Below are 113,497 nucleotides of genomic sequence, written 5' to 3' on the forward strand. Positions count from 1 at the left end.
ACGTCACCCGGCTCAACGCGATCCGGCGCGCCCACCCGGCGCTGCAGCTGCTGCGCAACCTGCGGCTGCACCGGGCCGAGGACGACCACGTCGTGTGCTGGTCCAAGACGGCCGCCCTCCCCGACGGGTCCAGTGACCGGGTGGTCGTGGTGCTCAGCCTGGACCCCCACCAGGTCCGCGAGTCCACCGTCCACCTCGACCTGGCCGCGCTCGGCCTGGAGCCCGGCACCTCGTTCACCGTCCGCGACGAGCTCAGCGGCAGCGAGTGGACCTGGGGCGAGCACAACTACGTCCGGCTCGATCCCGCGCAGCCGGCGCACATCCTGAGCGTGAAGGAGCACCTGTGAGCACCCCTGCGACCACTGTGCTCAACGAGGAGCCGGAGTGGTTCCGGACCGCGGTCTTCTACGAGGTCCTGGTCCGCTCCTTCCGCGACTCGAACGCCGACGGCACCGGCGACTTCCAGGGCCTGACCGAGAAGCTCGACTACCTGCAGTGGCTGGGCGTCGACTGCCTCTGGGTGCCGCCGTTCTTCACCTCGCCGCTGCGCGACGGCGGCTACGACGTCGCCGACTACACCGACATCCTCCCGGAGTGCGGCACCGTCGAGGACTTCCACGCCTTCCTCGACGCCGCCCACGAGCGCGGGATCCGGGTGATCATCGACTTCGTCATGAACCACACGAGTGACGCGCATCCGTGGTTCCAGGCCTCCCGCGCCGACCCGGACGGCCCGTACGGCGACTTCTACGTCTGGTCCGACACCGACGAGCTCTACCAGGACGCGCGGATCATCTTCGTCGACACCGAGCCGTCCAACTGGACCTACGACCAGGTGCGCGGCCAGTACTTCTGGCACCGGTTCTTCCACCACCAGCCGGACCTCAACTTCGACAACCCCCGGGTCCGCGACGCGATGCTCGAGGCGATGGCGTTCTGGCTCGACATGGGGCTCGACGGCTTCCGGCTCGACGCGGTGCCGTACCTCTACGAGCGGCCCGGCACCAACGGGGAGAACCTCCCCGAGACGCACGCGTTCCTCAAGGAGGTGCGGCGCTTCGTCGACGACAACTACCCGGGCCGGGTCCTGCTGTGCGAGGCGAACCAGTGGCCGAGCAACGTCGTGGAGTACTTCGGCCCCGAGGAGGACGAGGCCGGGGAGCTCGTCGGCACGGAGTGCCACATGGCCTTCCACTTCCCGGTGATGCCGCGCATCTTCATGGCGGTGCGCCGCGAGTCGCGGTTCCCGATCTCCGAGATCATGGACCAGACGCCGGACATCCCGGCGGGCTGCCAGTGGGGCATCTTCCTGCGCAACCACGACGAGCTGACGCTCGAGATGGTGACCGACGAGGACCGCGACTACATGTGGGGCGAGTACGCCAAGGACCCCCGCATGAAGGCCAACATCGGCATCCGGCGGCGGCTCGCGCCGCTGCTCGACAACGACACCAACCAGATCGAGCTGTTCACCGCGCTGCTGCTGTCGCTGCCCGGCTCCCCCGTGCTCTACTACGGCGACGAGATCGGGATGGGCGACAACATCTGGCTCGGCGACCGCGACGGCGTCCGCACTCCGATGCAGTGGACACCCGACCGCAATGCGGGATTCTCCTCGGCCACGCCCGGCAAGCTGCACCTGCCGACGATCCAGGACCCGGTCTACGGCTACCAGAGCGTCAACGTCGAGGCCCAGCTGGAGAATCCCTCGTCGCTGCTGCACTGGACCCGCCGGATGATCCACATCCGGCGCCAGCACGACGCGTTCGGGCTCGGCACCTTCGTCGACCTCGGCGGCTCGAACCCGACCGTGCTGTCGTACGTCCGCGAGCACGCCGACGACGACGTCATCCTCTGCGTCAACAACCTCTCCCGCTTCCCCCAGCCCGTGGAGCTGGACCTGCGGCGCTTCGAGGGACGCATCCCGGTGGAGCTGCTGGGCGGTGTCCCGTTCCCCCGGATCGGCGAGCTCCCGTATCTCCTGACGCTCAGCGGGCACGGCTTCTACTGGTTCCGGTTGACGGATCCGGAGACGACAGGGAGGCCGGTGCTGTGAGCCCAGCCAAGGTCACCGAGTTCCTCGCCCCGTTCCTCGAGCGCAGCCGCTGGTTCGGCGGCAAGGGACGCGCGTTCGCCGTCACGGGCACCCGGGAGCTGCTGCGGCTGGGGACGGCGCCGGAGCTCGTGCTGCTGCTGGTCGAGGTGACCTACCACGACACGGGCGACCGGGATCTCTACCAGGTCCCCCTCGCCCTGTACGACGAGCCGCAGGACCGGCTCGAGCACGCCCTGGTCGGCCGCTGGCCCGCCGCGGACCCGGGCGGTGGACCCGGCGGTGGACCCGGCGGTGGACCGGGTGGGGACTCCGGGGAGGACGGGCGACCGGCGTACGACGCCCCCAACGACCGTGTTGCGATGGCCCACCTGCTGCGGGCCTTCGGCGAGCGGCCGGGCTTCGTGCGGCTGCCCGGGCACGAGCTCGACCTCGACGCGCCGGGCAGCCTGTTCAGCGGCGAGCAGTCGAACTCGTCGGTGCTGTTCGGCGAGGACTCCGTGCTCAAGCTGTTCCGCAAGGTGACGCCCGGCGAGAACCCCGACATCACCACGCACCGGGTGCTCACGGAGGTCGGGTCGCCGCACATCGCCCAGCTCTACGGCTGGATCGAGATCGAGGACCTCCAGCTCGGGATGCTCCAGCAGTTCCTGCGCACCGCCAGCGACGGCTGGGACCTCGCGTTGGCCAGCGTCCGCGACCTGTTCGCCGAGGCCGACCTGCACGCTGAGGAGGTCGGCGGCGACTTCGCCAGTGAGGCGGCCCGGCTCGGCACCGCCCTCGCCGACGTGCACGGCCAGCTGCGTGTGTCCTTCCCGACGGGCGAGCTGCCCGGCGCCTCCCTGGCCACGGCGATGACCGCGCGGCTCGACGCCGCGGTCGCGGTCGTCCCCGAGCTCGCGGAGTACGCCGACGCCGCACGCTCGCTCTTCCGCGCGGTGGCCGACCTCGGCGACGTACCCGTCCAGCGGATCCACGGCGACCTCCACCTCGGCCAGACCCTGCGCACGGTGCTCGGCTGGAAGCTCGTCGACTTCGAGGGCGAGCCCGCCAAGCCCCTCGCCGAGCGGCTCCTGCCCGACTCCCCCTGGCGCGACGTCGCCGGCATGCTGCGCTCCTTCGACTACGCGCCGCACGCCGTGGCCGAGTCGATGCCCGAGGAGGACCCCGACGTGCTGCACCAGCGCGGCGTCCGGGCCGACGAGTGGGCCCGCCGCAACCGCAGGGCGTTCCTGGCCGCCTATCTGGGCGGCGAGCCCCTCTGGCCCGCCGCGCGCGCGCTGCTGACCGCGTATGTCATCGACAAGGCGGTCTACGAGTGCGTCTACGAGGCCCGCAACCGCCCGACCTGGCTGCCGATCCCGCTCGCGGGCGTGGCCCGGCTGACCACCGGCTGAGTCGGGTGGCTGAGGGTGAGCCATGGACCACCCTCACTCACCCAACTCAGCACAGGCAGCCGCTACAGCAGCTCGACCGGCTCCCGGTCGCCGACACCGGACACCGCGCAGTCGCGGTCCTCGACGGCGCAGTGCCAGGCCCAGCACAGCTGCCCGGCGCCGACACCGACCAGCGCCGCGACGGCGAAGCCGAGCGCCGAGTGCCCGATGACGGGCACGATGGCGACGGCCGTGACGGCGTTGAGGACGAGGGTGATGAAGGTGGCCATCGACACCACCGCGCCGCGGCGGGCGGGGAAGCGGTCGAGCAGCATCAGCTGGAAGGTCGGGTAGGCGATGCCGTTGCCGAGCGCGATGAGCGAGACGCCGACGACGGCCCACGGCATCCGGTCGCCGAGCGAGGTCGCGGCGACGACCACACCCACGACCCCACCCACGAACGAGGTGGTGCATCCCCAGGAGATCAGACGACGGGCGGAGATCCGCCCGGCGGCGCGGCCGCACAGCCAGGAGCCGATCATCATGGCGCCGATCATCGGGACGAACAGCTTCCAGAAGTCGAGCTCACCCTGCCCGAGCACGTCGACGACGAAGACCGCGGCGCCGCCGATGTAGAGGAACTGGGCGCCGAAGACGAGGGCGGTCGCCCAGCCGAGGCGGTGGAAGGCGCCCTCGCGCGCCACCTGGACGAGGCCGCCGAGGACGGCGCCGACGCGCAGCGGCACCCGGCGCTCACGCGGATGGGTCTCGGGCAGCAGGAAGACGACGGCCAGGACCAGCAGCACGCCGACACCGGCCTGGAAGGCGAAGATCAGCGGCCACGGGCCCACCTGGAGCAGTACGCCGCCGAGGAGCGGGCCGACCGCGGGCGCGAGACCGAAGATGACCGCGACCCGGCTCATCAGCCGCTGCGCCTGCGGGCCGTCGAAGAGGTCGCGGATCACGGTCCGGCTCACGATGGTGGCGCCGCCGGCGCTCAGGCCCTGCAGGGCCCGGAAGACGAGGAGCAGCGGGAGGCTGTCCGCCAGGGCGCATCCCAGCGACGCCAGCACGTACAACACGATCCCGGCCACCATCACCGGCCGGCGCCCGAGCGCGTCGGAGAGCGGGCCGTGGAACACGCTCATCAGCGCGAACGATCCGAGGTAGACGGTGACGATCAGCTGGAGCGCCTCGGTCCCCGCCCCCAGCTCCCGGCCCATCTCCGGGAACGCGGGGAACGGGGTGTCGATGCTGAACGGACCGATCATCGAGAGCGCCGCCAGGACCCCCGGGACGAGGACGGCGTATCTCCAGCTGATGCGTTCACTCACTCGCGCATCATTCCCTACCGACTAGACTCACCGAGATGCCGCCTGTAGAGCGCAGCACGTCCGGATCGACGCTCGGAGACGTCGACCTCCACCTGATCGCGGAGGGTCGGCACGAACTCCTGTGGCACGCCCTCGGTGCCCACGTCCACGACGGCGATGCGGCCGGCCACGAGGCCGGGACCAGCTTCGTCGTCTGGGCGCCCGGCGCCCGCAACGTCAGCGTCGTCGGCGACTTCAACGGCTGGGACGGCAACGCCCACCGGATGACGGCCGTCGGCTCCGGTCTGTGGGAGGCCTTCGTCATCGGCGCGGCGTCCGGCGACTCCTACAAGTACGTCGTCGAGGGCGCCGACGGGATCTGGCGCCACAAGGCCGACCCGATGGCCTTCCATGCAGAGGTGCCGCCGGCGACCGCCTCCCGGGTCTTCACCAGCAGCCACGTGTGGCAGGACGACGCCTGGCTCGCCGCCCGCGCGGGCCGGCAACCGGTGCAGGAGCCGATGGCGACGTACGAGCTCCACCTCGGCTCCTGGAAGCGGCACCCCGACGGCTCGTTCTGGTCGTACGACGAGCTCGCCGCCGACCTGCCGGCGTACCTCGCCGACCTCGGGTTCACCCACGTCGAGCTGATGCCGGTCATGCAGCATCCGTTCGGCGGCTCGTGGGGCTATCACGTCACCAGCTACTTCGCGCCGGACGCGCGCTTCGGCGACCCCGACGGCTTCCGGCGCCTCGTCGACGCGCTGCACGCCGCCGGCATCGCGGTGATCCTCGACTGGGTGCCGGGCCACTTCGCCACCGACGAGTGGGCGCTGGTCCGCTTCGACGGCACGCCGCTCTACGAGCACCCGGACCCGCGGCGCGGCTGGCACCCCGAGTGGGGCTCCCACATCTTCGACTTCGGCCGGCCCGAGGTCCGCAACTTCCTGGTGGCCAACGCGCTGTACTGGCTCGAGGAGTTCCACGCCGACGGCCTGCGCGTCGACGGCGTCGCGTCGATGCTCTACCTCGACTACGGCCGCAAGGACGGCGAATGGACCCCCAACCGGCACGGCGGTCACGAGCATCTCGAGGCCGTGCAGTTCCTGCAGGAGCTCAACGCCACGGCCTACAAGCGGGTGCCCGGCATCGTGACCATCGCCGAGGAGTCGACCGCCTGGCCGGGGGTCACCGGGGCGACCTCGGGCGGCGGGCTCGGGTTCGGGTTCAAGTGGAACATGGGCTGGATGCACGACAGCCTGCGCTATCTCGCGCACGATCCCGTGCACCGCGCCTACCACCACGGGGAGATGGCGTTCTCGCTCGTCTACGCCTTCTCCGAGAACTACGTGCTCCCCCTCAGCCACGACGAGGTCGTCCACGGCAAGGGCTCGCTGGTGCGCAAGATGCCGGGCGACCGCTGGCAGCAGCTGGCCAACCTGCGGGCCTATCTCGCCTACATGTGGGCCCACCCCGGCAAGCAGCTGGTGATGATGGGCACCGAGCTGGCCCAGGAGACGGAGTGGGCCGAGGCCCGCGAGCTCGACTGGTGGCTGCTGGCCAGGCCCGACCACGTCGGCGTGCGCGACTTCGTCCGCGACCTCAACGCCCGCTACCGCGAGGAGCCGGCCCTGTGGCGGCTCGACAACGACCCGGCCGGGTTCGCCTGGATCGACGCCCAGGACGCCGGCCACAACGTCTTCTCCTTCGTCCGCCGCGCCGGCGACGCCGGCACGGCGGACCTGGTCTGCGTCACCAACTTCGCCGCGGTCCCCCACGACTACCGACTCGGCCTCCCGGTCGCCGGCGACTGGGTCGAGCTGCTCAACACCGACGCGTCGGCGTACGGCGGCAGCGGGGTCGGCAACCTCGGGACGATCCACGCCCGCGCCGCCGGCCCGATGGAGTCCGGCGCGCCTGGCGGCAGCCCCGCGTACGCCGATCTCGTGGTGCCCCCTCTCGCCACCTTGTGGTTGCGAGCACCCGTAGGGTGACCCCGTGCCCGCGTCCGAGCCCGAGATCAGTCACTGGACGGTCGACGACGGCATCGCCCGGCTGACCTGGACCTCGGACCTGACCGAGCGCGGCTGGCAGGCCGCCGTGGACGTCGTACGACGCCAGGTGGCCGCCGCCCTCACCGACCACGAGCGCGTCGAGATCAAGGTCGCGATCGACGACACCGAGGCACAGCGGATCGCGACCTGGTCGGGGATGCGGCGCGAGGGCGTGCAGCGGGGACGGGCTGGCGACGTGGTCGTCTACGCCCGGCTGGTCGACGACACCCCGGTGCACGAGCCGGGCGGCTTCCGGGCGCTGCTCAACTCGTTCCTGCCGCGCAAGCGCGGGATCGGGCAGATGCTGATCCGCGACGGTGACGCGGCCGGGGCCGGTGGCTCCGAGCCGCGGGTGCTCATGTGCAACCTGACATACAAGACCGACTGGGACCTGCCCGGTGGCGTGGTCGAGGTCGGCGAGTCCCCACGCGTCGCCGTCGTCCGCGAGGTCGAGGAGGAGCTCGATCTCACCATCGAGGCCGGGCCCCTCCTGCTCACCGACTGGCTGCCGCCGTGGGGCGGCTGGGACGACGCGCTGTGCCTGGTCTTCGACGGTGGCGTGCACCCCGCCTCGATCGTGCAGCAGGTCGTCCCCCAGGCCCGTGAGATCAAGACCGCCGACTTCCTCACCCTCGCCGAGGTCGACGAGCGCGCGGCCGACTTCACCGCCCGGCGGGTGCGCGCTGCTCTGGCGAGCCTGGCCGGGACGGGTCCGGCGTACACCGAGTCGGGTCGCTGACGCTCACCCGCGCGCGCCGTTGGGCGACGAGCACCCCGAGCACCAGGACCGCGCCGCCGACCAGCTCACCGCCCGACGGCACCTCGTCGAGGAGCAGCCACGCCGAGCCGATGGCGACGGGCGGGACGAGCAGGATCCACGGGACGACGGCGGCCGAGGTGTTGCGCGAGAGCAGGGTGTTGAAGATCCCGTAGCCGACCAGCGAGGCCAGCCCGGCGGTGTAGAGCGTCGAGATCCCGGCCCGCCAGCCGAAGGCATCCATCCCGTCCACGACGGCGGCCGGACCGTCCACGACGAGGGAGAGCAGCACCAGCGGGACGGGGACGACGAGCGCGGACCACACGGTCAGCGACAGCCCGCCGGTGGCGCCCGAGGCGCGCGAGACGACGTTGCCGATCGCCCACATCAGGGCGGCTGTGAGGCACAGCCCCAGGGCCACGGCGGGGACGTGCCCACCCCGACCGACCCCGACCACGACCAGACCGAGCGCACCGAGCACGACGCCGAGGACCTGGGGACGGGTCGGCCGCTCGCGCAGCACCCCGGCGGCCAGCACGATCGTCAGCACCACCTGCGCCTGGAGCACCAGCCCGGCCAGCCCGGGCGGCATCCCGGCGTCCATCGCGACGTACAGGAAGGCGAACTGGCCGAGCGACATGAACAGGCCGACCGCCGCCACCGTGTGCCAGGGCACGGGCGGCGGGTCGAGCAGGAAGACCGCCGGGAGCACGACGGCGAGGAAGCGCGCGGCGAGGAACAGCAGCGGCGGCACCTCGCCCATGCCCCAGTCGATGACGACGAAGTTGAAGCCCCAGATCACGGCCACGAGGGCGGCGAGGGACTGGTCACGACGGCTCACGCCGTCCAGGATCCCCGGCCCGACGTTGAAGCACCAGCGAATAGAACTGCGTCGAAAGATGTACCGTCGCTGCATGATCGATCTGGCTGCGCTCGCCGGGCTCCGCGCCGTCGCCACCCACGGCTCCGTGGTCGGCGCGGCGGCCGCGACGGGCTACACCCCGAGCGCCATCTCCCAGCAGGTCAAGCGGCTGGAGCGGCAGACCGGCGTCCCGCTGCTCGACCGGGTCGGGCGCGGCGTGATGCTGACCAGCCACGGACAGCATCTCGTCGACGCGGGCGAGCAGGTCCTCGCCGACCTCGAGCAGCTCGAGGCGAGCCTGCAGCAGCGGGCCGGCGTCGTCGCCGGCCGGATCCGGCTGGCCGCCTTCTCCACCGCCGTGCGCGGGCTGGTCGCCCCCATCGCCCGCAGCCTGCGCGACGCCCACCCCGGCCTCGCCCTGACGCTGCGCGAGGCGGAGCCCTGGGACGTCGTCGAGCTGGTCGCCAGCGGCCAGGTCGAGCTCGGCATCGTGCACCGCTGGGGCGGGGTCCCGCTCGCCGTGCCCGACCACGTCGCCGCCACTCCCCTGCCCGGCGACGTCGCCGACCTGATCGTGCACCGTGACGATCCGCTGGCCCGGCGCAGCCGGGTCACGCCGCACGACCTCCTCGACGTCGGCTGGATCGCCACGCCTGAGAGCACGATCTGCCGCCAGTGGCTCTCGCGGATGTACGACGGCACCGGCCGCCCGCCACGGATCGCCCACGTCTCGGCGGAGTTCGAGTCGCACCTCGCCCTGGTCCGCGCGGGGCTCGGCGTCGCCCTGATCCCCCGCATGGGACGCGCCGCGCTCGGCGACGACCTGGTCGCCGTACCGGTGGCGGATCCGGAGCCGGTCCGGCTCATCGACGCCCTGCACCGGCGCACCATGGCCGACTCGCCCGCGGTCCGCGCGGTGCTGGCGGCGTTCGCCCGGATCTGATCCACGCACCTACCGAAATGGTCGTCAGAGCGGCCGATTCTCTACAAATCGGTAGGTGAACCGCCGTGCAGCGCCTCCCGGGCGAGGTACGTCGCCCCCGCGACGGCCGCGGGCATCACCAGGATGCCGCCGAGCGGGATGAGGAAGCAGGCCTGGACGCACACGCCGAAGCCGAGCATCGCGCCGCGGTGCCGGCGCATCAGCGCGGCGCGGGCGGCCCGGTCCATGCCGCGCGCCTCGAGCGGGCGGGAGACGAGCTCGCCGGCGAGCAGGCGCCCGGCGACGACCAGGCCGAGCGCGGCACCGACGACCGTGCCGATCACGGGCAGCAGTCCGATCACGAAGACCCCGATCGCGGTGAGCACGCCGCACCCGACGAGCACCAGCCCGTCGATCGCGCCGCGGACCCAGCCGACGCCACGGTCCGGGACGTCGCCGCCGAGCGAGAGCTCGACCTCCTTCCAGATCTTCTCGTAGAAGGGATCGCCGACCGCGAGGGTGAGGCCGGTGAAGGTGACGATGGCGAGCATGACGGCGCCGGCCAGCACCAGGAGGTAGAGCGCGCCTCGGAACAGCCCGCGGACCGCCTCGTCCCAGTCGTCGGCGAACGGGGTCGCCCAGCCGACCAGGTCGTCGGTGACGAAGATCAGGGTGATCAGCAGCGCCGTCACCACGACGCCCACGACCACGGCAGGAACGATCCCCAGCAACATCAGCCGTGGGCGCTCCCGCCACAGCCGCAGTCCGCGGAGCAGGAAGCCGGCCCCCCGGCCGAATCCCATGTCAGCGCCCCGCCGGGTCAGGCCGGCCGGCAGCGTGGCGCACGGCCGCGCAGCGGCACGGCGCGCTGCCCGCGGGCCGAGCGGAGCGAGGTCCGTGCGGCGAGCGGCGTCTGCGACACGCTCGGCCCATCATGATCAGAACAGGGCAGACGCGAGGGCCTGACGGCCCTTGAGCACCCGTGGGTCGTCGTTGCCGACGGCGCCGAACAGGCCGACCAGGTGCTCGCGGACCCGGTCACGGTCCTTGCCGGCCGTGCGACGGACCAGCTCGACGAGCCGGGCGAAGGCGTCCTCGACGTGGCCGCCGAGCATGTCCAGGTCGGCGACCATGGTCTGCGCGTCGATGTCGTCGGGGTTCGCGGCCGCCGCGGCCCGCGCCGCGTTGAGATCGACGCCCTGGGTCCGCTGCAGCACCTTGGCCATGGCCAGGCCCGCGGCGGCCTCGTGGTCGACGGGGTTGGCGTCGACGAGCTTCTGGTACTCCGCCACGGCGCCGTCGATGTCGCCGGCCGCGAGCGCGTCCTGGGCGGGAAGGTAGCGCGGGTCGACGTCGGGCTCCTCGCCCTCGGCCACCTCGCCACCGGGAGCGGCACCGAAGGCGTTGGGCTGGTGTCGGCCGGCGATGCCCTGGGCGGTCAGCTGCTGGGCGAGCTGGTTGAACAGGGCCCGGATGTCGTCGATGGGCGCCGCACCGGGGATCGGCTGCGTCGCCGGGCGGCCGTCGAGCAGGACCAGCATCAGCGGCACCTGCGGGATCTGCATCGCCTGCGCGATCTGCGGCACCGCGTCCACGTCGATCGTCGCCGCGAGGAACCGGCCGTCGTACTCGTCGGCGACGGTCGCCACGTCGAGCGCGAGCTGCGCGCTCTCCGGCGACTGCGACGGCGAGGTGAAGACCAGGACGACCGGCGCGGTCATCGACGCCTCGAGCACGGACTGGAAGTTGGCCTCGTCCACCGCGACCGAGTACGCCGACGTGGAACCACCGCCACCACCGGCCGGTGCCCCCGGTGCGCCGCCCGCGGGAGGCGGGGTCCGCTTGAGGGCGGACAGGTCGATCGCGCCGGGACGGGAGAACGGCTGCTGCGTCATGGACGCAATCCTACGAAAGCGACCTGGCCGGTCTCACCCGGAGGGGATGAGGGCGGACCGGCTCGCGCGAGCCGCGGTCGCGACCTCACCGATAGCCGAGGTCCGAGGCGCAGGCATGCGAGGCGTCCTGCAGGACCTGGACGATCCGCGGGAGGGCGTCCCGGGCGTAGCGCACACTCGGCATCGAGACGCACACGCCGGCGATGGCCTCGCCGTCCGCCGAGCGCAGCGGTACGCCGACCGCGACGATGCCGCGCTCCGAGCGCCCTCGGTTGACGGCGAACCCGGCCCGGCGGATCCGGGCCAGCTCGGCGCCGAGCCTCGCCAGATCGGGCCGGTCCTCCGGGTCCTCGTCGGCGAAGACCGACGGGAGCTCCTCGGACGCGAGCTCGGCCAGCAGCAACAGCCCCGCCGAGGTGCGATGGACGGGGAAGACCATGCCCTCCCGCGAGCTGACACGGAGGGCCCGATCGCACTCCACGCTCGCGATGCAGCGGGACGTGGCCCCGGCGCGGATGAAGAGGTTGGCCGACTCCTCCAGATCCCGGACCACCTGGCGAAGGTGCGGGAAGGCCGCCTCGCGCATCCGCGCGGTGAGCGAGCGCGAGTGCTCCGGCAGCCGCAGGACGGGTCCCACGCGGTAGGTGCGGGTCTCGTCCTGGACCGCGAAGTCCCGGTAGACCAGCATCGCCAGCAGGCGGTGCGCCGTCGACCGGGCCACTCCCAACCTCGCCGCGACCTGGGTGACGCTCACCTCGCCCTCCATCTGCAGCATCACCGCGACCCGGAGCGCATGGTCGACGCTGGAGACCGCGTAGGGCGGCGGGGTCCGCATCTCCGGGTCCGACGACAAGGCACACCTCCTGGATCGAGGGACGCCACCAAGTTTCTGCCCAGCAGAACATGGCGACCCAGCTTTCGATCATAGAGAACGATGGCACACATGAGTGCCACTCCCGCCACCACTCCGGTCCGGCTCGCGGCCGTCGCCGGACCCGACCAACCGGAGCCCACGCCCGCCCTGGAACAGCTCTACCGGGGCTTCGAGCAGGAGCTGCTCGTCCCGCTGTGGACCGAGATCGGCGACCTGATGCCCGCCCACCCCCGCAGTCGCGCCGTGCCGCACCTGTGGCGGTGGGACCGGTTGGTCGAGCTGGCCGCCCGGGCCGGTGACCTGGTCCCGGTCGGCCGCGGCGGCGAGCGACGAGCCATCGCGCTCGCCAACCCGGCCCTGGGCGGCCGACCGTTCGCGACCCCGACGCTGTGGGCGGCGATCCAGTACCTGATGCCCGGCGAGGACGCCCCCGAGCACCGGCACACCCAGCACGCCTTCCGGTTCGTCGTCGAGGGTGAAGGCGTGTGGACGGTCGTGGGCGGCGACCCGGTGCCGATGCGCCGCGGTGACTTCCTCCCCCAGGCCGGGTGGAACTGGCACGCCCACCACAACGCCACCGCCGCGCCGATGGCGTGGATCGACGGCCTGGACATCCCCTTCCAGTACGCCACCGAGGCGCAGTTCTTCGAGTTCGGGCGCGAGGAGATCAGTGCCGCCGAGCGCATCGAGCCGGACCGCTCCCGCTCCGAGCGCCTGTGGGGCCACCCGGGTCTGCGCCCGCTCGCGGCGACCGCCCTCAAACCGGGATCGCCGCTGTTGGCCTACAAGTGGGAGTTCACCGACCGCGCCCTGGCCGATCAGCTCGCGATCGAGGACGAGGGGCACGACGCCACCGTCGAGCCCGGCCACGCCGCGGTCAGGTTCACCAACCCGGCCACCGGCGCCGACGTGCTGCCCACCATCCGTGCCGAGATGCACCGCATCGTCCGCGGCGCCGAGACCGCGCCGGTCCGCGAGACCGGGTCGTCGGTCTACCAGGTCTTCGACGGCTCCGGCACGGTCACCGTGGGCGAGCACACCTGGTCGGTCGCCCGCGGCGACCTCTTCGTGGTCCCCTCCTGGCAGCCGTTCTCCGCCCGCTCCGAGGCGGGCCGCACCGACTCCGACACCACCGCCGGCGGTGGCGCCCTCGACCTCTTCCGCTTCTCCGACGCGCCCGTCTTCGCGGCGCTCGGCCTCGACCGCACCCAGAAGGACTCCTGATGAAGCTCGCCACCATCCGCACCGGCTCCGGCACCCGCGCGGTCCGCCTCGACAGGCACGACGGCCGTGACGTGCACGTCGACCTCGGGTACGCCGACCTCGGCGCCTACCTGGCCGCGGGCCCCCCCGAGGCCCCGGTCAACGCCCCCGACGCGGCGACGTACCCCGTCGCGGACGCCGACTTCGCACCCGTCGTACCGAACCCGTCCAAGGTGATCTGCGTCGGGCACAACTACACCAACCACATCAAGGAGATGGGCCGCGACCTGCCCACCCACCCGACCCTGTTCCCCAAGTTCGCCGACACCCTGATCGGCGCGAACGACGACATCGTCAAGCCCGCCGAGACCGACGCCCTCGACTGGGAGGTCGAGCTGGTGGTCGTGATCGGCACGGAGGTCCGGCGCGCGAGCGAGGCCGAGGCGACCGCGGCGATCGCCGGCTTCACCGTCATGAACGACATCTCGGTGCGCGACTGGCAGTTCCGCACCATCGAGTGGACCCAGGGCAAGATCTGGGACTCCTCGACCCCGGTCGGTCCCTACCTGGTCACCCCCGACGAGGTCGGCGGCGTCCGCCCCGCCCTGACCGTGACCACGACGGTCGACGGCCAGGTCATGCAGTCCGACGACACCGGCACCCTGCTCTTCGACCCGGTCCACCTCGTGCGGTACGTGTCCACGATCACCCGCCTCAATCCCGGCGACCTGATCGCCACCGGCACCCCCGCCGGCGTGGGGCACGCCCGCGACCCCCAGGTCTACCTGGTCGGGGGCGAGACCGTGGTCACCGAGATCGACGGCGTGGGCGCCTGCACCAACCGGGTCGTGAAGGAGTGACCAGGACACCGGACGATGCGCTGCGCTGGGCGCGGGCCGGCACAGCGCTCCTCGCCGACGCGATCGCCGGCCTGTCCGAGGCCGACCTCCGTGAGCCGACAGCGCTGCCGGGCTGGACCCGGGCCCACGTCGTGGCCCACCTCGCCGGCAACGCCCGGGCGCTCCACAACCTCGTGTGCTGGGCGGCCACGGGCGAGGAGACCCCGATGTACGGCTCCCCGGGACAGCGGGCCGCCGAGATCGAGGCCGGCAGCCGGCGACCGGTCGGCGACCTGCTGCCGGAGTTCGGTCGCACCGCGAGCGCACTCGACGACGCCATGGCCGGGCTCACCGCCGCCCAGTGGGAGCACGAGGTCGTCACGGCCCAGGGCCGGACGGTGCCGGCGACCGAGATCCCCTGGCTGCGGGCCCGTGAGGTGATGGTGCACGCCGTCGATCTCGACCTCGGGGTCGCCTTCACCGACCTGCCGCTGGACTTCCTGACCGCGCTGGAGGCCGAGGTGAGCCTCCGGCGCGGTCCGGACCTGCCCGCCGTGACCGGCACACTCGCCGAGCGGGTGGCCTGGCTGACCGGCCGGCGCCACCGGATGAGCCAGGTGGGCGGCACACCGGCTCCCGACCTGGGACCGTGGCTGTGACGCGACCGGCCGTGCGTGCCGCACGGGGTTGAGGCGGAGAGGAGACTTGGGTGATGCAGCAGATCGTGGAGTCGCCTGCCTCACCGGGCAACGAGCCGCTCCATCAGTACGGGCGGCTCCGGACCAGTGATCCGGACGAGGCCCAGCACGTCGTCGCCGACGTGTTCGAGCCGCACGTGCTCACCCCTGACCGCTCCACGAGGCTCCAGGCCCGGATGAACGCCGTCCAGAGCGGCGATCTGACGATCGGCTACCTGACCTACGGGCTCGCGGCCGGCATCGACCTGCCCCCCAACGACAGCTGGTACCACATCAACGTCACCCTGCGCGGCGACAGCACGGTGACCCGGTCCGACGGCACCACCACCGCCACGGCGGGCAGACGGAGCGCGGCCGTGCTCCTCCCCCACCACCGGCAGTCCATCGCGTGGAACGCCGACACCGAGCAGATCGCCGTACGCATCCCCCGGGAGGCGCTGGAGTCGCAGGTGGCCACGCTCCTGCAGCGACCGGTGCATGGACCGTTGGACCTGGACCTGTTCGTCGACCTCACCACGCCGGCCGGACGCGGACTGCTCCGGGCGCTGGACTTCGCCATCTCCGAGTGGGACGACGACGGCCTGATCGCGCACCACGTCCTGGCCCGACGGCAGCTGGAGTCCCTGGTGCTCAGCAGCCTCGTGCTGGCCGCGTCCGGCCCCCACCAGGCACTGCTCGACGACGACACCGTGAGCCGACCCGATGTGGTCCGCGCGGTCTGCGACCACATCGACACCTACGCCGCGGATCTCCCCACGCTGGCGGAGCTGGTCACGGTCGCCGGCGTCGGCGCGCGCACCCTGCAGAACCAGTTCCGCGCCGCGACCGGCCGCACCCCGATCCAGTACCTGCGCGAGGAGCGCCTACGACGGGTTCGAGCGGAGCTGGAGGCACCGCCGTCGGCGACCGTGACGGTGACCGATATCGCCACCCGCTGGGGCTTCTACCACCTCGGCCGGTTCTCCTCGACCTACCGGACGACGTTCGGCGAGCTGCCGTCGCAGACGCTCGAACGAGGGCTGCGGGGTCACTCGTCCGTGCGGGAAGCCTGAGCGGCCGATCGTTCCCGACCGGCCGCCCCGCGAGGATCCGCTCCCCAGCCTGAATCCGGCCTCAGCCGAGCACCTGCACCAGGTGCTTGACCTCCTGGAACTCCTCGACCGCGCGATGCCCGTTGAGCCGGCCCAGCCCACTCTGCTTGACGCCACCCTCCTCGAACTGGTCGAGCACGAGTGCCCAGGCGTTCAGCCAGACGGTGCCGGCCTCGAGGGCGTCGGCCATCCGCAGGCCACGCTGGCCGTCGGCGGTCCAGACCGAGGCGGCCAGGCCGTACTCGGTCGCATTGGCCCGCGCCACGGCGTCGGCCTCGTCGGCGAAGACCTCGAAGGTCGCGATCGGTCCGAAGAGCTCGCGCTGGATGAGCGGCGAGCAGAGGTCGGCGACCTCCAGCAGCGCCGGCCGGTAGTAGGCGCCGTCGGCCAGGGCCGGCTCGTCCGGCACCCCGCCGGGGACCAGCACCGTGGCGTCCCCGAGATGCCCGTCGACGAGGGCGACGAGCCGGTCCCGGCCGGCCCGGTCGATCATCGGGCCCATCTGGGACTCCGGGGCGTCCCCGGGACCGACCCGCACCGCCGAGAGCGCCGCCACCAGACGTGAGCGCACCTCGTCGGCGACCCCACGCTGCACCAGCACCCGGCTGCCGGTCATGCAGAACTGGCCGCTGAAGGTGGTGATGCCCGCGACGATGGTGCCGACCGCGCGGTCGAGGTCGGCGTCGTCGAAGACGATCATCGGCGTCTTGCCGCCGAGCTCGAGGGAGACCCGCTTGAGCCGCGGCGCGGCGGCCGCCATGATCTGGCGCCCGACCGCGGTGCTCCCCGTGTAGCTGATCGCGTCCACCTCCGGGGAGTCGACGAGGTGCTTCGCGATGTCGCTGCCCGACTCGGTCAGCACGTTGAGGACACCGGGCGGCAGCGAGGGACACGCCGCCAGGATCTCGGCCAGCCGGGCGTTGACGAGCGCCGTCTGCGCCGCCATCTTCACCACGACCGTGCAGCCCGCGGCCAGGGCCGGGGCGAAGGAGCGCACCGCCAGCACCACCGGGGAGTTCCAGGGCACGATCACCCCGGCCACCCCGACGGGGACGGGGACCAGGGTCGAGAGCACGCCGGGCTTCGCCTGGTCCCCCCGTCCGGTCCCGGTGAGCGCCATCGCGGCGTAGTAGCGCAGCTTCGACGGCGTCAGGCTCAGCTCGAAGTGCGCCTCCGGCAGGATCTTGCCGTTCTCCCGCGCCAGCATCAGCGCCAGCTCGTCGGTGGCGGCCTCGATCGCGTCGGCCATCTCGTTGAGGACCTTCGCCCGGAGCTGGCGGTCGCGCGCCCAGTCGGTGGTGGCGAAGGCGCGCCGCGCCGCCGCGACCGCCTGCTCGCCGAGGGGCAGCTGCGCGTCGTCGTACTCCCCCAGGGCCGATCCGTCGGCGGGTGAGTGGGAGGTGGCCGTGACGCCGGAGGTCAGCCACCGCCCGTCGACCAGATGGGCGGCGGGTGTGTGCTCGAGGGTGAGGCTCATGTCGTGGGGTCCTTTCGGGGTTCGGTGTGCGATTGCGGAGACAGGTCGGCCCGCGGCGCTCGTCGCGCGGCCAGCGGAGCCGGCCCGAGCCGGTCCCCCCGCGGCAGGCCGGCGAGCGCGACGACCTGATCGACCAGGGCGGCGAGATCCGCGCGGACCTCGGCGTCCAGGTCCGGGCCGGCCAGCAGCCGGTCGGGAAGGAACAACGGGCTCGGTGCGGTCAGCGCGCCGAACCAGGCCAGTACGTCGCGCAGGTGGCGCTCGGCCCCCAGCGCGTGCTCAGGTGCGGCCGCCACCGTCAGGATCGCCACGGGACGCGTGCCGAACGCCTCCACCCCGAGCGCGTCGAAGAGCAGCTTGAGCGTGGCCGGGAAGGAGGCCCGGAAGACGGGACTGGCGACCACCACGCCCGACGCCGCGGCGACCTGCTCGGCGGCGTCCTCGGGCCAGGCGGTCGGGGTCAGCGGACTCAGCCGGCTGGCCCGCCAACCGGCCAGGCCGGCCGCGTGGTCCTCGGCCGCCGCCAGGGCGCGCGCCAGCTTCCCCGGCGGCGTCGGGCTGCCGTACACGGTGAGCAGCGTCTTCACCGCGCACCTCCGGCGGCGAGGAAGTCTCCCCGGAAGTAGAGCAGCGGCGCGTCGTCCGCCCCCACCTCCAGGGCACCGACCGCGGCGATCGCCAGCAGGTGGTCGCCGGCGTCGACCTCGCGCACCAGCGCGCACTCGATCCACGCGAGCAGCCCCTCGGGGCGCGGCAGCCCGGTCGCCGAGGGGGCCCAGTCGACGCCACGGAACTTGTCGGGACCACTGCGGGCCAGGGCCCGGGCGAGCTCGTCCTGCCCGGTCGCGAGCACGCCCACCCCGAAGCGACCGTGCCGTCGGATCCGCGGCCAGGTCGTCGAGGTCCGCTGCACGCTCAGCAGCACCTCGGGCGGGTCGAGGGAGAGTGCGGAGAACGCCTGGCAGGTGAAGCCGACCGGTTCGTCGTCGTGGAGCGAGGTGACGACCGTCAGGCCGGTGCAGAAGCGCCCGAGCACGTCCTTGTACGCCGCCGGATCCGAGGCGCCGCCCGAGGCCCACGCTCCGTCGTCGGACCGGATGCCCGCCTCCGGGCCCGGCCGCAGTGCCTCGGCCACCCTCACTCCCGCAGCCCCGCCTCACGCATCAGGGGCATCACGGCCTCGCCGAAGTAGGGCAGCTCCTCGACGTAGTCGAGGAAGCCGACCATCATGCCGCCGATCCCCGCCTGCTCGAGCTCGAGCAGCTGCTCGACGACCTGCTCGGGTGTGCCGATGAGCGGGTAGCCGCCGTAGCCCAGGATGAACCGCTCCTGGAGCGCCTTGACCTTGTCGAAGGAGCCGCTCTCCGAGCCGAGGCCGGCGGAGACCATCTCCGCGACGGCCCAGTCGCCCTTCTCCAGGATGTGGTCGAGGAGCTGCTTGGTCTCCTTCTCGGTGTCGCGGCAGATGATGTTCCCGTAGCCCAGGATGCCGAGGTCGCGCCCCTGGGCCTGGGCGATCCCGCGCACCTGCGCGGCCGTCGTCCGCGCCTCGTCCACGTCGGCGAACGCGATGAAGTTGAAGTCGCACTCCCGCGCGCAGAACTCCAGGCCGGCGGGCGAGTTGCCGGCGTTGACCAGCACCGGCCACGGCTCCTGGATCGGCTTCGGGTCGGACATCGCGTCCTTGATCTCGAAGAACTCGCCGGAGAAGTCGACGCGGTCCTGGGTCCACATCCGCTTGGCGATCTCGATCCACTCCGAGCCGAACCGATACCGGGCGTCGTGCTCGCGCTGGGTGCCGCCGAACATCTCCATCTCCGCCTGGTACCAGCCCATGGTCATGTTGAGTCCGAAGCGGCCACCCGAGATGTGGTCGACGGTGACCGACTCCTTGGCCGCCACGATCGGGTGCTTGGTGGGCAGGTGGGTGGTGGAGAAGACCATGATCTGCTCGGTCGCCTGCGCGATGCCGGCCGCCCACGTGTGGGTCTCGTAGTTCTCGCCGTTGAAGTTCGTGTCGCCGCCCATGCCGCGGTAGCGCGCCACCGGGAGCATCGCCTCGAAGCCGAGCCCGTCAGCGATCTGGGCGATCCGCTGGGTGTGGTCCCAGGTCAGCTCATAGCTGCTCTCGGCGTGGGTCGCCATCAGTCCGTGGCTGCAGTTGGCGCCGAAGATGCCGAGCTTCATCCGGTTCCGGTTGTACATCGCCACGCCACTGGCTCGGCGGGCCTCCACCAACTCCTCGTAGGAGAGATCGGGGCGAACGGTGCTGACGGTCATTGCTTCTCCTCATCTGACGGCGCCCGGCCGGTGGCCTATGACAGCCATCACATTCACTGGGTCGCGCCACAGTAGGAGCGGGTCGTCGCACCGGACTATCCGTCGACGAGCCGTCCGGATAGCCACTTTGCGCAGCCGGGATGAGGTCGTTCGTCAGTTGGGGACACGGGGGCCGCGCAGGCCCGACCGCTGCACCACGCGCTGGATGGCGAGGTCACGCTCGTCGGGGCGCCCGACGTACCGGATGTCGCGCAGGCCCTGCTCCTGGGCGGCGGACTCGAAGCAGAAATGGCCGAAGCCGAGGAGCCGGCCGTGCAGTGGCTTCTTCACCGAGATGTCGAGGATCCGGCTCAACGGCATGGTCGCGAGGCTCTGCGACAGGACCCCGTGCACGCGGAAGACCCGCATGTTCGTGATGACGAAGCGGTCCCGGAGCACGCCCAGGGCGACCCAGCCGGCGCGGGTCAGCAGGATCACCGCGACGATGATGAGGAACCACGCGATCTGGACCGATACGAGCCAGCTCGCGACGAGCAGCACCATCGCAAGCGCGGTCAGCAGGGCGGGTCGGACGTAGGCGAACCAGTGGTGGGTCACCTCGTCGACGACGACCTCGCCCTCGTCGCGCAGCAGGTGCTTGCCGATCTTCGGGTCACCGAGCCGGGCCACGAGGCCGGGGACGGCCCCGGCGACCGCAGGCAGGGAGGGCATGGCGGCCGCTGGTCAGTCCATCGCGCCGACGAAGTCGATGACCCCGTCGAACGCCTGCGTCGTCAGGTCCCAGCCGTTGGTCGCCGCCGACTTCGACGCGTCCGCGAGGCCGGACGGGTCGGTGAACATCCAGAACCCGAGGAACACGATCACCACGAGCGCGATCAGCTTCTTGGCGTCCATGTGCGGGCGTCTCCATCCATGTGCGGGCGTGCCCGCGAGGGCACGGATCCCCACATTCGTACCAAAGGCACCACCTGCCACATGGGAGGCGCGCCCGAGCCATCTCAGCACTGACCCGTCGCGTTTGAACGCGACGGGTCGGCGCAGCTCAGGGGCAGACGGCGGTGCCGAGGCCGTTGGCGAGCGTCGCCTCCGGCGCGCGGCCGCTGCGCAGCCACGCATCGAAGAAGCCGTCCAGGTCGCTCTGGCCCGACACCGTCTCGGCCAGCGCCTGGAACTGCTCCACGGTCGCGTTGCCGTCGTGGTGGTCGGCGACCCAGCGGCGCAGCAGCGCGTCGAAGGCGGCGGCGCCGATCCGGTTGCGCAGGGCGGCGACCACCATCGCGCCCCGGTCGTAGACCGGCTCGGCGAAGATCTGTGCCGGGCCGGGGTTCGAGAGGTCGAGGCGCCAGAACTCGGAGGTCGGGGTGCGGCAGGAGCGGGCCCACATCCGGTCGAGGTACGTCTCGACGCTCACTCCGCCGTGCGCGGCGGCGTACTCCGCCTCCATGTAGGTCGCGAAGCCCTCGTTGAGCCAGATGTCGCGCCAGCGCTGCACGGCCACGCTGTCGCCGAACCACTGGTGGGCCAGCTCGTGGACGACGACGCCGGGATAGATCCAACGCCCGTACGTCGGCCGCGACTGGTTCTCGAGGGCGAAGCCGACGTCGAGGCCGGTGACCAGGCCACCGGTGCTGGCGAACGGGTAGGGCCCCAGCCGGGCCTGCAGCCAGTCGGTGATGCCCGCGGTGCGGGCGAGCGTGCGACGGACCTGGCGGCGCTCCGCGCCCGGGATCGCCTTGGAGACCGCGTTGTAGAACGGGATGCCCGCGGCGGTGGTGCCACGGTCGATGAGATAGGGACCCGCGGCGAAGAACGCGAGGTAGGTCGCCATCGGGTCGGTCATCCGCCAGCGCGTGGTGGCCAGGGCGCCGTTGACCTTGCGGCCGGCGCGCACGCCGTTGCTGACGACCTGCTTGCCCTTCGGCGCGGTGACCCGGATGTCGAAGGTCGCCTTGTCGCTGGGGTGGTCGTTGGACGGGAACCACCACGGCGCCATGTGCGGCTGGTTCATGGCGACGACCTCGGTGCCGTTCGCCAGCCAGTTGCGCTCACCGGCATAGCCGTAGCGCGCCGGCCGCCCGGCGTACTTCACGACGACCTTGAACCGGGCGCCGGCCGCGATCGGCTGCCTCGGCGCGACCCGCAGCTCGTGCTTGCCTGCCCTGCGGAACTTCGCGGCCCGGCCGTCGATGCGCACCGAGGTCGTCGGGAGCAGCAGGTCGAGGGAGAGGCTGCTCAGGTCGGCTGTCGCGGTCATGGTGATCGCGGTGCGGCCGGTGAGCATCCCGCTCGCGAAGTCGTAGCGCACCTTGACGCCGTAGTGCTGGGCATCGGTGCCGCCGTTGCCGTCCTGCGGCCAGTACGGGTCGGTGCCTTCGGCCGCACCGGGGCCCGGCGCGGTGCGCTCGGACCGGTCGGGCTGCTCGGCCCGGGCGACCGGGAGGCCGGACATCGTGGCCAGGCCGGGCAGGCCGACCAGCAGGACGAGGAGCAGGGTCAGCGGGGCGGGGAGACGGCGCACCGGGTCAATGTACGCCGAGGCCGGCGCCGATAAACCAGTTGCCGCGCCGCCCGCGGATCCCGCAGGGTGTCCCTGTCCGTCCGCGTGATCGCGCGGACCCGTCGAGAGGAGCGTGACATGTCGATCGCTGTCGCCGGCCTGCCCTCAGACCGCATCCTCTCGACCCCAAGGAACCACCGTGTCCCAGGAGAACCTCTCCCCCGGCTCTGACCTCGACCCCCGCTTCGTCTTCGACTACGTCGCCTACGACGACCTCGACGACGGCCAGCGCTGGTCCACCTGGCTCGACGTCGAGCCGCTGTCCCGCGGTCCCGAGCCGCGCCCCGACTGGGTCGTGACGTCCCAGGGCGCGATCGACACCGACCTCGGCATCTTGAAGACCGGCAAGGAGGCCGACGTCTTCCTGCTCGACCGCAGCGACCCGCACGACCCGGCGCAGAGCGTGGTGATGGCAGCGAAGCGGTACCGCTCCGCCGAGCACCGCAGCTTCCACCGGTCCGCCACCTACACCGAGGGCCGCAGCATGAAGCGCTCCCGCGACGAGCGGGCGATCAAGCGCAAGAGCACCTTCGGCCGGGAGGTGGCCGCCGGCGAGTGGGCGATCTCGGAGTGGACGGCGCTCAACCGCTGCTGGTCGCTCGGTCTGCCGGTCCCCTACCCCGTGCAGGTCGACGGCACCGAGATCCTGATGGAGTGGATCACCGTCGACGGCGAGACCGCGCCCCGGCTGGCGCAGACCCGGCCGGACCCGACGCTGCTGGCGTCGTACTTCGACCAGCTGCGTGACGTGCTGCTCACCCTCGCCGAGGCCGGGCTGGTGCACGGCGACCTGTCCGCCTACAACATCCTGGCGGCCGGCGAGCGCCTCGTCGTCATCGACCTTCCGCAGCTGGTCGACCTGGCCGGGAACGCGCAGGGCTTCGACTTCCTGCTGCGCGACTGCACCAATGTGTGTAGCTGGTTCCAGCGCCGGGGCCTGGAGATCGATCCGCAGGAGCTGTTCGGCGAGCTGATGGCTCACACGTTCTGATCCATCGGGGCGAGCGCGTCTCCGGCGGCGCGAAAGCCAAGCAAGTTCCCGGAGGCCGCCTCCCGCCGCGCTGCCGCCCAGATCCACTGGGCCTACCCCTAGGGCCCGTCTCTCCAGGCGGCCTCGAGGATCGCCTCGAGGTCGCCCCGGGTCGGCGGGCGCGGGTTGCGGTACGGCGCCGCGAGCACCTCGTCCGCGACGCGGGCCAGGTCGGCGTGGTCGACGCCGAGTGCCCGGAGGCCCGCCGGGACCCCGACCCGGGCAGCGAGTGCGCGCAGGGCGGAGGGGACGTCGTCGGTGGCGAGCGCTCGCCGCAGCACCGTGTCGGCCTCGGGGGCGAAGGGCAGGTTGTAGGCCGCGACGTGGGGCAGCACGATCGCGTGGGTCTCGGCGTGCGGCAGGTCGAGCATGCCACCGAGGGCGTGGCACAGCTTGTGGTGCAGACCCATCGTGGTCGCCCCGAGGCACGCGCCGCAGAGCCAGGCGCCCTGCAGGGCGAGGGCCCGGGCCGCGGCGTCCGCACCGTCCGCGACGACGGTGGGCAGCGCCGCGGCCAGGTCGTGGACACCCCGCTCGGCCATCGCGCTGACGACCGGCGTGCCGTCGGGGGCGTAGAGCGCCTCGACCGCGTGCGCGATGGCGTTGAGCCCGCTCGGCCCCGACACCGCGGCCGGCAGGGCATGGGTCAGGTCCGGGTCGTAGACCACCGAGCGCGGCAGCACCACGGGGTCCCGGCCGGTCCGCTTGCGGCCGTCCTCCGTGAGCCCCCACACCGGCGTCATCTCGGAGCCGGCGTAGGTCGTCGGCACGACCACCGACGGCAGACCCAGGCGCAGCGAGAGCGCCTTGGCCAGCCCGATCGTGGAGCCCCCGCCGATCGCGAGACAGCCGTCCGCACCTGCCGCGCCGACGGCCTCCTCCGCGGCCACGACGCTCGCCACGGGGACGTGCATCCGGGCACCGTCGAAGGTGCCGCCCGCGCGGTCGCCGAGCAGCGTGGTGACCCGCGCGGCGAGCGCCCCCTGCCGGGGCGTCGAGAGCACGAGGATCCGGCTCAGGCCGAGCCGCTCGACCTCCTCGGCCACCTTGTCGAGAGCCCCGGCCCCGAAGACCACGCGCATGGGCAGGGCGTCATGGACGAACACCCCACCAGTCTGGCGCACCGCGTCAGACCAGGAAGGAGCGCACCAGGTCGTGGTAGCCGGGCGGCTCCAGCAGGAAGGAGTCGTGCCCCCAGGGCGAGGCGACCTCGGTGTGGTCGACCCGGACGCCGCGCGCCGCCAGCTGGTCGCGGATCCGCAGCGAGTGGGCGGTCGGGAAGCGCCAGTCCGAGTCGAAGGAGACCAGCCGGAACCGCGTCGACGGTACGGCGTCCGGGTGCGTGTCGAACGGGTCGAAGTAGTCCATCGGCCGGGTCAGGTGGAGGTAGGACAGCGCGTCGAACCGGTCCAGGAAGCCCTGGCCCTGGTGCTGGAGATAGTGCTCGACCTCGAAGTCGGCGCCCAGACGCCGGTCCGGGCCGGTGGTGTCGCGCCGGTGGCCGAACTTCGCCTCCAGCGAGACGTCGGAGACGTAGGTGATGTGCGCCATCATCCGGGCGATCTTGAGCCCGTGCCGGGGAGTGACGCCGCGCTCGGCGTACCGGCCGCCGTGGAAGTCGGGGTCCTCCATGATCGCGGCCCGCGCGACGGAGGAGAACGCGATGTTCTCGGTGGTCAGCCGCGAGCTCGCGGCGACCAGCACCGCGCGGTCGATCCGGTCGGGCTCGCGCAGGGCCCACTCGAGGATCTGCATGCCGCCCATCGAGCCACCGACCGCCGCGTGCAGCCGCCGGATCCCGAGTCGGTCCAGCAGCCTGCGGTGCACGGCGACGAAGTCGGCCATGTCGAGCACCGGGAAGTCCGGTCCGTAGGCCCGCCCCGTCGCCGGGTCGATCGAGGACGGTCCGGTCGTGCCGGAGCAGCCGCCCAGCAGGTTGGCGCTCACGACGAAGAACCGGTCGGTGTCGACGGCCTTGCCGGGGCCGATCAGGTTGTCCCACCACCCGCGCCGCTTGGCACCGAGGTGCAGGCCGGCCGCGTGGGCGTCGCCGGTCAGGGCGTGGCACACCATCACCGCGTTGTCGCGCGCGGCGTTGAGCTCGCCATAGGTCTCGTAGGCGACCTCGACGTGCGCCAGCGTCGCCCCGCCCGTCAGGACGAGCGGGTCGTGCTCGGTGGCGAGCACGACCCGCTGCGTCTCGACATATCCCATCGTCCCCACGGGCGATGAACCTACCGGCGCCTCACTTCGACGCGGAGAGGGCCTGCTCGAGGTCGGCGACGATGTCCTCGATGTGCTCGATGCCGATCGAGAGCCGGACCATGTCCTCGGGCACGCCGGCGGCCTCGAGCTCGTCGGGCGTGAGCTGGGAGTGGGTCGTCGTCGCGTTGTGGATCGCCAGCGACTTGGTGTCGCCGATGTTGGCGAGGTGGCTGAACAGGTCCAGCGCCTCCACGAACCGCTTGCCGCCGTCCCGGCCGGACTTCACGCCGAAGCTGACCAGGCCGCCGTACCCCTTGCCGGTGAAGATGCGGTCGGCGACGGCCTTGTAGGGGCTGTCCGCGAGGCCCGGGTAGCTCACCCAGGAGACCGCGTCGTGGCCCTGGAGGTACTCGGCGACCGCGAGCGCGTTGGCGCTGTGCCGCTCCATGCGCAGGTGGAGGGTCTCCAGGCCCTGCAGGAAGAGCCAGGAGTTGAGCGGCGCGACCGCCGCGCCGGTGTTGCGCAGCAGCACGGTCCGGGCACGGATGATGTAGGCGAGGTTGCCGACGGCCTCGGTCCAGACCACGCCGTGGTAGGCGCCGTCGGGCTGGGTGAGACCGGGGAACCGCTCGGAGTGGGCGGCCCAGTCGAAGTTGCCCGAGTCGACGATGATGCCGCCGATGGAGGTGCCGTGGCCACCGATGTACTTCGTCGCGGCGTGCACCGCAACGTCGGCGCCCTGGTCGAAGACCCGGGCGAGGTACGGCGTGGGCGCGGTGTTGTCGACGATCAGCGGCAGGCCCTGCGCGTGGGCGGCGTCCGACCACGCGCGGATGTCCACCACGTTGATCTTCGGGTTGCCCACGGTCTCGGCGAAGACCAGCTTGGTCTTCTCGTCGACGTACTTGGCGAGGTCCTCCGGCTTCTCCGGGTCGACGAAGCGGACCTCGATGCCGAACTGCGGGAGCGTGTGCGCGAAGAGCGCGTAGGTGCCGCCGTACAGCGTGGACAGGGCGACGATGTTGTCGCCGGCGTAGGTCAGGTTGAGCACGGCGTAGGTCGTCGCGGCGGAGCCGGACGCGGTGGCCAGCGCGCCGACGCCGCCCTCGAGCTGGGTCATCCGGTCCTCGAAGACCGACTGGGTCGGGTTCATGATCCGGGTGTAGATGTTGCCGGGCTCGGCGAGCGCGAACAGGTTCGCGGCGTGCTCGGTGTCGTTGAAGACGTACGACGTCGTCTGGTAGATCGGCACCGCCCGCGCGTTGGTGGCGGGGTCGGCCTCCTCCTGGCCGGCGTGGACGGCGAGGGTCTCGGGACGATAGGTCATCGGTGGCTCCTGTCGGTGGCCCCTGCGATAACACGGGGCGATGTCTCACCAAGATTAAAGTCAAGTTAATCACTAGACAAATGGCGTCCCACAGAGCAGACACCGGCCGGGGTAGCGTCCGGGCCGTGAGGAGCACCCGCGCCAGGAATGTCGTCGTCGAGTGCCGCACCGACGACGACCATGCCCTCGAGGCCGATGCCGGAGCCGTCGCGGGCAGCCACGTCGCCGGCCTCGACATCACCCGCACCCGGCTCTACACACCCGGCGAGCTCTACGACACGTCCGCGTACGCCGACTCCTTCGACAGCCGCGCCTACCACTGGGCGCTGACCACCGCCGGGCCCGCCGAGGCGCTGGCCGAGGTGCTGCACGACCAGGCGATCGACACCGCGCTCGGCACATGGGCCACCGGACGCAGCCTGGTCGGCGTCATGGGCGGCCACGCCGCCGACCGCGGCACGCCCGCGTACGCCGAGGCGGCCCGCCTCGGCGCCCTGCTCGGTCGCGACCACGTCGTCGCCACCGGCGGCGGGCCCGGCGCCATGGAGGCCGCCAACCTCGGCGGCCGGATGGCCGCCGCTCCCCCCGCCGCTCTCGCCGAGGCACTGCGCCGGGTCGCCGACGTGCCGTCCTTCCGGCCCTCGGTCGACGACTGGGTCGCCGCCGCCCGTGCCGCCCTCGACCTCGTCCCCGACCCGAGTCCGTCGCTCGGCGTACCGACCTGGCACTACGGCCACGAGCCGCCGAACCTGTTCGCGACCGCGATCGCGAAGTACTTCCGCAACGCGCTGCGCGAGGCCATCCTGCTCATGGTCTGCGACGCCGGGATCGTGTTCCTTCCCGGTGCCGGCGGCACGGTGCAGGAGATCTTCCAGGACGCCTGCGAGAACTACTACGCCGCCGATGACGACGTGGCGCCGATGGTGCTCGTCGGGCGGCGGTACTGGACCGACGAGCTGCCGGCCTGGCCGCTGCTGCGGGCCCTCGCCCGTGGCCGTGCCATGGAGCAGCACGTCCATCTCGTCGACACGGTCGAGGAGGCCGCGGCCCTGGTCACGCGGCCCGGGCGCTGACCGCGCCGCCCACCACGGCGCGATAGTGCGCGACCAGCTGCTCGTTGATCTCGAACCAGGACCGCTCCTGCACGGCCCGCTGTGCGGTCGCCGCCATCCGGTCCCGCAGCGCCGGGTCACCGGCCAGCCGGGCTACCGAGGCGGCCAGGGCGGCGCCGTCGCCGGGGCGGTACAGCAGGCCGGAGGCGCCGTGCGCGACCACGTCCACCGGACCGCCGGCAGCCGGGGCGACCACCGGGACACCCGAGGCCAGGGCCTCCTGGGCCGACTGGCAGTAGGTCTCGTAGCGCCCGGTGTGCACGAAGACGTCGAGCGACGCGTACGCGCGGCTCAGCTCGTCGCCGTGCAACAGGCCGAGGAAGGTCGCGTGCCGGCCGAGCAGCCCCCGGAGACGCTGCTCCTCGGGTCCCGCGCCGACGACCACCAGGGCATAGCGCGGGTCGTCGGCGAGATGCCGCAGCAGGTCGAGCTCCTTCTCCGCGGCCAGCCGTCCGACGTACCCGACGAGGAGCCGGCCGTCCGGCGCGATGCGCCGGCGCAGCTCCTCGTCGCGGTGACGCGGGTGGAAGGCCACCAGGTCGACGCCACGGGCCCAGCGGTGGACCTCCGGCACGCCGAGCGCGCGGAGCTGCTCGATGCTGGCCGTCGACGGCGCCAGGGTGCGGTCGACGTGCTGGTGGATGCGCCGGGTGAGACCGGCCGCCGCGCGAACGCCGCCCGGGACGTCGTACCGCTCGGCGAAGCCGACGAGGTCGGTCTGGTAGATCGCGACGGTCGGGATGCCCAGCTCCTCGGCGGCACGTGCGGCCTGGTAGCCGAGCGTCGCGGGCGACGCGATGTGGACGACGTCGGGGCGGAACCGGACCATCCGCTGCCGGAGCCGGCGCCGGGTCTCCAGCCCGAGCCGGAAGTCCGGGTAGAACGGCAGGTTCGCGCCCCGCGCGCGACGGACCCGGAATCCGGCGTACGTGTCCGGGCCGGTCGGCGCCATGAGCTCGGCGTGATGACCTTCGGCCGCGAGGTGCTCGAGCACCCGGCGCACCGAGTTGGTCACTCCGTTGATCTGTGGGAGGAAGGACTCGGCGACCACCAGGACGCGGAGCTTGCCCCCCTCGGGCACGGCCTCACTCATGACACGGACGCTAAGGAGGGCGCGCCAACGGGCCGTCACCGTTGTGCGAGTGTCCGGAGTCACGTTCGTGAACGACAGGGGTACGCCGGACACCGGCCTCCGTGGCTCCCTAGACTCCCGCCATGCATCGAGGTCACCCACGGATCGCGGTGCTGACCGCTCTGGTCGTGCTGCTCGGCGCGTCGGGTGGCTGCGCCACAGACAAGTCAGCGGACAAGTCGACAGGCAAGTCGGCGGGCAGCGCCGCCGCGCCGACGAGCTTCACCATCGTTCCCGATGACTATCACGTGCCCTACGCCGGCACCGCGGAGGACGGTCGGAGGTTCTTCCTCAGCGAGGAGCTGTTCGACGCCGACCGGTCCTATGTCGGCCTGTTCCTGTGGCGTGCCGACGGAGCGTTCGACGAGGTGCGGGTCGACGAGGTCGACCGCCCGGACGGCCTCCCGCCCGGGCAGGCGGCACCGGCACGCGCCGACGACCTCGTCACCACCCGGCTCGCCGAGCTCGGCGACTACACGCTGGAGCCGATCGAGGTGACGCCGTTCACCACCGAGGTCGACGGCGTCACCTTCGGCTGGGAGGTCACGGAGTACGACGGGGAGTTCTCGATCAACGTCGCCCCCGGCGACTTCATCGCCTACTACGCCCCCTGGGACGGGATCGACTACGACACCTGAGCCTGCCCAGCTCTTCGGCAGCGCTCGGACGATCGAACGAGACAGACCCGACGCCGACACCGACGCCTTCTGGGGGGCAGTTCGGTGGCAGTCGAACCACGTCGAGCGCGGGAGCCGGGATCGACCAGCGGCTCCCTCGTGATCAGGGGCCAGGCGAGACCGGCGGCGCCGCCGGCTCACCGGTGCTCTGCCCCGTGACCCGAGCCAGCCTCAACCGGCTGCGCTGGATATGACCGGCGAGGATGTGACCGGCGTGCAGGGCGTCGCCGCTGCGGACCGCCGCCAACAGGAGGCGATGCTCCGCATCGACGATCCACCAGCCGTCCTCCCCCTCTGCCGTCTCGTCGCCGTCCAGCAGGCGGGTGAAGGTGCGCCGATAGTGCTGGGTGGTGTCCCAGAAGCGCTCCACCATCTCGAGCATCGACTCCATGGGGCATCCGGAGTAGGTGAGCAGGTGGAACGACCGGTCGAGCGCGAGGAACTGCTCGACATCGCGGGTCTGCGCAATCCGGCCCTGCAACGCCGCGAGCTCGGCCATGGTCTCCGCGGTGAGCCGCGGGACCGACTCCATGAGCACGATGGGCTCGACCTGTTCACGCACCCGGTAGATCAGATCGCACTCCGCCGGGTCGAAGGGCATCACGGTCGCACCCGCGTTGGGGCGGAGTCGAACGAGACCTTGATGGCGGAGGATCTGCAGCGCCTCGCGGACCGGCAGCCGACTCGACCCGAGCTCGGCGGCGACCTCCTCCTGCCGGATACGGGCCCCGGGCGCCAGGTCGCCGGCGAGGATCAGGGCGCGCAGGTGCTCGACCACCCGCCCGCTGGCGAAGTGGCCGCTCCCTAGGCCGTCGTCGATCATGCGCACAGTATGTCCTCTTGGCATTTCGGATCCAATATGACACTCTCAAACCCCACATAGCGCGGATTCGATGATCATTCGTCGCAGATTGGATTCGATCTACCGATGCCCTTGCATTCTCCGATGAACACCGAGGTCCCGTGGACGGCCCTGGCCGCCACCGACGCCGACTGGGCGGAGGCCGATCCGGCCCTGCTGCGGGCGATGTACGCGCAACTGGTCCTGATCCGGACCTTCGAGGAGCAGGTTCTCGACCTCGCGGGCTCCGGTCTGGTCCATGGGCCGGCTCACTCGAGCATCGGCCAGGAGGGTGGAGCCGTCGGCTCGATCCTGACCCTGCGATCGAGCGACACGGTGAACGGATCCCATCGCGGTCACCACCAGTTCCTGGCCAAGGCCCTGGCGCACGTCCACCCCCTGACCGGCGCCACCCCCCTCGACCCGCGCGACAAGATCGAGTCCGAGGTCCGCGAGGTGCTGCACCGCACCCTGGCCGAGATCTGCGGGCTGGCCGACGGCTACTGCCGTGGCCGCGGCGGCTCGATGCACCTGAAGTGGCAGGATGCCGGCGCCATGGGCACCAACGCCATCGTCGGCGGCGGAGTCCCCCAAGCCCTCGGCTTCGCGTGGTCGCACCGCCAGGCCGCCACCGACGACGTCTCGATCGCCTACTTCGGCGACGGCGCGATGAACATCGGCTCGGTCCTGGAGAGCCTCAACCTGGCCGCCGCGTGGAAGCTCCCGGTCTGCTTCTTCGTCGAGAACAACCAGTACGCCGTCGCCACCACCGTCGCGGAGTCCACCGCCGAGAGCCGGCTCTCCGCCCGCGGCCCGGGCTTCGGCATCCCCAGCTGGCGGGTCGACGGCATGGATCCGCTCGCGGTCCACCTCGCCATGCAGGAGATCCTCGAACACGTCCGCTCAGGCGCCGGACCGGCGATCCTCGAGGCCGACGTCTACCGCTACTTCCACCAGAACGGGCCCTTCCCCGGCAGCGCGTTCGGCTACCGCGACAAGGCCGAGGAGCGCGCCTGGCGCGACCGCGACCCCATCGCGCTCACCCGCCGCCGCCTCATCGAGCTCGGCCTGCACACCGATGCCGAACTGACGTCGTACGACGAGCACGTCGGCGCCGTGCTGACCGAGGTCGCCGGCGTACTCGTGGAGCCGGTGCCGGACGGCAGGCCCGGCCAGCGGCGCATCCGCCCGTCGGCATGGCCGAACCCGGGCTTCGTCGACGTCGGCGTGGTCGGCGACCTGTCCGAGCTGGCCGGTATGACCACCGTCGACAAGGGGACGTGGTCGGGCGAGCTCGTCGAGACCGGCTTCATCGACGTGGTCTCCGAGGTGATGGCCCGCCGACTGGCCACCGACCGGCGGATCGTGGTCATGGGCGAGGACATCCACCGGCTCAACGGCGGCACCAACGGCGCCACCCGGGGCCTGGCCGCCGCCTATCCCGACCGGGTGCTCGGCACCCCGATCTCCGAGAACGCCTTCACCGGTCTGGCCGGGGGCATCGCCCTCGACGGCCGCTACCGCCCGGTGGTGGAGTTCATGTTCGCCGACTTCATGTGGGTCGCCGCCGACCAGGTCTTCAACCAGATCGGCAAGGCACGGCACATGTTCGGCGGCGACGACGCCGTGCCGATGGTGATCCGCAGCAAGGTCGCGGCCGGGACCGGCTACGGATCCCAGCACTCGATGGACCCCACGGGGGTGCTCGCCATGTCTCCGGGACTGCGCATCTGCGCGCCCACCACGCCCTTCGACTACATCGGCATGATGAACGCCGCGCTCGCCTGCGACGACCCGGTCGTCGTCCTCGAGCACGTCGATCTCTACGGGACCACAGGGCTGGTCCCGGTCGAGGACCGCGACTACCAGGTCGAGATCGGCAGGGCCAGCATCCGTCGCCCGGGCACGCACCTGACCGTCCTCACCTACCTCTCCATGGTCGACACCGCACTGCGCGCGGCGCAGACGCTGCATGACGAGAGCGGTCTCGATGTCGAAGTGGTCGACCTGCGCTGGCTCGACCGCCACTCGTTGGACTGGGAGACCATCGCCGACAGCATCCGGCGGACCGCCAACGTGGTGATCGTCGAGCAGGGCTCGAGCGCGACGTCGTACGGCGCCTGGTTGGCCGCTGAGGTGCAGCGACGGCTCTTCGACTGGCTGGACCAGCCGGTGCAGGGCGTCACGGGCGGGCTCGCCTCGCCCAGCATCAGCAAGGTGCTCGAGGCCGCCGCCCTGGCCCAGGAGGATGACGTGACCGCCGCGCTGCGTGCCGCGGATCCCCGGGTTGCGCACAGCGTGGAGAAGGCCTGAGATGCCCACGCTGATCCGGATGCCCGCGGTCGCAGCGGGAGCCACCGAGGTGGTCCTCGCCGAGTGGCCCGTCGGCGAGACGGACTCCTTCGTCGCCCACCAGACCTATGCCGTGATCGAGACCGACAAGGCCGTCGTCGACCTCGAGGCCGAGGCCGACGGCGTGCTGGTCCGCGCCCTGGTCCCCGCCGGCGCCAAGGTCGAGGTGGGCGACCCGATCGCTCTGGTCGCCGCACCCGGTGAGCAGATCGACGACGTGGCCGCGGCCCTCGCCGCGCTGGGCGTCACCGTGGCGGTCGAGCACGAGCTCCCGGTCCGGCGGGAGGTGACCGAGGTTGCCGCGCCCCCGTCCGCCCCGCGGATCGCGGCCGACGGCCGCCGGGTCTTCGCCAGCCCGCTCGCCCGCCGCCTGGCCCGCGACGCCGGTCTCCGCGCGAGCGATCTGGTCGGCACCGGCCCCGGCGGACGCGTGGTCCGCCGCGACATCGAGCTGGCCATCGCCGCCCGCCACTCCGCCCCCGAGTCGAGCGCTCCCGCTCCTGGTCCGGCCACTGCCCAGGAGCACGGCGGGATCACCGAGGTCCCGCACACTCGCGTGCGCCGCGCCGTCGCGAGCAGGTTGACGCGGAGCAAGCAGGAGAGACCGCACTTCTACGTCTCCGGCAGCGCGCGGGTGGACCGGCTCCTCGCCCTCCGGGCGGAGGTCGAGGCGGCCACCGGCATCAAGGTGTCCCTCAACGACCTCGTGGTGCGCGCCGTCGGTCGTGCCCACGAGCTGGTTCCCGAGCTGAACGTGACCTGGACCGACGACGCCGTGATCCAGCACCGGCGCGTCGACGTCGGCATCGCGGTCGCCACCGAGCGCGGGCTGATGACCCCCGTCGTGACCGACGTGACCGGCCGCTCCCTGCTCGACCTGTCGGCTGCGACCCGGGACCTCGCGACCCGCGCCGGGGACGGCGGCCTCCGCCAGCACGAGCTCGAGGGTGGGACCGTCGCCGTCTCCAATCTGGGCATGTTCGGCGTCGAGGAGTTCAGCGCGATCATCAACCCACCGCACGCCTCGATCCTCGCCGTCGGCGCGGCCCGTCAGGAACCGGTCGTCGCCGACGGAGCGCTCGAGGTCGGCACCGTGATGCGGTTCGTCCTCTCCGTCGACCACCGCCCCGTCGACGGCGTGGCCGCGGGCCGGTGGATGCAAGCCTTCCTCCGACTGGTGGAGCACCCCGCAGGGATGCTCGCATGATCGGCGCCGACGGCGGCCGCGAGGACACGGCCCGGCGGGGTCTGCCCGGCCTGCGACGCCTCGATCACGTCGGCTTCACGGTCCCCGACTTCGCCGAGGCCCGGCGCTTCCTCGAGGAGGTGCTCGGCTGCGAGTACCTCTACGCCAACGGCCCCTTCCAGGATGACGATGGCACCTGGATGGCCGACCACCTCGACGTGCACCCGCGCGCCACGTGCGTCCTGCACTTCTTCCGACTCGGCGGCCAGGCGGTGCTGGAGGTCTTCGAGTACGACGCCCCCGACCAGCGCCGGTCGAGCCCCGCCAACAGCGACGTCGGCGGACACCACCTGGCGCTCTACGTCGACGACATCGACCTCGCGATCGCCCATCTCCGCTCGCACGACATCCGTGTGCTCGGCGAGCCCACGACCAGCGGCGGGCCGAGCACGGGCCAGCGGTTCGTCTACTTCCTCAGTCCCTGGGGCATGCAGTTCGAGTTGGTGTCCTACCCCGAGGGCAAGCAGTTCTTCCTCGACGAGGCGCGGGCGAAGGCCGAGTGGGCCGAGGCCGAGCAGGCGCTCGACCAGGGTTGAGCCCGGACCGTCACTCGATGTCGAGCGCCTTGCAGCAGATGTCGGTCGCTACCCGCAGCAGCTGGTCCTCGCCGCCGGCCCAGACGCCCTGGACAAGGGCGTGGAAGAACATCTGGTCGAGCATGACCACGAGCATCTGCACGCGGATCTTCATGTCGGCGCGGTCATCGGCCGGGACCGTCCGGAGGAACTCGGCGATCTCGTCGGAGAGCCGGTCGTAGCGCGGCTGGAACTCCTTGGCGAACTCCGGGTCGCTGGCCATCGCCTCGTGCTTGGACGGCATCAGGCTCGCGTTGTCGCGCGCCCAGTGGGTGAGCCGGAGGATCCAGCGGGCCATCGCGTCCCGGGTGCCGCTCATCAGCGCGGTGTTGAGCTCGCGCCAGTACTCGTCCGTGTGCATCCGGTCGAGTGCCACGACCTCGCGGAACACCGCCGCCTTGTCGGGGAAGTGGAGATAGAACGTCGCCCGGTTGATCGCGGCCTCGGTGGTGATCAGGCCGATGGACGCACCCGCGTAGCCCTGCTGCTCGAACACCACGCGCGCGGCGTCGATGATGCGCGAGCGCGTCAGCGCCTTCTGCGCCTCCCTGAGGGACCCGGTGCCTGTCGTCACATGCGAACTGTAGGCGGAGCGTCGTTCACTCGACAACTTGTTGCCTCTTTCGACAGGCAGCGATGGCTTGGTGGCGGTCGGTCAGCCCTGCGGCTTGAAGTCGCGACCCGCCTTGGACGAGTGCGAGCCGCCGTCGACGAACAGCGACGTTCCCGTCGTGTACGCCGACAGCGGGCTGGCCAGGTAGACGATGGCGTCCGCGACGTCCTTCGGCACGCCCAGCCGGCCCAGCGGCACCGATGTGCCGGGCTCGTCGGCCAGGTGTGTGTCGACCTGCGTCATGGCGGTCTCGACGACGCCGGGATGCACGGCGTTGACCCTGATCCCGTGCGGGCCGAGCGAGGCGGCGAGCGAGTAGGTGAGCATCCGGACGGCGCCCTTGGAGATGTTGTAGGTCGGCATCGAGGCGGAGCCGAGCACGCCGCCGACCGACGAGATCGTGACGATCACGCCCTCGCGACCGCCGGCCACCATCGACCGGGCGGCGGCCTGGCACGCGAAGAAGGTGCCCTTGACGTTCACGTCCAGCATCGCGTCGTAGTCGGACTCGGTGACGGCGAGGACGTCCTCCATCCGCAAGATGCCGGCCGCCGGGACCATGATCGACACACCGCCCATCACCTCGGCGGCCGCGACCGCGGAGCGCAGCGAGGCGACCGAGGTGACATCGCACTGGGCGAAGATCGCCGGGACGCCCAGCTCGGTCAGCACCTCGGCCGTCGGCACGCCACCCTCGCGGGGCTCGCGCCGCAGGTCGGCGACGACGACGCCGTCCACACCGGCCTCGGCCAGCCGCAGCGCGGTCGCCCGGCCGAGGCCGGACGACCCGCCCGTCACGACCGCGACCTGCCCGGAGAGCAGGTCGGAGGGCCAGCCGGTGCTCATCCGACTCCCTTGAGGATCTGTGAGCCGATCAGGTTGCGCAGGGCCTCGGTGGTGCCTCCGCCGAGGGTGAACATGCGCGCGTCGCGGTAGAGCCGCTCCACCCGGATGTTGCGGGAGTAGCCGAGCGCGCCGTGCAGCTGGAGCGCGGTGGAGCTCACCGTGATGGCGTTCTCCGCGGCGTGCAGCTTGGCGAGCGCGGCGAGCTCCGGGTCGGGCAGGCCCGACTCCGAGAGCGAGGCCGACGCGGCAGCGCGGTGGATCAGCAGGCGCGAGGCGTCGAGCGCGAGACGCATGTCGACCAGGCGCCAGCGCAGGCCCTGGAAGTCGGAGATCGGGTGGCCGAACTGCTGACGCTGCGTCGTGTAGCGGAGCGCGTCCTCGTAGGCCGCCTGGGCCAGGCCGAGGGCGACCGTGGCCGCGCCGACGCGCTGGTTGTTGTAGCGGCCCATGATGTCCTTGAGGCCGAACATCAAGACGTGGGAGCGCGGGACCGTCAGGTCGTTGAAGTGGACGTCCATCTCAGGGATGCCGCGCAGGCCCATCATGTAGTTGCGCTTGCCGAGGTCGAAGCCCTCGTCGTCGCGCTCGCAGTAGACCGCGCAGAGGCCCTTGTCCTCACCGTCCTCGATGAGCTTGGCGACGACCACGTTGACGATGGAGTCCTGGGCGCCGGTGATCCAGGTCTTGGTGCCGTTGAGCACGACCGTGTCGCCGCGGACCTCGGCAGTCGTGGTCATCGCGTTGACGTCGGTGCCGCCGGCCGGCTCGGTGATCTGGATGACCGGCTTGTCACCGGCCAGCACGAGCTCGGCGACGTGCCTCTTCAGCTCTTCCGAGCCCGCCTTCATGATGATGCTGAGCGCACCGAGGTTCCCGTCGACGACGATGCGGCCCGAGACGCCGCAGCCCTTGGCGATCTCCTCGACCACCAGGACCACGTCGTAGAGCGACAGGCCGGCGCCGCCGTACTGCTTCGGGATGGTCATGCCCATGAAGCCGGCGGCAGCGAGCTCCTTGGCGTTCTGCATCGGGTACTGCTCGGTGCGGTCGACCTCGGTGGCGCGCTCCGCGAACACCCCGGAGAGCTCGCGGGCGCGGGCCTGGAGGTCGAGCTGCCCGGCGGTGGGAGTGGGGACGGTCATCGCGGTTCTCCTACGAGGTCAGTGGTTTCGAGCCAGGTGGTGGTGTGCCGTGAGGCGGCGAAGTCGGGGTGGGCCAGGACGCCGAGGTGCAGCGGCGCGGTGGTGATCGGGCCGTCGATCCGCAGCTCCTCGAGCGCCCGCGTCATCCGGGCGATCGCGACCTCGCGGGTCGGGCCCCACGCGATGAGCTTGGCGATCATCGAGTCGTAGTAGGGCGAGATCCGGTAGCCGGCGGTGCAGTGTGTGTCGACGCGTACGCCGATGCCGCCCGGCAGGTCGAGCTCGTCGATCCGGCCGGGGCGCGGCAGGAAGGTGCGCGGGTCCTCGGCGTTGATCCGGCACTCGATCGCGTGCGCGGCGGGCAGCTGCGAGGCGGGCTCGACGAGCGGCACCTCGCCGGTGGCGGCGAACCACAGCTGGGCGGCCACCAGGTCGACACCGTGGACGACCTCGGTGACCGGGTGCTCGACCTGGATGCGGGTGTTCATCTCGATGAAGAAGAACTCGCGCGAGTCCATGTCGTAGAGGAACTCGACCGTGCCGGCGCCGGAGTAGTCGATGCCGGACGTCAGCGCGCGGGCCGCCTCGGTGAGCGCGGTGCGCGTCTCGGGAGAGAGCACCGGCGACGGCGACTCCTCGATGAGCTTCTGATGGCGGCGTTGGACCGAGCAGTCGCGCTCCCCGAGCACCACCACTCCCCCGGCGCCGTCGCCGAAGACCTGGACCTCGACATGGCGGGCGGCCTGCACATAGCGCTCGACGTACATCTCGCCCGACCCGAAGACCGCGAGGGCCTCGGCGCTCGCCTCGGTGTACTGGTCGACGAAGTCCTCCTCGCGCAGCACCGGGCGGATGCCCTTCCCGCCGCCGCCGGCCGCAGCCTTGAGCAGCACCGGGAACCCGACGGCCGCGGCGGCCGCGAGCGCCTGCTCGGCCGTCGCGTCGCTCAGCGTGGCACCGGGGACGACCGGGACCGCGAGCTTCTCGGCGGCCTCACGGGCGGCGATCTTGTCGCCCATCGTGTCGATGGCCTCGGCGCTCGGCCCGACGAACGTCAGCCCGGCCTCGGCGATCGCGCGGGCGAACTCGGCGTTCTCGGCGAGGAAGCCGTATCCGGGGTGGATCGCGTCGCAGCCGGCCGCCTCCGCGACCGTCACGATGGTCTCGATGGAGCGGTAGCTCCTGGTGACGTCGGCGGGCCCGATGCACACCGAGCGGTCGGCGAGGCGCACCGCGAGCCCGTCGCGGTCGACGTTGCTGTGGACGACGACCGTCTCGAAGCCGAGCTCGCGGCAGGCGCGCACGATGCGCACCGCGATCTCACCACGGTTGGCTACCAGCACGCGGTAGCGACCGCCCGCACGGCCGACGGGAACGGGTGACGTGCTCACGAGCGGGCCAGCACGTGGACGGCCGCGGCGCCGTTGTCGACGCCCCAGATCCCGCCACCGGTGCAGTGCGCGACGCCGACCTTGGCGCCGTCGACCTGGTTGGCACCGGTCTCGCCGCGCAGCTGGGCGACGAGCTCGACGACCTGGACCACGCCGGTCGCGCCGAGCGGGTGGCCGCGCGAGAGGAGACCGCCCCCGGTGTTGACCGCCGTCCTGCCGGCCAGCGCGGACTGGCCGGAGAGCACGAAGCTCGCGCCCTCGCCGCGCTCGCAGAGGCCGAGGGCCTCGTAGTACATGACCTCGCCGATCGCGGCGGCGTCATGCACCTCGGCCACGTCGACGTCCTTGGCCGTGATGCCGGCCGAGGCGTAGGCCTGCTCGACCGCGCGGAGGGTGATGTCGGGCCAGGCCATGTCACGCCGGCCCTGGAAGAACTGGCCGCTGAGCACCACCGAGGAGAGCACCTCGGCCGAGCGGGCGTCTCCGGCCGCGGCCGGGTCGCTGGTCACCACGACCGCGGCCGCACCGTCGGCGTTGGGACACATCTGGAGCAGCGTGATCGGGTCGGCGACCAGCCGCGACTCCATCACCTCGTCGATGGTGACCGGCGTGCGGTACTGCGCGTTGGGGTTGCGCGAGGCAGCGTCGCGGCTCTTCACCGAGACCTGCGCGATGTCCTCCGGCTTGCCACCGAAGCGGGAGAGCCACGACTCCGTGCGCATGGCGTACGCCGCCGGCATGGTGAGGCCGGCCTTGATCTCCGGGTCTCCGGGGCCGATCGGCAGCAGCCCGCCGCCGAGGGCGCTGAGCTGCTCGACGCCGATCACCAAGACGGTGGTGAACTCGCCGTTCCTCACCGAGCGGTAGGCCTGGGCGAGGGCGCTCGCGCCGCTGGCGCAGGCGTTCTCGAAGTTGTAGCAGGGCAGGCCGTCGAGGCCCATCTCCTTGCCGATGCGCTGCCCGACGAGCGAGCCGGCGTAGGCATTGCCGCAGAACAGCGCCTCGACGTCGGTGCGCTGGAGCCCGGCGTCGCGGACGGCGGCGATGCCCGCCTCGACGGCCAGCGACTCGAGGGTGCGGTCACGGAACTTGCCGAACGGCGTGGTGGCGGCACCCACGATGCGGGGGTTGGTCATCCTCAGGCCTCCTGCCCGGTGGGCGCGGACGCGTGGTCCACGGTGAAGAAGTGGTCGCCGGTCTCGGCGTCGGCGTGGGTGGTCACGGTCATGCCGGGCGCGAGCGGCCGGTCCTCGGCCCAGTTCACGACGCGCCCCAGGACCCGGACGTCGCCGTCGAAGTCGGCGTAGCACAGGGCGTAGGGCACCTCGAAGAGGTTGCCCATCCGCACGACGGTCCAGGTGGCGACGGTGCCGGTCGGCGCGAGGTCGTGGGCCGGCAGGTCGCTCGCCCAGCAGGTCGGGCACAGGTCGCGCCCGGGGTAGAAGCCGCGGTCGCAGGCGACGCAGTGCGTCCCGGTGAGGGCGACCGGGGCCGCGGTCTCGGTGCTGGTCATGGTGGTCCTCCAGGTCAGGCGGTCGCGGCGGGAACCGCGCCGGTGGCGCGGGCGATGTGCTCGGAGTCGAGGCCGAGGGCGCCGAGGACGGCGTCGTTGTCCTGACCCAGGCGGGGCACCGTCCCGGCGGGGATCGGGCCCATGTCGCTCATCGTGAAGGGGGCGTGCGGCATCTTGATCTCGCCGACGTCGGGGTCCTGCACGCGGACGAACATGCCGCGCGCCTCGAGATGGGGGCACGCGGAGATGTCGGCGGAGTCCTGCACGATGCCGGCCGGCACGCCCCCCTTCTCGAACTCGGCGACGACCTCGGCACGGGTGCGCTCCTTCATCCAGGCGAGCATCGCCGGGAGGTAGGCGTCGGGGTTGGCGGCGCGGGCGGCGCCGGTGGCGGTGCTCGGGTCGTCGGCAAGCTCGGCGCGGCCGATGATCGCAGCGACGCGGCGCCACATCAGGTCGTTGGGTACGACGAGGGAGATGAAGCCGTCGGAGCACTCGTAGGCACCCATCGGCGCCTGGAAGCGATCCGGTCCGCGGGTGATCACGTCGCCGGTGAAGGCGTGCTGCATCAGCGGGCGCTCGTTGAGCGCGACCATGGTGTCGTACATCGACACGTCGATCAGGCGGCCCTGACCGGTGCGGCTGCGGTCGAAGAGCGACATCAGGATCTGGTAGCCGGTGAGGATCGCCGTGGTCATGTCGGCGAGGCCGTACATCGGCAGCTCGGGCGGCAGGTCGGCGCTGCTGCCGGTCACGTGGGTGATGCCGGCCATGCCGAGGATCGCGGCGTCGAACGCCGGGCGGCCGGCGTACGGTCCCGCACTGCGGCCGTAGCCGGACACGGCGGCGTAGATGAGGCCGGCGTGGTCCTTGCTGAGGTCGGCGTAGCCGATGCCCAGCTTGTCGGTGGCGCCGGGACGGAGGTTCTCCACGACGACATCGGCGGTGGCGACGAGCGCCCGGTAGGCCTGGCGGCCCTCCTCGCTCGCGAGGTCGAGCGTGACCGACATCTTGTTGCGGTTGAAGGAGAAGAAGCCGCCGGAGACCGACGCGCCGTCCTCGCCCTCGAGCCGCGGCATGAAGACGCGACGCGGGTCGCCGCCGTCGGGGCGCTCGACCTTGATCACCTCGGCGCCGGCGTCGGCCAGCCACATCGTGCAATAGGGGCCGGAGATGTACTGCTCGAGCGCGACCACGCGGACGCCTTCGAGGGGCAGTCTGGACACGGTGGGTCTCCTTCTCGGAGTGGGTCAGTGGGTGGGTCGGCGGCCGACGTCGATACGGACGTCGAGCCGGGAGATGTCGTCGCGGCCAGCGAGGTGGCCGACCAGGGCGCCGAGCGGGCTGAGCTCGCGCACGGGCAGCTCGTCGACGGGCCGCTGCCTCATGGCCTCGACCTGCGCGGGCTGGCAGAACAGGGCGAAGAAGACGTCGTCGTCGGTCGCGTCCGCCGGCAGGTCGGCCCGGATCCCGGGCAGCATCGGCTCGGCGTAGGCGGCCATCGGGTCGACGGCGGGCGCGTCGCCGAGGATCCTGTCGAGAACATCGGGGTCGATCGGGCCGGGCGGCTCGCCGTAGTGACCGGCCGCGTAGGTGCGCAGGTCGGCCGGCACGGTGTGGAACCGCTTGCCGTCGAGGACGTTGAGCATCGCCTGAACCCCGACGAGCTGGCTGAACGGCGTCACCATGCCGGGGCAGCCGAGGTCGACGCGCACCCGGGCCGCCTCCTCGAGCACCTCGGGGAGGCGGTCGATGAGGCCGAGTGCCTCGAGCTGGCCGACGTAGTGGGACATCATCCCGCCGGGGATCTGGTGGCCGACGTAGGAGCGGTAGTTGTCCTCGTCGTACTCCACGTGGGGGGCGAGGTCCTTGCCGTAGTCGTAGGCCACGTAGCTGAAGTAGGAGTCCATCCAGGCGACCTCGTCCTCGTCGAGGTCGACGCGGACGCCCTCCTCCTTCGCCAGCGCCACGAGATCGGCGGTGGCCGGGACGGAGTTGCTGCCGGCGACGGAGCGGGCGGCGCTGGACAGCGCCGTGACGCCGTTGCGCAGCGCCTCGCGGTAGCACTCGAGCGCGAGGCCGGTCTGGTCGTGGACGTTCATCTCGATCGGCAGGCCGGGAGCCGCGCCGCGGATCGCGGCGACCAGCGGGGCGATCCGCTCGGGCCGCAGCACGCCGCAGGCGTCGTAGAGCAGGATCCCCGAGGCGCCGTACGCCGCGTACTCCTTGGCCTTGCTGGCGAAGTACTCGTCGGTGTGGACCGGCGACTCGGAGAAGGTCAGGCAGGCGGAGGTGTGCATGCCGAGTCGACGACCCTCACGGATGTGGTGCTCGACATTGCGGGTGTCGTTGAGCGCGTCGAAGACCTCGAACTCGTCGAGACCGAGGCCGGCGAGGTACTCGAGGAAGAAAGTCACGACATCGTCGCTGTAGCGGGTCCAGCCGAAGAGGTTGCGGCTGCGGACCAGGATCGTGCTCGGCGTGTCCCCCATCAGCTCGCGCAGCAGGCGGAACCTGTCGAGCGGGTTCTCCTCGAGGAAGGAGACCGCGACCTCGAAGCCGACGCCGCTGAGCAGGTTGCTGCGGGCGAAGCCGGCGTTGGCGGCATGCGGCGCTGCCGGCAGCATGTGCCGGGTCCGGAGCCGGTTCGCCCACAGGGACTGCGGGCCGTCGCGGAAGGTCTCGTCGGCGACCTGGAGGGTGAGCTGCTCGCTCGTCGTGTCCGACACGCTCAGGCCTCGATCCGGACCAGCACCTGCTCGAACTCGACGAGCTCGGCGTTGTCCACGCAGACCTCCACGACCGTGCCGGCGACACCCGCCCGGACCGTGTTCATCAGCTTCATCACCTCGACGATGCCGATGACGTCGTCGGCGCCGACCTGCTGGCCGACCTCGACGAACGGCGGGGCGTCCGGGCTGGGCGCGCGGTAGAAGACGCCGGCGATCGGGGCCGCGACCGGCTCGCCGCGGCCCTCGGTGGCAGGCGCCGGAGTCGCGGCCGGTGCCGCGACGGCGTCCTGGGGTGCCGGAGTCGGGGCGACGGCCACAGCGGGGGCGACGGGAGGAGCTGCGACGACGACCGGGGCGGAGCTGGTGCCGCGCTCGACCTCGAGACGCAGGGGGCCGTCCTTGTAGACGATCCGGGTCGGGAGGTCCGAGCCGTCGAGCATCGTCAGCAGCTCGACCACGGTGTCGAAGGTGAGCCCCTCGGAGGAGCCGCTGGAGGTGGTCTTGCCGGGGGCCTTGGCCATCGTCTTGTCCTTCGTCTCAGCACTGCCGGACCGACCGGTCAGTGACATCTGTCACGCTAAGAGACAACATAGTGTCGTGTCAAGAGACACTATGTCGTCTCTTGTGGGTGCGACCAGCCGGCGCGGGGACGGGACGAGCTCGCCCCCGCGCTGGTCCGCCGAGGGGGCTACTTCAGGTCGTACGTGTGGAACTGCCGGGCCAGCCGGTAGTGCCCGATGTCCTCGCTGGGCCGGTCGGGGTCGTCGCCGTACGCGCCGTCGGCGTAGTGCACCATCAGGGTCTTGCGCTGGAAGTCCTCCGGCATCGACAGCAGGTCCTCGACCGGCGAGTGCAGGTTGCGGATGTCGGCGCCGAGGGCATCGGTCGGACCGAACCAGGCGTCGTGCATGACCAGGTCGCAGTCGTCGAACCACGCCCACTTCTGCTTGTCGACGCCGGCGTCCGGCGCGTAGCCGAACTTCGTGCCGCCGAAGTCGAACTTGTACTGCAGGCAGCGCGGGTGGTGGCGGGTCTCGGTGAACTCCACGGTGAAGCCGCCGAGATCCATGCCGTTCTCGATCGGCTGGGCGTCGAAGAACCAGTCGAAGTTGGCCAGGCCGCCGTCACCGCGAGCGGACTCCTCCAGCGAGGGCCGCAGGCTCGACCAGATGTCGCTCAGCAGCCACTGCGGGGCGTAGAGCTTGATCGGGTTCTCCGTGACGTAGTACTGGAGGTAGGCCAGCTCCTCGAGCCCGTTCACGTGGTCGGCGTGCATGTGGGTGATGAAGATCTCCCGGTACTGCGTGTGCTCCACCTGCCGGGTGCCCTCGCGGTTGTTGGTCGCCAGCATCTTGGGCAGGTAGGGCGGACAGTCCAAGAAGACCTCGCGGCCGTCGATGTCCATCAGGACGTGGGTGTTGAAGTGCCGGGTGGTGAAGGCGTCACCCACCCCGAGTGTGTAGAGGCTCACCTTGTCAGCCATGTCCGGCTCCTGTCGTTGGGCGGGTTGCGGTGCTCACTCGGGCGGCACCAGATCCGTGACTGTCGATTCCACCGCATCGTGTCCGTCGCGGACCGGCAGCCCGGGCCGAACGCCGGCGACCCTGAAGAACGGCAGCACCCACTCCCCGACCTGCACAGGTACGACATCGCAGCGGTCGCCGACGCGGGGCCGGCGCCCCTCCGGGAGTACGTCGGTGAGCAGGTGGGTCAGCAGCGTGGCACCCTCCTCGAGCCGCACCAGGCCGACGTAGTAGGGCGTGACCGCGCCCCACGAGGCCTGGCCGGGACGATGCACCTCGGAGTGGGTCACCAGCTCGGCGCGTCCGGTCGCCTCGACGAACGACAGCTCGGCCGACCAACAGCGCACGCAGCGGGTGCGTGGATAGCCCTGAGCCGTGCCGCACGCGCCGCACGTCTGGACGGTGAGCCGCCCCGCGCGCAGCGCGTCCCACCAGGGCCGGGACTCGGCCGTCGGCGTCGGCGGCGCGACGGAGAGGTCGGCGTAGGCCCGTTCGCCCCGCAGACTCATGAGGTCCCTCCCAGCACGAGCGCGGCGGCCTCGCTGAGGGTCGCGCCGTTGCCGGTGACCATGCTCAGCCGGGGGTCCGGGATCTGCCGCTCCCCCGCCTCGCCGCGAAGCTGGCGAACCGCCTCGACGACATGGGACATCGGGCCGGCGAGGCCACACTGACTGAAGCCGAGCTGGCCACCGTGGGTGTTCATCGGGAAGTCGCCGGTCGGCGAGAAGTCGTGGTCGGCGAGCCAGGGCCCGAACTTGCCGGGCGCGACGACGCCGAGGTCCTCGATGGTGATGCCGACGACGATCGTGTAGCAGTCGTAGAGCTGGTAGTTGCCGAGGTCGGCGAGCCCGACCTCGGCCTGCGCCATGGCATGGGCCATGGCGTCCTTGAGCGGGCCGGTCGTGATCGCGGGCGCGCCGGAGAGAGCGCGGTGGGTCACCTTCTCCCCCGCGCCCAGCAGGTGGGCGCCGGCGCGGCCGAGGCCGCGCGCCCGCTCGGGCGAGACGACCACCAGGGCGCTGGCGCCGGCGGCCTCCATGACGGCCTCCAGCATGTGGATCGGCGCGCTGATCATCGGCGAGGCCAGCACGTCCTCGACGGTGATCGGCCTGCCGTGGAAGATCGCCGCCGGGTTGAGCTGCGCGTTGGCGCGGGACCGGACGGCGATCTCGGCGAGCTCCTCCGCCGTCGTGCCGTAGGTGTCCATGTGGGCCTGGGCGATCATGGCGTACGTCGTGTTGGCGCCGCTGGCACCGAAAGGGACGTCGTACTCGCGGATCGGCGCGCGATAGCTCGACCTCGGGAAGCCGGTCGCCGGTCGCGCGGCGCCACCCACGCAGAGCACCACCTCGCACATCCCGGCCCGGATGGCCGCCGCTGCCCGCCAGACCATGCCGGCGGCGCTGGCGCCGCCGAGGTCGACGACATTGGCCGCCGTCGGGCGCAGGCCGAGGTACTCCGCGACGGATGCGGGCACGTGCATCGGGATCTCGCCGTACTGCTGGCCGACGAGGAGACCATCGACGTCCTCGGGTCCGAGCCCCGCGTCGGCCACCGCCAGGGCGGCGGCCTCGGCCATCAGGCCGAGGGAGCTCTCACCGGTGGTGGACCGTCGCGGGGTCAGCTCGCCGATGCCGACGATCGTGGCAAGGGGTGCTCTCACGGGGGGCTCAGCCCTCGCTCGTCTCGGCCTCCGCAGCCGCGAGCAGCGACTTGCGGGGCGACATGTAGGTCAGCACCTCGCCCTCGAGCACGACCTGGCCGTCGGAGCGGGTCACGGTCTGCTTGAGCTTGGCGATCGGCTTGTCGTGGCGCACCTCGAGCACCTCGACTCGGGAGACGACCTCGTCGGGGATGTAGACCGGAGCGACGAAGCGCCAGCTGACCGAGAGGAACACGCTGCCCGGGCCGGGGATGTCCTGGGCGCCGACCTCGCTGATGGCGCCGATGATCAGGCCGCCGTGGGAGATCCGACCCTCGAACATCGTCGAGTCCTCGATGAAGGCGTCGTCGAAGTGGAGCGGGTTGTAGTCGCCGCTGGCCTTCGCGAACGCGTCGACATCGTCCTGGGTGATGGTCCGGGTGCGCTCCGCGCTCTCGCCGACCACCAGCGGGCGGCCGAGGAAGGTGGTGTTCCAGACGGAGTTGTTCTCGTCGTAGGTGACGTCGGGCATGGTGGCGCTTCTCCTCAATAGGGACTACGTGGGGAACTGCAGTCAGGACCGGACCGCGAATGCGGTGAACTGGTCCAGCGAACCGGGGTTCTGCATCGCGCCCGAGGTGGCGACGTCGGTGACGGCCGCACCCTCGAGGATCTTCTTCACCGGCACCTCGAGCCGCTTGCCGGTGAGATTGCGCGGCACGTCGCGGATCGCGAGCACCTCGTCGGGCAGATGGCGAGGTGAGAGCCTGGTCTTGATCGCGTCACGGATCCTCCCGAGCAGGTCCTCGTCCATCGAGGTGCCCTCGGTGAGCACGACGAAGAGCAGCAGCTTGCCGCCCTCGCCGGGGCTGCGCTCGGCGTGGACGACGAGGGCGTCCTCGACCCCCGGCATCGCGTCCAACAGCTCGTAGTACTCGGCCGTCCCGAGGCGCACCCCGTCCCGGTTGAGGGTGGCGTCGGAGCGGCCGTAGATCGCACACGAGCCGTCGGGCCAGAAGGTGATCCAGTCGCCGTGGCGCCACACCCCCGCGAAGTCGTCGAAGTAGGCGTCCCGGTAGCGCGCGTCGCCCTCGTCGCCCCAGAAGCCGACGGGCATGGAGGGCATCGGCTTGGTGATGACAAGCTCACCCTGCTCTCCGACCAGCTCCGTGCCGTCCGGTGCGTAGGCGCTCACCGCCACTCCGGGGTAGGCCGAGGCCATCCGGCCGGTGCGGACGTCCTGGCTCGGGGAGTCGCCGACGAAGCCGGAGCAGATGTCGGTGCCGCCGGAGCCGGACATGAGGCGCACGTCGTCGGAGATCGACGCGCATGCCCAGGCCGCGAGGTCGCCGGGACACGCGGTGCCGGTGACGCCGAGCTGGAGGATCGCGGAGGTGTCGACCTGCTCGCGCGGCACGAAGCCGGCCTTGCGGCACAGCTGGAGGAAGCCGGGCGAGGTGCCGAAATGGGTGATGCCGGCGCGGTCGGCGATCCGCCACAGCGCGCCCACGTCGGGAGCGGTCGGGTTGACGTCGCTGGTGACCACCGTGGCGCCGAGCCCGAGTCCCGACACCACGAGGTTCCACATCATCCAGCCGGTGGTGGTCTGCCAGAAGACCCGGTCGCGGCTGTGTACGTCGTGCGCGAACGACAGCGACTTGAGATGCTCCAGGGTGATGCCGCCGTGGCCGTGCATGATCGCCTTGGGCAGGCCGGTCGTGCCGGAGGAGAAGAGGATGTAGAGCGGGTGGTCGAACGACACCCGCTCGGTCGTCGGCTCGGTGGGACTCGCGGTGAGCTCGGCCCACGTCTGGGTGGCACCCTCGACGGCCGGCGCGCCGGAGAGGTAGGGCAGCACGACCAGGTGGCCGACCGAGGGCAGCGACGCCACGATGGACGCGACCTCCTCGTGACGGGCGACGGCCTTCGCGCCGTACCGGTAGCCGTCGATCGCGACGACGACCTTCGGCTCGATCTGGCGCCAGCGGTCGATCACGCTCTGCACGCCGAACTCCGGCGCGCAGGAGGTGAAGACGGCGCCGAGGCCGGCGGTGGCGACGAGCAGCGCGACGGTCTCGGGGATGTTGGGGAGGTAGGCGGCGACGCGGTCACCACGGCCGACGCCGGCCGCGCGCAGGCCTGCCTGGATCCGGCCGACGAGGTCGCGCAGCCCGGCAGCGGTCAGCGTCGTGTCCGGGCGGCTGTCGGAGTAGCCGAGGAGCGCGGGGTCGCCGTCGGCGAGGCCCGGCATCGCGAGCATCCACTCGGCGTAGTTGAGCTCCGCACCCGGGAACCACCGCGGCTTGAAGACCTGGTCGCGCTGCTCAGGGCGCAGCGCCACGTGACCGACGCCCGGCAGGCCCCCCCAGTCCCACAACCGCGACCAGAACACGTCGTGCTGTTCGATCGACCAGGCCAGGAAGGCGTCGTAGTCGTCGAAGGAGAGGTCGTGGTCCCTGGTGAGCCGGGCCAGGAAGCCCTCGAGCGCGGTGGGACGACGACGGTCGGCCGGCGTCCACAGCACCTCGGAGGGCACCTGGTCCTGGTCGGGCGCGGCAGTGAGGGTCACAGCAGGAGGCTCCTGGTTCGGCAGAGGGTCGGGCAGAGGGGCGAGAGGGTGCCGGCGTGGGGCCTAGACACGCTCGATGACGATGGCCATGCCCTGACCACCGGCGACACACATCGTGGCCAGGCCCGTCGACTGGTCGCGGGCTTCGAGGGAGTGCAGGAGGGTGGTCACCAGGCGGGTGCCGGTCATGGCGAACGGGTGGCCGATGGCGATCGAGCCGCCCTGCACGTTGAGCCTGTCGTCGGGCACGCCGAGATCGGCGGCGCACGGGATCGCCTGCGCCGCGAAGGCCTCGTTGAGCTCGACCAGGTCGATGTCGCCGATGCTCATGCCGGCGCGACGCATCGCCTGGCGGGACGCCTCGACCGGCGCCAGGCCCATGATCTCGGGCGAGAGGGCGCTGACGCCGCCGGCGACGATGCGGGCCCGCGGCCTGATGCCGAGCTCGAGAGCGCGCGACTCGCGCATGACGATGATCGAGGCGGCGCCGTCGTTGAGCGGGCAGGCGTTGCCGGCGGTGACGGTGCCGCCGTCCTCGGCGGGGCGGAACACGGGCTGGAGCGCCGCGAGCCTCTCGATCGTCGAGCCGGCCCGGGGCGACTCGTCCTCGCTGATCCACTCGCCCGCCGCGTTGCGGACCGGGGTGATGTCGGTCTTGAAGAAGCCGGCCGCGATGGCCGCCTCGGCCTTGTGCTGGCTGTGCAGGGCGAACTCGTCCTGTGCCCGCCGCGAGATCCCGCGCAGCCCGGCGACGTTCTCGGCGGTACGGCCCATCTCCATGTAGACGTAGGGCAGCTCGCCACGCTCGCGCGGGTCGCTCCAGGGCTCGCCCGCCTCCTCGCGGGCCCGGGCCCGCTCGTCGGCCTCGTCGAAGCCGTGGTGCTTCCACGAGCCGCCGACCAGCGCCTGCGCGTCGGCGGGGAGGTAGTCACTGGTGCCACGGCGGTGCCGGCTCTCGAGCTCGAGGCCGCCCGTGACGAACACGTCGCCCTCGCCGGCCATGATCGCGTGATGCGCGGTGCGCAGTGCCTGGATCGAGGCCGAGCAGTAGCGGGTGATCGTCATGCCCGGCACCGTGTCGAGGCCCAGCTGGACGGCGATGACCCGGCTGATGTTGCTGCCGTGCTCGCCGCCGGGCTGGCCGCAGCCGAGGACGAGGTCGTCGATGGTGTGCGGGTCGAGCTCGGGCACCTGCGCCAGAGCCGCCTCGACGACCTGGCGCCCGAGATCCTCGGGACGGGTCCCGGCGAAGGCTCCCTTGTAGGCGCGCCCCATGGGCGAGCGCGCCGCGGCGACGATCACGGCACGGTCCGACATGACCCCTCCTCGCTGACGTGACGGGTGTCACGCATCTCGGTCAACATAGTGACGACTCAATCGTCGATGTGTCAACGCTTACTTCGGGACCGCCCGTCCCTCAGGCCCTGACGTCGCGGATCGTGTTCGACATGAAGCCCCCGTCGACGAGCAGATCGTGCCCGCAGACGTACGACGAGTCGTCGCTGGCGAGGTAGACCACGGCTGCCGCGATGTCCTCGGGCGCGCAGGTGCGGCCGAGCGGCGTGGCGTCGCTGAAGGAGCGGACCAGGTTGGGCGCGTTCTCCGTCAGCGGGGTCGGCACGAAGCCGGGCGAGACCGAGTTGACCCGCACGCCACGGGAGCCGAGCTCGTCGGCGGCCGTCTGGGTCAGGCCTCGCACAGCCCACTTCGAGGCGGCGTACGACGCCGCGCGGTAGCCGGTGTAGGACGCGAACGAGGCGACGTTGACGATGCTGCCGCCGCGGTTGCCGACCATGGAGCGGCCGGCGTGCTTCATGCCAAGGAAGACCCCAGTGAGGTTGACCGCGAGGACCCGGTCCCAGTCCTCGACCTTGGTCTCGAGAACGCCGAACCGGTTGGTGATGCCGGCGTTGTTGACGAGCACGTCGACGCCGCCGACCTCGCCCTCGAGCCGGGAGACGAGCGACTCCCAGGACGCCTCCGAGGCGACGTCGAGGGCGATGCCGACGGCGCCGACACCCCGCTCGCACAGCTCGGCGGCGACGGCATCGACCCGGGCGCCGTCGAGATCGGCGAGGACGACGGTGCCGGCGCCCTCGCGGGCGGCGAGAGCGATGGTCGCCGAGCCGATGCCACCGAGGGCTCCGGTCACGAGGACGGTCTTGTTCTTCAGTCGATCGGTCATGTCAGGACTCCGGTTCAGGGGTTGATGGCAGAGATCTGGAGGCGGGGCTCAGCGCACGAGGGCCTCGGCGGCCCCGACACCCAGGCCGTTGGCCGCGTAGTGGTCGCGGGCGGCGGTGAGCTTGGAGAAGACGTCCTCGACCCCGACGGGAGCACCGTCGACGTCGACATAGATGTAGGCGCCGGAGACGTGGAAGAGGGTCCGCATCTCGTCGCAGTCCTCCGGCACCTCGAGCGTGTGGATGTCGCCGGGCGGCTCGAAGGCGTAGGAGCCCTGCTCGGCCCACCAGTCGTGCTCGAGGTAGTGCCAGCGGCCCCTCAGCGTCAGCGCGTGGACCGGGCCGGCGTGGCGGTGGCGCGACAGGATGCCGGAGCGGCGGACCCGCAGGATGTTGACCCAGTAGCCCTGGGTCACGTTGAGCAGCAGCGGCCGGAAGTCGACGCCCGGCGCCTGCGGCACCCAGAGCCGCTCGTCGACGTCGTCGTGCAGCGCGCCCCCGACGACCAGGTCGTCGACGACGAAGGGCAGTGGGTCACCGGCATAGGGGACGGCGTCCTGGTCGGGTGGTGCTGGCGCGCGCATCTGGATCCTCGTTCTCCTTCTCGGACACCCGCGCCGGAGTGCGGGCCGGATGACCCATCTCACATTCAGCGGGGGTGATCCGATTTTCGAATGACACCTTGACGAATTGGACAACAGCCTGTTGTGTGTGCCGGGCATCACTTCTATCACAGGTGCACCTACCGCCGGAAGGACCTCGATGTACTACCACCAGGCACTGGCCCGGGCGATGGCCGACCAGGGGATCACCGACGTCTTCGGCGTCCTCGGCGACGCGAACCTCTACTTCATGGAGGCCTGGGAGCGCGCCGGCGGCCACTACGTCGCGGCGGCCCACGAGGGGGCCGGCGTCCTCGCCGCGACCGGCTACGCCTCGACCGCCGACAAGGTCGGCGTCGCCACCGTGACCCACGGCCCTGCCCTCACCAACGCGCTCACGGCGCTGGTCGACGCGACACGGGCCCGGATGCCGGTCCTGCTCATCGCCGGCGACACCGATCCCCAGGTGCGCGGCCACCTGCAGAGCATCGACCAGCACAGCGTGGTTCAGGTCAGCGGCGCCGGCTGGGAGCCCGCGACGACGCCGCAGAACGTCGCGACGGACCTCGCCCGCGCGCTGCGCCGAGCCGAGGCCGAGTCGCGGCCGGTCGTGCTGAACATCCCGATCACCTTCCAGTGGACCGATGTCGACTACGTCCCGGCGCCGTCCGCGTCCGTGCGCCACCGTCGTACGCGCCCCGACCAGGACGCCCTCGAGGAGGCCACCGGCATCCTGGCCGCGGCCCGCCGCCCGGTGGTCCTCGGCGGCCGCGGCGCCCGCCACTCCCGCGAGGCGCTCGTCGCCCTCGCCGAGCGCCTCGGCGCCCCGATGGCCACCTCACTGCGCGGCAAGGGCCTGTTCTCCGGCCACCGCCACGACCTCGGCATCTGTGGCACGCTGTCGCACGCGACCGCGCTCGCCACGATGGACCGGGCCGACTGCGTGGTGGCCTTCGGCGCCGCGCTCAACGACTTCACCACCGCCGAGGGCTCACTGCTCCGGGGCAAGCGCGTCATCCACGTCGACACCGACCCCGCCCGTCCCGACCTGTGGTCCTCGGCGGACGTGGGCGTGGTCGGCGACGCCGGTGCCGTGGCCGACGCGCTCGTGGAGCTGCTGGACGAGATCGAGCACTCCCCCACCGGCTTCGCCGATGACGACCTGGCCCTCGCCCTCAAGGCCCCGCGTCCGGCCCTGCGCACGACGCATACCGGCGGCCTCGACGTGGTGGCCGTCCTGCGCCGGATCGACGAGGCCTTCCCGGCCGACCGGACGCTGGTGGTCGACGACGGCCGGTTCATCCTCACCGCCTACGCCGAGCTCGGCGCACCGCATCCGTCGGCGTACGTCCACACGTGCAGCTTCGCCTCGATCGGCCTCGGCCTCGGCAACGCGATCGGCGCCTACGCCGGCGCGCCCGGGCGACCGGTGCTGGCCGTGGTCGGCGACGGCGGCTTCATGAGCGCCGGCCTCAACGAGCTCAACACCGCCGTGCGCGCCGGCACCGACCTGGTGCTGGTGATGGTCAACGACCGGGCCTACGGCGCCGAGCACGTCCAGCTGGTGCACAAGGGCCTCGACCCGGCGATCTCGACCTTCGACTGGCCCGACTTCGCCCCGGTCGCCGAGTCCCTGGGCGCGCACGGCATCACCGTGCGCTCTCTCGAGGACCTCGACGCCGCCCTCAGCCGGGTCGCCGAGCGGGACCGACCGGTCCTGATCGACGTCCAGGTGGACCCGTACGACGTCCCGGGCTCGTTCCTCTGACGCGCGCCGCAAACCCCTCCCGCCGATCCATTGACATGTTGGCGATTGAACCAACAAGATGTTGTCCGAACCGGGATGTGACCGCGCTCACACCCCTCGATGAAACGGAGTCCTGATGGTCTCTGCACCACCCGAGAACCTCGTCGCCCACCCGCATGTGGGCGGTGCCGAGCAGATCGCGATCGACTCAGCGGCCAAGACCTACCTGCGCCGGGGCGCGTCCCCGGTGGAGGCGCTGCGCCCCACGGAGCTGGTCGTGAAGCCTGGCGAGTTCGTCAGCCTCGTGGGCCCCAGCGGCTGCGGCAAGACCACCTTGCTGAAGCTGATCGCCGGCCTCGACCACGCCACCGGCGGCAGCGTCGTCGTCGGTGAGCGAAAGGTCACGAAGCCGGACCCGCAGGTCTCCGTCGTCTTCCAGAAGGCCGCACTGCTCAAGTGGTACACCGTCGAGCAGAACGTCCTCCTCCCGGCCAGGATCGCCGGCACGCTGACGAAGCAGACCCGCCAGCGGGCCGCCGAGCTGCTGGAGTTCATCGGCCTGGCCGACTTCAAGGACCGCTACCCCAGCGAGCTGTCGGGTGGCATGCAGCAGCGGGTCTCCATCGCCCGTGCCCTGGCCGGCGAGCCGAAGGTGCTGCTGATGGACGAGCCGTTCTCGGCTCTCGACGAGTTCACCCGCGAGGTGCTCCACGACGAGCTCCTCCGCCTGTGGACCGGCCACCCCAAGACGGTCATCTTCGTCACCCACAACATCAGCGAGGCGGTCTACCTCTCCGACCGCGTCGCCGTGATGGCCCCACGACCGGGCCGCATCGAGACGGTCGTCGACATCGACCTGCCCCGCCCGCGCACGTCCGCGCTGCGCACCGACCCCCAGTTCTTCGAGATGGTCAGCGCCATCCGCTCCCACTTCAGCAAAGCCGGCGCCCTCGGAGGTGAGTCCGCATGACCATGACCGCAGAGCCCACGAGCACGACGAAGGTCCCACGCCGCCGCAAGGCCCAGCCAGACGCCCTCCCCACCGCGAACCGCGGCTCGGCGGTCGCGAAGAACGTCGGGCTGCGGCTCATCGTGCCGGCCGTCGTGCTGCTGGCCTGGTGGTACACCACGTCTCGCGACATGGTGTCCCCGCTCATCGTGCCAGCGCCCGGCGACGTGTGGGACGCCCTCGACAGCTACGTACTCGGCGGCGTGTGGAACGAGGACATCCTGTCCAGCGCCCGCGGCACTCTGTGGAGCTTCGCCATCGGCCTGGTGCTCGGGATCGTCGGCGGCTCGATCATGGCGTTCGTCGCCTCGATCAAGACCGCCGTCTACCCCTACATCCTGGCGTTCCAGGCCTTCCCGAAGATCGCAGTCGCCCCGCTCTTCGTCGTCTGGCTCGGCTACGGCGACGCACCGAAGATCATCATCGGCGCCTCGCTCGCCGTCTTCCCGGTCATCAGCGCCACCATGGCCGGGCTCATCGACGTCGACCCCGACGAGCACAACCTCATGCGAAGCGTCGGGGCGAGCAAGCGGCAGGAGCTGCGTCACCTGCGGTTCCCCCGGGCTATGTCGTACGTCTTCCCCGCCCTCGACATCGCCGTGGTCGGCGCCCTCCTGGGTGTCATCACCGCCGAGATCGTCGGCACCGAGTACGGCCTGGGTCGCGTCATCACCGAACGCGCGGCGTACGGCGACTCAGCTGCTGTCTACGCCGTCCTGATCGTCCTGGCCGTGGCGGGAGCGATCCTCCACCTGGCCGTCAGCACGCTCCACCGGGTGATGCCCCGCTCCATCGTCCCCAAGTAGAGACAGGACATAGGACATCCCACCACCCGCCGACCCCGGGGCGGGCGTCGACGGCCCTCGACGACGCCCCCTCGTGGGTCACCCCTGCCCGCCCACGGGCGCCCCTCTCGGGTCCCCACCCACCTCACAGAAGGACAGGCCCATGACTCATCCCCGACTCGCATCCGCTCCGCTGCGGCGATTGCGCCGCACCGGCCTCCGCACCACCGCCGTAGCTCTGACTCTCGCCGTGGCCAGTGTGTTCCTCGCCTCCTGCGGCTCCGACGACGAGGCGGAGAACGCCGACGGAACCGTCGCGCTCAGCGGAGTGAACGGCGACCCGTCCAACGGCCCCTCCGGCGCTCCGTGGGGCTCGATCCAGATCAAGGAAGGCTGGGACAAGGCCGACGGCTACACCCTGAAGTGGGATGTGGCCCAGAGCGCGGCCGCCGGCCTGCAGCTCCTGAGCGCCGGCAAGGTCGACATGTCCCAGGGCTCGGCGCCGACGGCCTACGCGGCCGCCAAGCTCGACCCGGACCTGCGGATCATCGGCTTCCTCAACGGCCCCGCCTACCTCATGGTCGCCCCGGAGGGCAGCGGCATCGAGGCCACCGCCGACCTGAAGGGCAAGAAGATCGGCGTCATGGCCCTCGGCTCCGCCTCCGACATGATGGTCCGCGGCTCCCTCAACGAGGCCGGCCTGGTCCCCGACAAGGACGTCAAGATCCTGCCGATCGGCGTCGGTGCACCGATGGCGGAGGCCCTCAACTCCGGCACCGTCGACGCGATCGCCGGCTGGGAGGGCATGTGGCAGAGCATCTCCGCCCTCACCGACACGCCCCTGGCCCCGGTCGAGTCCGCGATGTCCGACCTTCCGGGCATGATGCTGCAGGTCACCACGCAGGAGGTGCTCGAGGAGAAGAACGACGAGCTGGTGGCCTACATGCGCAACTTCTACAAGGGCTGCGCGGTGGCCGCCGAGGACCCGGCGCGCGCCGTTGCCGACCACTGGGACGTCTTCGCCAACGTCTCCCCGCCGGCCGACAAGTACGACCAGCAGCTGGCCGACCAGGCCGACTGGAACCAGAACTTCTTCTCGATCTGCGCGGCACCCGGCGCTGAGACCGGTGTCCCCGGCGTGCTGTCGGAGGAGGAGGTCAAGACCGTCTACGACTGGCTGCGCAAGTACAACATCCTCGAGGACGATGTCGACTACGAGACCATCGTCGACACCTCGGTCACCGAGGAGGCCATGAAGGACCTCGACCTCACCACCTGGGCGAGCGAGTACCTCGCGGAGAACCCGGCGGACTGAGTCCCGACCGGCCGGGCGGCGGCGGGTGTGCTCCACCCGCCGTCGCCCGCTGTTCGCCCGGTCCCGACCTCTCGCACATCCGTCCCCTGTCGCAGGAGGGCCCCGATGACCAACGCTGCACCCGCTCGGCTCGATACCGACCCCGACCCGCTGGTCGAGGCGCTGGCCAGCACATTGCCCGGGGGCGTCGTCGTCATGGACTCCGAGCGCGTGGAGAAGTACCGCCACGACCGGTTCGAGGATCTGCCCGCGGGGCATCCGCGCGCCGTCGTCCGTGCCCAGACCACCGAGCAGGTCCAGGTCGCGCTGCGCTGGGCCACCGAGCACCGGATCCCGGTCGTCCCCCGAGGCGCGGGCACCTCGCTGTCCGGCGGCGCCACCGCGGTCGACGGCTGCCTCGTCCTGAGCCTCGAGCGGATGACCGGGATCCAGATCGATCCCGACCGTCGGGTCGCGCGTGCCGAGCCCGGCGCCCTCAACATCTCCGTCAAGGAGGCCGCCGCTGTCCACGAGCTCTGGTACCCGCCGGACCCCGGCTCCTTCCGGATCTCGACCATCGGCGGGAACATCGCCACGAACGCCGGCGGCCTGTGTTGCGTCAAGTACGGCGTCACCGCTGACTACGTCCTCGGCCTCGAGGTCGTCCTCGCCGACGGGCGACTGCTGAGGCTGGGCGGCGAGACCATGAAGGATGTCGCCGGCCTCAACCTGCGCCAGCTCTTCGTCGGCAGCGAGGGCACTCTCGGTGTCGTGACCGGAGCCGTGCTGCGCCTGGTCCCGCGGCAGGGCGACGTCTCCACCCTGGTCGCGACCTTCCCCGACCTGGTGTCCGCCGGCACGGCCGTGACCCGCATCGGACGGACCATCCGGCCGGCGATGCTCGAGCTGATGGACCAGGTCGCGATCAACGCGGTCGAGGACTTCTCGCCCCGCGGCCTGGACCGCGACGCCGGCGCCCTGCTGATCGTCCAGTCCGACGCCCCCGGCCGGGCCCGCGCCGAGGAGATCGCGGCCGTCGAGCGGCTGTGCCATCAGGCCGGCTGCACGGAGGTGCTCAGCACCGACGACGCCGACGAGGGGCTGATGTTCGTCGACGCACGACGCAGCTCCGGCGATGCCGTCGAGGCCCGCGGGACGCTCCTGGCCGAGGACATCTGCGTGCCCGTCGACCGGTTGCCCGACGTGCTCGCCGAGATCGCCGCGATCGGCGAGCGCCACGACCTGGAGATCCCCGTCGTCGCCCACGCCGGCGACGGCAACCTGCATCCGGGAATCGTCTACCCGCCCGGCGACGCCGCGGCGCGCGGCCGAGCCTGGCGGGCCTTCGACGACCTGATGGCGCTCGCGCCGGCGTACGGCGGCACTGTCACCGGGGAGCACGGCGTGGGCCGCACCAAGGTCCGCAGCCTGGCGGCCCAGGTCGGCGCGGACGTCCTGGACGTCTCCCACGCCGTGAAGACCGCGCTCGACCCGCTCGGGCTGCTCAACCCGGGTGCGCTGCTGCCGTCCGGCGACCGTCCGACAACACTCGGAGACACCACGTGACCCTCACCACCTGCGCCGACACCGTGTCCGGCCCGCTCCCCCGCACCCCCCTCGACCTCCTCGTCGGCGGGAACTGGCAGCCCACGACGGACCGCTTCACCGTCGAGGACCCGGCCACGCTCAGCCCGATCGCCCGCGTGGCCGACGCTCACGAGGACGACGCTCAGGCTGCCGTCGCGGCCGCGCACGACGCCTTCGGCCCGTGGGCGGACCGCTCGCCGCGTGAGCGCGCCGAGGTGTTGCGGCGTGCGCACGAGCTCATGGTCGCCGAGGCCGAGACCGGCGCGCTGCTCATCGCCCGGGAGAACGGCAAGGCCTGGCGCGACGCCCTCGGCGAGGTGGTCTACGCCGCCGAGTTCTTCCGCTGGTTCGCCGAGGAAGCGGTGCGGGTCCAAGGCGACTTCCGTACCGCGCCCGGTGGTGACAAGACGATCATCGTGGACCACCGTCCGATCGGCGTCGCCTACCTGATCACGCCCTGGAACTTCCCCGCCGCGATGGCGACCCGCAAGATCGCCCCGGCGCTCGCCGCCGGCTGCACCTGCATCCTCAAGCCCGCCGCCGAGACTCCGCTCACCGCGCTGTGGATCGGCGACCTGCTCCAGCGGGCAGGCCTCCCGGCTGGCGTGGTCAACGTGCTGCCGACGACCCGGCCGGGGCCGGTGTCCGACGCCATCCTGGCCGACCCTCGCGTCGCCACGCTGTCCTTCACCGGCTCGACGCCCGTCGGCAAGTCGCTGATGGCGAGCACCGCCGACCGGGCACTGCGGGTCTCGATGGAGCTCGGCGGCAATGCTCCCTTCCTCGTGCTCGAGGACGCCGACGTCGATCAGGCCGTCGAGATCGCCCTGGTCGCCAAGATGCGCAACGGCGGCAGCGCCTGCACCGCTGCCAACCGGCTCTACGTCCACGCCTCGCTCGCCGACGAGTTCGGCCGCCGCCTCACCGCGGCCTTCGCCCGGCTCCGGGTGGGCCCCGGCGCCGATCCCGCCACCGAACTCGGCTCGATGGTATCCACCCGAGAGCAGCGCAAGATCCACGACCTCCTCGAGCTCGCCGAGGCCGAGGGGGCGCGCGTCGCCCGGACCCAGGCCGCGCCCGCGGGCGGCGCGTTCGTGGCGCCGTACGTCGTCCACGACGTCCACCATGGCGACACCCTCACCAGCACCGAGATCTTCGGGCCCGTGGCACCACTGATCCCGTTCGACCACGTCGACGAGGCCGTCCGGATGGCCAACGACACGCCCTTCGGCCTCATCTCCTATGTCGTCTCCGCCGATCAGGGCCAGGGCATCAGGATCGCCCGCCGGCTCGAGAGCGGCATGGTCGCGGTCAACCGCGGCACGCTGTCCGACCCGGCAGCGCCGTTCGGCGGGATGAAGGAGTCCGGCATCGGCCGCGAGGGTGGCTTCGCCGGCATCCACGAGTTCCTCGAATCCCAGTACATCGCGGCCGACCTGTGACGGGGCCGGTGCCGGCCGTCGTCGAGGCCGCCGGGACGCGCCGGTCGCGGCCCCCAGACGCTCCTCGTGCCGACCGGCACGAACCGCCCCACCTTTCACTGAGGAGAGACACGTGCACTACCACGACACCGACGACAAGGCGTACCACCGCACCCTGCGGGGGGCCGCGCCGGCGGCGGTCGAGGCGTTCACCGCCTTCGACCAGGCCGTGTTCGGCACCGAGGGCGCCCTCGACGCCAAGACCAAGGAGCTGATCGCGATCGCGGTGGCCGCGACCACACAGTGCCCCTACTGCATGGAAGCCCACGCGGGTGGGGCCAAGAAGGCCGGGGCGTCGGAGTCCGAGGTCGCCGAGGCCGTCATGGTCGCCGCCGCGCTCCGCGCCGGTGGCGCGCTGACGCACGGCTGGCTCGCGCTCAAGCAGTACGCCGAGGCCTGATCCCCAGGCCGGCCCGGGTGATTCTCAGGCTGGCTTGGTCCCGCCCGCCGCGCGACACACGATCTGCAGCAACGCGGCGGCGGGACCGTCCAGCGGACGGTCCCGCCGCCAGATCGCGGTGAGCGGACGCTCCAGGTCGAGGTCGTGACGCACCTCGACCAGCTCGCCGGTCTCCAGTCCCGCCCGGACCGCGTGGGGAGTGACCACCGCGGGCCCCACGCCGGCGAGTGCCGCGCCGACCATCGCCGTCGTCGAGGCGGCCACCATCGCGATCCGTGGCTGCGCGGCGAGAGCGCGCTCGAAGGTGCTCCGGGTACCGCTCCCCTCCTCGCGCACGACGAACTCCGCAGCGAGCAGCTGCTCCCGCGTCAGCGGAGTGCTGCGCCGCGCCCAGGGATGAACGGCGGGCACCACGATCACGAGCCGGTCCGTGCCGACCACACGCCGGGCCAGATCCTGCGAGACCCGCATCGACTCCACGAACCCGATCGCGCAGTCACCCGAGTGGACCAGGTCGTCGACGCGGTCGGAATTCTGGACCTGCAGGCGCAGGTGCACCTCCGGCATCAAGACGCGCAGCTCCCCGATCCAGCGGGGCAGCACGAACTCAGCCACCGTCAGGCTGGCGGCGACCCCGAGATCCGACCCGCCCTGGGACCGCCGCGCACTCAGCGCCTGCAGGCCGCCGCGGACGGTGTCGATCTGGTGCAGCACATCTCGGCCCCACGCCGCGATCGTGACGCCGTCAGGTGTCAGCCGCGTGCCCCGAGGCGTGCGCTCGGCGACCCGCAGCTGCCACCGCGTCTCGAACGCCCGCAGCGTGGTGCTGGCCGCGGGTTGTGTGATGCCGAGACGCCGGCCGGCCGCGCCGAGGCTGCCCTCCTCCTCGAGGAGGACCAGGAGGCGTAGCGCCTGGAGGTCCAGCTCCTTGCTCATAAGCAGAGACTATGACCTGACCCCGGGTCGACGTCTAGTCGACACCCTGTCGTGCGAACCATCCTTCTGGTGTGGCCGCGCACCAGACCGAGACCGATCCTCATCCCGTGGGGACCGCCCCGCCCCCGTCGCCGTCGTCGTCGATCCCGAGTCCGGGACCAGCCACCACGTCGGCACGCCAGGGCCGCGCCGCGCATGCCCGTCGCGCGCTGCTGGCCCTCGCGGTCGCGGGAGTTGCGCTGGCGATCAGCACGGCCGTTCCGCTGCTCGGCCCACTCCTGGTCGCGCTGGTCATCGGCGTGGTCGCCGCGAACACGCCGGGTGTCAGTCGCCATGTCGTCGCCACCGCGCCGCGCCTCGACAAGCTCCTGCTCCGCTCCGGCATCGTGCTCCTGGGCCTCAAGATCGCCGTGACCGACATCCTCGCGCTCGGTCCCGCCGGCGTCGCGGTCGTCATCGCCACGGTCGTCTCGACGTACGTCGTCACGCAGGTCGCCGGACGCCTCCTCGGCCTCGAGCGCGACCTGGTCACCCTGATCGCCGCGGGCTTCTCGATCTGCGGCGCCGCCGCGGTGGCCGCGGTCGAGTCGTCGATCAAGGCCGCGCCGAAGAACGTGGCGCTGGCCGTCACGCTGGTCACGGTCTTCGGAACGATCATGATCGGCGCCGTCCCGGCCCTCGGACACGTCCTCGGCCTCACCGACGCCCAGACCGCGATCTGGGCAGGGGCCAGCATCCACGAGGTCGCCCAGGTGATCGCCGCCGGCTCACTCATCGGCACCGGCGGCGCCGCCGTGCTCGCCGCGGCGACGACGGTCAAGCTGGCACGCGTCACCCTGCTGGCCCCCGTGCAGGTCGTGTCGGCGCGGATGTGTCGCTCCGCGGAGAGCACCCGGCGCGGACCGGTCATCCCGCTGTTCCTGGTCGGCTTCCTGGCCGCGGTGGCGATCCGCTCCACCGGCGTGCTGCCCCAGGACGCTCTCGACGTCGCCGCCGCACTCACCACGCTGCTGCTCAGCGCCGCGATGTTCGGCCTGGGAACAGGCATCATCGCCCGTCAGCTCTGGCCGGCGCCTGTCCGCGCCCTGCTCCTGGCCACCATCTCCACAGCGGTCGCGGCCACCGTCGCACTCACCCTGGTCGCTCTCCTGATCTAGAGAGCCGATGATCGATCGCCCGGGTTTGGGCAGTCCCTGTCGGCGCCGGTGTCAGCCGACAGGCGCGGCGGCGAGCTGCCCGCAGGCCGCGTCGATCTCGCTGCCCCGCGTGTCCCGCATCGTCGCTGCGATGCCCTTGGCCTCGAGGCGGCGGACGAACTCGTCCATGTCGTCCTCGCGGGACCGGGTGAACTGTGAGCCCGGCACCTCGTTGAGCGGGATCGGGTTGACGTGGACCCAGCCCGTGCCGCGGCCGTCCGCGGACAGCACGTCGGCGAGCAGGTCGGCGCGCCAGCCCTGGTCGTTGATGTCCCGCATCAGGGCGTACTCGATCGAGACCCGGCGACCGGTCTTCGAGAAGTACTCGTAGGCGGCGTCGACCGTCTCGGCGACGGAGAAGCGCGTGTTGATCGGCACGAGGTCGTTGCGCAGCTCGTCGTCGGGCGCGTGCAGGGACAGCGCGAGCGTGACGGGGATGCCCTCATCGGCGAGCTGCCTCATCCGGGGCACCAGACCCACGGTCGAGACCGTCACGTGACGGGCTGACAGGCCGAGCCCGGACGGGGCCGGCTCGGTGAGACGGCGTACGGCGCCCACGGTCGCCTTGTAGTTGGCGAGCGGCTCGCCCATGCCCATGAAGACGACATTGGAGAGCCGGCCCGGTCCACCCTCGACGTCGCCGCTGGCCATGGCGCGGGCGCCGACGACGACCTGGTGCACGATCTCGGCGGTCGACATGTTCCGCTGCAGGCCGCCCTGCCCGGTCGCGCAGAACGGGCAGGCCATGCCGCAGCCGGCCTGGCTCGAGATGCAGATCGTGGCGCGGTCCTTGTAGCGCATCAGCACCGACTCGACGAGCGAGCCGTCGAAGAGCTTCCACAGCGTCTTGACCGTCTTGCCCTTGTCGGCGCTCTGCTGCCGGATCGGGTCCATCAGGTCCGGGAGAAGGGCACCGACCAGCTCGGCGCGCTGGGCGGCGGGCAGGTCCGTCATCTCGGCAGGGTCGTGGACCAACCGGCCGAAGTAGTGCATCCCGAGCTGCTTGGCCCGGAAGCCGGGCAGCCCCATCTCGACCAGCAGGTCCTTGCGCTCCGCTTCGCTCAGGTCCGCCAGGTGCCGGGGTGGCTTCTTGCGCCCCCGGGGCTCGGTGAAGACGAGGGGAAGCGGGCGCGGCTGCGCGGCGGGCTGCTCGGACATGTCCCGACGATTCTCCCACCCGGGGGCGCGGGGGCCCAATCCCCCGGAATCGGCCCAGGAACGTGCCGGAGCAGGCTCAGGCGTCCTTGTTGAGCAGGAACCACACGACCGCCACGCCGACCGCGACGACGACGAGCACGGTGGCGACCATGCCGAGCAGCATGTAGCGGCCGAACCGGCGCGTGTGCTGAGGCACCAGCATGCCGATCGGGACGACGAACATGAGCAGCACGAACGGGAAGAGCTCCTCGACCCGCTTGTAGCCCGCGACCCACTTGATGATGGCGGCGTACAGGCCGGGGACGACGATGACCGCGACCATGCCCGTGAAGAATCCGGCGAGCGGGAAGAACACGGGGTGCCCGCGGTGGAACCAGTCGGGGCGCCGGGACCTTTCGTCCGGTGCGTCCACCTCGCCGCTCACGCGGCCCTCGCCTGCCTCAGTCATGTCCGGGCGATCGTAGCGGCCGGATACCAATGAGCCGATATCAGCCGGTCATCGGGGTGCCGGGACCGGCGGCGAGAGAAAGTCCGGCGGCGATGTCGATCTCCCGGTTCCCCGATCGACCGAGGGATGGAAGGGTCGAGACGCGACCCCCGACAACGACGGAGAACATCATGAAGTACATGCTCATCATGCGGTCCACCGACGAGGCCGAGGCGGCCTTCGCCGACAGCGACATCCCCTTCGAGGAGATCATGGAGTCGATGGGCCGGTTCAACGACGAGATGGTCCAGGCCGGTGTCCTCGTCGCCGCCGAGGGCCTCGACCCCGACCCGGCCACCGGGGTGGTCGTCGACTACTCCAGCCAGCCGCCGGTCGTGACCGACGGGCCGTACGGCGAGACCAAGGAGCTGTTCGGCGGGTACTGGATCGTCGACGTGGCGTCGCTGGAGGAGGCCACCGCGTGGGCCAGGCGGGCCCCGCTCGCCGGCCCCGGCATGAAGGCCGAGATCCGCCGGATCAGCTCGATCGACGAGTTCCCGCAGGACAACGTGTGGATCCAGAAGGAGCGGGCCTGGCGCGAGGCGACCGGCCAGCTGTGACCGAGGCGTCCCGGGGTGCCGAGGGTCGGCGCGCCGTCGAGGCCGTGTGGCGGATCGAGTCCGCACGGATCGTCGGCGCGCTGGCCCGGTACACCGGCGACTTCACCGTGGCCGAGGACCTCGCCCAGGAGGCGTTCGCCGAGGCGCTCGTCGCATGGCCCCGCGACGGCGTCCCGGCGAACCCGGCCGGCTGGCTGCTCACCGTGGGCCGGCGCCGGGCCATCGACGGGTTCCGGCGCCGGGCCGCCCGCGACGAGCGGTACGCCGTCCTCGGCCGCGACCTGGCATCCCGCGCGTCCGCGGCCGACGACGGCGACCTCGACCTGCTCGCCGACCCCGGGCACATCGACGACGACCTGCTCGCCCTCGTCTTCATCGCCTGCCACCCCACCCTCTCCCCCGAGTCCCAGGTCGCGCTGACCCTGCGCACCGTCGGCGGCCTGACCAGCGACGAGATCGCCCGTGCCTTCCTCGTGCCGACGGCGACCGTGCAGGCGCGGATCACCCGCGCCAAGAAGACGTTGGCGGCCGCCCGGGTCGCATTCGTCGTGCCCCCTCCCCAGGAGTGGCGCGACCGGCTGCGGGCGGTCCTCGGCGTCGTGTACGTCGTCTTCACCGAGGGCTCCTCAGCGACCTCGGGCGACGCCTGGATCCGGGCCGACCTGGCCCGGGAGGCGATCCGGATGGCACGGGTGCTGACCCGGCTGGTGCCCGACGAGCCCGAGGCGCACGGACTGCTCGCCCTGCTCGAGCTCACCGCTGCCCGGTTCCCCGCGCGGACGACCCCCGCCGGTCGGCCGGTGCTGCTGGAGGACCAGGACCGCCGGCGCTGGGACCGGACGGCGATCCGGCGGGGCCTGGCCGCCCTGGACCGGGCCGAGCGGGTCGGTCAGGGCCTGGGCGCCTACGGCATCCAGGCCGCCATCGCCGCCTGTCACGCCCGCGCGGCCTCGGTGGCGGCGACGGACTGGGACCGGATCGTGTCGCTCTACGAGGCGCTCGGCCGGATCGCACCCTCGCCTGTCGTCGAGCTCAACCGCGCGGTGGCCGTCTCGATGGCCTCCGGACCGGCCGCCGCACTCCCCGTGGTCGACGAGCTGGCGGCGCAGGGCGCGTTCGCCGGCTCCCCGATGCTGCCCGGCGTGCGTGGCGAGCTGCTGCGCCGGCTGGGCCGGACCGAGGACGCCCGGACCGAGCTGCGGCTCGCCCTGGACCTGTGCGGGAACGAGTCCGAGCGCGTGGTGCTGGCAGGAAAGCTGGCCGACCTGTGACAGTAGGCCGGTGACCGAGCAGACGCCGGGACAGCACCCGTCCCTCACCTACAGCAGCTACCTCGCCCTCGATGAGGTCCTCGCGGCGCAGCACCCCCGCTCGGACGAGCACGACGAGCTGCTCTTCATCGTGATCCACCAGGTCTACGAGCTGTGGTTCAAGCAGATGCTGCACGAGCTCGCCGGGCTCCAGCAGCGGCTCGAGGCAGGCGACACCCCGCGCGCGCTGCACACGCTCGGGCGGGTGCTGACGATCCTCAAGGTCAACGTCGCGCAGGTCGACGTGCTGGAGACGATGACCCCGCGCCAGTTCACCAGCTTCCGCGGCCGCCTCGACGCCTCCAGCGGCTTCCAGTCGGCGCAGTTCCGCGAGCTGGAGGCGACCCTGGGCCGCCGCGACCCCCGCGTGTTCGAGCACTACCCGGCCGGCAGCGACGAGCGGGAGCGGATCGCCGCCGCGATGTCGCGCCGGTCGGTGTTCGACTCGTTCCTGCGCTACCTAGTCACCCAGGGCTACGACGTCTCGCGGGCCGCGCTCGACCGCGACCTGACCGTCGCGTGGGAGCCCTCCGCGGACGTGCAACGCCTGCTGCTGGCGGCGTACGACGACGACGGCGGTGCCGCGCAGGTCGCCGAGCGGCTGGTCGACCTCGACGAGGGACTCCAGGAGTGGCGCTACCGCCACGTGAAGATGGTCGAGCGCACCATCGGCGCCAAGCCCGGGACCGGCGGCTCCTCGGGCGCCACCTACCTGTGGAGCACCGTCACGCGGTCGCTGTTCCCCGACCTGTGGGCGATCCGCAGCGAGATGTGAGCCGGTGCTGCGTCAGGTGAAGATGCCGTAGTGCAGTAGCAGCCAGATCGGGGCGATCGTGGCGAGCAGCGAGTCGAGGCGGTCCATCAGGCCGCCGTGGCCCGGGATCACCTGGCTCATGTCCTTGATGCCGAGGTCACGCTTCATGACCGACTCGCACAGGTCGCCGAGCGTGGCCATGACGACCGCGATCAGGCCGAGGGCGACGCCGATCCACCAGTCGCCGTCGAGCAGCCAGACCACCAGCGCGACGCCCGCGCCCACCGTGGCCAGCGCCGAGCCGGCGAAGCCCTCCCAGGACTTCTTGGGCGAGATGACCGGCGCCATCGGATGCTTGCCGAACAGCACGCCCGCGACGTACCCGCCGATGTCGGAGGCGATCGTCACCAGGATGAAGGTGATGATGCCCTTCACGCCCGGGTCGTCGAGGCCGCCACCGGAGCGACCGCCCTCGGCGAGCATGAGTGCGACGAAGGAGCCCAGGAAGGGCACGTAGACGAGCGCGAAGACGGAGGCCGTGGCGTTCTTGACGTAGCCGTCGATGCCGCGGCGGAGCAGCCAGAGCATGATCACCAGCGCGCTCACGGCGGTCGCGGTCACCAGGGCCGCCGAGCCCCACAGATAGGCGACCACCACCATGACGACGCCGCCGACCATCAGCGGCTGCTCGGGCAGGTCGATGTCCTTGGCGAGCAGGCCCTTGCGCAACTCCCACATCGCCACGACCACGGCGATCGCGACGATCACCATGAACGCCGGCTTCCAGAACAGCAGCGAGACCGCGATCGCGCTCAGGAGCACGACCGCCGAGCCGACCGCCGCCTTCAGGTCGCGACCGGCGCGACCGTGGTCCTTCGCGGGGGCAGCGTCGTCGGACGTCGAGGACATCGGGTGTGGGAGCGGATCGAGGTCAGACCTCGAGCAGCTCGGCTTCCTTGTTCTTGAGCAGCTCGTCGATCGCCTCGGTGTGCTTCTTGGTCAGGCCGTCGAGGCGCTTCTCGGCACCGGTGACGTCGTCCTTGCCGACCTCGCCGTCCTTCTCGAGCTTCTCGAGGCTCTGCTTGGCCTTCTGGCGGACCTGGCGCACGGCGACCTTGCCGCCCTCGGCCTTCTCCTTGGCGAGCTTGATGAACTCCTTGCGGCGCTCCTCGGTCAGCTCGGGGAAGACGCAGCGCAGCTGCTTGCCGTCGCTGGACGGGTTGATGCCCAGGTCGGAGTCCCGGATCGCCCGCTCGACATTGCCGATCGCGCCCACGTCGAACGGCGCCACGATGATGATGCGCGGCTCGGGAGCCGTGAACGAGGCGAGCTGCTGAATCGGCGTCGGGGTGCCGTAGTACTCGACCATGATCTTGCTGAACATGCTCGGGTGCGCCCGACCGGCCCGGATCGCCGCGAACTCCTCACGGGTCGCGTCGACCGACTTGCCCATCTTCTGGTCGGCCTCGTTGAGGGTCTCGTTGATCACCGGTTCTCCTTCGTTCGCTGCTGTTCAGCCCGCGCTGACCCGCGTACCGATCCTCTCACCCTGCACGACGCGCAGGATGTTGCCCTCGGGCTCCATGCCGAAGACGATCATCGGCAGCTTGTTCTCGCCGCACAGCGCGAACGCCGTCTGGTCCATGATCCGCAGACCCTCGGCGATCGCCTGGTCGTAGGTCAGCTCGTCGTACTTCGTCGCGGTCGGGTCGACGTTCGGGTCGGCGCTGTAGACGCCGTCGACGCCGTTCTTGGCGACCAGGACGACATCGCACCGGCTCTCGAGCGCCCGCTGCACCGCGACGGTGTCGGTGGAGAAGTAGGGCATGCCCATGCCGGCGCCGAAGATCACGACGCGGCCCTTCTCCATGTGCCGGATCGCGCGGCGCGGGATGTAGGGCTCGGCGACCTGGCCCATGGTGATGGCCGTCTGCACGCGCGTCTCGACGCCCTGCTTCTCCAGGAAGTCCTGGAGGGCGAGACAGTTCATGACGATGCCGAGCATGCCCATGTAGTCCGCGCGGACGCGGTCCATGCCGCGCTGCTGGAGCTCGGCACCGCGGAAGAAGTTGCCTCCACCGGTGACGACCGCGATCTGCACGCCGGCGTCCACGACCGCCTTGATCTCGTGGGCGACCGCCTGCACGACGTCGGGGTCGACCCCGACCTTGCCGCCACCGAACACCTCACCCGAGAGCTTCAGGAGGACTCGCTTGTAACCGGCCACCGGGGTCCTTCCAGTCGTTCGTCCACTCATCGTCAAGGCGGACCCGAGGCTACCGTGTCGACGCCCGCTCAACGAACCCGCTGCACCCGCTTGCGGTAGTCGTCCCCGTTGTCGCCGTCGATGCCCGAGCTGCGCGTCCTCGCGATGTGGTCGACCTTCTCCTCGCCGCCCTGCGGCGGCTGGGCCTCGATGATGGTGTCGCGCTCGAACTCGTGGGACTTGTCGGTGTTGCGGTAGTAGCGGTAGAACGCCCAGTACGTCGCGACACCGCCCGCGGGCCCTGCGGCGAGCAGCCACACGGCCCCGTCGTCGGAGGCCATCGCGATGAGCGCCGTGATGAGGTCGAGGTTCATTCCGGGGTCCCCGATCGTCTGTTCGCGGAGGAGGGAAGCGGAGGAGCGAAGAAACGAGTGGCGTGGTTCATGCCATCGCCACCAGGATCGCGCCGGCGATGCCTTCGAGGAAGGTGCCGACCGTGAACGCCGCGAGCAGCAGCTTCGGCTGGGACACGGGGATGCTGCCCATGGTCTCTCCCGTCCGGGCGTTGACCGCGATGTAGTGGAGGAGCCCGTTGCTCTCCTGGCGGTAGGAGTACAGCCAGACCGGGAGGTACATCGACACCCAGCGGGAGCCGCCGACGTCGACCTGCTCCTGCTCCCAGCGCACGCCGCGGTCGAAGCGACCCAGCGACCCGCGCACCTGCGAGCGGCCTATGGAGAGCAGTTGGTCCTCGAGGAGCGGCTTGACCGCCTCGACGTTGAGGTTGCGCTTCTCGCTGGTGAAGCCCACGAGGTAGCTGGCGTTCCACTTGACCGCGTTCTTGGTGTCGAACGGGAGGATGGTGTTGATGATGTTGTTGGTGTTCGCCGGTCCGATCTGGGCGCGCTCCGAGGAGCCCTCCACGGTCAGGTCGTCGACGGTGAAGGAGACCTGCCGGGACAGTCGGTAGACGTCGGCGGCGTAGTAGGTGACGTTGTTGTCGCCCTGCTTCTCCGTCCAGCGCCGGGTCTGGACCTCGCCCTTGCCCCAGTACTGGGACTCCGCGCGGGCGTCGATCACCAGGTAGGGCAGATAGACGCCGAGCACGTTCTCCGGCACGAACTCCTTCTTGAACCGCTTGTGCGCGAAGAGCCGTCGCTTGGAGGCGAACTCGCGGATCTTCTCGACGGCCTCGTCCTTGGTCAACCGGAACGGCAGGACCGCGTCGGGTACGGCGCCGTTGGGGATCTGCTGGTTGACGTTGAGGGTGTGCCGGCACCAGTGGCAGCGCGCGTTGAGCGCATGGGCCGTGTCGACGACGACCTCTGCACCGCACGCCTCGCACTTGAAGGTGAGCTGGTCGGCCGCGTCGGCCGCGATGTCACCCGCCCCACTCGCGATGACCGTGCCCTCGAGCTGGTCGATGCCCTCGCCGAGGCCGAACTCCTCCTCGACCCGCGCCTCCTGCCACTCGTTGCGGCAGAACAGGCACACCAGCATGCCCGTCGAGCCGCGCAGCCGGACGTCGGTCGAGCCACACTTCGGGCACCGGTTGAGTCCGTCCTTGAGGGACTCGTTGACCGTCTCGATGCTCGGCTTGGGCTCCGGCTCGGCCTTGGCCGCGGCCAGCTCCTCCTCCAGGGACAGCGGTGGCCCGTCGAAGGTGGGCTGCTGCGGCTCAGCGGACTCCTGGGACATGTCAGAGACCGAGCGCCTTCGCCTTCGCCGCGTCGTAGTCGGCCTGGGTGATCAGGCCGGCGTCGAGCATCTCCTTGGCCCGCTTGAGCACGGCCATCGGGTCCTCCGCGGCGGGCTCGGCCGCGGCAGCCGGGGCGGGAGCCGCAGGGGCGGCGGGGGCAGCCGGGGCGGCGGGCGCCTGGGCGGGCGGCACAGGCTGCTGGAGACCACCGAGACCCATGCCACCGGTCGCCATGCCCATCCCGATCAGGCCACCCGGGCCGGCGTTCTCGCCGGCCGACTCGATGCCGGCCGCGACCGACGCCTGCAGGTTCGAGTTGCCGCGGGAGCCCGACAGGGCGTCGGCACGCTGGACGTTCTTGAGCAGCTCACGGGTGTTGGCGTCGTACTCGATCGAGATGATCGCGGTCTTGACGATCTCCAGGCCGCGGTCGGTCCGCCACTGGTAGTTCTGCTCGACCGCCGCCGACAGCGACTGGGCGAAGCCGATCGAGTCCTGCTGGAGCCGCGCGATCCGGTTCCCCTTGGCGGGGTCGTTGGTGTACATCGAGAACGCCGGTGCCAGCGAGCCGACGACCTCGTTGAACAGCTGCTCGCCGGCAGGGTTGTCCATGTCGGTGAAGTCGAAGGGCTTCCGGCCGCTGATGACCTCGGCAGGCACGAAGTTGCGGATGAACGTCAGCGGGTCGGTGATCTTCAGGGTGTAGGTGCCGCGGGTGATCGCGCCGACCTGGGTGTTGAGGAAGGCGTCGTCCCAGTAGATCTCCGACTGGGTGCCGAACTTGTTGTTGGGCAGCTCCTTGAGCGTCACGAAGACGGCGTTCTGCTGGGCCGACGGGCGACCACCGAACTTGAACCGCTCCCAGCTCTGCTTGATGAGCGAGTCGACGAGGCCGCCGCCGGTGAAGATCGACTGCGAGGCCGGGTCGTCGGAGTTCCAGATGTAGGCACCCGGCTCGGCGGCGAAGCCGGTGAAGGCACCGTCCTCGAGGAGAACCAGGCCGTAGCCCTCCGGCACGACGATCTTGGAGCCGTTCGTGATCACGCCCTCGGAGCCCTGGGTGTTGCTGCCACGGCCGGCGTTCTGTCCCTTGGCGACGGCGGGGAAGACCGCCACCGTCGAGCCGACGCCGTCCGGAACGCCGTAGAAGTCGACCCACTGGTCGGCGAGCGTGCCGCCGATCGCGCCGATCGCAGCCTGAATGAGTCCCATTTCCCGATCTCCTTCACCTGACACCGAAGTGCGCCCGCGAGCGCGGGACGCAGGGCCGACACATGTCCGATGGCCGGGCGCGACAAACCTACCCCGTGGCCGTGCGGACCCGGGGCGGAAATGCCGACGGCCGGTGGCCACCCTGGGGTGACCACCGGCCGTCAGGTGAGATCGGCTACGCGCCGACCTCGAAGCGGGCGAACCGCTTCACCGTCGTGTTCGCGGCGTCGAGGACGGCCTTGACCGTCTTCTTCGACTCCGAGACCGACTCCTGCTCGAGCAGGACGAGCTCCTTGAAGAAGCCGCCCAGACGACCCTCGACGATCTTGGCGACGGCAGCCTCGGGCTTGCCCTCCTCGATCGTCTTCTTGGTCAGGACGTCCTTCTCGGCGGCGACGATGTCCGCGGGGACCTCGTCACGGGTGAGGTACTGCGCCTTGAGGGCGGCCACCTGCATGGCCGCGCCGCGGGCGGCGGCCTCGTCGCCGTCGTACGCGACGAGCACGCCGACGGCGGGCGGCAGGTCGGCCGCACGCTTGTGCAGGTAGACCGCGACCGGGCCGTCGAAGTACGCGACGTTGCCGAGCTCGATCTTCTCACCGATCGTGATGGCGAGGTTCTCGACGACCTGGCCCACAGTGCTGTCGCCCAGCGGCAGCGCCTTGGCGGCCTCCGTGTCGGTCGCCTCGCCCGCGGCGACCGCCTCGGCGATCTGCTGCGCCGCCTTGATGAACTCCTCGTTCTTGGCGACGAAGTCGGTCTCGGACTTCAGCTCGATGAGCGCGCCACCCGCGTTGGCCACCAGGCCGGCGGATGCCTCACGCTCGGCGCCGCGGGCGGCCGCCTTGGCGGCACCCTTGACGCGGAGCAGCTCGACGGCCTTGTCGAAGTCGCCGTCGGTCTCGTCGAGCGCCTTCTTGCAGTCCATCATTCCGGCGCCGGTCAGCTCGCGGAGCTTCTTGACGTCAGCAGCAGTGAATGCCATGGATCCTCGTTCGCTTTCTCGAAAGGGTGGAGGTGGAGTGGCTCAGGCCTCGGCCGGAGCGTCGGCCGCGGGGGCCTCCTCGGCGGCGACCTCGGCCGCGGGGGCCTCCTCGACAGCAACCTCAGCCGCGGGGGCCTCCTCGACAGCAGCCTCAGCCGCGGGGGCCTCCTCGACAGCAGCCTCGGCGGCAGGCGCCTCCTCGACAGCAGCCTCGGCGGCAGGCGCCTCCTCGACAGCAGCCTCGGGAGCAGCCTCGGCCGGAGCGTCGGCCGCGGCGGCCGGAGCAGCGGCGGCGTCACCCTCGAGCAGCTCGCGCTCCCACGCGGCGAGGGGCTCCTCGGCGGCCGGGCTCGCGGAGGAGCCGGCACCGGAGCGGGACATGAGGCCGTCGGCCGCGGCGTCGGCGATGACGCGGGTCAGCAGGCCCACCGCACGGATGGCGTCGTCGTTGCCCGGGATCGGGAAGTCGACGTCGTCCGGGTCGCAGTTGGAGTCGAGGATCGCGATGATCGGGATGCGCAGCTTGCGCGCCTCCTCGACCGCCAGGTGCTCCTTGTTGGTGTCGACGATCCACACCGCCGACGGGACCCGGGACATCTCGCGGATGCCGCCCAGGGTCTTCTCGAGCTTGGCGTGCTCCCGCTTCATCTGCAGGAGCTCCTTCTTGGTGCGGTTGGAGCCGGCCACGTCGTCGAAGTCGACGTCGTCGAGCTCCTTGAGGCGGTTGATCCGCTGGTTCATGGTCGCGAAGTTGGTGAGCATGCCGCCCAGCCAGCGCTGGTTGACGTAGGGCATCCCGACGCGGGTCGCCTGCTCGGCGATCGACTCCTGGGCCTGCTTCTTGGTGCCGATGAACATGATCGTGCCGCCCTTGGCCACGGTCTCCTTGACGAAGGCGTAGCTGCGGTCGATGTAGGCCAGCGACTGCTGCAGGTCGATGATGTAGATGCCGTTGCGGTCCGTGAGGATGAATCGCTTCATCTTCGGGTTCCAACGACGGGTCTGGTGTCCGAAGTGGACGCCGCTCTCGAGGAGCTGGCGCATGGTCACGACAGCCATGATTTCTCCTGTTTCACTTGTTTCAGTTGGGGCCTGTCGTCTGCACGCGATCCGACCGCCGACCCGGAGGTCGTGCGGACTGAGGATCGACGCCCACGGGCGACCGCGGCACCTTCTCGCGGAGAGGGATGCCACGTCGTGGTCTGCGGACGAGCGAATTCCGGTCCAGGGCGGACCGGTGCCTCTCAGCGTACGACGTCAGGCACTCGACGTACCAATCCGTGCCCTCGCCCCTCCCCAGCCCCGGTCCTCCCCCGGGTCGTCCACAGACGGGACGGCGCCCACCTCGCTCCGTCCCCGTCGGCGCGCATGCTGCCGCCATGACACGACTCCTCGCGTTGGCCACCGCCCTCATCCTGCTGGTCCCGTCCCCAGCCCGGGCCGAGGACCCGGTCGGCGCGTGGCCGCTCCAGCCGGTCCCGGAGGTGGTCCGCCACTTCGACCCGCCCGACTCCCCCTACGGCGCCGGCCACCGCGGCGTCGACCTGGCCGGGCGCGTGGGCCAGCCGGTGCGGACCGCGCTGCCCGGGCAGGTGGTGTTCACCGGCCGGATCGCCGGGCGCGGGATCGTGGTGGTCGGGCACGGTGCCACGCGGACGACCTACGAGCCCGTCACGTCCTCGGCCGCCGTCGGCGCCGAGCTGGCGGGCGGCGCGGTGCTCGGCACGCTCGAGTCCATCGGGTCCCACTGTCTTCCTCGCACCTGCCTGCACTGGGGCTGGATCGACGGCGAGACCTACCTCGACCCGCTGCGTCTCGTCGGCGCCGGGCCGGTGCGACTGCTGCCGCTGTGGCGCGACCTGCCCCGGAACCGGCTGCCGCGGACCTCAGGCCCGTGGATGGGCCTGCTGGTAGGCCCGGCGCAGCCGGTCGGTGGTGACGTGCGTGTAGCGCTGGGTGGTGGCGAGTGACGCGTGGCCGAGCAGCTCCTGCACCGAGCGCAGGTCGGCCCCGCCCTCGAGCAGATGGGTGGCCGCCGTGTGCCGGAGCCCGTGCGGTCCGAGGTCGGGCGCGCCGGGGACGTCGGCGAGCCGACGGTGCACCAGCGTCCGCACGGCCCGCTGGTCGATCCGGCCGCCACGGGCCCCGAGGAACAGGGCCGGCCCCGACCCCTGCCGCGCCAGCTCGCCACGGCCCTGGGCCAGCCAGCGGTCGAGGGCCGCGGCCGCCGGCTGCCCGAACGGGACGGTGCGCTCCTTGCGTCCCTTGCCGAACACCCGGACGACGTTGCGATCGCGATCGAGGTCGTCGACGTCGAGGCCGCACAGCTCCCCGACGCGCATCCCCGTGGCATACAGCAGCTCGAGCATGGCGACGTCGCGGAGCCCGACCGCGCTCCCGTCGTCCGCGAGCTCGGTCGCCGCGCCGATCAGCCGGGTGGCCTCGTCCACCCGCAGGACCTCCGGCAGGGGGTGGTGCGGCCGGGGCGAGCCGAGGGCCGAACCGACGTCGTTCGGGATCCGTCCGGTCCGGGCCAGCCACGCGGTGAACACCCGCGCGGCGGTGGCCCGTCGGGCCAGGGTGGTGCGCGACAGGCCCAGGCTCTGCTGCTTGGCCAGCCAGCTGCGCAGGCTCCGCAGGTCGAGTTCGGTCACGTCGACGAGGCCCAGCCGGTCCGCATGCTCGACCAGTCCCGCGATGTCACCGAGGTAGGCCCGGACGCTGTGCGGAGCCAGGTCACGCTCGGCGACGAGATGGCGCTCGTAGTCGGCGAGCGTGCGCGCGAACACCTCCGGCAGCGCGTGCTCCGCCTCGTCGGTCATTGATCGATCGTAGAGCGCGCGTCCTCTCCCAGCCGCCAGCCCGACGGCAGCCGCTCGACGTGTCCGTCGCGGGCGAGTCCGTCCAGGAGCTGCTCGACCTCGTCGGCACCCAGGCCCGCGACCCGCGCGACCGACGCGGCGCTCGCCGGCGAGGAGACGGGAACGGCGTCGAGCACCTGTCGGGCGCGGATGGTCAACCGGTCGCGCGGCGCCTCCGGCGCGCGCCGGACGTCGAGGAGGTGCTCGCCCGGCGCGCCGAGGAGCTCCAGCACGTCGTCACCGCACGTGACGAGCGAGGCACCTCCTGCACGGATCAGCTCGTGCACTCCCTCGGAGGCCGCGCTGACCACCGGTCCGGGCACCCCCATCACGGTCCGGTGCATCCGGTCGGCCCAGGACGCGGTGTTCAGCGCGCCGCTGCGGACGGCCGCCTCGACCACGACCGTGCCGCGCGTCAGGGCGGCGATCAGCCGATTGCGGGCGAGGAAGCGGATGCTCAGCGGGGCGGACCCGGGCGGCGCTTCGGACACGACGGCGTGGTGCTCGCCCAGGTGATCGAGCATCTGCCGATGGGCGAGCGGATAGGGGCGGTCCACCCCGCAGGCGAGGACGGCGACGGTGCGACCGTCGGCGGTGACAGCCCCGCGGTGCGCGGCGTAGTCGACGCCGTAGGCCGCCCCCGAGACCACCGTCCATCCGGCCGCGCCGAGGACGGCCGCCATGTCGCCGGCCACCTCGTCGCCGTACGACGTGGAGGAGCGCGAGCCTACGACGGCGACCGCGGCACCGAGCCGGTCGATCCGGATCGGACCCCGGACCCACAGGCCGACCGGGACCTCCCCGCGGGCATGCAGCATGCCGGCGTCGGCCAGGTCGTCGAGCGAGGAGGGCCATTCGTCGTCGCCGGGGACCACGAACCTGATGCCTCGGCGAGCGGCGTCCTCGAGGACGCGTTCCGGCTGCGCGCCGGCCAGCCGACCGGCGGCCGCGACGAAGGCGGGCCTCAGGTCGGGCTGCTCCCGCAGCACCTCGAGGAATCGGATGCCTCCGAGCTCGCGGGTCAGGCCGAGGCACCGGAGGTCACCCGGCTCGGTGACGATGTTGATCGTGACGCGGGCGATCCGCTCCTCGTCGGAGACCGTCATGCGACCCCCTCCACACCGGACCGGGGCTGGAACATGGCGAGGTCCAGCGCCTGGCCGGACCGGAGGCGCAGCGCCGTCCGCACCTCGTCGACGTCGGGCTCGACGTCACGACCGGTCCGGACCGAGCGCACGTCGGCCACCGTCCACGCCAGCCGATGGACCCGCACGGCGCCGCGGGCGCTGAGCCGGCCGGCGAGCATCTCGGCGTCGATCAGCTGCTGGGCCGCGGTCGGCAGCGGCCAGGTGTCCTTGAGGCGCGGGCTCGGGATGTGGGCGTTCAACCGCCAGCTGCGCCCCACGAACCGGTCCGCCTGCCGCGCTCGCGCGGCCGCCACCCGCTCGCGCACCTCGGCCGACGACTCGACGGCACGGAAGGGGTCGTGGCTGGCGGGCGACGCAGGCTGCACATGGCGCACGATGTCGATCCGGTCGATGATCGGACCGGACATCCGCGCGCGGTAGGCACGACGCACGGTCTCGGCACACGTGCATCGGTTGGACCGCGCCGCCCGCGTGAAGTTGCCGCAGGGGCAGGGATTGCTCGCCAGCACCAGGATGCCGCCGGCGGGCAGCGTCACCGACTCGTCGCGCCGCGCGACGGTGACGTCACCGTTCTCGAGCGGCTGCCGCAGCGCCTCGATGACATCGGAGCGGAACAGCGGGAACTCGTCGAGGAACAGGACGCCGCAATGGGCGCGGCTGATCTCGCCGGGCTGCACCCGCCCGGAGCCGCCCCCGACCACGCTGACCTTGCTGGCGTCATGGTGGGGCGCGGCGAACGGAGGACGGAGGACCATCCCCTGTCCGGGGTCGAGCGCGCCGGCCAGGGAGTGGAGGGCCGTCAGCTCCAGCGACTCCTCCGACGTGAGGTCCGGGAGGATGGTGGGCAGGCGCTCGGCCAGGCTGGTCTTGCCGCATCCCTTGGGTCCCGACAGCTGCACCGGATGGCCTCCGGCCGCGGCGACCTCGACGGCGTACTTCTCCTCGGTCATCCCGCGCAGGTCGGCGAGGTCGAGCTCGTCGAGGCGCTCGTCGCCGCGCCACGTGACCAACCGGAGCCCGGTGGCGGCGGCCACCGGTGGCGCCGGGGGCGGCTCCTCGCCACCGAGCGACGCGACCACCTGCCCGAGGGAGCGGACACCGATGACCTCGAGGTCGGGCACCATCATCGCCTCGCGGACCTGGGGCTCGGGGACGTAGATGCGGCGGACGCCGCCCGCCGCCGCGGCCAGTGCCATCGGCAGCACGCCCAGTGCGGGACGGAGCCCACCCGCCAGGGTCAACTCGCCGACGAAGGCGGTCCGGTCGAGCCACGCGGGCTCCAGCTGCCCGTCCGCCGCCAGCAGGCTGACCGCCATCGCCAGGTCGAAGTGCGTGCCGGACTTCCGGAGATCGGCCGGCGAGAACAGGACGGTGCACCGCTTGGTCGCGGGCCACCGCAGGTCGGAGTTGATCAGCGCCATCCGGACCCGGTCGACGCCCTCGCGCAGGAGCGAGTCGGCCCGCCCCACGACCACCGTCGTCGGCTGCCCGACCGACACGTCGGTCTGGACGTCGATGAGGTGCCCGACCGCTCCGTCGAGCGCGACACAGCACGCGGTCGCGAAGGGCATCAGGACAACCCCCGCACGTGATCGACGACCGCCGGCCCCTGCCGGGGCCGGAGCACGGCGACGAGGTCGATGCGGATCCCGTCGGGTCGCACGCCCCTCTCGATCGCCCACCTCTCCCCCAATCGCCTGAGACGATCGAGCTTGGCGTCCGTGATCGCCTCGTGCGGAGTGCCGGCCACGAGCGAGGTGCGGGTCTTCACCTCGCACACGACGAGGGTCGACCCGTCGCGCAGCAGGATGTCGATCTCGCCCTCGCCGCATCGCCAGTTCCGCTCCAGGACCGTCATCCCGAGCTCACCGAGGTGGCGAGCGGCCACGTCCTCACCGTAGGCGCCGATCGCCTGGCGTGCCTGTGCTGTCGTCATGCCGGCCAGCGTGGCCCGCGTCCGCGAGATCGGACGCCGGACCCCCGCCTCCCTGGGGACAACCGGTGCCGATACGTCCCCTGTGGAGGCCCAACGGCTCCTGCCGTGACCAGAGGTGGTCATGTGGCGGCATCACCGTCAGGTCGCCGATGTCCTGATGCAGAACTGTCACCGATGTCCTGAGACACCACCTGGGGGGGCGCGAGGAGTCTTGATTGTTCGAACATGTGTTCGATAGGATGAGCGCATGACTTCTCCCGGAGCGCTCGACACGGCCACCACCGTGGTCGCGCGCGCCCAGGAGCTGGCCCAGACCTCATGGGCCGACCTGTCCGGCCCCGAGACCCTCGAGATCGCCGCCGCGGTGGCCACCGCCCGAGGACTGGTCGACGCCGCGCTGGTCGGGATCGCAGGACGCCTCGACGGGGACAACGTCCTCCTCGAGACCGGATGGGCCTCCGCGAAGGACTACCTGACCCATCTGCTCGGTGCCCACAAGGGCGTGGGTGGCGGACTGGTCCGCGCCGCCGAACGGCTCGCCGGCCTACCCACGGTCCGAGACGCGCTCGAGGACGGGCGGATCACGTTGCCCCAGGCGCGAGTGATCGCCGACAAGGTCGCCACCTTGCCCCGGGTGCCCGAGTTCCGCGAGCAGGTGGCCGACGCCATGCTCGGCCTGGCCACCACCCACAGCCTCGACGCCACCGACCTGCAGGCCACGTTCGGTGAGGTCGTCCGTCAGCACGACCCCGACGGCACGTTGATCGACCTCGACAAGGAACGCGCCAAGCGCGAGAAGGGCGCCCACCACGCCCGCCACCTCCGCTTCGCCGAGGACGGCCTCGGCGGGGTCAAGGTCACCGGCTACGGCACCATCGAGGACGCCGAGGCGATCAAGACCACCCTGCATCCTCTGGCCGCACCCGTCACGACCGAGCCCGGAGCCTGCGGCGGCATCAACCGCCAACCGGGTCAGCCGATGTTCGACGACGACGGCGTCTCGACCCAGCAGCCCTGTCTCGAACCCGGCTGCGGCCACGACGGCTCCGACCCCCGCGACCCGGGCGCCCGCCTGTGGGACGCCCTCGTCGACGCCTGCGACCGACTCGCCGCCACCGACGACCTGCCCCGCGACCACGGAACCAAGCCCCGCGTGGTCGTCCTCATCGACCACGAGTCACTCCGCCAGCAGGTCATCGACGCCGGCTACGCGAAACCCGGCCAGACCCCCACCGGTGCCCGCCTCTCCGCCACCGCCGTACGACGCATGGCCTGCGACGCCGAGATCATCCCCGCCGTCCTCGGCGCACACGGCCAGGTCCTCGACGTCGGACGGACACAGCGCCTGGTGACCGCCGCCCTCTGGCTGGCCCTCATCGTCCGCGACCGACACTGCGCCTTCCCCGGCTGCACCCGCATGCCCCTGGCCTGCGACGCCCACCACATCACCCACTGGGCCGACGGCGGCACCACCGCGCTGTCGAATCTCGTGATGGTCTGCCGACACCACCACACCGTCCTCCACCACACCCCCTGGGTCGTGAAGATCGATGAGGACACCCGACAACCCGTCTGGACCCCACCACCACGCGCCACCCTCGACTCACTCCACGGCCGAGTCACCTACGCACCCGCCCGACCACGGGCGACCTCTCCACCCAGTGCCGCCTGAGCGGGCACGCTCCGCGATCAGCCAGATCTGCGCTCGCCAGTTGCCGGAGCCGGTCAGGGCGGGGGCGGTGACCGCCTCTGGGGGCGGCCGATGTTCCCGTTACAGACGTGTCCGTGGGATCTTCATCCGACGAGCTTGGGCGTCCCGCAGCCCGGCCGGCCACTCGCCTTCAACGTGGTCTTCCCCAGTTCGATGCCCAACTTGCCGAGGAGACTGGTGAGAGCCGGCAGCAAAGCCGCGTTCAAGATGTTGACCACGGGCCTCACCAGGTTCTCCAGAACCGGCGCCAAGAGATTGCCGACGATTCCTCCGATGAAGGACTCGTCCGACGACGTCACCGCGAACTGGATGTTGAGCGGACTCACCGCCTTGGTGTTGTAGGGCATCTCTTCGGCGGGGGGCGCCGGGTAGTTCAGCGTCACGGCGTACGGCGCCGGGTCACCCACGTTGGCGTGCAAACCGAGGAGAGTCGAGTCCACGGGGGGCAGATCGGTCCAGTTCGCCGGCCAGAGGGCCAAGATCGAGGACCGCTTCTTCTGCTGCAGTTGGTACCTGAGGTCGAGCGCTGCCGTCACCGACGCAACGCTGGGCAGCACGTCGAAGCCCACCGAACCCGACGAGCTGCAGACGTTGCCCGTTTGGCTCTTCAGGGTTGCTTTCGACTTGGCCGCTGTCACCGTGAGCCGCAGCCGCGAGGTCATCGAGTTCGGCTTGACCTGCTGCATATGGGTGCCGAGAAGACCGCCCAGCAATCCCTCCAACAGGTTGTTCACACCCGCGAGAAGATTGCCCACGAGCTGTCCCGCTCCAGCCGGAAGATTGAGGGTGGTCGTCAACTCGATCTGCGCCGAGGTCGCCTCGACGGGATCCGGCCCGGGACGGTTGGGATTGCCGCAGGCGATCTTGGGGATCGCGATGATCGAGACATCAGTAGTGAGAGTGCCGAGCGATCCGAGGTTCAGGGGAAGGCTCGCCCCCACCGCATGCGGATCGCCCTGGGCGTCTTGTCCTGCCACGTAGACCACCGCGTTGAGGAGATCGAGCACGCCGAGTTCGGCAGTGAGCGCGCTGCCGGGGTTCGGGCCGAGGTCAAGAATCTCCGAGATCACGAGGGTTGGCGTCGCGAGCGTTGCTTGCAGGACCAGCGCGTCGAGAATCGCCGCCGCGCTGATGTCGGCCAGGCTTGCCGGCTCCTTCCTCAAGACCACGGCCGAGGCACTCAACAACTCACCGATGGTAATCGGATCGTCTGACGTCACCAGTCCATCGACGGTCCCGACACCGAGGGCCGCCGAGAGGTCGATGAGTGGGATCTGGGCCTGTTGCAGAGCCACGATCCCGCCCGGCCCGACAACCGAGGTGGAGACGTCGAGGAGGTTGATCCCGAGCATGTTCTCCAGCAGTTGGACCAAGAAGTTGTTGGACGTGTTGAGGTCAAGCAGATTCGTGCCGACGGAGAAGCACACCGAGGCTTCATTCGAGGATGCGACAGCCGATCTGCTTCCCTCGCCCCGTTTTGTTCCGGTGACGCCGCCGAACGCGAAGGCCGTGTCGGACTTCGCCGCTACTCGAACAGCGGTCGGGACCTCAGTGGTCGAGTTGTTCGGAATCACCTCCCAATGCCCGCCGGTGCCAGCCTTGACGAACTCCCAGGTGACGTCGCCGTTGGCAAGTCGACCGCCCAACGCGCTGCTATTGCGAGCGACGCTGGCGTTCTTCACCGCGTCGAGCGCGGCCTTGTCGTAGGCATTGGCCTTGCCTCCGTTGAGCTCGCGAGCGAGGTCGAGAGCGACCATGTCGGCCACTGCCTGCACATCTCTTCGAACGACACGTTGCTGGCCCAGATCGACCGCGAAGGCAGCGGACACCATCAGCACGGTGGACATCAGCGCAGCCAGCAGAACGGCCGTCGCCCCGCGCTCGTCGTGCTGCCGGCAACGCATTCAGCTCACCCTCGCAACTGCGGTGTACTTCAGCTTGTCCGGGAGAATCAGGCCGAAGCCTGGGATCAGGCCCTTATAGGCGATCTCGACCGTCACGGTTGCGCACTGCTTGGTCGATTCTCCGGCGCAGGCCGCGATACTGACCGCGGGACAACCCGGATCTGCACAGTTCTGCCCCTGAGCGGAGACGGCGGCGCGAGCCGCCACCTTGGCCGCGTCGATCTTGGCTCCGTCCGCACCTGGCGTCACCGCCGCAGCACGCGCGCCCTCCGACGCGGCCTGGCTCACCGACTGGCGCACGCTCAGCATGTCGCCGTAGTTGATGATGCCGACCACGATCAGCATCAGAACCGGCAGGATCAGGGCGAACTCGACGGCCGCCGCCCCGCGCTCGCGGGACGACCCACCTGCCTCAAGCACCCAACGCCTCATCGGCCGGCCTCCCCCGGACTCGCTCCCATGACGCCCCCAAGCGGCGCTGGGCCGAGAGTAGTGGTGTCGGGAGCACGCTGGCAGCAGTTCCCGGATCATTGTGCCCGGACGGCCCGGTCGGGGTAGTCCGGAGGGAGTAGTCCGTGATGACTACCTGACGCCGCGGGCCCCGGGTCCGGCACACAGGACGATGTCCCGTCCGACGTCGTCAATTCGGATCAGCCCCCTGACGCGCTCACGTCAGGAGGTGGCCTGACGGTCGGCCGAATCTCGCCGATACCACTGGGTAACCGCCGCCAACCTCTCCGGTGGGCGGTAGCAGCGCCGACAATCGAGGCGGGAGTCCTGGCTCATTCTCGGGCCGGCAGGGGGAGGCTGAGATGGATCGGCGACGGTACGCGCGTCGCGGCGACGAGCCGGGCACGGACCGCGGCGCGGCCGCGGTCGAGTTCGCGCTCGTGGGCACGCTGCTCGTCCTGCTCGTCTTCGGCATCCTGCAGTACGGCCTCTACTTCAACGACTCGCTCAACGCCCACCAGGGCGTCCGGGAGACCGCCCGGATGGCCGTGGTCACCAAGGCCCCCTCCGCGTGCCGTACGACGACAGGTTGGTCCACCGTCACCTGCACCGCCGAGACGATGATCGGGACGGCTCCGGCGGACACCTACGTCAACGTCTCCGCCCCGGACGGCTGGTCCCGGGGCAATGCGCTGCGGGTGTGCGTGCTGGTGCGCTCCCGCAGCGACTTCGGCATGCTGCCGCTCCCCAACGACGGCTACGTCCGGGCAAGCCTGCAGATGTCGATCGAGCAGGACGCCACCAAGCCGACCGGGACCGGATCGGCGGAGACTGCTCCGAGCGGACAGAGCTGGTCATGGTGCGGCTGAGCGGTCCGGCGGACGACGAGAGGGGCGCCGTCGCCGTCGTGACGGCGCTCCTCGCCGTCGTGCTGCTCGTGGCCGCGTCCTTCGTGATCGACCTGGGCCTCGCCAGGGACGTGCGCGGGCAGGCGCAGAACGCCGCCGACGCGTCCGCCCTCGCCGCCGCCAACGTGCTCTATGCCGAGGACGGCGAGCCCGACCTCACGGCAGCGGTGAGTGCCGCGACGTCGTACGCAGCCCGGAACTTCGGCGTGGCCGCGTCCGCGTGGGCGGGCTGCACGGATCCGGCGGCGCTGCCGGTCGCCTCCTCCTCGCCGTGCGTGTCGTTCGATGACGCCGAGCACCCCACCCAGGTCCGGGTCCGCGTGCCGAGCCGACGGGTGCCGACGGCCTTCGCCGGCCTGGCCGGCGTCGACGAGATCACCATCGCGGCCTCGGCGATCGCGAAGCTCGACCCCGGCGTCGTCTTCCGCTGCTCCCTGTGCGTGCTCGGCGAGGGGCCGCACACGCTCGGCAACGGTGACGCCACCGTGACGGCCAGCAGCGTGCACTTCAACGGCAGCGTGTCGACCGGCCCGAACGGACACGTCGAGGCCATCGGCCACCAGATCACCGTCGAGGACAGCGCCACCGGCAACTACGAGCCGAAGGCGGAGACCGTGTCGCAGCCGATGGGCGATCCGCTGGGGTCCTTCGCGCTGCCTCCGCCCTCCGGCCTGCCCCGGACCAACCCGTGCACCGACGGTCCCGGTGTCTACGGCTCGAAGTCCTTCGGGAACAACGAGACCTGTGTCCTGGCTCCCGGCCTCTACGTCCTCACGGGTGTCTGGGACATGGGCAACAACACCGTCTTCCGGGGCACCGGCGTGACGCTGTACGCCGTGTGCGGGTCCCCCACCGCACCCCGGGCCTGCGCCCAGGCCGGTGAGCCGGGCGGCCAGTTCAACGCCAGCAACGGCAACGAGCTCACGCTCACAGCGGGAGCACCGGGCTTCGGCGACCTGGCGATCGTCTACGACCGCAACAACACCCAGCCGATCCACGTGCAGGGCAACGGCGAGACCAACATCGCGGGCAGCATCTACGCCCTCCGCTCGATGCTCTACGCGAACGGGAACTCGGGCAACGGCGTCACCAGCGGCTCGATCATCGTGAACAGCCTCTACATGAACGGCGAGAGATCGCACCTGAAGGTCACCAACGGCCTGGATCGCGAGTGGCGCCGGCCGCCGGAGGGACTGCACCTCAGCGAGTGACCTCCTGCTCGGCTCAGGACTTCGGCAGCTCCAGGTCGGACGTGGCGAGCTCCTCGACGTTCACGTCCTTGAAGGTGAGCACCTTGACGTTCTTGGCGAAGCGAGCCGGACGGTACATGTCCCACACCCAGGCATCGGTGATCGTCACCTCGAAGAAGACGTCGCCGCCCTCGGATCGGGCCTTCACGTCGACGGTGTTGCACAGGTAGAAGCGACGGTCGGTCTCGACGACGTACTTGAAGATGCCGACGACGTCGCGGTACTCCCGGTAGAGGTTCAGCTCCTGCTCGGTCTCGTACTTCTCGAGCTCCTCGGCACTCACGTGGCAACCTTAGCCCTCGGCCGGCAGCGGCTCGACTCCCGCCGCGCGTCGCACGTTGACGAACCGCATCCGATGGATCGGCGACGGCCCGTGCTCCTCCAGCGCGGCGGAGTGGGTCGCGGTGATGTAGCCCTTGTGGGTCTTGAAGTCGTACTCCGGCCATTGCTCGTCGAGGTCGAGCATCATCCGGTCCCGGGTGACCTTGGCCAGCACCGAGGCCGCGGCGACGCAGGCCGCGACCCGGTCACCCTTCCAGACCGCCAGGCCTGGGACACCGAGGCCGTCGACGGGGAAGCCGTCGGTCAGGACGTACGACGGCGGGAGGGCCAGCTTGGCGACGGCACGGCGCAGCGCCTCGACGTTGGCGACGTGCATGCCGAGGCGGTCGCACTCGTCGTGGGAGATCGCCACGACCGACCATGCGAGTGCCCGCTTGACGATCTGGTCGTAGCAGCGCTCCCGGGCGGCGGGGGTCAGGAGCTTGGAGTCGGCGAGCCCGGGGACGATCCCGGCCTTGCCTGCGGGCAGGATCGCCGCGCCCGCGACGAGCGGACCGGCGCAGGCACCACGGCCGGCCTCGTCGACCCCCGCGATCGGCTCGAACCCGTGCCGGCGCAGGACCCGCTCGTAGCCGTAGATCCCGGCGTCGCGTCGTACCGTCGCTCCTCTGGGCAGCGTGGACATGCCCCTGCCTCCCTCCGGCTACGTCCCGGGTACGGCGTCGGCCTCTTCCGCCTTCTCCAGCAGGTCGGCCGGCGGGTTGTCGGGAATGCCCTCGAACACCTCGGGGCGGCTGATCCAGCGCCACCGGTCACGGGGCCAGATCAGCGTGAAGACCTTGCCGACGACGAGGTCGGTGTCGACCCACGGGCTCTGCGTGCAGGGGTCCTCCTCGGCGCCGCACAGGTGGGCCCGGGAGTCGGCGGAGTGGCCGCGGTTGTCGCCGAGGACGAGGAGCTTGCCCTTCGGGATGGGACCGATCGTCCAGCTGCAGGGACGCTCGATCGCGGTGTCGGCCTCGCTGACCCAGTCGCTGATCTCGGCGTTGCACTTGCCGGGATCGGGACCCAGGTAGTCGGACTCGTCGATCGCCTTGCCGTTGACCTTGATCCGCCCCTGCTCGTCGCAGCACTCGACGACGTCGCCCTCGGTGCCGATGACGCGCTTCACGAGATGGCCGCCGGTCGGGTAGAGACCGACCTTGGACAGCAGGCTGGCGAACCCGGTCGGACCCTGGCTGTCGGCGGACCCCAGCCACTCGCCGGGATCCTTGAACACGACGACGTCGCCGCGGTGCGGCGTCCGACCGAACCAGTAGGAGACCTTCTGGACCAGGATCCGGTCGTTCTTGACCAGGCCGGGCTCCATCGACTCCGACGGGATGTAGAACGCCTGCATGAACAGCGCCTTGATGACGATCGCCAGGCCCAGCGCCACCGCGAGCAGCAGGATGCTCTCCTGCCAGACCGGTAGGTGCTTGCGCTTCGGAGCAGCGGACCGGGAGCCCGCCGGATCGGTCGCCTCAGGTTCGGGGACCTCGGCGGCGGAGTCCGGTGCGGTGTCGTCGGTCGTCACGAGGTAGGAGTCTAGGAGTGCCGCCTAGCGCAGACGCACGAAGGCCCGACCGTGACGGTCGGGCCTTCGTGGAAGCGTTGCTCGGAGGCTGAGCCTCCCGAGGCTCAGACCTCGCGGCGCTCCTTGATCTTGGCCTTCTTGCCCGTGAGGTTGCGCAGGTAGTACAGCTTCGCGCGGCGGACGTCACCGCGGGTGACGACCTCGATCGACTCGAAGATCGGCGAGTGGAGCGGGAAGGTCCGCTCGACACCCACGCCGAAGGAGACCTTGCGGACGGTGAAGGTCCGGCCGACACCGGAGCCGTGGATGCGGATCACGACGCCCTGGAAGACCTGGACGCGGGAGCGGCTGCCCTCGATGACCTTGACGTGGACCTTGATGGTGTCACCGGCGCGGAAGGCGGGGACGTCGTCGCGCTTGACGGCGTTGCCGAGGTCGGTGACCAGGGCGGGGCTCGGGTTGCTCATGGTTCTCCTCGCGAGTGCGCACAGGTCAGCCGCGGTTGGGTGGTGGACTAGGAGTCGGGCGTCACGGTCGGCGGTTCCCCTGTGGCAGAAGCGTCCGCGACACCGACCAGCGATCCTCCCACACCTCGCCGGGCTCCACGAAATCTGCCGGCAACGGCCGGCTGCGAGGATGGCGCCATGGACTGGGCACCGCACACCACCGAGGTGCGGCCCTGGCAGCAGCGCACGCCCCGGGGGCCCCGCGAGGACCGGCGGCTCCGGGAGGTCGAGGTCGCGCTGCCGCCGTACGTCGCGGAGCTCGACCTGCCCATGGACCGGGCGCTGAGCGCCATGGCGAGCGCCTGCGCCGGCGACCTGAGCCACCTCGACCTCGTGCACGGCCGGACGCTCAGCGCGCTCAACCACCTCCAGCTGCGCACGGAGGCGGTCGACTCCTCGAAGATCGAGAACGTCGACGCCAGCCTGGCCGACTACGGCCGCGCGCTGCTGGGCGTCGGCGCGAACGCCTCGGCGGTCTCGATGGTCTCGGCCACCGCCGCGCTCACCCGGATGATCCGGGACGCGGACAGGACCCGGTCGATCCGGCCGGAGGCGATCCTGCGGGCCCACCACGACCTGTTCCGCCGTACCCCGTCGGAGGCGCACCGCGCCGGCCGGATCCGCACGACGCAGAACTGGGTCGGCGGGAGCGACTGGTCCCCGCTCGGGGCGCTGCATGTGCCGCCGCCGCCGGAGACGGTGCCCGGCTACCTCGAGGACCTGTTCGCGTACGCCGACCGCGACGACGTGCCGCCGGTGGTCCAGGCCGCGGTCGCGCATGCCCAGTTCGAGTCGATCCACCCGTTCATCGACGGCAACGGGCGGATCGGCCGCACCCTGATCCACGCGGTGCTGCGCCGCCGACGGGCCACCCGGCACCTCACCGTGCCCATCGCGTCGGCTCTGGTGGCCCACCGCGAGCGCTACTTCGCCGCGCTCGTCGACTACCGCGCCGGGACTGCCCGCACGATGGTCGCGATGCTGGCCTCCGCGGTGCGGATCGCCACCGCCGAGTCCTGGGTGACGGCGACCCGCCTGCACGAGATCCGCGCGGGTTGGGCGGTCGCGATCGGCGGATCACGGCCCGGCACGGCCGGGCACCGCACGCTCGACCTGCTGGTCGAGGAGCCGATCGTCAACGCGGCGCTGGTGGCCGGGCGGATCGACGTGTCCCCCGACGAGGCAGCGGCCGTGATCGACACGTTGGCCACGGCCGGCGTGCTGCGCCGCGCACCCCGCTCGCGGCGGGCCCCGGTGTGGCTGGCCGGCGCGGTCCTCGACGAGGTGACCGACCTGAGCACGCGGATCCAGGAGTCGGCCCGCAGGATGCGGTCCTAGGGGCGAAAAACACAGCAGGCCCGCCCCGGCGAACGGGACGGGCCTGCTGCGGCGTACGAACGGCTGTCAGTCGAGCGCGTAGCCCTCGCCGTGGAGCACGAGGTCGATGCCGGCGATCTCGTCCTCCTCCTTGGCCCGGAAGCCGATCGTCTTCTCGATCGCCGTGGCGAACACGAAGGTGACGACGAACGAGAACGCGATCACTGTGAGCGAGGAGAGCAGCTGGGCCAGGAACAGCTTGATCTCGCCGCCGAAGACCAGGCTGCCACCGGTGAGCGCCTCGGCGCCGAAGATGCCGACCCACAGGCAGCCGATGAAGCCGGCGACCAGGTGGATGCCGACGACGTCGAGGGTGTCGTCGAAGCCGAGCTTGAACTTGAGGTCGACGGCGAAGGCGCAGATGGCACCGGCCACCAGGCCGAGGATCATGGCCCAGACCGGCGTCAGGAAGGCACAGGCCGGGGTGATCGCGACCAGGCCCGTGACGATGCCGGAGGCGGCGCCGACCGCGGTGGCCTTGCCGTCCTTGACCGCCTCCACCGCGATCCAGCCGAGCAGCGCGGCGGCCGGGGCGACCAGGGTGTTGAAGAAGATGAGCGAGGTCTGGCCCTCGTCCGCACCGAACACACCGGTGTTGAAGCCGTACCAGCCGAACCACAGGATCGCGGCACCGATGAGTACCAGCGGGACGTTGTGGGCGACGCTCTCCTCCTTCGAGAAGCCGACCTTGCGCTTGCCGAGGACCAGCGCGAGGGCGAGGGCCGCGGCACCGGCGGACTGGTGGATGACGGTTCCGCCTGCCCAGTCGAGCGCACCCTGGCCGAGGCCCCAGACGTCGTTGGCGAGCCAGCCGTAGAACTCGCCGTCGGCGTTGATGCCCCAGATCCAGCGGAAGGTCGGGAACACGACGAAGGTGGTGAACAGCGCGGCGAAGAGCATCCACGGCCAGAACCGGGCACGGTCGGCGACGGCTCCCGAGACCAGCGCGACGGTGATGATGCAGAACGCCACGAGGAACGCGTGGCCGCCGAAGGCGTTCGCCGCGTCACCGCCACCGACGCCCGTCATCAGGTCGGACATGCCGAAGTCCTGGAACGGGTTGCCGAACAGCTTGCTGCCACCGTCCGTGCCGTTGCCGGCGATGCCCGTGCCGCCGATCAGCACGTAGAGCAGCGTGACGACGGCGATCGAGCCGAAGCTCAGCATCATCATGGACACGACCGACTTCTGCTTGACCAGGCCGCCATAGAAGAAGGCCAGACCAGGCGTCATGAACAGAACGAAGGCAGCACAGATGAGCTGCCACGCGAGTACGTCGGACATAAGCGAACCTCTTGCTCTACTCGGGAATCCGTGGCGTGGGGCAGCAGCGCCGCTGTCCACGTCCGATCGAGAGCATCTCGGCGAGGCGTTTCGCCGGAGTCCGGACGGTGTTTCCGGTGGGTTACAGGTGTGCCGGCTGTGTATCAGCCTTGTGACGCCGCGCGCTCTTGGTCAGCACGACCGCTCCGGGCGGTGCCGGGAGGTCGCGGCGCAGCCGGAACCCCGCCTTCTTGTACATCCGCTGGTTGCGGGCGCTGGCCGCGCCCGTGAACAGGACGTACGACGCCACGCCGGCCGGGGCGACCGCCTGGATGTGGTCCAGCAGAGTGCGGCCCAGGCCGCTGCCCTGCAGGTCGGGAGCGACCATGATCCGGCCGATGTCCCAGGTGTCGCCGTGCTCGACCCGGCCGCGGACGGCGGCGACGAGGCGTCCGGCGCGCCGGACGACATAGGTGTCCCACTCCCCCAGCCAGGCGCGCACGTCGTCGAGCGACTCGTGCAGCGCGGGGATGTCGACCGTGTCGTTGGCGAGCGCCTCCTGGACCCAGCAGGCGCGCTGCAGCGTGAGCAGCTCGCCGGCGTCGCCGGGGGTGGCACGGACGATCGGGGTGCCGTCGTCGAGCACCGACGGCGTCAGCAGGTCGGGGCGGCGCTCCGCGGTGCGGCGGACCGCCTGCTCGTGGCGCCAGGCCGCGACCCTGCCGTGGTCGCCGGAGCGCAGCACGGCGGGGACCTCGTGGCCGCGCCACGCGGGCGGCTTGGTGTAGACGGGGTACTCCAGCAGCCCGCTCGCGGCGTGCGACTCCTCCACCAGCGACGCGGCGTTGCCCATGAAGCCCGGCAACAGCCGGACGACGGCCTCGGTGATCGCCAGCGCGGCGACCTCGCCGCCGTTGAGGACGTAGTCGCCGAGGCTGATCTCGCGGACCTCGGCGACCTCGCGCACGTGGTCGATGACGCGCTGGTCGATGCCCTCGTAGCGGCCGCACGCGAAGACGAGGTGCTCACGGGTGGCGAGCTCCTCGGCGAGGCGCTGGTCGAACGGCTCGCCCGACGGGGTCGTGAACACGACCGTGCTCCCGGGCGTGAGCAGGTCGTCGAAGGCCTCACCCCACGGCTCGGGCCTCATCACCATGCCGGCACCACCGCCGTACGGGGTGTCGTCCACGGTGTGGTGCCGGTCGTGGGTCCAGCCACGCAGGTCGTGGACGCCGAACGCGAGCAGTCCCTTGTCGGCCGCCTTGCCCGGCAGGGAGAGCTCGAGCGGCGCGAAGAAGTCGGGGAAGATCGAGACGTAGTCGAGTCTCACGCCCCGGCTCCCTGGTCGTCCTCGCCGTCCTCGTCGTCCTCGTCGTCGGGGAACGGGGCGACCAGGCCCGGCCGGTCGGCGATGACCACGCGACCGGCGGCGACGTCGACCTCGGGCACCAGCGCGCTCACGAACGGCACCAGCGCCTCGCGGCGGTCGAGGGTCGTGATCCGGAGCAGGTCCTGCGCGCCGTGCACGAGACCCGCGACCTCGCCGAGATGGGTCCCCTCGACGTCGTACGCCGCGAGGCCGATGAGCTGGTGGTCGTAGAACTCCTCGGGGTCCGCCGGCGTCTCGTCGGCCGGCACGACGGCCCGGAGCACCACGCCGCGCGCGGACTCGGCCGTGGTGCGGTCGGTCAGCTCGGCGAAGGTCGCGAGGAGCACGCCCTGGTGCCACCGGGTGCGGGCCACGGTCAGCGTGCGGGCGGCGAACGCCGAGCCGCGGGGCGCCTCGACGTCGAGGACGGCTCCGTCGGCGTACCGGCGCTCGGGCTCGTCGGTGCGGACGTCGACGGTCACCTCGCCGCGGATGCCGTGCGGCTTGCCGATGCGGCCCACCACGACCTCGATCGAGCCTTCACCGGTCGAGCCTGTCGAGACCACTGCTGTCCTCCCTGTGGAAATGAACGACGGGCGCCGCCATCATGGCAGCGCCCGTCGTCGCGGTGCGTGTTGCTCAGCGCCTGTCGGTGTCGACGAAGTCGACCCGGGTGCTGCTGTTGCCGGCGATCGCGGAGATCACCGTGCGGAACGCGGTCGCCGTGCGACCGCTCCGGCCGATCACCTTGCCGAGGTCGTCGGGGTGGACCCGGACCTCGAGCACGGACCCGCGGCGCAGCTGCTTGTCGCGCACGACCACGTCGTCGGGGTGGTCGACCACTCCGCGGACGAGGTGCTCCAGCGCGTCAGCCAGCATCGGCTCAGGCCTCGGCGTTCTCGTCGGCCGGGGTCTCGGCGGGAGCCTCGGCAGGGGTCTCCTCGGCAGGGGTCTCCTCGGCGGCGGCCTCGACCTTCTCCTCGACCTTCTCCTCGACCTTGTCGGCCTTCTTCTCGGCCTTCTTCTTCGCGGTGGTCGCCGAGGCCTTGGGCTCGTTGACGGCGTCCTTGAGAGCCTCGTTGAAGATCTCGAGCTTGTCGCGCTTGGGCTCCTTGACCTTCAAGGTGCCCTCGGCGCCGTCGATGCCCTTGAACTTCTGCCAGTCACCGGTGACCTTGAGGATCGCCTCGACGGCCTCGGACGGCTGCGCGCCGACGCCGAGCCAGTACTGCGCCCGGTCGGAGACGACGTCGATGTACGACGGGTCCTCCTTGGGGTGGTACTTGCCGATCTCCTCGATCACCGCGCCGTCGCGCTTCTTGCGCGAGTCGACGATGACGATGCGGTACTGCGGAACCCGGACCTTGCCCAGGCGCTTCAAACGGATCTTGACGGCCACGTTCGTGGTGTCTCGCTTTCGGAATCTGTGGTGGGTGAGCATGGGCGACCAGGTGGGGACACCGGGGCCCGGACTCGATGGGCGCCGCACCCACCGGTTGAGAGGGACCGGAAGGCGCAGAACTCAGCCGCCAAGTCTGCCACGGCAGGCCCGCCCAGCAGAAATCAGGCGACCACCTTGCCGCGCAGGACGACCCGCGACGGCTCCGCGAGCACCGACAGGTCGTCGACCGGGTTCCTCGGGTAGACCACGAAGTCGGCCGGATCGCCCTCGTCGAGCCCCGGGTTCCAGCCGAGCCAGGCCCGCCCGCGCCAGGAGGCGGCGCCGAGGACGTACGCGTTCGGGAGACCCATCGCGGCCATCGCGAGGATCTCCTCGTGGAGGACCCCGTGGCGGGACGAGCCGCCACCGTCGCTGCCGACGTACATCTGGACACCGGCGTCGTAGGCATTCATCAAGACCTCGCGGCGGGTCGCGTGGAGCGCCTCCATCGTCGCGCTGTACGCCGGGAACTTGTCGCGTGCGGCGGAGACGAACTCCGGGAACTTGCTGGTCTGCAGCACCGTCGGCACCAGCGCGACGCCACCCGCCACCATCTGCTCCAGGTGCGCCGTGGTCAGTCCGGTGCCGTGCTCGATGCAGTCGATGCCCGCGTCGAGGAGTGGGGAGAGCGAGTCCGCGCCGAAGCAGTGGGCGGTGACCTTCGCACCCTCGGCGTGGGCGACCCCGATCGCGGCGGCGACGGCGTCGGCGGGGAACGACGGCGCGAGGTCGCCGTCGTCGCGGGAGATCCAGTCGCCGACGAGCTTGACCCAGCCGTCGCCGGCGACCGCCTGCTCGGCGACGACGTCGACCAGGCCGTCGGGCTCCACCTCGTGGGCGTAGTTGCGCAGGTAGCGCTTGGTCCGCGCCACGTGGCGCCCGCAGCGGATCAGCCGGGGCAGGTCCTCGCGATCCTGGACCCATCGGGTGTCGGCCGGGGAGCCGCAGTCGCGGGTGAGGAGGACGCCGTTGTCGCGGTCGGCGATCGCCGTGCGCTCGATCTCCGCGTCGTCGACGGCTCCCCCGTCCTCGAGACCGAGGTGGTTGTGGGCGTCGACCAGGCCGGGGACGATCCAGCCCTCGCCGGCGCTCTCGGCACCCGCGGGACGTTCGTAGGTGATCCGGCCGTCGACGACGTACACCTCCCGCGCCTCGCCGTCGGGCAGGACCGGACCGGAGAACCTCAGTGCACTCACGCGGGCGACGCTATCAACGCCGCCGGACCCGCCGGTGCCCCCCAAAGGGGTCAGAGCCGGGACAGCAGCCAGGTCGGCGACAGCGTGGTGGCACCGACCCCGTGGACCCGGGCGTCGAGGGCCCGGTCCGCCGTCACCACGACGACCCGGCCGCCCTGGTCGGCCGCCTTGCGGGCCTCGGCGACGATCGTGGCGTCGCCGTCCCTGGGCGCGTGGACGGTGCGGACGTGCGCGTCCCGCCCGGCGCGGACGCCGCCCTTGGCCTGCCCCTCGAGCACGAGGACGACGACGTCGAACTCGACGTCGGCGACGAGGAGCTGCTCGTGCAGCCGCGCCGCGGCCCCGGCACGGTCCTTCCACCAGCCGTCGGGGCGCGCACCGACGACGTTGGCGGCGTCGACGATGAGCGTGCTCATTTGAGGAACTTGGAGAAGTCCTTCGGCAGCTGCAGGTTCTCGGCAGCGGCCTCGTAGTCGATGTCCTCGCCGATGCCGAACGGGTTCGGCTTCGCCTCGTCGGCCCTCATCTTGGCGGCGGCGGCCTCCTGGGCGGCCTTGGCCGGGTTGCCGGAGCGGCGGGCGCCCTTGCCCTTGGTCTGCTTCGCCTTCTGCTTGGCGCTGACCCGCTTTCCGCCTCCCGGACCACCCATCCCGGGCATCCCGGGCATGCCCGGCATCCCGGGCATCCCGCCGCCGCGAGCCATCTGCATCATCATCTTCCGCGCCTCGAAGAAGCGGTCGACGAGCTGGTTCACGTCGGAGACGGTGCGACCCGAGCCCTTGGCGATGCGGGCGCGGCGGGAGCCGTCGATGAGCTTGGGGTTGGCCCGCTCGGCGGGGGTCATCGAGCGGATGACCGCCTCGACCCGGTCGATCTCGCGGTCGTCGAAGTTCTCGAGCTGCTCGCGGATCTGCCCCATGCCGGGCAGCATCCCGAGGATCTTCTGCATCGAGCCGAGCTTCTTCAGCTGCTGCATCTGCGAGAGGAAGTCGTCGAGCGTGAAGTCCCCGCCCGAGAGCTTCTCCGCGGCCTTGAGCGCCTCCTCCTGGTCGAAGGCCTTCTCGGCCTGCTCGATCAGGGTGAGCACGTCGCCCATGTCCAGGATGCGCGAGGCCATCCGGTCGGGGTGGAAGACGTCGAAGTCGGTCATCTTCTCGCCGGAGGAGGCGAACATGACCGGCCTGCCGGTGACCTGGCGGATCGACAGTGCGGCGCCACCGCGGGCGTCACCGTCGAGCTTGGTGAGCACCACTCCGTCGTACCCGACACCGTCGAGGAACGCCTGCGCGGTGACCAGGGCGTCCTGACCGATCATCGCGTCCACGACGAAGAGCACCTCGTCGGGCCGGACGGCGTCGCGGATGCCGGCCGCCTGCGCCATCATCTCGGCGTCCACGCCGAGACGGCCCGCGGTGTCGACGATCACGACGTCGTGCAGCTTGCGCTTGGCCTCCTCGATGGAGGCCTTCGCGACGGAGACCGGGTCGCCGACGCCGTTGCCGGGCTCGGGCGCGTAGACGGGGACGCCGACCTTCTCGCCGTTGACCTGGAGCTGCTGCACGGCGTTGGGCCGCTGCAGGTCGCAGGCCACGAGCATCGGGGTCTTGCCCTGCTCCTTGAACCAGAGGGCGAGCTTGGCGGCGAGGGTGGTCTTGCCGGCGCCCTGCAGACCGGCGAGCATGATGACGGTCGGCCCGGACTTGGCGTAGCGCAGCCGCCGGGTCTCGCCGCCGAGGATCTCGACCAGCTCGTCGTTGACGATCTTGACGACCTGCTGGGCGGGGTTCAGCGCACCGCTGACCTCCTCGCCGCGGGCGCGCTCCTTGATCGCGGCGACGAACTCCTTGACGACCGGCAGGGCGACGTCGGCCTCGAGCAGGGCGATCCGGATCTCCCGGGCGGTCGCGTCGATGTCGGCCTCGGAGAGCCGTCCCTTGCCGCGCAGGTTCTTGAAGGTCGCGGTGAGCCGGTCGGAAAGTGTGGCGAACAAGAGCGTTGCGTCCTCGTCGGAGTCGTCGGTAGAAAAGTGGAGGGTCTCGACCACCGATCGTAGCCGTCAGTGCTCCGATGCCCGACGTCTGCGCCGGAGGTCCGAGGGTACTGCGCGGGTGCCCGGCACGCCGCGCGGAGGTCGGGAGTGCCATCGGGGGCACCCCGCAGGGGGCAAGGAGGATCCGCCATGGCGATCACGACACCCGTACGACGACCGGACGGCCCGCGCCGCCGCCCGACACCCGCCGGCATCGCGATCTGGGGCGGCATCGCCGTCGTCGGAGCGGTCTGCTGGACAGTGCTCGCCCTCTCCCGCGGGGAGGAGGTGTCGGCGTTGTGGATCCTGTTCGCGGCGCTGGCGTCGTACGCGATCGCGTACCGCTTCTACGCCCGGTTCATCGCCGACCGGGTGCTGGAGGTCGACGACTCCCGGGCCACGCCGGCGGAGCGGCTCGAGAACGGCCAGGACTTCGACGTCACCGACCGCCGGGTGCTCTTCGGCCACCACTTCGCCGCGATCGCCGGCGCCGGGCCGCTCGTCGGCCCCGTGCTGGCGGCGCAGATGGGCTACCTGCCGGGCACGATCTGGATCATCGTCGGCGTCATCCTGGCGGGCGCCGTGCAGGACATGATGGTCCTCTTCTTCTCGATGCGCCGCGACGGCAAGAGCCTGGGCCAGATGGTGCGCGAGGAGATCGGGACGGTCGGCGGCATCGCCGCCCTGATCGCGGTGTTCGCGATCATGATCATCATCCTGGCCGTGCTCGCGCTGGTGGTGGTCAACGCACTGGCCGAGTCGCCGTGGGGGGTGTTCTCGATCGGCCTGACCATCCCGATCGCGCTCTTCATGGGCTTCTACCTGCGCTACCTGCGCCCGGGCCGGGTCTCGGAGACCACGGCGATCGGGGTCGCGCTGCTGCTGCTCGCGATCGTCGTCGGCGGCTGGATCGACGACACGGGCCTCGGCGACACGCTGACGCTCTCCCACGAGACGCTGACGATCTGCCTGATCGTCTACGGCTTCGTCGCGTCGGTGCTGCCGGTCTGGATGCTGCTGACGCCGCGCGACTACCTGTCGACGTTCATGAAGATCGGCGTCATCGTGCTGCTCGCCGTCGGCCTGGTCCTCGCGCGGCCGGTGCTGGCCAACGACGACGTCAGCAGCTTCGCGCTGGACGGCGACGGACCGGTGTTCGCCGGCAAGCTGTTCCCGTTCGTGTTCATCACCATCGCCTGCGGCGCCCTGTCGGGCTTCCACGCGCTCATCTCCTCGGGCACGACCCCGAAGATGATCGCCAAGGAGAGCCACGTCCGGATGATCGGCTACGGCGGCATGCTGATGGAGTCGTTCGTGGCCATCAGCGCGCTGATCGCGGCCTGCGTGATCGACCAGGGCCTCTACTTCGCGATGAACAGCCCCGCGGGCGCGACGGGCGGCACCGCCTCGGGCGCGGCCGAGTTCGTCGGCACGCTGGGCTTCACCCTCTCCCCCGACACGCTCACCCAGGCCGCCGCGGCGGTCCAGGAGCCGACCCTCGTCTCCCGCACCGGCGGCGCGCCGACGCTCGCCGTCGGCATCTCGCAGATCTTCACCGACGCGTTCGGCGGCGGCCTGGCGGCGTTCTGGTACCACTTCGCGATCATGTTCGAGGCGCTGTTCATCCTCACCGCCGTCGATGCCGGCACCCGGGTGGGTCGGTTCATGCTGCAGGACACGATCGGCAACATCTGGCCGCGGTACGCCGACACCTCGTGGCGCCCCGCCGCCTGGTCGGCCAGCGCCCTGGTCGTGGCGGCCTGGGGCTACATGCTCTACGTCGGCGTCACCGACCCGTTGGGCGGGATCAACCAGCTGTTCCCGCTGTTCGGCATCTCCAATCAGCTGCTGGCGGCGATCGCGCTGTGCGTGTGCGTGACGCTGATGCTCAAGCACGGCAAGGCCCGCTGGGTGTGGGTGCCGCTGGTCCCGCTCGCCTGGGACCTGGTCACGACCATGACGGCGAGCTGGCAGAAGGTCTTCTCCGACAACCCCGCGATCGGCTACTTCGCGCAGGCCGACCGCTATCGCGACGCCCGCGACGCCGGCGAGGTGCTCGCGCCCGCGAAGGACGTGGGCCAGATGGACCAGGTGATCACGAACTCGACCACCAACGGCGTCTTGCAGCTGACCTTCGCGGTCCTCGTGGTCGTCGTGGTCGCCAACGCCGTCGTGGTCTGGGTCCGCGCGCTGCGCGCCGGCGGCCTGCCCACGACCGAGGTGCCGGCGGTGCCCTCGCAGATCGTCGCCCCGGCCGACTTCTTCGCGACGGCGGAGGAGAAGGCCGCCGTACGCGCCTGGGAGGAGTCGCGCCTGACCGGGAGCGGGGGCCGGCGATGAGACTGTTGGTCCGCGCCTGGCGCGGCGTCCGGTGGTACGTCCGGGAGGCGACCGGCGAGGCCCGCTGGGACGCGTACGTCGAGCGCTGCGCCCGCGACGGCACCGAGCCCGTCTCCCGCCGGGCCTGGGAGCGGCATCGGGCCGACCTTGCCGAGCACGAACCACCGGCGCGGTGCTGCTGACCAGGCCCGCGGTCGACCTCGGCAAGGGCGTGGTCCGGGTCAGGAAGACGCACTGAGCGCTCGACGGACAGCGTGCGCGGCCTCGGCCGCCCGCGTCTCCGACAGCGCACCGGCCGCCGCCTCCTGGACGTAGAAGACGTCCACGGCCTGCGGCCCCAGCGTGGAGATGTGGGCGGAGCGGACCGTCATCTCCAGGGCGGCCAGGGCGGCGCTCACCACGTGCAGGACGCCGAGCCGGTCGGCGGCCCGCACCTCGAGGACGGTCGCGTGGTCGCTCGCCTCCGGCCGTACGACGACCGCCGGGTCGAGCTCGCCGGGGGTGTGCCGCAGGGCGAGCCGGGCGGCCGGGTCGATCCGGCGCGACGTGATCGCGTCCAGCTGGTCGCGCAGCGCACCGGGGTCGAGCCCACCACCCTCGGCCACGTCCCAGATCGACACCGCGTACTCCCCCTGCGCCCACAGCCGCGCCGCCCGCACGGTGACCCGCCCCAGGGCGAACACGGCGGCGACGTCGGCGAGCAGCCCGATCCGGTCAAGGGCGACGACGGTGACCCGCGCCCCCTCGGCGACCGGCGCAGGTCGGTCGCCTCGCTCCCCATGGGCCTCGCCCGCCACGACGATGGAGACCTCGCCGTCGACGACCCCGGCCGGGATCGGGATCTCCTCGACGCGGAACGCCGGCGGCACGCTGCCCCGCTGCAGCGCCAGGCGCGCGCGCCGGGACAGGTCGAGCACCAGTCCGGCCCGCCACGACGACCACGCCTTGGGCGAGGCCGCCTTGGCGTCGGCCTCCGAGAGGGCGGTCAGCAACGCGAGGGCCTCGACGCCGCCGACGTGCTCGAGCAGGGCGTCGATCGTCGCGGGGTCGTCGGGATCACGCGTGGTGGCGAGGTCGGCGAGGAGCAGGTGCCGGCGCACCAGGAGCGCGATCAGCTCCGCCTCGTCCGCTCCGAACCCCATCCGGAGGGCGATGGCACGGGCGATCGGCTCACCGGCGACGCTGTGCTCGGTCAGCTCCCCCTTCCCGATGTCGTGCAGCAGCGCCGCGACGACCAGGACGTCGGGCCGCGACACGTCGCGGATGAGCGCGGCCGCCTCGACGCAGGTCTCGACGACGTGCCGGTCGACGGTGAACCGGTGGATCGGCGAGGCGTGCGGCAGCATCCGGATCCGCTCCCACTCGGGCAGGATCCGCGTCAGTGCGCCGGTCTCCTCCAACGTCTCCCACACCGGCAGCAGGCCGGGGCCGGCCGCGAGCAGCCGGACCAGCTGCCGACGCGCCTCGTCGGGCCAGGGCTCGGGGAGCGGCGGGCACTCCCGCACCAGCCGCGCCGCCGTCGGCGGCGCCAGGACGACGTCCCGCACGGCGGCCTCGGCCGCGGCCCGGAGCAGCAGCGTCGGGTCCTGGGCCGGCCGCGCCCCGCGGTCGAGGACGATCTCCTGACGGGACAGCGCGATGCCCGGCGCGACCCGCCGGAGCTCGGGCCGACGGGGCCGGGCCGCGGCGCTGCGCCGCAGGGCGTCGTCGGTGCGACGCCAGGCCAGTCGCGAGAGGTGGGTGACCCGTCGGCCCAGCTCACGCACGTGACGCTGCGCCGCCGCCTCGTCCGCCAGTCCGAGCCCGTCGGCGAGCGGTGCCCAGTGCTCCGGCGCGATCCGGTCGCTCGCCCGCCCGGCGGCCTCGTGGAGCAGGTCGCGGACGTCGAGGAGCTGCTGGCGGCACCGCTCCAGGTCGGCGGCCGGCACGTCCACCAGCCAGGTCGCCGTGAGGCTCTTGAGCACGGTCGCGTCGCGCAGCCCACCCTCCGCCTCCTTGAGGTCGGGCAGCGAGAGGTGGGCGAGCTCACCGATCCGCCGGTGCCGGCCGCGGACCAGCTCGCGCAGCTCGGGCAGCCGCTCGCGGGCCTGCCGACGCCAGTGCGTCAGGGTCGTGGTGCGCAGCCGCAGCGCGACGCTGTGGTCGCCCGCGATGTGGCGCACGTCCAGCAGGCCCGATGCGACGCGCACGTCGCCCTCGGCGGCCGCGAGCATCTCCGGGAGGGTGCGCGCGGCGTGGTCGAGCTGCGCCCCGGAGTCCCACAGGGGATACCAGATCCGGCTCGCCAGGTCGGTCCACCGCTCCTCGTCGACCCCCTCGTCGGCCACCAGGACCACGTCGAGGTCGGAGAACGGCGCGAGCTCCCCCCGGCCGTACCCACCGACCGCCACCAGCGCGACTCCCGACTCGGGACCGGCCGCAGCGTCGTACGCACCGAGGCAGAGGGCGTCGGCCGCCTCCGTCCGCGCGGCCCGCTCGGCTGCCGTCATCCCTGGCCGACGCTCCCGGCGATGTGAGGGCGGGCGCCACCGGTGGCGCTGTGGAGGTCGTAGGCGGTCTCGGCGTGGATGACGAGGTCGACGCCGGCCACCTCCGCTTCCGGGTCGACCCGGAAGCCGACGGTCCGGTCCAGCACCCAGACCAACAGGGCCGTCATGGTGAAGGAGAACGCGAGCGTCGCGCCCGCGGCCACCAGCTGTCGGCCGAGCTGCCCCGCTCCCCCGCCGTAGAAGAGCCCGTCGACGCCGGTCACCGACGACGACGCGAGCAGGCCGATGATGATCGTGCCGACCAGACCGCCGACCAGGTGGACCCCGACGACGTCGAGCGAGTCGTCGTACCCGAACCGGTACTTCAGCCCCACCGCGAGCGCACAGACCGAGCCGGCGGCGACGCCGACCAGCATGGCGCCGATCGGGGTGACCGAGCCGCACGAGGGGGTGATCGCCACCAGCCCGGCGACCACACCGGAGGCGGCGCCGAACGAGGTCGCGTGACCGTCACGGAACCGCTCGACCGCGAGCCAGGCCAGCAGACCGGTGCAGCCGGCGAGCAGCGTGTTGACGAAGACGATCGCCGCGGTGTTGCTCGCCCCGAGCGCGGAGCCCGCGTTGAAGCCGAACCAGCCGAACCACAGCAGGCCGGCGCCGACCATGACCAGCGTCAGGTTGTGCGGCTTCATCGGGTCGCGTCCGAAGCCGACCCGACGGCCGAGCACCAGTGCCGCGGCGAGGCCGGCGGCACCGGAGTTGATCTCGACCGCCGTCCCGCCGGCGAAGTCGAGGGCCCCCAGCTCGTTGGCCATCCAGCCACCGACGTGGTCGCCGGAGCTGAAGTCGAAGATCCAGTGCGCGACCGGCGCATAGACGAGCACCGTCCACAGCGCGGCGAAGAGCAGCCAGGTCCCGAACCGGGTGCGGTCGGCGATCGCCCCGGCGATCAGGCCGACCGTGATGACCGCGAACAGGCCCTGGAAGGCGGCGAAGATCGTGATCGGGTACGGCGCGTCCGGATCGGCCTCGAGCATCCCCCGGAAGCCGGCGTACTGCGTCGGGTCGCCGATCAGCCCGCCGCCCAGGTCGTCGCCGAAGGCCAGTGAGTAGCCGACCAGCACCCACACGACCATCACCACCGCGAGTGCCCCGAAGACCATCATCATCATGTTGAGCACGCTCTTGGAGCGCACCATGCCGCCGTAGAAGAACGCGAGGCCCGGCGCCATCAGCAGGACCAGGGCGGCCGCGGTGAGGAGCCAGGCGGTGTCGCCGGCCGCCGTGGTGGGAGCGGCGGCGGCCGCGGTCACGGCGTCGACGTGGAGCAGATCGGGCATCCGCTCACTGTGGGGGGAGTTTGTTTCGCGGGTGTAACGCGTCTCCCGGCGGCGGTTACGCGCGGGTGAAGCCGGAGCCCGGCGTAACGTCGTGCGTCCCGTGGGCTCGTGCCCACGGGACGCACGACGTCGTCGCTCGGGTCAGGTCGTCAGAGCGCCGCGCTGTCCGTGTCGCCGGTGCGGACCCGCACCACCGACTCGATCGGGCTGACCCAGACCTTGCCGTCGCCGATCCGGCCGGTGTGGGCGGTCTTGGTGATGATCCCGACGATGTCGGCCGCGTCGGCGTCGTCGACGACGATCTCGATCCGGATCTTGGGGACCAGCGCGATGTCGTACTCCGCACCCCGGTAGACCTCCGTGTGGCCCTTCTGCCGGCCGTAGCCGCTGACCTCGCTGACGGTCATCCCCGTGACACCGAAGGCCTCGAGCGCCTCCCGGACGTCCTCCCACTTGTGCGGCTTGATGACCGCGGTGACCAGCTTCATGCGCTTACCTCCGAAGGGGTGGACGTGCTCAGGAGCGAGGTACGACGGGCGGCACCGCCGCCGGTGGTGAGATCGTAGGCCGCCTCGCCGTGCTCGGCGAAGTCGATCCCGTCGACCTCGTCCTCCTCCTCGACCCGCAGGCCCATGGCCGCCCTGATCGCCAGGGCGACGACCAGGGTGGCGATGCCGGACCAGACCATGGCGAAGAGCGCGACCACGATCTGCACGACCAGCTGCTTGGCGCCGCCACCGGTGAGCAGGCCGCCGTCGTCGGAGGCCAGGAAGCCGACACCGATGGTGCCGACGAGGCCGCCGACCAGGTGGACGCCGACGACGTCGAGCGAGTCGTCGTACCCGAAGCGGTACTTCAGGCCGACCGCCAGGGCGCAGACGCCACCGGCGACCAGGCCGAGCACGATCGCGCTCCACGGCACCAGGTTGCCGCACGCGGGAGTGACGGCGACCAGACCGGCCACGACACCGGACGCCGCGCCGAGGGAGGTCGCGCGACCGTCGCGGAGCTTCTCGACGAGCAGCCAGCCCATCATGGCCGCGCAGGTGGCCAGCGTCGTGTTGAGCCAGACCAGGCCGGTCTCGGTCGTGTAGGCGTCGAGGTTGACGATCGAGCCGACGTTGAAGCCGAACCAGCCGAACCACAGCAGGCCGGCGCCGATCATGGTCAGGGTCAGGTTGTGCGGCTTCATCGGCTCCTTGCCGAAGCCGAGCCGCTTGCCGAGCAGGAGCGCCAGGACCAGGCCCGCGACACCGGCGTTGATGTGGACGACCGTGCCGCCGGCGTAGTCGATCGGCGCCACCTCGGCGCCGCCGTCACCGGAGAAGAGCAGGTCGGCGAGACCGTTCTCCACGCCGCTGAGGAAGCCGCCGCCCCACACCATGTGGGCCAGCGGGAAGTACGACAGCGTCACCCAGATCGGCAGGAACACCAGCCACGCGGAGAACTTCATCCGGTCCGCCACTGCACCGCTGATCAGCGCCGCGGTGATCACCGCGAAGGTCAACTGGAAGGCGACGAAGACGTAGTTCGCGGGGTCCGTGCTCTCGAGCCCGAACTGCGTGAACGGGTTGGAGAAGAGCTTGCCGATCTCCTTGCCCGTCGCGCCGTCGGCGGTGGCGAAGGTCGTGCTGTACGACATCGACCACCCCCACAGGGCGTAGACGATGCCCACCACGCCGAGGGCGCTGAAGGACATCATCATCATGTTGAGCACCGACTTGGTCCGGCTCATGCCGCCGTAGAAGAGCGCCAGGCCGGGGGCGGTCATCAGCAGGACGAGCGAGGCCGACACCAGCATCCAGGTGTAGTAGCCGTTTTCCATGCCCGAACCATCGACGGGCGAGGTTTCGGCTCACCCGACCATTTGTTTCAGCGCCGTAACGGGGCTCGGTCGCACGTTACGGACCCGTGAACCCCGGCGGGCTCAGCCGAGGAGCGCGTCGACGAAGGCCGCCGCGTCGAACGGCGCGAGGTCGTCGGGCCCCTCGCCCAGACCGACCAGCTTGACGGGTACGCCGAGCTGGCGCTGCACGGCGATCACGATGCCGCCCTTGGCGGAGCCGTCGAGCTTGGTGAGCGCGATGCCCGTGACGTCGACGACCTCGGAGAAGACCTTGGCCTGGATCAGGCCGTTCTGGCCGGTGGTGGCGTCGAGGACGAGCAGCACCTCGGTGACGGGCGCCTGCTTCTCGATGACCCGCTTGACCTTGCCGAGCTCGTCCATCAGGCCCTGCTTGTTCTGCAGCCGGCCGGCGGTGTCGACCACGACGGTGTCGACACCACGGTCCACACCCTCCTTGACCGCGTCGAAGGCGACGCTGGCCGGGTCACCGCCCTCGGGGCCGCGGACGACCTCGACCCCGACCCGCTCGCCCCACGTGGCGAGCTGCTCGGTCGCGGCGGCCCGGAAGGTGTCGGCGGCCGCGAGGAGCGCCGTACGGTCGTCGGCGACCAGGATCCGGGCCAGCTTGCCGACCGTGGTGGTCTTGCCGGTGCCGTTGACGCCGACGACCAGGACCACGCCCGGGGCGTCGCCCTCCCCACTCACCTTGAGCCCACGGTCCATCGTCGGGTCGACGAGGTTGATCAGCTCCTCACGGAGCACGGCGCGGACGTCGGCGACCTGGCCGCCCTCGACCCGCAGCCTCGTGCGCAGCCTCTCGACGAGCTCCTGGGTGGGTGCGACGCCGATGTCGGCGGCGAGGAGCAGGTCCTCGATCGCCTCCCAGGTGTCCTCGTCCAGCTTCTCGCGGCTGAGCAGGCCGAGGAGGCCCCGACCCAGCGCGTTGGACCCGGCGAGCCGCTGCCGGAGGCGGACCAGGCGCGAGGCCGGCTTCTCCGGGGTCTCGAGGGCCGGCGCGAGCGGCTCGGCAGGGGCCTCGACCTCGGGGGCCTCGACCGGGACGTCGACAGGCGGCGCCTCCACGTCGACCGTCGCTGCCGGCGGCGCGATGACGTCAGTGGTCGTGTCCGAGGTGCTCGGCGTACGCCGGGCCCGGGTCCCGACGAAGCCGGCGATCGCGAGGACGCCGACGACGGCGATCCCGATGACGAGATAGAGCCACTCCTGCATGCGCTCATCCCATCACGCCGCCGGGCGCAGGCCGAAACGGGTGCGGCGCTTCGCGACGTGCCGGCGTCGCGCCGCCACGCGAACGCGACCACCTACCGGACCCGACGGCGAGCGCGGCAGCGCGGCGCGAGGAACGAGCGACGCGCTCCCACCGTCCGACCCGCGCTACCGGTCGTCGCGGGAAGCGAGGCCGACGGAGCGCAGGGAGCGAGGGACGAGCGACCGGAGCGGAGGCGGGGAGCTTTCCGCGAGCCGGCGTCTTGCCGCCACGCGAACGCGACCACCTACCGGACCCGACGGCGAGCGCGGCAGCGCGGCGCGAGGAACGAGCGACGCGCTCGCGCCATCAGACTCAGCGCAGACGCTGCAGGTCGCGCTCGTCGTCCTCGAGGACGGGGGCCGCCTCGACCGCGCGGCCCATCGCGTCACCCAGCCACGGGACGACCGGCATCTTCTCGCCGCGGTGCGGATAGGCGACGTAGAGGGCCACGGCCGCCGAGACGACGAGGCTCAGCAGGACCGCCAGGCCGACGACCAGCACGTTCGACTCCTCCGAGTAGGGATCGCTCTGCCTCCATCCTGCACCCCGGCGCCAAGGCCGCGTGCACCGCGAGGTCGGCAGATCCGGAAGGAGGGGCGGAGATCACACCACCAGGGGCGCGACAGCGGCGCGGACCAGGTCGGGGATCGGCGTCGGGGGCCGGGCGGGGTCGGTGTCGTCGACGTACACGTGGACGAAGCGACCCTCGGCGGACGCGAGCGCGCCCTCGCCCTCAGGGTCGCCCTGGAAGAGCCCGATCCGGTAGACGACCGACGACGTGCCGAGCCGCTCGACCGCGAGACCGAGGTCGATCGGCCGCGGGTAGCCCATCTCGGCGAAGTAGCGGCAGGACACCTCCGCGACCACCCCGATCGCGGAGAGCCGGCGGATGTCGGTGCCCGTCGCCTCGTGCAGGTGGGCGTTGACGGCGGTGTCGATCAGGTCGAAGTAGCGGGCGTTGTTGAGGTGCCCGTAGACGTCGTCATCGGACCAGCGGGTGGTCGCCGTGCGCCAGGCGCGGTACGACGACCGGTCGGGGCGGGTGCGATCGGGGGCGCTCGCCGGGGCGGTCATGCCGACTCGTCCCGCAGGCGCTGACTGATCACCGCCGAGACGCCGTCGCCGCGCATCGTGACGCCGTAGAGCGCGTCGCCGACCTCCATGGTCCGCTTCTGGTGGGTGATGACGAGCAGCTGGGAGTTCTCGCGCAGCTCCTCGTAGATCGCCAGCAGCCGCCCGAGGTTGGTGTCGTCGAGGGCGGCCTCGACCTCGTCGAGGATGTAGAACGGCGAGGGACGGGCCTTGAACAACGCGACCAGGAAGGCCACGGCGACCAGCGACCGCTCGCCGCCGGAGAGCAGGGAGAGCCGCTTGACCTTCTTGCCGGGCGGGCGGGCCTCGACCTCGATGCCGGTCGTGAGCATGTCGGAGGGGTCGGTGAGGACCAGTCGGCCCTCGCCGCCCGGGAAGAGCCGGGCGAAGGTCTGGTCGAAGGCCTTGGTGACGTCGGCGTAGGCCTCGGTGAAGACCTGCTCGACCTTGGCGTCGACGTCCTTGACGATGTCGAGCAGGTCCTTGCGCGTCGCGCGCAGGTCCTCGAGCTGCTCGGAGAGGAACTGGTGACGCTCCTCCATCGCGGTGAACTCCTCCAGCGCGAGCGGGTTGACCCGGCCGAGCATGCCGAGCGCCTTCTCGGCCGAGCGCAGGCGCTTGACCTGCTCCTCGCGGACGTAGGGAACGGTCCGCGGCTCCGCCTCGGCAGCCTCCTCACCCTCGGCGACATCCGCCTCGGCGGCATCCGCCTCGGCAGGAGGCTCGAGGACGGGCACCGGCTGGTCCGGACCGTAGTCCGCGACCAGGCCGTCGGGTTCGAGCCCGAGCTCCTCGAGCGCCTTGGTCTCGATCTGCTCGATCCGCATCCGCTGCTGGGCGCGCGCCATCTCGTCACGGTGCACCGAGGAGACCAGCTCCTGGTGCTCCCGGTCGAGGTCGCGCAGCGTCTGCCGGACGGCCATCAGCTCCTGCTCGCGACCGCGGCGGGAGTCCTCGACGGACTGCCGGCACCGGGTCGCCTCCTCGATCGACGTCTCGAGCCGGGCGAGCACGAAGGTCACGGCGGTGGCGACGGCCTGCCCGGCTCGGCCCTCGGCGATCAGCCGCTGGCGGCGCTCGGCGGCGCGGGCGCGCGCGACCCGCTCGGCCTCGGCGGCCTTGCGCATCTGGTCGACCCGGCCGTGCAGGGCCCGGGCGCGCTCCTCGGAGGTCCGCAGCGCCAGCCGGGACTCCATCTCGGTCTGCCGGGCCGCCCGGGTCGCCTCCACGAGGCGCTCCTGCTCGGTGGTGTCCGGCTCGTCCTCCGTGTCCTCCTCCGCGCTCGCCAGCCGCTGCTCGAGCTCGGCGAGGCCGACCAGGGCCTGCTCGCGGGAGGTCTCGGCCTGGGTGATCGCCTCGGTCATCCGCTCGGCCTCGGCGCGGGCCGCGCGGGCGAGCGAGCCGTGCTGGCCCAGCTCCTCGGCGACCGCCGCGAGCGTGGCGTCGGACTCGTGCAGCCGGGCGAGAGCGACGTCGACCCGCTGCCGGGCCTCGTCGCGCTCACTCTCGAGCCGCGCCAGGTCGAAGCCCAGCCGCTCGGCCGACGCCACCGCGTCGGCCAGGGACTCGGTGGCCTCGTCGACGGCGGCCTGGATCTCGATCAGGCTCTGGGTGGCATGGGAGCCGCCCGAGGCGAAGTGGGCGCCGAGCAGGTCGCCGCCGCGGGTGACCGCCACGACGTCGGCCAGGCCGGCGACGAGCGCACGGGCGGCGGCCAGGTCGTCGACGACCGCGACCTTGCGCAGCAGCCGGTTGAGGGCGGGCCGGACCTGGGCGGGGCACTCGACCACGTCGACGGCGTACGACGTCCCGGGGGGCAGTGCGGGCCAGGCGGTCGTGGTCTCGGCCTCTCCCCCGCCCAGCAGCAGCCCGGCACGGCCGAGGTCGTCGGCCTTGAGATGGTCGATGGCGGCGACGGCGGCGTCGGCGTCGGTGACCGCGACGGCATCGGCCGCGGCGCCGAGGGCGGCGGCCACGGCACCCTCGTAGCCTCCTCGCACGGCGACCAGCGCGGCGACGGAGCCGAGCAGGCCGGAGATGGTGTCGGAGGCCGCGAGCAGCGCGCCCGCGCCGTCCTTGCGGGCCAGGCCCAGCTCGAGGGCCTCCTTGCGGGCGCTGAGGCCGGCCTTGTCGCGGTCTGCCTGCTGGGCCTCCTCGCGGACCTTGGTGAGTCGCTCGTCGAGGGCGTCGAGCGTCGCCACGGCGACCTCGTGCTCGGCGTCGAGTCCCTCTTCGCCGGCGTCGAGCCCGGCGACTTTGGTCTCGAGGGCGGTGAAGTCACGCTGGGCCCTCTCGGCACGGGCGGCCGCGTCGGCACGGGCGGCCGCGAGGCGACCGATCTCCTCCTCGGCGGCGTTGGCCCGCGAGCGCAGCGTGTTGACCTGGCCGTGCAGCCGGGCCAGGCCCTCGCGGCGGTCGGCGGCGGCGCGCAGCAGCCCGGCGACCCGGCGCTCCTCGGCCGCGGCGGCCTCCTCCGCTGCACGGCGGGCGGCGACGGCCTGCTCGAGCGCGGTCTGCTGCTCGGCGACCTGGCCGGCGATCTGCGCCTCCTGGACGGCAAGACGCTCGGCCTCCGCCTCGATCTCGTCGGGATCGCGACCGCCGGCCTGCTCGCCGTCGGCCTCCGCGCCGGCGGCGTTGCGCACCCGCTCGGCGGCCAGGCTCTGGGTGCCGCGGAAGCGCTCGCGCAGGGCGGTCAGCGAGGACAGCGTCTCCTGCGCCGCGGAGAGCGCCGGCAGGTCCTCGCGCAGCGCGGCCTCGAGCGTCGCCTCCTGGTCGCGCGCGGTCGCGATGCCGCCCTCGACCTCGGCGCGCCGGGCGAGCAGCACGCTCTCGTCGGCGAGCTCCTGCTCCAGCGACGTCCGCGCCGTGACCAGGTCGTCGGCCAGCAGCCGCGCCCGGGCATCGCGGACATCGGCCTGGACGGTCGCCGCGCGACGGGCGACCTCGGCTTGGCGGCCCAGCGGCTTGAGCTGGCGGCGGATCTCGCTGAGGAGGTCGCCCAGCCGGTTGAGGTTGCCCTCGGTGGAGTCGAGCTTCCGCAGCGCCTTCTCCTTGCGCTTGCGGTGCTTGAGGACGCCCGCGGCCTCCTCGATGAACCCGCGGCGGTCCTCGGGGGTCGCGTGCAGGATCTGGTCGAGCTGGCCCTGGCCGACGATGACGTGCATCTCGCGCCCGATGCCGGAGTCGCTGAGCAGCTCCTGGACGTCGAGCAGCCGGCACGTGGTGCCGTTGATCGCATACTCCGAGCCACCCGTCCGGAACATGGTCCGGCTGATCGTCACCTCGGAGTAGTCGATCGGCAGGGCGCCGTCGGAGTTGTCGATGGTCAGCACGACCTCGGCCCGGCCCAGCGGCGGACGGCCCGACGTGCCGGCGAAGATGACGTCGTCCATCTTGCCGCCGCGCAGGCTCTTGGCGCTCGCCTCGCCCATCACCCACGCCAGGGCGTCGACGACATTGGACTTGCCGGACCCGTTGGGGCCCACGATGCAGGTGATGCCGGGCTCGAGCTGGAGAGTGGTCGCGGACGCGAAGGACTTGAACCCCTTGAGGGTCAGGCTCTTCAGATACACGCGGTCTCCCTTCGGGGGTCGGGCAGATGGGTCCGACGCGGGGGAAGCTCGGCAGCCTCAGGCTACCCCGCCGGCTCGACGGAACGCGGCACCCCGGGATCGTCGCCGGGATGGTCGCCGGGATCGTCCTGCGCGGCGTCGTCGGCGTGCGCGATGTGGCCGAGCTGTCGCCACACCAGCGCGAGCGTGATCCCGGACCCGACGAACGCGAACCAGAACGGCGCCAGCACGCCGCCGTGCTCCGCGATGACGCCGCCCAGCCCGCTGCCGATCACCGTGCCGCCGTAGATGGCCACGCTGTAGACCGAGCCGACCCGGCCCTGGTACGCCGTCGGCACCGCCCGCTGCCGGACCGCCTGCGAGAGCGTGCCCCACGCGAATGCGTACACACCGAACCCGAACATGATGAGGACGGCGAGCCACGGCACCCGGGCCAGCGCGAACCCGAGGTGCATGAGCACCTCCAGCGCCAGGCAGGCGCGCATCAGCGTCGCCAGGGGCACGTGCCGCTCGAGCCAGCCGTAGAGGAAGGTCCCGACCAGTCCCCCGGCCGCCGACGCCGTGGTCAGCAGGCCGTAGCCGACCGGGCCCATGTGGAGGACGTCGAGCGAGTACAGCACCAGCATCGCCCACGCCGCCGCCCAGGTGATGTTGAACGTGACGATCACCAGCGCGAGGGTGCGCACCGGTGGGTGCGCGACCAGCCAGCGCACGCCGTCCGCGATGTCCCGCAGCACGTGCGTGTCGATCTCGTCGCGGACCGGGCCGGGCGGGAGCGCGATCCGGGAGACGAGGACGACACCCAGCAGCCCGCACGCGATCTGGGCGCCGAAGGGGACCGCCATCCCGACCGCGAAGAGTGCCGCGCCGATCGGAGCCCCGGCGAACTGGTTGAGCGTGATGAACCCAGCCTGCAGCCGGGCGTTGGCGATGCCCAGGTCCGCCTTGCCGACGAGCATCGGCAAGAAGGTGCGGTAGGCGGTGTCGGCGAAGACCTCGGCCGTCCCGAGCAGGAACATGGCCGTGAGCACCACCGCGATGCTCACCGCCCCGGTGAGGATGGTGACGCAGAGCGCGACCAGGACCACCGACCGGAGCAGGTTGGCGACCATGACCATCCGCAGGCGGTCGACGCGGTCGGCGACCGCGCCCGCGAGGAGTCCGAACAGCAGCCAGGGCAGTCCGACCAGCAGCATCGCCATCGACACGAGCGCGGGGGACCGGGTCTGCGACGCGACCAGCAGGGGGCCGGCGGCCAGCGCGATCCCGTCGCCGAGGTTGCTCACCCAGGCCGACACCATCAGCCGACGGAACCCCGGTCCGAGACGGGCCGGGGCGACTGCTTCGACCACCCGGCTCACAAGGTCAGCACGCTAGGTCGTGAGCAGACCCCGCCGCCAGTCGTTTTCGGCGTGGCGAGGACCGGGCGGCGAGCTCGACATGCGACACGCTCGGCCGCCCGAAGGAGTCCTGGTCAGGCCGGCTGCATCTCCGCGTCGCCGGTCAGGATCTCGGCCGCGCGGGCCGACATCAGCTTGTCGTTCTCCTCCGAGAGGCGGAGGACGAGGGACTCCAGCTCAGCGACCCGGTTGCGCAGCCGAGCGTTCTCGACGGCGAGACGGGGGTCGCGGAGGTCGCTGTTCAGGTGACCGATCAGCGCCTTGGCCATGAAGTTGAGCCTTCCGGTTCGACAGGGTGTCGGCCCTTGGGGGCCGTCTCCAAGAGTCCCACTTCGAGGCAGCCGGGTCAAACCTGGGAGCGCCCGCATCCGCCGAGCGGCGGATGCGGGCGGATACGAGATGAGTGCCGGGAAGGCCGTGGTCGCCGCAACGGGGAAGGCCCGGCAGACCCGGGCCTTCCCGGCACGCTCGTGGGGACGCGTCAGCAGCTGTGGCGGACCTCGCCGGTGCAGCTGTCGCGCCCGGCGCCGCCGTAGACGACGTCCACGCCCTTGCCGCCCTTGAGGACGTCGTTGCCGCCGCGACCGCGGATGACGTCGTCACCGGCCCGGCCCTTGATGGTCTCGGCCTTGTCACTGCCGAGCAGGGTGTCGTTGCCGGCACCGCCGCTGTAGGACTGCAGGCCCTTCAGGCGGACGGCGTTGCCACCCTCCCAGCTGGCCAGGCCGGCCGCGACGTCGATCCGGACCGAGGTGGTCAGCGGCGCGAGGCTGAAGGAGTCGACGCCGGAGCCACCCTTGATCAGCGAGGTGGCGACCGTGTTGAGGCCGGGCTCGGCGGGCTCGCCCGTCGCGGGCTTCGGCGCGGCCACGATGAACGCGTCCTGGCCCTTGCCGCCCTTGATCTCGCCCGAGGTGCGGTCGAAGACGACGGTGTCGTCGCCGGCGTTCATCCGCAGCGTGCTGGTGAGATAGGTGGCGTAGACGATGTCGTCACCGGCCCCGGCGTGGATGTCGGCCACGGGGACGCTCACGGTGATGGTGTCGTCGCCGTCGCCGCCGAACACGACGTCGTTGCCGGCGAGCACGCTCACCTTGTCGTCGCCCAGGCCCGCGTCGACCCGGTCGTCGCCCGCGCCGCCGTCGATGGTGTCGTTGCCGTCGCCACCCGTGATGGTGTCGTTGCCGGCGCCACCGAGGACCGTGTCGTTGCCGCCGAGCACGCTCACCGTGTCGTTGCCGGCACCGGCGTCGACCCAGTCGTTGCCGGCGCCGGTGGTGATGACGTCGTCGCCGTCGCCGCCACAGACGGTGTCGTTGCCGCCGAGACCGTTGAAGGTGTCGTTGCCGGCGTCCAGGAAGACCACGTCGTCACCGGCGGTGCCGTTGAGGACGTCATCGCCAGGAGTGCCGACGACGGTCGCGGCCTTGCCGTTGCACAGGGGCGGGTCGGCGGCGTACGCCGTCCCGGGGGCGACGGTCGTGGCCCACAGGGCACCGCCCGTCACGAGGGCGAGGCCAGCAGCCGTACGCCGAAGATTCGCGTGCATGGTTCGTACTCCTTGAATGTCGTCGAACATGACACCCAGCACAGCGGATCGCACCGGCCGGGGATTACATCCCTCGTCGCCGGGGGAAGAGGGCCGGGACACGCGGGCGCGGGTGTAATGGATCGACCACCCGGACCGCTCACCGTGGTGTGTCAGGATCGATGGCGGTGGGCGAGCTGGGCGAGGTCCCTGGTCTCCCCACCGTCCGCACCCTGACCACCGAGCGAGGAGGCGTCCTGAGTTCGCGGGAGCCCCAGCGCACCGTCGACCCACTCGGCGAGCCGCTGACACGGGCCCTCGACGGCGACGAGGACGCGTTCGGCGAGGTCTGGCGCCTGCTTCATCCGCCCCTGCTGCGCTACCTCCGCGTGCGCGACCGCGAGACCGCCGAGGACATCGCCGCGGAGACCTGGCTGCACGTCGTCCGGGACCTGTCCCGGTTCGCCGGCGGCCCCGCGGAGTTCCGGGCCTGGGTGTTCACGCTGGGGCGGCACCGCGCCATCGACGCCGGTCGGGCCCGGGCCGCGCGGCCGAGCACCCCGACGGCCGAGGTCATCGACATCGGTACGGCGCCGAGCGCCGAGGCCGCGGCCCTCGAGCGGGTCGACACCGACGCGGCCGTCCGCCTGGTGGCCACCTTGCCACCGCACCAGGCGGAGATGGTGATGCTGCGGGTGGTGGCCGGCCTCTCGGTGGCCGAGGTGGCGGCGATCGTCGACAAGAAGCCCGGGACGGTGGCGGTCAACGTCCACCGGGCGCTGAAGAAGCTGGCAAGGACGCATCGGGCCCGGAAGGGCGAGGGGGTGAGCACGAGATGAGCAGGGAGCCGGACGGCCTCGACGAGTTCGAGGACGCCCCGCTGGTGCGGGCACTGCGTGCCCCCGGCACCCCCGAGGAGCTGGCCGACGAGGCCCGCTTCGTGGCGGCCTACCGACGCTCGGGGCGCTCCCCCGCCCGCGGTGGCCGGGCGATCGGCCGGATCGGCGTCGGGGGCGCCGCGCTGCTGGCGGCCGTCACCCTCACCGGCGGTGTCGCGGCCGCCGCCTACACCCAGCGCCTGCCGCACTCCGTGCAGGCCA

General features: G+C 71.6%; 109 protein-coding genes and 1 pseudogene (1 of these 110 cut by a window edge). 35 read left to right on the top strand and 75 right to left on the bottom strand.

Going from position 1 to position 113,497, the window contains the following annotated elements; genetic code table 11:
• The 3 genes in view from KVF89_RS07715 to KVF89_RS07725 are tightly spaced (each overlapping or abutting the next) and all read left to right on the top strand, a layout consistent with a single transcriptional unit that may run on beyond the window.
• Positions 1-347, top strand: partial view of an alpha-1,4-glucan--maltose-1-phosphate maltosyltransferase gene (locus KVF89_RS07715; protein ID WP_257424652.1) — the 3' end only. 1,693 nt of this gene lie to the left of the window's left edge; the window shows 347 of its 2,040 coding nt (coding positions 1,694-2,040); its start codon lies beyond the left edge, outside the window; it ends in the stop codon at positions 345-347.
• On the top strand, positions 344-2,056 hold the full coding sequence (gene treS / locus KVF89_RS07720) for a maltose alpha-D-glucosyltransferase (RefSeq protein ID WP_257424653.1): 1,713 nt from the start codon (positions 344-346) through the stop codon (positions 2,054-2,056). The genes KVF89_RS07715 and treS overlap by 4 nt, the downstream gene beginning before the upstream one ends.
• On the top strand, positions 2,053-3,450 hold the full coding sequence (locus tag KVF89_RS07725) for a maltokinase N-terminal cap-like domain-containing protein (protein WP_257424654.1): 1,398 nt from the start codon (positions 2,053-2,055) through the stop codon (positions 3,448-3,450). Before treS ends, KVF89_RS07725 begins: the two co-directional genes overlap by 4 nt.
• A gap of 62 nt (positions 3,451-3,512) precedes the next feature.
• Here KVF89_RS07725 and KVF89_RS07730 read toward each other — a convergent pair whose 3' ends face one another.
• Complete coding sequence (locus KVF89_RS07730) at positions 3,513-4,763, bottom strand: multidrug effflux MFS transporter (protein ID WP_257424655.1); 1,251 nt, start codon at positions 4,761-4,763, stop codon at positions 3,513-3,515.
• Between the two features lie 35 nt (positions 4,764-4,798).
• On the opposite strand from KVF89_RS07730, the gene glgB reads away from it, so the two are divergent.
• On the top strand, positions 4,799-6,736 hold the full coding sequence (gene glgB / locus KVF89_RS07735) for a 1,4-alpha-glucan branching protein GlgB (protein ID WP_257424656.1): 1,938 nt from the start codon (positions 4,799-4,801) through the stop codon (positions 6,734-6,736).
• A 4-nt stretch (positions 6,737-6,740) separates the two neighbouring features.
• A complete protein-coding gene (locus KVF89_RS07740; RefSeq protein WP_257424657.1) occupies positions 6,741-7,535 on the top strand; it encodes an NUDIX hydrolase in 795 nt (264 codons plus the stop codon).
• Here the strand turns inward: KVF89_RS07740 and KVF89_RS07745 are convergent.
• On the bottom strand, positions 7,459-8,394 hold the full coding sequence (locus KVF89_RS07745) for an EamA family transporter (RefSeq protein WP_257424658.1): 936 nt from the start codon (positions 8,392-8,394) through the stop codon (positions 7,459-7,461). The genes KVF89_RS07740 and KVF89_RS07745 overlap by 77 nt on opposite strands.
• A gap of 73 nt (positions 8,395-8,467) precedes the next feature.
• Between KVF89_RS07745 and KVF89_RS07750 the strand changes: the two genes are divergently transcribed.
• Positions 8,468-9,358: a LysR family transcriptional regulator gene (locus KVF89_RS07750; protein ID WP_257424659.1), complete on the top strand. Its 891-nt coding sequence runs from the start codon at positions 8,468-8,470 to the stop codon at positions 9,356-9,358.
• A 41-nt stretch (positions 9,359-9,399) separates the two neighbouring features.
• Here the strand turns inward: KVF89_RS07750 and KVF89_RS07755 are convergent, their stop codons facing one another.
• The 3 genes from KVF89_RS07755 to KVF89_RS07765 all read right to left on the bottom strand — a co-directional run bounded on the left by KVF89_RS07755 (position 9,400) and on the right by KVF89_RS07765 (position 12,085).
• Positions 9,400-10,140 carry an EI24 domain-containing protein gene (locus KVF89_RS07755; RefSeq protein WP_257424660.1) on the bottom strand — a complete coding sequence of 247 codons (741 nt, stop codon included), beginning with the start codon at positions 10,138-10,140 and terminating at the stop codon, positions 9,400-9,402.
• Between the two features lie 135 nt (positions 10,141-10,275).
• Positions 10,276-11,232, bottom strand: a complete 957-nt coding sequence (locus KVF89_RS07760) for a co-chaperone YbbN (RefSeq protein WP_257424661.1) — start codon at positions 11,230-11,232, stop codon at positions 10,276-10,278.
• An 85-nt stretch (positions 11,233-11,317) separates the two neighbouring features.
• Entirely contained in the window at positions 11,318-12,085 is a 768-nt protein-coding gene (locus KVF89_RS07765; RefSeq protein ID WP_257424662.1) for an IclR family transcriptional regulator, read from the bottom strand.
• Positions 12,086-12,175: 90 nt separating this feature from the next.
• Here KVF89_RS07765 and KVF89_RS07770 point away from each other — a divergent pair, with 90 nt between their 5' ends.
• The 4 genes from KVF89_RS07770 to KVF89_RS07785 are packed head-to-tail and all read left to right on the top strand — an operon-like array spanning position 12,176 to position 15,898.
• On the top strand, positions 12,176-13,330 hold the full coding sequence (locus KVF89_RS07770; protein WP_257424663.1) for a cupin domain-containing protein: 1,155 nt from the start codon (positions 12,176-12,178) through the stop codon (positions 13,328-13,330).
• Entirely contained in the window at positions 13,330-14,169 is an 840-nt protein-coding gene (locus tag KVF89_RS07775) for a fumarylacetoacetate hydrolase family protein (protein WP_257424664.1), read from the top strand. The genes KVF89_RS07770 and KVF89_RS07775 overlap by 1 nt, the downstream gene beginning before the upstream one ends.
• Positions 14,166-14,807: a maleylpyruvate isomerase family mycothiol-dependent enzyme gene (locus KVF89_RS07780; RefSeq protein ID WP_257424665.1), complete on the top strand. Its 642-nt coding sequence runs from the start codon at positions 14,166-14,168 to the stop codon at positions 14,805-14,807. Before KVF89_RS07775 ends, KVF89_RS07780 begins: the two co-directional genes overlap by 4 nt.
• A gap of 53 nt (positions 14,808-14,860) precedes the next feature.
• Positions 14,861-15,898 (top strand): AraC family transcriptional regulator, encoded by a 1,038-nt coding sequence (locus tag KVF89_RS07785; RefSeq protein ID WP_257425248.1) that lies wholly within the window; start codon positions 14,861-14,863, stop codon positions 15,896-15,898.
• 61 nt (positions 15,899-15,959) lie between these two features.
• Here the strand turns inward: KVF89_RS07785 and KVF89_RS07790 are convergent, their stop codons facing one another.
• The 7 genes from KVF89_RS07790 to KVF89_RS07820 all read right to left on the bottom strand — a co-directional run bounded on the left by KVF89_RS07790 (position 15,960) and on the right by KVF89_RS07820 (position 22,212).
• Positions 15,960-17,414 carry an aldehyde dehydrogenase family protein gene (locus KVF89_RS07790; protein ID WP_257424666.1) on the bottom strand — a complete coding sequence of 485 codons (1,455 nt, stop codon included), beginning with the start codon at positions 17,412-17,414 and terminating at the stop codon, positions 15,960-15,962.
• Positions 17,411-18,001 (bottom strand): NADPH-dependent FMN reductase, encoded by a 591-nt coding sequence (locus KVF89_RS07795; protein ID WP_257424667.1) that lies wholly within the window; start codon positions 17,999-18,001, stop codon positions 17,411-17,413. Before KVF89_RS07795 ends, KVF89_RS07790 begins: the two co-directional genes overlap by 4 nt.
• The gene (locus KVF89_RS07800; protein ID WP_257424668.1) at positions 17,998-18,549 is read right to left on the bottom strand and encodes a flavin reductase family protein; all 552 of its coding nucleotides are present in this window, start codon (positions 18,547-18,549) and stop codon (positions 17,998-18,000) included. The genes KVF89_RS07795 and KVF89_RS07800 overlap by 4 nt, the downstream gene beginning before the upstream one ends.
• 2 nt (positions 18,550-18,551) lie before the next feature.
• Positions 18,552-19,694, bottom strand: a complete 1,143-nt coding sequence (locus KVF89_RS07805; RefSeq protein ID WP_257424669.1) for an LLM class flavin-dependent oxidoreductase — start codon at positions 19,692-19,694, stop codon at positions 18,552-18,554.
• Between the two features lie 153 nt (positions 19,695-19,847).
• Positions 19,848-20,405 (bottom strand): PH domain-containing protein, encoded by a 558-nt coding sequence (locus tag KVF89_RS07810; RefSeq protein WP_257424670.1) that lies wholly within the window; start codon positions 20,403-20,405, stop codon positions 19,848-19,850.
• 12 nt (positions 20,406-20,417) lie between these two features.
• Positions 20,418-20,588, bottom strand: a complete 171-nt coding sequence (locus KVF89_RS07815; RefSeq protein WP_257424671.1) for a hypothetical protein — start codon at positions 20,586-20,588, stop codon at positions 20,418-20,420.
• A 148-nt stretch (positions 20,589-20,736) separates the two neighbouring features.
• Positions 20,737-22,212, bottom strand: coding sequence for a M1 family metallopeptidase (locus KVF89_RS07820; protein WP_257424672.1), 1,476 nt, complete (start codon positions 22,210-22,212; stop codon positions 20,737-20,739).
• A 178-nt stretch (positions 22,213-22,390) separates the two neighbouring features.
• Here KVF89_RS07820 and KVF89_RS07825 point away from each other — a divergent pair, with 178 nt between their 5' ends.
• Positions 22,391-23,242, top strand: a complete 852-nt coding sequence (locus KVF89_RS07825; RefSeq protein WP_257424673.1) for a serine protein kinase RIO — start codon at positions 22,391-22,393, stop codon at positions 23,240-23,242.
• A 98-nt stretch (positions 23,243-23,340) separates the two neighbouring features.
• Here the strand turns inward: KVF89_RS07825 and KVF89_RS07830 are convergent, their stop codons facing one another.
• From KVF89_RS07830 to KVF89_RS07840, 3 genes are read right to left on the bottom strand one after another with little or no spacing between them, the layout of a single operon-like run.
• Positions 23,341-24,387 carry a maleylacetate reductase gene (locus KVF89_RS07830; RefSeq protein WP_257424674.1) on the bottom strand — a complete coding sequence of 349 codons (1,047 nt, stop codon included), beginning with the start codon at positions 24,385-24,387 and terminating at the stop codon, positions 23,341-23,343.
• Positions 24,388-24,409: 22 nt separating this feature from the next.
• Positions 24,410-25,495 carry a homoserine O-acetyltransferase MetX gene (gene metX / locus KVF89_RS07835; protein WP_257425249.1) on the bottom strand — a complete coding sequence of 362 codons (1,086 nt, stop codon included), beginning with the start codon at positions 25,493-25,495 and terminating at the stop codon, positions 24,410-24,412.
• 31 nt (positions 25,496-25,526) lie between these two features.
• On the bottom strand, positions 25,527-26,813 hold the full coding sequence (locus KVF89_RS07840) for an O-acetylhomoserine aminocarboxypropyltransferase/cysteine synthase family protein (RefSeq protein ID WP_257424675.1): 1,287 nt from the start codon (positions 26,811-26,813) through the stop codon (positions 25,527-25,529).
• 125 nt (positions 26,814-26,938) lie between these two features.
• On the opposite strand from KVF89_RS07840, the gene KVF89_RS07845 reads away from it, so the two are divergent.
• Positions 26,939-27,886, top strand: a complete 948-nt coding sequence (locus KVF89_RS07845; RefSeq protein ID WP_257424676.1) for an LOG family protein — start codon at positions 26,939-26,941, stop codon at positions 27,884-27,886.
• Here the strand turns inward: KVF89_RS07845 and KVF89_RS07850 are convergent.
• The gene (locus KVF89_RS07850) at positions 27,867-29,018 is read right to left on the bottom strand and encodes a glycosyltransferase family 4 protein (RefSeq protein ID WP_257424677.1); all 1,152 of its coding nucleotides are present in this window, start codon (positions 29,016-29,018) and stop codon (positions 27,867-27,869) included. The genes KVF89_RS07845 and KVF89_RS07850 overlap by 20 nt on opposite strands.
• 122 nt (positions 29,019-29,140) lie before the next feature.
• Here KVF89_RS07850 and KVF89_RS07855 point away from each other — a divergent pair, with 122 nt between their 5' ends.
• Positions 29,141-29,695 carry a hypothetical protein gene (locus KVF89_RS07855; protein ID WP_257424678.1) on the top strand — a complete coding sequence of 185 codons (555 nt, stop codon included), beginning with the start codon at positions 29,141-29,143 and terminating at the stop codon, positions 29,693-29,695.
• Positions 29,696-29,837: 142 nt separating this feature from the next.
• Here KVF89_RS07855 and KVF89_RS07860 read toward each other — a convergent pair whose 3' ends face one another.
• Positions 29,838-30,557, bottom strand: a complete 720-nt coding sequence (locus KVF89_RS07860) for a GntR family transcriptional regulator (RefSeq protein WP_257424679.1) — start codon at positions 30,555-30,557, stop codon at positions 29,838-29,840.
• A 123-nt stretch (positions 30,558-30,680) separates the two neighbouring features.
• Here KVF89_RS07860 and KVF89_RS07865 point away from each other — a divergent pair, with 123 nt between their 5' ends.
• From KVF89_RS07865 to KVF89_RS07875, 3 genes are read left to right on the top strand one after another with little or no spacing between them, the layout of a single operon-like run.
• Complete coding sequence (locus KVF89_RS07865; protein ID WP_257424680.1) at positions 30,681-32,888, top strand: alpha-ketoacid dehydrogenase subunit alpha/beta; 2,208 nt, start codon at positions 30,681-30,683, stop codon at positions 32,886-32,888.
• 1 nt (position 32,889) lies between these two features.
• Positions 32,890-34,134, top strand: a complete 1,245-nt coding sequence (locus tag KVF89_RS07870) for a dihydrolipoamide acetyltransferase family protein (RefSeq protein ID WP_257424681.1) — start codon at positions 32,890-32,892, stop codon at positions 34,132-34,134.
• Positions 34,131-34,709, top strand: a complete 579-nt coding sequence (locus KVF89_RS07875; protein WP_257424682.1) for a VOC family protein — start codon at positions 34,131-34,133, stop codon at positions 34,707-34,709. The genes KVF89_RS07870 and KVF89_RS07875 overlap by 4 nt, the downstream gene beginning before the upstream one ends.
• Positions 34,710-34,719: 10 nt before the next feature.
• On the opposite strand, the gene KVF89_RS07880 is transcribed toward KVF89_RS07875, so the two are convergent.
• The 17 genes from KVF89_RS07880 to KVF89_RS07960 form a co-directional block, all read right to left on the bottom strand.
• The gene (locus KVF89_RS07880; protein ID WP_257424683.1) at positions 34,720-35,322 is read right to left on the bottom strand and encodes a TetR/AcrR family transcriptional regulator; all 603 of its coding nucleotides are present in this window, start codon (positions 35,320-35,322) and stop codon (positions 34,720-34,722) included.
• Positions 35,323-35,403: 81 nt separating this feature from the next.
• Complete coding sequence (locus tag KVF89_RS07885; protein ID WP_257424684.1) at positions 35,404-36,207, bottom strand: SDR family NAD(P)-dependent oxidoreductase; 804 nt, start codon at positions 36,205-36,207, stop codon at positions 35,404-35,406.
• The gene (locus KVF89_RS07890) at positions 36,204-37,349 is read right to left on the bottom strand and encodes an acyl-CoA dehydrogenase family protein (RefSeq protein WP_257424685.1); all 1,146 of its coding nucleotides are present in this window, start codon (positions 37,347-37,349) and stop codon (positions 36,204-36,206) included. Before KVF89_RS07890 ends, KVF89_RS07885 begins: the two co-directional genes overlap by 4 nt.
• Entirely contained in the window at positions 37,346-38,740 is a 1,395-nt protein-coding gene (locus KVF89_RS07895; protein WP_257424686.1) for an acetyl-CoA carboxylase biotin carboxylase subunit, read from the bottom strand. Before KVF89_RS07895 ends, KVF89_RS07890 begins: the two co-directional genes overlap by 4 nt.
• Positions 38,737-39,876 carry a thiolase family protein gene (locus KVF89_RS07900; protein WP_257424687.1) on the bottom strand — a complete coding sequence of 380 codons (1,140 nt, stop codon included), beginning with the start codon at positions 39,874-39,876 and terminating at the stop codon, positions 38,737-38,739. Before KVF89_RS07900 ends, KVF89_RS07895 begins: the two co-directional genes overlap by 4 nt.
• Positions 39,877-39,878: 2 nt before the next feature.
• Positions 39,879-40,253: a Zn-ribbon domain-containing OB-fold protein gene (locus KVF89_RS07905; protein WP_257424688.1), complete on the bottom strand. Its 375-nt coding sequence runs from the start codon at positions 40,251-40,253 to the stop codon at positions 39,879-39,881.
• 14 nt (positions 40,254-40,267) lie between these two features.
• Positions 40,268-41,479 carry a CaiB/BaiF CoA transferase family protein gene (locus KVF89_RS07910; protein WP_257424689.1) on the bottom strand — a complete coding sequence of 404 codons (1,212 nt, stop codon included), beginning with the start codon at positions 41,477-41,479 and terminating at the stop codon, positions 40,268-40,270.
• Positions 41,480-41,503: 24 nt separating this feature from the next.
• Complete coding sequence (locus tag KVF89_RS07915; protein WP_257424691.1) at positions 41,504-42,982, bottom strand: hydroxymethylglutaryl-CoA lyase-like TIM-barrel protein; 1,479 nt, start codon at positions 42,980-42,982, stop codon at positions 41,504-41,506.
• A gap of 2 nt (positions 42,983-42,984) precedes the next feature.
• The gene (gene accB / locus KVF89_RS07920; RefSeq protein ID WP_257424692.1) at positions 42,985-43,506 is read right to left on the bottom strand and encodes an acetyl-CoA carboxylase biotin carboxyl carrier protein; all 522 of its coding nucleotides are present in this window, start codon (positions 43,504-43,506) and stop codon (positions 42,985-42,987) included.
• A 167-nt stretch (positions 43,507-43,673) separates the two neighbouring features.
• The gene (locus tag KVF89_RS07925) at positions 43,674-44,468 is read right to left on the bottom strand and encodes an MBL fold metallo-hydrolase (protein WP_257424697.1); all 795 of its coding nucleotides are present in this window, start codon (positions 44,466-44,468) and stop codon (positions 43,674-43,676) included.
• A 33-nt stretch (positions 44,469-44,501) separates the two neighbouring features.
• Positions 44,502-45,017 (bottom strand): Zn-ribbon domain-containing OB-fold protein, encoded by a 516-nt coding sequence (locus KVF89_RS07930; RefSeq protein WP_257424698.1) that lies wholly within the window; start codon positions 45,015-45,017, stop codon positions 44,502-44,504.
• Positions 45,014-46,171 carry a thiolase family protein gene (locus tag KVF89_RS07935; RefSeq protein ID WP_257424700.1) on the bottom strand — a complete coding sequence of 386 codons (1,158 nt, stop codon included), beginning with the start codon at positions 46,169-46,171 and terminating at the stop codon, positions 45,014-45,016. The genes KVF89_RS07930 and KVF89_RS07935 overlap by 4 nt, the downstream gene beginning before the upstream one ends.
• 7 nt (positions 46,172-46,178) lie before the next feature.
• Positions 46,179-46,682, bottom strand: coding sequence for a MaoC family dehydratase (locus KVF89_RS07940; RefSeq protein ID WP_257424702.1), 504 nt, complete (start codon positions 46,680-46,682; stop codon positions 46,179-46,181).
• Between the two features lie 42 nt (positions 46,683-46,724).
• Positions 46,725-48,719, bottom strand: a complete 1,995-nt coding sequence (locus KVF89_RS07945; protein WP_257424704.1) for an acetoacetate--CoA ligase — start codon at positions 48,717-48,719, stop codon at positions 46,725-46,727.
• Positions 48,720-48,782: 63 nt separating this feature from the next.
• Positions 48,783-50,036, bottom strand: coding sequence for an acetyl-CoA C-acetyltransferase (locus KVF89_RS07950; protein WP_257424706.1), 1,254 nt, complete (start codon positions 50,034-50,036; stop codon positions 48,783-48,785).
• 100 nt (positions 50,037-50,136) lie between these two features.
• Positions 50,137-50,904 (bottom strand): SDR family NAD(P)-dependent oxidoreductase, encoded by a 768-nt coding sequence (locus KVF89_RS07955; protein WP_257424708.1) that lies wholly within the window; start codon positions 50,902-50,904, stop codon positions 50,137-50,139.
• Positions 50,905-50,952: 48 nt separating this feature from the next.
• A complete protein-coding gene (locus tag KVF89_RS07960; RefSeq protein WP_257424710.1) occupies positions 50,953-51,486 on the bottom strand; it encodes a 2,4'-dihydroxyacetophenone dioxygenase family protein in 534 nt (177 codons plus the stop codon).
• A 178-nt stretch (positions 51,487-51,664) separates the two neighbouring features.
• On the opposite strand from KVF89_RS07960, the gene KVF89_RS07965 reads away from it, so the two are divergent.
• The 7 genes from KVF89_RS07965 (at position 51,665) to KVF89_RS07995 (ending at position 59,807) form a co-directional block, all read left to right on the top strand.
• Positions 51,665-53,272, top strand: a complete 1,608-nt coding sequence (locus KVF89_RS07965; RefSeq protein ID WP_257424712.1) for a thiamine pyrophosphate-binding protein — start codon at positions 51,665-51,667, stop codon at positions 53,270-53,272.
• Between the two features lie 115 nt (positions 53,273-53,387).
• Positions 53,388-54,221: an ABC transporter ATP-binding protein gene (locus KVF89_RS07970; RefSeq protein ID WP_257424713.1), complete on the top strand. Its 834-nt coding sequence runs from the start codon at positions 53,388-53,390 to the stop codon at positions 54,219-54,221.
• On the top strand, positions 54,218-55,066 hold the full coding sequence (locus KVF89_RS07975; protein ID WP_257424714.1) for an ABC transporter permease: 849 nt from the start codon (positions 54,218-54,220) through the stop codon (positions 55,064-55,066). Before KVF89_RS07970 ends, KVF89_RS07975 begins: the two co-directional genes overlap by 4 nt.
• Positions 55,067-55,295: 229 nt before the next feature.
• On the top strand, positions 55,296-56,360 hold the full coding sequence (locus KVF89_RS07980) for an ABC transporter substrate-binding protein (RefSeq protein ID WP_257424716.1): 1,065 nt from the start codon (positions 55,296-55,298) through the stop codon (positions 56,358-56,360).
• A 105-nt stretch (positions 56,361-56,465) separates the two neighbouring features.
• Positions 56,466-57,905 carry an FAD-binding oxidoreductase gene (locus tag KVF89_RS07985; RefSeq protein ID WP_257424719.1) on the top strand — a complete coding sequence of 480 codons (1,440 nt, stop codon included), beginning with the start codon at positions 56,466-56,468 and terminating at the stop codon, positions 57,903-57,905.
• Positions 57,902-59,368, top strand: a complete 1,467-nt coding sequence (locus tag KVF89_RS07990) for an NAD-dependent succinate-semialdehyde dehydrogenase (protein WP_257424721.1) — start codon at positions 57,902-57,904, stop codon at positions 59,366-59,368. Before KVF89_RS07985 ends, KVF89_RS07990 begins: the two co-directional genes overlap by 4 nt.
• Positions 59,369-59,480: 112 nt before the next feature.
• Positions 59,481-59,807, top strand: coding sequence for a carboxymuconolactone decarboxylase family protein (locus KVF89_RS07995; RefSeq protein ID WP_257424723.1), 327 nt, complete (start codon positions 59,481-59,483; stop codon positions 59,805-59,807).
• A gap of 24 nt (positions 59,808-59,831) precedes the next feature.
• Here KVF89_RS07995 and KVF89_RS08000 read toward each other — a convergent pair whose 3' ends face one another.
• Entirely contained in the window at positions 59,832-60,743 is a 912-nt protein-coding gene (locus KVF89_RS08000; RefSeq protein ID WP_257424724.1) for a LysR family transcriptional regulator, read from the bottom strand.
• A 107-nt stretch (positions 60,744-60,850) separates the two neighbouring features.
• On the opposite strand from KVF89_RS08000, the gene KVF89_RS08005 reads away from it, so the two are divergent.
• Positions 60,851-61,900: a YeiH family protein gene (locus KVF89_RS08005; RefSeq protein ID WP_257424725.1), complete on the top strand. Its 1,050-nt coding sequence runs from the start codon at positions 60,851-60,853 to the stop codon at positions 61,898-61,900.
• 51 nt (positions 61,901-61,951) lie between these two features.
• Here KVF89_RS08005 and rlmN read toward each other — a convergent pair whose 3' ends face one another.
• Positions 61,952-63,097, bottom strand: coding sequence for a dual-specificity RNA methyltransferase RlmN (rlmN, locus tag KVF89_RS08010; RefSeq protein WP_257424726.1), 1,146 nt, complete (start codon positions 63,095-63,097; stop codon positions 61,952-61,954).
• A 76-nt stretch (positions 63,098-63,173) separates the two neighbouring features.
• Positions 63,174-63,545: a hypothetical protein gene (locus KVF89_RS08015; RefSeq protein ID WP_257424730.1), complete on the bottom strand. Its 372-nt coding sequence runs from the start codon at positions 63,543-63,545 to the stop codon at positions 63,174-63,176.
• Positions 63,546-63,715: 170 nt separating this feature from the next.
• Here KVF89_RS08015 and KVF89_RS08020 point away from each other — a divergent pair, with 170 nt between their 5' ends.
• From KVF89_RS08020 to KVF89_RS30385, 3 genes are read left to right on the top strand one after another with little or no spacing between them, the layout of a single operon-like run.
• Positions 63,716-64,144: a YciI family protein gene (locus KVF89_RS08020; RefSeq protein ID WP_257424735.1), complete on the top strand. Its 429-nt coding sequence runs from the start codon at positions 63,716-63,718 to the stop codon at positions 64,142-64,144.
• Complete coding sequence (locus tag KVF89_RS08025) at positions 64,141-65,415, top strand: RNA polymerase sigma factor (protein WP_257424737.1); 1,275 nt, start codon at positions 64,141-64,143, stop codon at positions 65,413-65,415. The genes KVF89_RS08020 and KVF89_RS08025 overlap by 4 nt, the downstream gene beginning before the upstream one ends.
• A gap of 10 nt (positions 65,416-65,425) precedes the next feature.
• Positions 65,426-66,229 (top strand): tryptophan 2,3-dioxygenase, encoded by an 804-nt coding sequence (locus KVF89_RS30385; protein WP_257424738.1) that lies wholly within the window; start codon positions 65,426-65,428, stop codon positions 66,227-66,229.
• 12 nt (positions 66,230-66,241) lie between these two features.
• Here KVF89_RS30385 and KVF89_RS08035 read toward each other — a convergent pair whose 3' ends face one another.
• The 8 genes from KVF89_RS08035 to rpsB form a co-directional block, all read right to left on the bottom strand.
• Positions 66,242-67,117 (bottom strand): phosphatidate cytidylyltransferase, encoded by an 876-nt coding sequence (locus tag KVF89_RS08035; protein WP_257424740.1) that lies wholly within the window; start codon positions 67,115-67,117, stop codon positions 66,242-66,244.
• 22 nt (positions 67,118-67,139) lie between these two features.
• Entirely contained in the window at positions 67,140-67,694 is a 555-nt protein-coding gene (gene frr, locus KVF89_RS08040) for a ribosome recycling factor (protein WP_257425253.1), read from the bottom strand.
• Between the two features lie 27 nt (positions 67,695-67,721).
• Positions 67,722-68,435 carry a UMP kinase gene (gene pyrH, locus KVF89_RS08045; RefSeq protein WP_257424742.1) on the bottom strand — a complete coding sequence of 238 codons (714 nt, stop codon included), beginning with the start codon at positions 68,433-68,435 and terminating at the stop codon, positions 67,722-67,724.
• 68 nt (positions 68,436-68,503) lie between these two features.
• Positions 68,504-68,788, bottom strand: coding sequence for a hypothetical protein (locus tag KVF89_RS08050; protein ID WP_257424744.1), 285 nt, complete (start codon positions 68,786-68,788; stop codon positions 68,504-68,506).
• A 67-nt stretch (positions 68,789-68,855) separates the two neighbouring features.
• Positions 68,856-70,112: a TFIIB-type zinc ribbon-containing protein gene (locus KVF89_RS08055; protein WP_257424745.1), complete on the bottom strand. Its 1,257-nt coding sequence runs from the start codon at positions 70,110-70,112 to the stop codon at positions 68,856-68,858.
• A gap of 1 nt (position 70,113) precedes the next feature.
• On the bottom strand, positions 70,114-71,325 hold the full coding sequence (locus KVF89_RS08060) for an SPFH domain-containing protein (RefSeq protein ID WP_257424749.1): 1,212 nt from the start codon (positions 71,323-71,325) through the stop codon (positions 70,114-70,116).
• Positions 71,326-71,500: 175 nt separating this feature from the next.
• On the bottom strand, positions 71,501-72,310 hold the full coding sequence (tsf, locus tag KVF89_RS08065) for a translation elongation factor Ts (RefSeq protein WP_257424751.1): 810 nt from the start codon (positions 72,308-72,310) through the stop codon (positions 71,501-71,503).
• A gap of 42 nt (positions 72,311-72,352) precedes the next feature.
• Entirely contained in the window at positions 72,353-73,369 is a 1,017-nt protein-coding gene (gene rpsB, locus KVF89_RS08070) for a 30S ribosomal protein S2 (RefSeq protein ID WP_257424757.1), read from the bottom strand.
• A 320-nt stretch (positions 73,370-73,689) separates the two neighbouring features.
• Here rpsB and KVF89_RS08075 point away from each other — a divergent pair, with 320 nt between their 5' ends.
• Positions 73,690-74,280 (top strand): peptidoglycan DD-metalloendopeptidase family protein, encoded by a 591-nt coding sequence (locus tag KVF89_RS08075; protein WP_257424758.1) that lies wholly within the window; start codon positions 73,690-73,692, stop codon positions 74,278-74,280.
• Here KVF89_RS08075 and KVF89_RS08080 read toward each other — a convergent pair.
• From KVF89_RS08080 to KVF89_RS08095, 4 genes are read right to left on the bottom strand one after another with little or no spacing between them, the layout of a single operon-like run.
• Positions 74,197-75,132: a tyrosine recombinase XerC gene (locus KVF89_RS08080; RefSeq protein ID WP_257424759.1), complete on the bottom strand. Its 936-nt coding sequence runs from the start codon at positions 75,130-75,132 to the stop codon at positions 74,197-74,199. The genes KVF89_RS08075 and KVF89_RS08080 overlap by 84 nt on opposite strands.
• Positions 75,129-76,277 (bottom strand): DNA-processing protein DprA, encoded by a 1,149-nt coding sequence (dprA, locus tag KVF89_RS08085; RefSeq protein ID WP_257424761.1) that lies wholly within the window; start codon positions 76,275-76,277, stop codon positions 75,129-75,131. Before dprA ends, KVF89_RS08080 begins: the two co-directional genes overlap by 4 nt.
• Positions 76,274-77,890 carry a YifB family Mg chelatase-like AAA ATPase gene (locus tag KVF89_RS08090; RefSeq protein WP_257424762.1) on the bottom strand — a complete coding sequence of 539 codons (1,617 nt, stop codon included), beginning with the start codon at positions 77,888-77,890 and terminating at the stop codon, positions 76,274-76,276. The genes dprA and KVF89_RS08090 overlap by 4 nt, the downstream gene beginning before the upstream one ends.
• Positions 77,890-78,255, bottom strand: coding sequence for a YraN family protein (locus KVF89_RS08095; RefSeq protein WP_257424764.1), 366 nt, complete (start codon positions 78,253-78,255; stop codon positions 77,890-77,892). The genes KVF89_RS08090 and KVF89_RS08095 overlap by 1 nt, the downstream gene beginning before the upstream one ends.
• Before the next feature lie 247 nt (positions 78,256-78,502).
• On the opposite strand from KVF89_RS08095, the gene KVF89_RS08100 reads away from it, so the two are divergent.
• Entirely contained in the window at positions 78,503-79,927 is a 1,425-nt protein-coding gene (locus tag KVF89_RS08100; RefSeq protein WP_257424765.1) for an HNH endonuclease signature motif containing protein, read from the top strand.
• Positions 79,928-80,049: 122 nt separating this feature from the next.
• On the opposite strand, the gene KVF89_RS08105 is transcribed toward KVF89_RS08100, so the two are convergent.
• A complete protein-coding gene (locus KVF89_RS08105) occupies positions 80,050-81,813 on the bottom strand; it encodes a Tad domain-containing protein (protein ID WP_257424766.1) in 1,764 nt (587 codons plus the stop codon).
• Between the two features lie 57 nt (positions 81,814-81,870).
• On the bottom strand, positions 81,871-82,290 hold the full coding sequence (locus KVF89_RS08110) for a TadE/TadG family type IV pilus assembly protein (protein WP_257424767.1): 420 nt from the start codon (positions 82,288-82,290) through the stop codon (positions 81,871-81,873).
• A 392-nt stretch (positions 82,291-82,682) separates the two neighbouring features.
• On the opposite strand from KVF89_RS08110, the gene KVF89_RS08115 reads away from it, so the two are divergent.
• Together KVF89_RS08115 and KVF89_RS08120 are read left to right on the top strand one after the other, a co-directional pair.
• Positions 82,683-83,189 carry a TadE/TadG family type IV pilus assembly protein gene (locus KVF89_RS08115; RefSeq protein WP_257424768.1) on the top strand — a complete coding sequence of 169 codons (507 nt, stop codon included), beginning with the start codon at positions 82,683-82,685 and terminating at the stop codon, positions 83,187-83,189.
• Entirely contained in the window at positions 83,177-84,439 is a 1,263-nt protein-coding gene (locus KVF89_RS08120; protein WP_257424769.1) for a pilus assembly protein TadG-related protein, read from the top strand. Before KVF89_RS08115 ends, KVF89_RS08120 begins: the two co-directional genes overlap by 13 nt.
• Before the next feature lie 13 nt (positions 84,440-84,452).
• On the opposite strand, the gene KVF89_RS08125 is transcribed toward KVF89_RS08120, so the two are convergent.
• The 4 genes from KVF89_RS08125 to rplS all read right to left on the bottom strand — a co-directional run bounded on the left by KVF89_RS08125 (position 84,453) and on the right by rplS (position 86,803).
• Entirely contained in the window at positions 84,453-84,761 is a 309-nt protein-coding gene (locus KVF89_RS08125) for a DUF2469 domain-containing protein (RefSeq protein ID WP_215817211.1), read from the bottom strand.
• 9 nt (positions 84,762-84,770) lie between these two features.
• Positions 84,771-85,445: a ribonuclease HII gene (locus KVF89_RS08130; protein WP_257424771.1), complete on the bottom strand. Its 675-nt coding sequence runs from the start codon at positions 85,443-85,445 to the stop codon at positions 84,771-84,773.
• A gap of 18 nt (positions 85,446-85,463) precedes the next feature.
• Positions 85,464-86,336: a signal peptidase I gene (gene lepB / locus KVF89_RS08135; RefSeq protein WP_257424772.1), complete on the bottom strand. Its 873-nt coding sequence runs from the start codon at positions 86,334-86,336 to the stop codon at positions 85,464-85,466.
• A 104-nt stretch (positions 86,337-86,440) separates the two neighbouring features.
• Positions 86,441-86,803, bottom strand: coding sequence for a 50S ribosomal protein L19 (gene rplS, locus KVF89_RS08140; RefSeq protein WP_257424774.1), 363 nt, complete (start codon positions 86,801-86,803; stop codon positions 86,441-86,443).
• 177 nt (positions 86,804-86,980) lie between these two features.
• Between rplS and KVF89_RS08145 the strand changes: the two genes are divergently transcribed.
• Positions 86,981-88,180, top strand: coding sequence for a Fic family protein (locus tag KVF89_RS08145; RefSeq protein WP_257424777.1), 1,200 nt, complete (start codon positions 86,981-86,983; stop codon positions 88,178-88,180).
• 66 nt (positions 88,181-88,246) lie between these two features.
• Here KVF89_RS08145 and KVF89_RS08150 read toward each other — a convergent pair whose 3' ends face one another.
• From KVF89_RS08150 to ffh, 9 genes and pseudogenes are all read right to left on the bottom strand, one after another.
• Positions 88,247-89,503 carry an ammonium transporter gene (locus KVF89_RS08150; RefSeq protein WP_257424779.1) on the bottom strand — a complete coding sequence of 419 codons (1,257 nt, stop codon included), beginning with the start codon at positions 89,501-89,503 and terminating at the stop codon, positions 88,247-88,249.
• 121 nt (positions 89,504-89,624) lie between these two features.
• A complete protein-coding gene (locus tag KVF89_RS08155; protein ID WP_257425255.1) occupies positions 89,625-90,128 on the bottom strand; it encodes a GNAT family N-acetyltransferase in 504 nt (167 codons plus the stop codon).
• 12 nt (positions 90,129-90,140) lie between these two features.
• Positions 90,141-90,812: pseudogene (gene trmD, locus KVF89_RS08160) on the bottom strand (tRNA (guanosine(37)-N1)-methyltransferase TrmD); the annotation flags it as partial.
• A complete protein-coding gene (rimM, locus tag KVF89_RS08165) occupies positions 90,809-91,417 on the bottom strand; it encodes a ribosome maturation factor RimM (protein ID WP_257424782.1) in 609 nt (202 codons plus the stop codon). The pseudogene trmD and the gene rimM, both read right to left, overlap by 4 nt.
• A gap of 73 nt (positions 91,418-91,490) precedes the next feature.
• Positions 91,491-91,730 carry an RNA-binding protein gene (locus KVF89_RS08170; protein WP_139622504.1) on the bottom strand — a complete coding sequence of 80 codons (240 nt, stop codon included), beginning with the start codon at positions 91,728-91,730 and terminating at the stop codon, positions 91,491-91,493.
• A gap of 4 nt (positions 91,731-91,734) precedes the next feature.
• A complete protein-coding gene (rpsP, locus tag KVF89_RS08175) occupies positions 91,735-92,250 on the bottom strand; it encodes a 30S ribosomal protein S16 (RefSeq protein WP_257424785.1) in 516 nt (171 codons plus the stop codon).
• A 164-nt stretch (positions 92,251-92,414) separates the two neighbouring features.
• Positions 92,415-93,488, bottom strand: a complete 1,074-nt coding sequence (locus KVF89_RS08180) for an amidohydrolase family protein (RefSeq protein WP_257424786.1) — start codon at positions 93,486-93,488, stop codon at positions 92,415-92,417.
• A gap of 50 nt (positions 93,489-93,538) precedes the next feature.
• Positions 93,539-93,904, bottom strand: coding sequence for a PIN domain-containing protein (locus KVF89_RS08185; RefSeq protein WP_257424787.1), 366 nt, complete (start codon positions 93,902-93,904; stop codon positions 93,539-93,541).
• Positions 93,901-95,478 (bottom strand): signal recognition particle protein, encoded by a 1,578-nt coding sequence (gene ffh / locus KVF89_RS08190; protein WP_257425257.1) that lies wholly within the window; start codon positions 95,476-95,478, stop codon positions 93,901-93,903. Before ffh ends, KVF89_RS08185 begins: the two co-directional genes overlap by 4 nt.
• 189 nt (positions 95,479-95,667) lie before the next feature.
• Between ffh and KVF89_RS08195 the strand changes: the two genes are divergently transcribed.
• Together KVF89_RS08195 and KVF89_RS08200 are read left to right on the top strand one after the other, a co-directional pair.
• The gene (locus KVF89_RS08195; protein WP_257424788.1) at positions 95,668-97,857 is read left to right on the top strand and encodes a carbon starvation CstA family protein; all 2,190 of its coding nucleotides are present in this window, start codon (positions 95,668-95,670) and stop codon (positions 97,855-97,857) included.
• Entirely contained in the window at positions 97,854-98,039 is a 186-nt protein-coding gene (locus KVF89_RS08200) for a YbdD/YjiX family protein (protein ID WP_257424789.1), read from the top strand. The genes KVF89_RS08195 and KVF89_RS08200 overlap by 4 nt, the downstream gene beginning before the upstream one ends.
• 39 nt (positions 98,040-98,078) lie before the next feature.
• Here KVF89_RS08200 and KVF89_RS08205 read toward each other — a convergent pair whose 3' ends face one another.
• The 11 genes from KVF89_RS08205 to KVF89_RS08255 all read right to left on the bottom strand — a co-directional run bounded on the left by KVF89_RS08205 (position 98,079) and on the right by KVF89_RS08255 (position 112,418).
• Positions 98,079-100,346 (bottom strand): [protein-PII] uridylyltransferase, encoded by a 2,268-nt coding sequence (locus KVF89_RS08205; protein ID WP_257424790.1) that lies wholly within the window; start codon positions 100,344-100,346, stop codon positions 98,079-98,081.
• Positions 100,343-101,686 carry an ammonium transporter gene (locus KVF89_RS08210; RefSeq protein ID WP_257424791.1) on the bottom strand — a complete coding sequence of 448 codons (1,344 nt, stop codon included), beginning with the start codon at positions 101,684-101,686 and terminating at the stop codon, positions 100,343-100,345. Before KVF89_RS08210 ends, KVF89_RS08205 begins: the two co-directional genes overlap by 4 nt.
• Positions 101,687-101,835: 149 nt before the next feature.
• Entirely contained in the window at positions 101,836-102,174 is a 339-nt protein-coding gene (locus KVF89_RS08215) for a P-II family nitrogen regulator (protein WP_257424792.1), read from the bottom strand.
• Positions 102,171-103,511: an ammonium transporter gene (locus tag KVF89_RS08220; RefSeq protein ID WP_257424793.1), complete on the bottom strand. Its 1,341-nt coding sequence runs from the start codon at positions 103,509-103,511 to the stop codon at positions 102,171-102,173. Before KVF89_RS08220 ends, KVF89_RS08215 begins: the two co-directional genes overlap by 4 nt.
• A 102-nt stretch (positions 103,512-103,613) precedes the next feature.
• Positions 103,614-104,762 (bottom strand): signal recognition particle-docking protein FtsY, encoded by a 1,149-nt coding sequence (ftsY, locus tag KVF89_RS08225; protein WP_257424796.1) that lies wholly within the window; start codon positions 104,760-104,762, stop codon positions 103,614-103,616.
• Between the two features lie 352 nt (positions 104,763-105,114).
• Positions 105,115-105,303, bottom strand: coding sequence for a hypothetical protein (locus tag KVF89_RS08230; protein WP_257424797.1), 189 nt, complete (start codon positions 105,301-105,303; stop codon positions 105,115-105,117).
• A gap of 102 nt (positions 105,304-105,405) precedes the next feature.
• Positions 105,406-105,876 (bottom strand): acyl-CoA thioesterase, encoded by a 471-nt coding sequence (locus KVF89_RS08235; RefSeq protein ID WP_257424798.1) that lies wholly within the window; start codon positions 105,874-105,876, stop codon positions 105,406-105,408.
• A complete protein-coding gene (gene smc, locus KVF89_RS08240; RefSeq protein WP_257424799.1) occupies positions 105,873-109,469 on the bottom strand; it encodes a chromosome segregation protein SMC in 3,597 nt (1,198 codons plus the stop codon). The genes KVF89_RS08235 and smc overlap by 4 nt, the downstream gene beginning before the upstream one ends.
• A 62-nt stretch (positions 109,470-109,531) precedes the next feature.
• Entirely contained in the window at positions 109,532-110,830 is a 1,299-nt protein-coding gene (locus KVF89_RS08245; protein ID WP_257424800.1) for an MFS transporter, read from the bottom strand.
• Positions 110,831-110,943: 113 nt separating this feature from the next.
• The gene (locus KVF89_RS08250) at positions 110,944-111,138 is read right to left on the bottom strand and encodes a hypothetical protein (protein WP_141006760.1); all 195 of its coding nucleotides are present in this window, start codon (positions 111,136-111,138) and stop codon (positions 110,944-110,946) included.
• A gap of 212 nt (positions 111,139-111,350) precedes the next feature.
• Positions 111,351-112,418 carry a calcium-binding protein gene (locus KVF89_RS08255; protein WP_257424802.1) on the bottom strand — a complete coding sequence of 356 codons (1,068 nt, stop codon included), beginning with the start codon at positions 112,416-112,418 and terminating at the stop codon, positions 111,351-111,353.
• Positions 112,419-112,585: 167 nt separating this feature from the next.
• Between KVF89_RS08255 and KVF89_RS08260 the strand changes: the two genes are divergently transcribed.
• Complete coding sequence (locus tag KVF89_RS08260) at positions 112,586-113,236, top strand: RNA polymerase sigma factor (protein WP_257424804.1); 651 nt, start codon at positions 112,586-112,588, stop codon at positions 113,234-113,236.
• The last annotated feature ends 261 nt before the right edge of the window (positions 113,237-113,497 follow it).

It is taken from the genome of Nocardioides carbamazepini (genome assembly GCF_024614185.1).
Classification (GTDB): Bacteria; Actinomycetota; Actinomycetes; order Propionibacteriales; family Nocardioidaceae; genus Nocardioides; species Nocardioides carbamazepini.

Coding starts and splice junctions, on each gene's coding strand:
- KVF89_RS07770 (WP_257424663.1), top strand. CDS start 12,176: ATGAGTGCCACTCCCGCCACCACTCCGGTCCGGCTCGCGGCCGTCGCC.
- rlmN (WP_257424726.1), bottom strand. CDS start 63,097: ATGTCCGAGCAGCCCGCCGCGCAGCCGCGCCCGCTTCCCCTCGTCTTC.
- KVF89_RS08205 (WP_257424790.1), bottom strand. CDS start 100,346: ATGACGGCAGCCGAGCGGGCCGCGCGGACGGAGGCGGCCGACGCCCTC.
- dprA (WP_257424761.1), bottom strand. CDS start 76,277: ATGACGGTCTCCGACGAGGAGCGGATCGCCCGCGTCACGATCAACATC.
- KVF89_RS07885 (WP_257424684.1), bottom strand. CDS start 36,207: ATGAGCACCGGCTGGCCCTCCGACCTGCTCTCCGGGCAGGTCGCGGTC.
- KVF89_RS08050 (WP_257424744.1), bottom strand. CDS start 68,788: ATGAACCTCGACCTCATCACGGCGCTCATCGCGATGGCCTCCGACGAC.
- KVF89_RS08095 (WP_257424764.1), bottom strand. CDS start 78,255: ATGACGACAGCACAGGCACGCCAGGCGATCGGCGCCTACGGTGAGGAC.
- KVF89_RS08145 (WP_257424777.1), top strand. CDS start 86,981: ATGGACTGGGCACCGCACACCACCGAGGTGCGGCCCTGGCAGCAGCGC.
- KVF89_RS07960 (WP_257424710.1), bottom strand. CDS start 51,486: ATGCGCGCGCCAGCACCACCCGACCAGGACGCCGTCCCCTATGCCGGT.
- KVF89_RS07815 (WP_257424671.1), bottom strand. CDS start 20,588: ATGGACGCCAAGAAGCTGATCGCGCTCGTGGTGATCGTGTTCCTCGGG.
- KVF89_RS08220 (WP_257424793.1), bottom strand. CDS start 103,511: ATGGAAAACGGCTACTACACCTGGATGCTGGTGTCGGCCTCGCTCGTC.
- KVF89_RS08015 (WP_257424730.1), bottom strand. CDS start 63,545: ATGACTGAGGCAGGCGAGGGCCGCGTGAGCGGCGAGGTGGACGCACCG.
- KVF89_RS08150 (WP_257424779.1), bottom strand. CDS start 89,503: ATGTCCGACGTACTCGCGTGGCAGCTCATCTGTGCTGCCTTCGTTCTG.
- KVF89_RS08035 (WP_257424740.1), bottom strand. CDS start 67,117: ATGTCCTCGACGTCCGACGACGCTGCCCCCGCGAAGGACCACGGTCGC.
- KVF89_RS08200 (WP_257424789.1), top strand. CDS start 97,854: ATGAGACTGTTGGTCCGCGCCTGGCGCGGCGTCCGGTGGTACGTCCGG.
- KVF89_RS07805 (WP_257424669.1), bottom strand. CDS start 19,694: ATGACCGTCAGCACCGTTCGCCCCGATCTCTCCTACGAGGAGTTGGTG.
- KVF89_RS07900 (WP_257424687.1), bottom strand. CDS start 39,876: ATGACCAACCCCCGCATCGTGGGTGCCGCCACCACGCCGTTCGGCAAG.
- KVF89_RS07760 (WP_257424661.1), bottom strand. CDS start 11,232: ATGACGCAGCAGCCGTTCTCCCGTCCCGGCGCGATCGACCTGTCCGCC.
- KVF89_RS08060 (WP_257424749.1), bottom strand. CDS start 71,325: ATGGGACTCATTCAGGCTGCGATCGGCGCGATCGGCGGCACGCTCGCC.
- KVF89_RS07855 (WP_257424678.1), top strand. CDS start 29,141: ATGCATCGAGGTCACCCACGGATCGCGGTGCTGACCGCTCTGGTCGTG.
- KVF89_RS07890 (WP_257424685.1), bottom strand. CDS start 37,349: ATGACCGTCCCCACTCCCACCGCCGGGCAGCTCGACCTCCAGGCCCGC.
- KVF89_RS07905 (WP_257424688.1), bottom strand. CDS start 40,253: ATGACCAGCACCGAGACCGCGGCCCCGGTCGCCCTCACCGGGACGCAC.
- KVF89_RS08080 (WP_257424759.1), bottom strand. CDS start 75,132: ATGACCGACGAGGCGGAGCACGCGCTGCCGGAGGTGTTCGCGCGCACG.
- KVF89_RS07870 (WP_257424681.1), top strand. CDS start 32,890: ATGCCCACGCTGATCCGGATGCCCGCGGTCGCAGCGGGAGCCACCGAG.
- KVF89_RS08235 (WP_257424798.1), bottom strand. CDS start 105,876: ATGACCGCCCCGGCGAGCGCCCCCGATCGCACCCGCCCCGACCGGTCG.
- KVF89_RS08170 (WP_139622504.1), bottom strand. CDS start 91,730: ATGCTGGCTGACGCGCTGGAGCACCTCGTCCGCGGAGTGGTCGACCAC.
- KVF89_RS07840 (WP_257424675.1), bottom strand. CDS start 26,813: ATGACCTATCGTCCCGAGACCCTCGCCGTCCACGCCGGCCAGGAGGAG.
- KVF89_RS08215 (WP_257424792.1), bottom strand. CDS start 102,174: ATGAAGCTGGTCACCGCGGTCATCAAGCCGCACAAGTGGGAGGACGTC.
- KVF89_RS08075 (WP_257424758.1), top strand. CDS start 73,690: ATGACACGACTCCTCGCGTTGGCCACCGCCCTCATCCTGCTGGTCCCG.
- glgB (WP_257424656.1), top strand. CDS start 4,799: ATGCCGCCTGTAGAGCGCAGCACGTCCGGATCGACGCTCGGAGACGTC.
- KVF89_RS07875 (WP_257424682.1), top strand. CDS start 34,131: ATGATCGGCGCCGACGGCGGCCGCGAGGACACGGCCCGGCGGGGTCTG.
- KVF89_RS08210 (WP_257424791.1), bottom strand. CDS start 101,686: ATGCCCGATCTGCTCCACGTCGACGCCGTGACCGCGGCCGCCGCCGCT.
- KVF89_RS07860 (WP_257424679.1), bottom strand. CDS start 30,557: ATGATCGACGACGGCCTAGGGAGCGGCCACTTCGCCAGCGGGCGGGTG.
- KVF89_RS07950 (WP_257424706.1), bottom strand. CDS start 50,036: ATGTCGGACCGTGCCGTGATCGTCGCCGCGGCGCGCTCGCCCATGGGG.
- KVF89_RS07865 (WP_257424680.1), top strand. CDS start 30,681: ATGAACACCGAGGTCCCGTGGACGGCCCTGGCCGCCACCGACGCCGAC.
- KVF89_RS07970 (WP_257424713.1), top strand. CDS start 53,388: ATGGTCTCTGCACCACCCGAGAACCTCGTCGCCCACCCGCATGTGGGC.
- KVF89_RS07775 (WP_257424664.1), top strand. CDS start 13,330: ATGAAGCTCGCCACCATCCGCACCGGCTCCGGCACCCGCGCGGTCCGC.
- KVF89_RS08115 (WP_257424768.1), top strand. CDS start 82,683: ATGGATCGGCGACGGTACGCGCGTCGCGGCGACGAGCCGGGCACGGAC.
- accB (WP_257424692.1), bottom strand. CDS start 43,506: ATGGCCAAGGCCCCCGGCAAGACCACCTCCAGCGGCTCCTCCGAGGGG.
- KVF89_RS08000 (WP_257424724.1), bottom strand. CDS start 60,743: ATGAGCAAGGAGCTGGACCTCCAGGCGCTACGCCTCCTGGTCCTCCTC.
- KVF89_RS07850 (WP_257424677.1), bottom strand. CDS start 29,018: ATGAGTGAGGCCGTGCCCGAGGGGGGCAAGCTCCGCGTCCTGGTGGTC.
- KVF89_RS07930 (WP_257424698.1), bottom strand. CDS start 45,017: ATGAGTCTGCGGGGCGAACGGGCCTACGCCGACCTCTCCGTCGCGCCG.
- KVF89_RS08250 (WP_141006760.1), bottom strand. CDS start 111,138: ATGGCCAAGGCGCTGATCGGTCACCTGAACAGCGACCTCCGCGACCCC.
- KVF89_RS08185 (WP_257424787.1), bottom strand. CDS start 93,904: ATGAGCACGCTCATCGTCGACGCCGCCAACGTCGTCGGTGCGCGCCCC.
- KVF89_RS08090 (WP_257424762.1), bottom strand. CDS start 77,890: ATGCCCTTCGCGACCGCGTGCTGTGTCGCGCTCGACGGAGCGGTCGGG.
- KVF89_RS08130 (WP_257424771.1), bottom strand. CDS start 85,445: ATGTCCACGCTGCCCAGAGGAGCGACGGTACGACGCGACGCCGGGATC.
- KVF89_RS07985 (WP_257424719.1), top strand. CDS start 56,466: ATGACCAACGCTGCACCCGCTCGGCTCGATACCGACCCCGACCCGCTG.
- KVF89_RS08020 (WP_257424735.1), top strand. CDS start 63,716: ATGAAGTACATGCTCATCATGCGGTCCACCGACGAGGCCGAGGCGGCC.
- KVF89_RS07790 (WP_257424666.1), bottom strand. CDS start 17,414: ATGAGCCTCACCCTCGAGCACACACCCGCCGCCCATCTGGTCGACGGG.
- KVF89_RS07955 (WP_257424708.1), bottom strand. CDS start 50,904: ATGACCGATCGACTGAAGAACAAGACCGTCCTCGTGACCGGAGCCCTC.
- KVF89_RS08055 (WP_257424745.1), bottom strand. CDS start 70,112: ATGTCCCAGGAGTCCGCTGAGCCGCAGCAGCCCACCTTCGACGGGCCA.
- KVF89_RS07965 (WP_257424712.1), top strand. CDS start 51,665: ATGTACTACCACCAGGCACTGGCCCGGGCGATGGCCGACCAGGGGATC.
- KVF89_RS07750 (WP_257424659.1), top strand. CDS start 8,468: ATGATCGATCTGGCTGCGCTCGCCGGGCTCCGCGCCGTCGCCACCCAC.
- KVF89_RS08195 (WP_257424788.1), top strand. CDS start 95,668: ATGGCGATCACGACACCCGTACGACGACCGGACGGCCCGCGCCGCCGC.
- KVF89_RS07975 (WP_257424714.1), top strand. CDS start 54,218: ATGACCATGACCGCAGAGCCCACGAGCACGACGAAGGTCCCACGCCGC.
- tsf (WP_257424751.1), bottom strand. CDS start 72,310: ATGGCATTCACTGCTGCTGACGTCAAGAAGCTCCGCGAGCTGACCGGC.
- rplS (WP_257424774.1), bottom strand. CDS start 86,803: ATGAGCAACCCGAGCCCCGCCCTGGTCACCGACCTCGGCAACGCCGTC.
- KVF89_RS07810 (WP_257424670.1), bottom strand. CDS start 20,405: ATGCCCTCCCTGCCTGCGGTCGCCGGGGCCGTCCCCGGCCTCGTGGCC.
- KVF89_RS08120 (WP_257424769.1), top strand. CDS start 83,177: ATGGTGCGGCTGAGCGGTCCGGCGGACGACGAGAGGGGCGCCGTCGCC.
- KVF89_RS08255 (WP_257424802.1), bottom strand. CDS start 112,418: ATGCACGCGAATCTTCGGCGTACGGCTGCTGGCCTCGCCCTCGTGACG.
- KVF89_RS07940 (WP_257424702.1), bottom strand. CDS start 46,682: ATGCCCGACGTCACCTACGACGAGAACAACTCCGTCTGGAACACCACC.
- ftsY (WP_257424796.1), bottom strand. CDS start 104,762: ATGCAGGAGTGGCTCTATCTCGTCATCGGGATCGCCGTCGTCGGCGTC.
- rpsB (WP_257424757.1), bottom strand. CDS start 73,369: ATGGCTGTCGTGACCATGCGCCAGCTCCTCGAGAGCGGCGTCCACTTC.
- metX (WP_257425249.1), bottom strand. CDS start 25,495: ATGGGATATGTCGAGACGCAGCGGGTCGTGCTCGCCACCGAGCACGAC.
- KVF89_RS07925 (WP_257424697.1), bottom strand. CDS start 44,468: ATGGCTGACAAGGTGAGCCTCTACACACTCGGGGTGGGTGACGCCTTC.
- KVF89_RS08100 (WP_257424765.1), top strand. CDS start 78,503: ATGACTTCTCCCGGAGCGCTCGACACGGCCACCACCGTGGTCGCGCGC.
- KVF89_RS07785 (WP_257425248.1), top strand. CDS start 14,861: ATGCAGCAGATCGTGGAGTCGCCTGCCTCACCGGGCAACGAGCCGCTC.
- KVF89_RS07755 (WP_257424660.1), bottom strand. CDS start 10,140: ATGGGATTCGGCCGGGGGGCCGGCTTCCTGCTCCGCGGACTGCGGCTG.
- KVF89_RS08105 (WP_257424766.1), bottom strand. CDS start 81,813: ATGTCCACCGTGCTGATGGTGTCCGCTGCCTTCGCGGTCGATCTGGGC.